We start from the raw sequence: 115,343 nt of genomic DNA, 5'->3' as shown, positions 1-115,343 counted from the left end.
TTTTGTTGACGAACTGATCTCGGTATAACTTTTGTATCTTTGTATTTTACATGGGAAAACAGAAATATTACGACACGGCGCTTAAACAGGAACGCGCAGTACTTGTTGGGGTAGTGAGGCCCGGAGAAAAGCCTGAAGAAACCAGGGAATTCCTGGATGAACTTGCTTTTCTGGTGGATACTGCAGGCGGGGTAGTGGAGCATGAATTTACTCAAAAGATGCTTAAACCTGACCGCGCAACTTTTGTAGGTACAGGAAAACTGGAAGAAATACAGGCTTATGTTAAGTCTGAAGAGATAGATATGGTAGTGTTTGATGACGAACTGTCGCCTTCACAATTGAGAAATATTGAAAGAGAACTGCAGGTTAAAATATTGGACCGGAGCAATCTCATCCTCGATATTTTTGCTGGAAGAGCCCAGACGGCACAGGCAAAGACACAGGTAGAACTGGCGCAGCTGCAATATTTATTGCCCCGGCTAACGCGCTTGTGGACTCACCTTGAGCGTCAAAAGGGTGGTATTGGAATGAGAGGTCCGGGTGAAACCCAAATTGAGAGTGACAGAAGGATGATCCTGGAGAAAATATCTCTTTTAAAGGGCAGGCTAAAGCAGATTGACCGGCAGAATGAAACTCAAAGAAAGAACAGGACAGAACTGATCAGGGTAGCGCTGGTAGGTTATACCAATGTTGGTAAGTCTACCATTATGAATATGCTTTCCAAGTCTGAGGTATTTGCAGAGAACAAGCTATTTGCTACCCTAGATACCACGGTTAGAAAGGTGGTGATTGAAAACCTTCCTTTTCTTTTGTCTGACACAGTAGGATTTATCAGAAAATTGCCGCATCACCTGGTAGAATGTTTTAAATCTACACTGGATGAAGTAAGGGAAGCTGATATTCTGATCCATGTGGTGGATGTATCACATCCCAATTTTGAAGATCAGATTAATGTGGTAAATGAAACGCTGAAAGATCTTGGGGCCAGGGATAAAGAGACCATCGTGGTTTTTAATAAGATAGATGCTTACGTGAGTCCGGAGACTGATAATGAAGACGAAGAACCTGTAGTGCTTACACTGGAAGATTTTAAAAAGAGCTGGATGGCGAGTAACAATGCCCCTGCTATATTCATATCTGCGACACTAAAAGAAAATTTAGAAGAATTTAAGCAGTTATTGTATGATAAAGTTGTCGCTTTGCATACCCAGCGTTATCCTTATGATAAGCTGTTATATTAGTTAATCGGTTATTAGAAAGAAAAATTATGGAAAGTAAACGTCAACAGAAATTTGCAGGTGTGATACAGGAGGAGTTAGCTGCTATTTTTCAGCGTGAGGGCCAGGCCTATCTGCCAAATACGCTGGTTACCATAACAAGGGTTCGCGTATCTCCGGACCTAGCCGTAGCAAAAGTATACCTGAGCTTTTTAAACACAAATAATACTTCCCTTACTGTGGCTGAGGTTAACTCGCATGCAGGAGAGATCAGGTACAAATTGGGTAGCCGCATTCGCCATCAGGCAAGGGTTGTTCCCACATTGACTTTCTTTTTGGACGATACGAATGTATACGTGGAGCATATGGACCGGATCTTTGACAAGATATCAAAGGAGCGGAAAGAATCTGACCAGGAAGAAGCAGATTAGTGATAGGCAGGGTTGTAGATTTTGATCCTGCTGCTGACAGGCTCTATGACTTTGATTTTACGTCAAAGAATAAGGAACTAAATGAAACCATTCTGAGTGATACAGATCGTTTCAGCAACTGGGTGGGCAGTAAACTGGCAGACAACCATTGCAGATACGGAATAGGCGGATATAGCGAACACCGCACTATTTATGCCCGGAGTGTGCATTTTGATAGTGCTGAGGAGCCCAGGAGATTACATCTGGGTGTAGATATATGGGGGCCGTCAGGCACTCCGGTATACAATTTTTACGATGCTGAGGTGCACAGCTTTAAGTTCAATGACAATTTTGGGGATTATGGTGCTACGATCATTTTGAAGTACCAGTTGGAAGGTCTTACGTTCCATGCACTTTACGGGCATTTAAACCTTGCTTCGCTGGACGGACTGGAAGAAGGTCAGTTCGTGCCGGCAGGGTTGCAGATAGCTGTTTTTGGGGCTAAAGAAGAGAATGGCTACTGGCCTCCTCACCTGCATTTTCAACTCATCCGTGATATGCAGGGCCTGAAAGGCGATTATCCCGGGGTATGCCAGTACAGTAAAAGGGCTGAGTACCTGGAGAATTGCCCTGACCCTGAATTCATATTAAAGCATACTTTTAAGCGTTCTTAATTTAAATTCGTAAATTAGGAGATATGGCAAGGATCTTATTAGCATTGTTAGTGTTATCCGGTTCTGTTGTTGGCGCGCAACCGGAGTTGAAGGGTGGACTGGATAAATTTATACTGGCCAATAAGGTGTATCCCTTATATTCCTTGCAAAACTGTATAGAGGGGGCGGTGACTGTCAGCTTTAAACTTAACAATCAGGGAGAAGTATACTTTTCAAAGGTGCAAAAGGGCGTGGGCACAGACCTGGATGAGGAGGCTTTAAGACTGATCAGACTGACCAGCGGGAAGTGGAATGTGCCACAGGGACATGATACTTCGGTATTTGTAGTGGTGCCTGTAAATTTTAAACTGGATGACATTGGTTGCGGCAATAAAAGCAAGGTAGAAATAAAAGCCGCTATTGAAGCGTATCAGGGTAGGACAGCCCTGACCAATGCAGTACTCAATTTTTACAGGAATAAGCCCTCTGGAAAATTCACTAAGGCAGAAGAAGCCAGTATTGTGGCCTTGAAAACAAGTTTGGGATATGACGATGAGTACCTGGACAAGCGGCTGGAAGACGGGCGGAAAAAGCTGAAGCAAAAAGATAAGCAGGGGGCCTGTGAAGACTTTCTTTTTGTAAAATACATGGGCTCAGACAAGGCAGATGAACTCCTGGCAACCCACTGTAATTAAACAATGATGCTGATCGCGGCCGGGATGATCTCTGCCTCTATCTTGTTTACCTTACCCAGATATTCACCATCTACCTGAAAATGGGCCTTATGTTTTGTTTTGATGGTAAGATTGGTAGCCTGAAAAAGCTCAATGTTCCTGGGATTGAGTGCCATACTGGTGAATTTGAGTTTCAGGATTTCCATTACTGAATACTTCTTTACCAGGACCACTTCAAAAACTTCATCGTCTAATGTCCCTTCCGGATTGATCTTTACGCCTGTACCATACATAGTAGCATTTGCAATAACCACCATTGCCGCCTCAGACCGGATTACTGTATCATTTATCTTGAATTCTACTTCCATTTTATGATGGGTCCACAGCGCATGCCATGCCGCTTTGGTATAGCCCCACATACCTCTGTGCTCCAGATCGTCAAATTTTTTGACCAGATAGGCATTAAAGCCAATGTCAGAAAGATGAATGCACAGCTCATCGTTTACCATGACTACATGGATCTTTTTTGGGCTGCCATTCACTGCATTATCCAGTGCCTCGTTTAGCTCAAGCGGGATTCCAAGTTCCTTAGCCATTCCATTGGCTGAACCTGCAGGGATGATACCAATAGGAATGGTTGTTTGGAGCAGGCATTCGGCTACTAATTTTAGTGTACCATCGCCCCCTACGGCGATTACACGATCGGGCTTTGCATGATGGATGACTTCCCTGATTTTTTCTTTTGAGCAATCGGCAGGGAGTTCATACACCGTAGAATGATGAGCGGAGTCTTTGAAATAAGCACTTATTTCTTCACTGAAATTTACTTCATCGCTACCAGATCCCGGGTTAACGATAAATAATAAGTTTAAATGCGAGGAGTTGGCGGACATGGTGTTTTTATTACCAAACAACTTTCAGGTTACTCTGTTTTAAATATTAATGAATAATTCTTCTGCAAGTGTTAAGGTATATCATGGTTATGGACACACTAATAATTTGGTGGTATATGGCCATGTATTCCAGTACAAAGCCCATACAGAACAAGGTTTTAGCAATAACTTCTTTGTAAACATTGCGCACCTGTTTAAGCTATTTATTTTGAAACCCTATCCATTTGTGAATGTGCGGCTAACTTTTAATCAGCAGCAGGTATTTCAAAAAACTGAATATGATGGTTTTTTTAAGTTTGAATGGAGATCTTTTGAAGATGTTGTTGCCGGCTGGCATGGGGTGGTAGTGGAAGCAATAGATGCTCATGGAGCGGTGATTGCTATGGGGAAGGGCGAAATATTTGTTCCCCATATCACGCAATACGCGTTTATATCGGATATTGATGATACCATCATGATCTCCCATTCCGCTACGATAGGAAGAAGACTCAGGGAACTGTTTGTTAAAAACCCCCGTACGAGAAAGACTTTTGATGATGTCTATACACATTATACTGCCCTGGCTTTATCGCATACCACTGCTGACCAGCCTAATCCATTTTTCTATGTATCGAGCAGTGAATGGAACTTGTATGATTACCTGGTAGAAACATTCAGGTTTAATAAACTGCCAGAAGGCGCATTTTTGTTGAACCAGATAAAGCGCTGGAAGAACCTCATTAAAACAGGTAAAACCGGGCATGAAGGTAAGCTATTGCGTGTGATGAGGATAATAGATGCTTTTCCAAACCAGAAATTTGTATTTTTTGGCGACAACTCTCAGAGTGACCCGGCAATTTATACAACTATTGCGGAAAAATATCCAAAAAACATCCAGGCTGTTTATATCAGGAATGTCAGAAGAGACATGGAGCTGACAACTAAAGAATTGCTGGAAAGAATAGCAGCCAAAGGCATAGCAACGTGTTTATTTGTGGATAGCAAGGAAGCCTTAATGCATTCAGAACGTATAGGACTGATTGTTAATTAGGCATATTTAGTTGCATTGTATTATTATTGTAAATGATTTTTAGATTGCCCGAAGAGGAAATTGTTTTTCCCAATCCTGGACTTGCCGAAGATGATGGTTTATTGGCCATAGGCGGTGATCTAAGCTTACCCAGACTTTTGCTTGCTTATGAGAATGGTATTTTTCCATGGTATAGTGAAGATGATCCGATCTGCTGGTATTCGCCGCATGAACGCTGTGTGATTTATCCTCAAAAGCTGAAAGTAAGCAAAAGTATGAAACAGGTGTGGAATAAAGATGTATTCACTGTTACCTATAACAAAGCTTTCACTGAAGTAATAGAAAATTGTGCCCGGATAGGACGTAAGGACCAGCCGGGAACCTGGATCACAGCAGAGATGCAGGAGGCGTACATTGAACTACACCTGAAGGGCCATGCAGCCAGTGTAGAGGTATGGTTGGGGAATAAGCTGGCAGGGGGACTTTACGGAGTACTGATAAATGATGTGTTTTGTGGGGAGAGTATGTTTAGTTTGGTTAGCAATGCTTCTAAAACTGCCCTGATCTGGCTATGCCGTACAGGTAAATTTAAACTGATCGACTGTCAGCTTCCTAACAATCATTTGCTGAGCTTAGGTGCACAAATGATTTCAAGAGAAAAGTATATGGCGTTTCTAAAGCCCTAGTTCAGAATCTCTTTAATGTCTTCTTTACTAAGTGATTTGAAGAAGCTCTCTTCTGTAGTGATCAGGGAATTTGCCAGTCGCTTTTTACGGTTCTGCAGTGCAAGGATCTTTTCTTCAACGGTGTCTTTTGCAATAAACTTATAAATGAAAACCTTCTTCTCCTGGCCAATCCGGTGTGTCCGGTCTATGGCCTGTTGTTCGACCGCAGGATTCCACCAGGGGTCAAGTATAAACACATAATCTGCCTGGGTTAAGTTCAGACCAACCCCTCCTGCTTTTATAGAAATCAGGAAAACTTTCAGTGCTGTGTTTTCCTGGAATTCGGCCACTATCTCACCTCTGTTTCTTGTTGAACCATCAAGATATGCAAAAGGAATATCCTCCTTGTCGAAGTAATTTCTGAATATGTTGAGGTGCTTAACGAACTGTGAAAATATAAGCACTTTATGCCCGCCTTTAAGTACATTGTCGAGTGTATGGATCACGCTTTCAAACTTTCCGGAGTCTGAATGGTATTCCTCATCTATCATGACCGGATGATTGGCCAGTTGCCGAAGCGCTGTCAGTCCCTGTAGCAGCTGAACTTGTTTTTTTGCATATGTACCGTCATCCATGCTGCTCAGCAGATCATTGCGGTAGGCAGATTTTGTCTTTTCATAATAGGCAGCCTGATCTTCACTCATATTACAATAGAAGACCTGCTCCGTTTTGGCAGGAAGTTCTGCAGCCACCTGCTCTTTGGTACGCCTTAATACAAAGGGTTTAATGATAGCCTGAAGCTTGCGTGCTTTATCTTCATCCTTTCTTTTCTCTATGGCCTGCACATATTCCTCATTAAAGAATGACTGGGTTCCCAGTAGCCCCGGATTCAGGAAGGTAAGCTGAGTCCAGAGATCACTAACGGAGTTCTCGACTGGCGTGCCGCTCAGGATAAGCCTGTGACGGGACTTTAGGGCTTTGACAGCTTTAAAGGATTTGGATGAAGGGTTTTTTATATTCTGACTTTCGTCGAGGATAATATAATTGAAATAAAACATGATAAGCAATTCTATGTCAACCCTCGTAACCCCATAGGTGGTGATCACGACGTCGTAACGGGAAAATATGCTTACATCTTTGTCCCTGGCCGTACCTATATGCGAATGGATTTTCAGCTTTGGGGTAAACTTTTTCGCCTCATTTAACCAGTTATAGATCAGGGAGGTCGGCATGATGATGAGTGAGGTGGTATGGGTTCCGTTGGCCTCATCTTCTTCTTTAAGTTTTTGAAGCATGGCCAGGGTTTGAATGGTTTTCCCCAGACCCATGTCGTCAGCCAGGCATCCGCCAAAGTGATATTCCCGCAAAAAGCTAAACCAGTTATACCCTGCCTTTTGATAGCTGCGCAGATCGCCCTTAAAGTTTACAGGCATTTTAACATCAGCAATATTTTCAAAATCGTTTAGTTTCTCAAGCTTACGGCTCAAAGTCACGTTGGCAATACTGTCTTCCGCCAGCTCACTGATCAGGCCTATGTGGTGCTTTTTCAGGCGTAAATTTTTGTTTCCCTCGGTAAGGCTGAAAATGCTGCCATATTGGCTAAACCATTTTTCGGGAATAATGGCGATAGATCCATCGGGCAATGTAAACTCTCTTTTTTTGTGGAGAATGTGTTGCTTTAACGCAATAAAGGGAATAGGGTGAATTCCAAAATACACAATTGCATTGATGTCGAACCAATCATTGTCTTCTTTGATCTCAAAATCAATTTTATTGGTCGCAAAAAGGAATCTCTTGGCGCCGGAATGCTGCTCTATCTCAAAGCGGTTATTTTCCAGCTCCCCTATATGCTCATTCACCCAGTTGATGACCGCATAGGACAGGTCCTCCTCTTTTCCGGCCAATACTTCCAGATTATGAAATAATGAGCTTACCTTTTTAAGACCAAGGCCAAGTAGTACATTAAACTTTAATTTTTCAAATGCAGTGTCTCTTTTAATGCGGTTGAAGACATAGCTGTCATCTTCTTTTAAGAGCTTGACAGTGATTTTTTTTTCATTGCCCATTGCAAAGACATGTGCCCCGTATTTAAAATACAACTGCAGCTGGGAAACCCCCGAATCCACATAAATAACTTTTATAACAGGGATGGGTTCGTGTTTTTCTGTTTTTATCTCAAAACCCTCTGCATATACGTGGTACTTTTCAATTAACGGGCCTACAAATTTTTCAAAATAGGTTTCTTCTGTCGATTTGGGTATGGTAATGTAACGCTTATTTAAAAAAGGCTGTAGTTTTTTCCCTTCAATATCCTGCTCAAAATAATAGACCATATCGTTAAGCAATAACCAGGCGGGTTGATTGCTGACTACCTGCGCTTCTTTAAACATGAAATCAATGCGCAGTCCCTGGTATTTTATGGTAGGGAAGTATCGGGTTTCTGTATCTCCTTTTCTAAAATGGAACAATACTGTTGCAGCCTCTTCGGCAAATTCGATTTTGCGTTCGGCAGGCCATCCGTCATTGTCCATTAGATAAAGTGAGCCATCCGTTTTGAGGATTTGTAAAACTTCTGATAGTCTTTTTTCTATCCGCGGGCGTACGTTTTCATAAAACTTCTCGTTGAAGAATTTGCTGAAAAACTCTCCGGGTCTGATGGCTTTTTTATGATATTTCTTGATGACGTGGTTCTGTTCTGTTTCATCAAGAATTTTGATCAGCTTCATGTCCTTCTCTGTAAGATTTCCGGCAAATTCTTTAGCTGTATGGGAGAATAAACGCTGATAGGTTAACGAGAAATCACCTTGTGGATTTAGCTGAACAATATGAGGTTCAATTAAGTAGCCAAAATACGCATGCTTACACAATGAGTATACAATCTTGTAAGGTTTGGTAGTATCTACGCGTAACATTGGCTCAGGTTAAAACAAATGGAGTTTAAAGATTTAAAAATCTTTAAACATACATCAAAATTGAAGGTCTTTCAAATAAAACCCTCAGTTTCGGTATTTTTTATACAGTATCCTTAGTTTGGAGGCTGTCATAAGTCAAATTTGATCCCCTGTGCTAAGGGGAGGGTGTTCGCATAATTAATGGTATTGGTCTGTCTCCGCATGTAAGCTCTCCAAGCATCAGACCCACTTTCTCTTCCTCCACCTGTTTCTTTCTCTCCGCCAAAGGCACCGCCAATTTCAGCACCTGAGGTTCCGATATTTACATTTGCGATACCACAATCTGATCCGGTAGCTGAGAGGAACTGTTCGGCTTCTCTTATGTTTAAAGTCATGATTGCGGAAGAAAGTCCCTGGGGCACATCGTTTTGGAGTAAAATGGCCTGATCCAGTTTCTGGTATTTTATCAGGTAAAGTATGGGGGCAAAAGTTTCGTGCTGAACGATTTTGTAGTCATTTTCTACGGCTGCTATGCAGGGCTGTACGTAACAGCCACTTGCATATTCCGGCCCTGTCAGAACGCCGCCTTCTACGATAAATTTGCCACCTTCTGCTTTGCACTTTTCAATAGATGCTAAATAGCCCGCTACTGCCTCTTTGTCAATTAGCGGTCCGACATGGTTTTTCTGGTCCAGGGGATTACCGATCTTAAGTTGGCCATAAGCTTTGACCAGCTTCTCAGTAAAGGCATTGTATACGCTTTCGTGTATGATTAGCCTGCGGGTAGAGGTGCAGCGTTGCCCTGCGGTACCTACTGCTCCAAAGACAGCGCCGATCAGGCTCATATCTAAGTCTGCATGCTGAGAAATGATGATCGCGTTGTTCCCCCCAAGCTCCAGTAAGCTCTTTCCTAATCTCGATGCTACAGCTGCTGCAACAGCCTTGCCCATGCGGGTAGATCCTGTCGCAGAAATAAGGGCAATGCGGCTGTCATTTGCCATTAATTCCCCGATCTGCCGGTCGCCAATAATCAGATTGCTTACCCCTTCAGGCACTCCATTTGCTTTAAATATTCCGGCTATAATATGTTGGCAGGCGACAGCGGTGATCGGGGTCTTCTCGGAAGGCTTCCAGATACATACGTTTCCGCATATCCATGCAAGCGCGGTATTCCAGCTCCAAACAGCCACCGGAAAGTTAAATGCAGAGATGACACCTACAATTCCTAAGGGATGCCACTGTTCGTACATTCGGTGGTTTGGTCTTTCCGAATGCATGGTCAAGCCATATAGCTGGCGGGACAGGCCTACTGCAAAATCACAGATGTCAATCATTTCCTGGACTTCACCAAGCCCTTCCTGAAGACTTTTTCCCATTTCATAAGAAACCAGTGTTCCAAGGTCATCTTTGTTTTTTCGCAAAGCATCACCAAACTGCCGTATAATGTCCCCGCGTTTCGGGGCAGGGAGATTCCTCCAGAATGTGAATGCTTCCGCAGCTTTATTGACTACAATTTCATAATCTTCATTTGAGGTGATCCGCACACCGGCAATCCGCTTGCCGTCTACGGGTGAGCAGCTGTCCAGTATTTGTGAATGAGCAGAAAGTCCCCATTCGCTGCCTGTACTGTAGGCCGGATTTAAATCCAGTATATTTAAGTTTTTTAGAACTGTACTGATGTTATTCTGCATGACGATAAGCTAGTTTTATAAGGTTTCTTTACCTGGATATTACCTTAATCAAGATAAAGTTACGTTATTTTGCATTAATCATAACACCCCAGCCAACACACAAAAAACTTCAAATATATAATGGGGACCAGATTTTTGCTTATTAATATTATAATCAGTGATTTACAAGAAGCGTTTTGTGTATGTTGAAAATTATTTGGGACATTGTCATATTATTTGTTGTAAACTTATAGTGTATTTTTAACACAGGGATCTGTTCATTAATTAGTCGATATATGGAAGAGGAATTTTATTTTGATTTTAGTGAAGATGCACAGCGCTCTGTAGAGCGGTATGAAGAGATGATACGCAATCAGGATCAGTACTTTTTTGATGCTCAGGCCTTTGAGAATATTATTGATTATTATATTGAGAAGAATGATCCTGTAAAAGCGTTACAGGTTATAGAATATGCGCTGAACCAGCATCCATATGCTGCGGTTTTTCTGGTTAAACAAGCCCAGTTATATTTTGTGACAGATCAAACTGAACGCGCTTTCCTTGCTTTGCAAAAGGCGGAAATGCTGGAAGCATCTGAGGTGGAGATCTATATTTTGAGAGGGAATATATATAACAGCCTTGAGCGGTATTCTGAGGCGCTGGATAATTTCCAGAAGGCGCTTGAATTTGCCGAAACTACAGATGAGATCTTATTGCAGATAGCTTATGTCTATCAAAATATGCTTGATTACGAAAGCGCAATTGTTTACATCAAGCAGAGCCTGGAGCAGAATATGGAGAATAAGGATGGTTTGTATGAACTTGCTTTTTGCTACGATATACTCGACAAGCAGGAAGAAAGCATTCAGTTCTACCAGGAATATATAGACAATGATCCATATTCTTACGCCGCATGGTATAACCTGGCAAACTCTTACCATAAACTTGATCTGTTTGAAAAAGCGATTGACGCGTACGATTATGCCATCCTTATAAAGGATAATTTTGCTTCTGCTTATTACAATAAAGGTAACGCATTGGTTCAGTTAGATCGCTTTGCAGAAGCAATAGAGGTCTATAAACAGACATTTGAATATGAAAAGCCCAATGCGGATACCTATTGTGCAATCGGCGAATGTTATGAAAAGCTAGAACGAATGGATGAAGCGCGCTCTTACTATAAGAAATCTGTCAAAATGGATTCCAAAATGGCAGACGCATGGTTTGGGATAGGGGTAACACTCAATTTTGAAGAACGATATTTTGAATCCCTGCATTTTTACAGAAAAGCCATTGATCTTGATGATGAGAATCCTGATTTCTGGTTTGCAATGGCCGACGCCCATTATAAACTCGGACAAATAGACCAGTCGGTAGAAGCTTATTATAAAGTGCTGGAGTATAATCCCCTGGATATAGAAGCGTGGCTCGATTTTTCGACGGTGTTGTATGAGCAGGGTAAGCTCCTGGAGGCCTCAGAAACAATAGCTGATGCCATAAAGAACAATCCTGACGCTGCAGAGCTCTACTATAGAATGGTGGCTTATCTGTTTGCGTTGGGGCAAAAAAATGACGCGCTGCTCTACCTGGAAACGGCGTTGGCTACAGATCCCGAAAAACATTACATCCTTTTTGAGTACTTACCTCAATTACAAGAGAATGGATCGATCATTGAAGTGATCAACCGCTATATAAAATAAAAGTAGGCAGTTTTTTATTGGCCATTGCTGATGAAAACTGTCTGATTTTTTTCACCTTTGTGACCAATATGAATTACCAACTGAATAATATACCTGAAAGATCTGTAAAACCCCGCGATAAGGGTATTACCATGGTCATGGATAAAGGATTAAGCCTGAGACAAACAGAAGATTTTATAGATGTAGCAGGCATACATACCGATATTGTCAAGTTTGGATGGGCTACTTCTTTTGTTACCCCTAATTTAAAAGAGAAGTTAGCCATTTATAAATCTGCCGGAATACCTACTTACTTTGGTGGGACACTTTTCGAAGCCTTCATTATCCGCAATCAATTTGATGATTACCGTCGCGTTTTGGAACAATTCGGGATGGAATATGCGGAGGTTTCTGACGGCTCTATTACTATTGATCACGACATTAAATGTGAATACATCCGGCAGTTGTCACAGCAGGTCACGGTAATATCTGAGGTGGGTTCTAAAGACGCAGCCAAAATATTTGCACCTTATAAGTGGATCAAACTGATGCAGGCCGAAATCGATGCAGGCTCATGGAAAGTTATCGCTGAAGCGAGAGAAGGCGGAAATGTAGGGATTTATAGAGGTTCTGGAGAAGTGAGAGAAGGCCTTGTAGATGAAATCTTAACACAGATACCTGAAGAAACAATTATATGGGAAGCCCCTCAAAAGGAACAGCAGGTTTGGTTTATCAAATTGCTGGGTGCTAATGTGAACCTGGGCAATATTGCTCCAGCCGAAGTCATACCCCTGGAAACTATACGTTTGGGTTTAAGAGGTGATACTTTTGATCATTTCCTGAATTTAGAGAATTTGTAATGAGAAAATTTGGATTAATAGGATTTCCATTATCACATTCTTTTTCAAAAAAATTCTTTTCCGAAAAGTTCGACCGAGAACACATTATAGATTGTGAATATGAGCTTTTTCCTATTGAAAGTACCCAGTCTTTGCCGGCACTCCTAGCCGGCGATAAATCGCTTCGTGGCTTAAATGTAACCATACCCCATAAGCTTGGCGTATTGCCTTTTTTAAATGAAATGGATGAAGCCGCTTATCAGATAGGGGCTGTAAATTGTATTTCAATACAGCAAAATGATGGAGAGCAAGTGCTTAAAGGGTACAATACAGATGCTTATGGGTTTGAAGAGTCATTAAAGCCGCTGTTGGATCCCCAACAAAGCAAGGCGCTGGTGTTTGGTGATGGTGGTGCGGCTAAGGCGGTAAAATATGTCCTGAAAAAGCTGGACATTTCTTTTTTGGTGGTTTCAAGAAAGCAGTCTGACCAGACCATTTCTTATGCAGCCGTAACGCCGCAACTACTGCAGGAGTATACGGTGTTGATAAATACAACCCCATTGGGAATGTCACCCAATACAGAGAGCTATCCGGAAATCCCATATTCCGCATTGTCGGGAAAGCATCTGGCATATGATCTGGTTTACAATCCTGAGGAGACGCTGTTTCTGAAAAAGGCGCAATCCTATGGTGCTAAAGTAAAAAATGGACTGGAGATGTTACATCTTCAGGCTGAGCGTTCGTGGCATATCTGGAACTCATAAAATGAAAGGACTAATTTTTCTTTCCTTTTTCTTATTGATAATGGTGTCAAATTCCTGTACCAGCAGTGATTACGCTCCAAAGCCAAGGGGATATTATCACATTGAACTGCCCAAAAAAGCATATAAGAGTTTTGACAGAAACTGCCCTTTTTCATTTGATTATCCGGTGTATGCAAAGGTAGTTGCAGATAGTAGCGCCGATACGCGTCCATGCTGGTATAATTTATCTTTCGCCCGGTTCAATGCCAGATTGCACATGACTTATTATGACATCAATTCCAAAAAGGAGTACCTGGGATTGATAGAAGATGCAAGAACGCTTGCCTTTAAACATACTGTTAAAGCCAATGCAATAGATCAGAAGGTCATTAATTACCCTGGCAAAAAACTGTATGGGGTATATTACGCTATAGAGGGAAATACGGCGTCTTCGGTGCAGTTTTTCTTAACAGATAGCATCGGGCACTATTTCAGGGCTGCGCTTTATTTTAATGAAAAACCACAATATGATTCCATTCAGCCGGTTGTCTCTTTTATAAAAGAAGACCTTGACAGAATGATCGATACATTTAAATGGAAGAATTAGCATTGAAATATGATTAGTATTCAAAAATTTACCTTTAATCCAGTACGCGAGAACACCTATGTTTTGTTTGACGAAACAGGGGAATGTGTAATTATTGATCCTGGAATGTACGATGGAGCGGAACAAAATATTCTTGTGAAATTCATTAGGGAAAAGCAGCTTAAGCCCGTTCTTTTATTAAACACACATTGTCATTATGACCATGTATTTGGTAATAAATTTGTGTATGATAATTGGGGCCTGAAACCACAGTTTCACAAAGGGGAGTTATTTGTACTGCAGGCAATTTCCGGCTATGTGCCGCAAATGGGGCTGAGCTATGAGCTTTCACCCGAGCCGGAGATCTTCCTTGCGGAAACCGGGACGGTCGGGTTCGGAAACAGTGTTCTTGAACTAATTTTTGCTCCAGGTCACTCTCCTGCACATCTATGTTTCTATTCCAGGGAAGATAACTTTCTGATTGGGGGCGATGTATTGTTTTATACAAGTATTGGCCGCACAGATCTACCCGGAGGAAATTACGGACAATTGATTAGGAGTATAAAAAATAACTTGTTTATATTGCCCGATGATTGCGCGGTTCATCCTGGTCATGGGCAGTCTACCACCATTGGCTTTGAGAAATTGCATAATCCCTTTTTACAATAGCACATTAATAAAGAATAATTTGAATACACCCTTTTACATAGCTCGCAGGTACCTTTTTGCCAAAAAGTCAACCAATGCTATAAACATCATTTCCACAATCTCCGTGGTTGGTGTTTTTGTAGGAAGTGCTGCATTAATTATTATTTTGTCGGTATTTAATGGCTTTGAAGAGGTGGTACTTAAAATGTTCAACACCATTACTCCTCAAATAGTCATTGCTCCGGCTAAGGGAAAGACTTTTGATCCTAACTTGACATATTTTAAGGAGCTGAAGCGTAATAAGGACCTCTATTCCTATACTGAGGTTCTTTCTGAGAACGCCTTATTAAGGTATAACGATAAGCAGTCTGTAGCTTTGATCAAGGGAGTAAGTACAGATTACTTAAAGAATAAAAGTCTTGACAGCATCATTATTGACGGTAAGTTTGTACTATCAAACGCCAGTGGAAGTAGCGCGGTAATCGGCTCCGCTATCCAAACGTACCTGATGGTAAATACTACAGACCCATTTAATCCACTGCAGATTTTTTCTCCAAAAAAGGGGGCTAAGGTCAATTCTGTCAATCCTGCGGATGATTTTACTATCTTATCAATTCCGGTAGCTGGTGTTTTTGAGGTACAGCAGGATTTTGATAACGTAACGATTGTTCCGATTAAATTTGCCAGGGAGCTATTGAGCGAGCCTGAAAAGATTTCTTCTATCGAGATCAATTTAAAACCAGACGCTGATGCCGAAAGTTTTAAAGAGGCCGTCGAAGAAAGTCTGGGTAACAGTTTTGAAGTAAAGGACAGGATACAGCAGAATAAAGTACTTTACAACATACTGGGAAGTGAAAAGTGGGCTGTATACATAATCCTCACCTTTATCTTAATTATTGCTATATTTAATATTATTGGATCATTGACCATGCTGGTGATAGATAAATTAAAAGACATTTCAGTGTTGAGCAGTTTAGGAGCAGGTAAAAAATTGATTAAGCAGATATTTCTGTTTGAAGGAATGATGATCACCATGACAGGGTGTATATTTGGTCTTATAATTGGGTTTATTTTTTGTTTATTGCAACAGAAATTTGGTATGTTCAAAATGTCTGAGGAAAATTTGGTGATCACCAATGCTTATCCTGTAGCTTTTAAATGGAAAGATTTTTTACTGGTATTTTTAACGGTAAGTATATTTTCTTTTGTGGCATCAGCTTTGTCCTCTAATTTGAGCGTAAAAAAGATAAACCATTTAAATCAAGATATCTGACGATATGAATGTATTTAGGAAACCATTGGTACTAATAATAATATTTTCTGTACTTGCAATAGCGTGTAACCGCAAAGCTGAAGAAGAAGAACAAAGCTTAGCGAGGACAGCAAAAGGATTGTATAGCTATGGGCCTGAGATAAAATCTTTTACCGATTGTGAGGAAGGAAGAGAATATTGGGTGGCTGACAGTGCTAAAACTTTAGAGCTGGCCTATAGTAATTTTAATTTTGAGAAGCCTTATGAGCCGGTTTATATTGAGGTTGAATGTCGCATTATTAAATCTGATAGTCTAATAGTTTCTGCAGATTTTGACTCAACGATGGTAGTCACAAAGGTATTGAAGATAACGAAGGAAATACCTGAAGGTCCCTGCAACTGATAGCATAGACTAAGGAATTAAATAGATACTTTTTTCTATGGCAGGGATCAGTCCTTTTTCCTGTGCTATATTGAACAGCACATTTATTGCTTTCCGGCCTTCGTCACCCAGGTTAATGGAATACTCATTCACATAGAGCCCGATATGCTTGTACATTACCTCTTCGTTCATTTCCTGTGCGTGCTGTCTGATAAATTCAATTCCTGATTTGGGATTGGCGAAAGCAAATTCTACCGATTTTCGGAGTATTCTGTTTACTTTTTCCTGTACTCCTTTATCAAGATTTCTATTTATCACAATACCACCCAGCGGAATGGCACATCCTGTCAGCTGCTCCCAGAAATAACCTAAGTCGATTACCTTGTGCAATCCTTTTTCTGTATACGTAAAGCGGTTTTCGTGAATAATAAGTCCCAGATCTATTTCATTATTCAATAATCCAGCCTCTATATCTGAGAAAATCATTTCCTGTTTATACGTTAAATGGGGAAAGGCAATGCCCAGCAGGAAATTTGCGGTAGTATATTTTCCCGGAATCCCAATCTTTAAATTCGCTGCTAAATTTTCAATATCATGGCTAAGGTTTTTATCCTTGCAGATGAGCAGGGGCCCAACTCCAAATCCTAAGGCGCTCCCTGCATCCAATAATGCATAGTGATGACAGGCATATGCAAAAGCATGAAAACTTAATTTGGTGATGTCAAGCTCACCCTTCATCGCCTTTTGGTTTAACGTTTCGACATCGTCAAAAAAAACCTCAAACTCCAATCCCTCAGTATCTATTTTATGGTGTATCAGCGCATCAAAAATAAAAGTATCATTCGGGCAGGGAGAAAAACCTAGGCTAATTTTCATGAAGTAAAGGTAAATACTGGAACAAGGGGAATGGTTATGTATTTGTCAAAAATTCTATTGCCCAGTGGTTCAGGTTTTTTAAAGCAAGGTCTATTTTCCAGGCCTTTCTGTTTCTGGGTTCCACATAATTTGAAATACTTCGGATTTGCAGGCAGGGTATATCCTGCTGCCCGCAACAGTATAGAACAGCAGCTCCCTCCATGCTTTCTGCGACAGGTGAAAGTCGGGTATTAATCGCTGAGATACTTGGTTCGCAGCCGTGTACCCGGTTTACAGTTATGCCCTTTACTTTCGGTAGTTTGGCTACAGATTCACTTAATAGGTTATTAAAAGCAGAATGGGTGCTTTTTCCAAAACCTAGGTCCTCAATGCTCAAAAATTTTTCATGGTCCTCAGCCCCCAGTTCCGCAAATGTATCTTCATACACATTGACGATAGTTCCTAAAGCAATGCTCCGATCAAAGGATCCTGCAATTCCCAGGTTTAACACAAGATTGTATTGCTTAGAAAGATGTTTGCCAAGTGCATATGCAGTTGCAGTCATTCCGACCCCGGTAATTAAAATGTCAAATTCTTTATTGCCGGTAAAGTCACCTCCCGGCAAATTGAAATGCATCATTAATGGCGCTATTTCAGGTTTTGTTGCTGCAACTATGAGCATCTTCATCAGTAGCTAAGTTAACTAATTGTATTGAACAGTTGTAATTGAATGGCCGATAAATTGCTCCATACTTCAATTTTATCTAAGTTTGTCTTATTATACAAAAACATGATATATATAACGAGAAAAGCGTCATTTAACGCTGCGCACAAACTTTCCCGACCGGATTGGACTGAGGAAGAAAATGCAGCAGTTTATGGAAAGTGTGCCAATCCTAACTGGCACGGACACAACTACCAATTGTATGTAACAGTAAAAGGCGAGATCAATCCTGAAACAGGGTTTTTGGTAGACCTTAAATGGTTAAAGGATATTACCAATACACATGTGGTGGATAAAATTGATCATAAAAACCTAAATCTTGATGTAGATTTTATGAAAGGTAAGCTCGCGTCTACTGAAAATCTTGCTATAGCCATATGGGAACAGTTGCATGCTTTGATCAGTGAGTCGGGTGCGGAGCTGCACTGTATAAAAATCTACGAAACTGAGAATAACTTTGTTGAATATTTCGGTCAAAAAGAATAAAATATGAGCAACCATATAGATCATTTGGATGAAGAAGACGGATACATTAAAATTGACCGTTATAATGAAGGTAAAATAGCATCTGTAGCATCCCACTATAAAGATATTCTAGGTAAACTGGGTGAAGATCCTGAAAGGGAAGGGCTGGTTAAAACACCAGAACGCGTAGCCAAAGCACTCCAGTATTTAACCCATGGATATAATTTAAATCCGTCGGAAATATTGCGCAGCGCGATGTTTAAGGAAGATTACAGTCAAATGGTTGTAGTTAAAGACATAGAAGTGTTTTCTATGTGTGAACATCATATGCTTCCCTTTTTTGGCAAAGCCCACATTGCTTATATTCCTAATGGACATATTGTTGGTTTGAGTAAAATACCCCGCATAGTAGATGCTTTTGCCCGCCGCCTCCAGGTTCAGGAGCGCCTGACAAATGAGATCAGGGATTGCATACAGGAGACACTGATGCCTGCAGGGGTAGCGGTAGTAATTGAATGCAAGCATTTGTGTATGGCCATGCGTGGCATACAAAAGCAAAATTCTGTAACGACCACTTCGGCTTTTACAGGGGAATTTGCTAAAGATAAAACTAGAGCAGAATTTTTAAGATTGATCACTGCCAATTTGCATTAGTTAGATAGGGTTTGAGTCCTATTGTTGTGTTTATTTAAAATAGAAAAAAATGAAAGCATATATATTTCCAGGTCAGGGTGCACAATTTCCTGGTATGGGTAAAGAGCTCTATGAGAATGATGCAGCTAAAGCATTGTTTGAGCAGGCAAATGACATTATCGGTTTCCGTATCAGCGATGTGATGTTTGGTGGTACAGATGAAGAGTTAAAGCAAACCAACGTTACACAACCAGCGATATTTCTTCACTCTGTGATCCTGGCAAAAAGCCTTGGTGCAGATTTTAAGCCCGATATGGTGGCAGGCCACTCTCTTGGAGAGTTTTCAGCACTGGTAGCGGCCTCGGCATTGTCTTTTGAAGATGGGTTAAGGCTGGTGATCGCGCGTGCGAATGCAATGCAGAAAGCATGTGAATTGCGGCCTTCAACGATGGCAGCGATACTAGGCTTGTCAGATGAAGTGGTAGAAGCCATTTGCAGCGGAATAGATGAGGTTGTGGTACCGGCAAATTACAACTGCCCCGGACAACTGGTGATCTCAGGCAGCATTGAAGGTATTGATCTTGCTTGTCAGCAGCTCACAGAAACAGGAGCTAAAAGAGCTTTGAAACTGAATGTTGGCGGGGCTTTTCATTCCCCATTGATGGAACCCGCAAGACTGGAACTTCAGCAGGCCATTGAAAACACATCAATCTCTGCACCGATATGCCCCATCTATCAGAATGTAGACCCGGTAGCCAATACCGATCCGGAGACCATTAAAGCAAATTTAATTTCTCAGTTAACCGGTGCTGTGAGGTGGACACAGACTATAGAAAATATGATTGCTGATAACGCAACTGAATTTATTGAAGTAGGTCCGGGGAATGTTTTGCAGGGTTTGGTTAAAAAAGTAAATAGAGCGATGCCTACAAGTTCTGCAGCGAATGCATAAACGGGTTATATTAGTAACCTTTAATAAAATAGATTAAATGTGAGTATAGGAGGCAAAATTAGATTTCTTTTATTAATAATGGGGGCTTGCTGTATTGTTACGGCAATTTCCCTGAAGCAATCTGTCAGTAAAAAGGAGCTCCTCCGCTACGAAGCTGGTAAGCTTCAAGAGAACCTTGCCGTCAACGAACGTATTGTCTATAACTTTTTAAAGGATTCCGTACAGATAGAAAGAGCGAAGCAATATCATCTTAATGACAATTATGGGCTTGATTTCATTGAAAAGTATAGGGAAAAAGGCATTGACATCCTCACTTACCAAAATCAGCAATTAAAATTCTGGAGTTCAATTAAAACCGTCCCTGACAATCCCGGATTGATAAGAGAGGGCTCATACTTTTCACAATTCAGCAATGGCTGGTACGAGGTTATCAAAAGAACGACAGAGGATTTTACTTTAGTGTTTCTTATCAAGGTCAAAAATCAGTACAGTATACAGAATGAGTACCTCACAAATGACTTTTCCAGTTACCTTTCTAATAGCAGCTCTCTTACACTAGCCACATTTTCAGATGCTGAGGTACAGGGGATCACTAATCTTGATAAGAAGTTACTGTTTGAAGTAAAACTCAGGCCTGAATATTCAAAGGGTATTTATAGCACAGTTGAAATCTGGCTATGGGTCATCGGTCTTTTCAGTTTTTGCTTGTTCTTCAATTCATTTTGTGCCTGGCTTGCAAAAAGAGGTGATTTGATAGCCGCAATATTGGTGCTTGCGCTCTTCTTTATTACAATCAGGGTTACTGATCTCGAATATGGTTGGTTTAACAAACAGTTTAACCTTTTGATCTTTAGCCCAAGAATATATGCGGAGAGCTTTTTTATGCCCTCACTAGGCGATTTTCTACTGAATGTAATTGCTGTAACATGGATCATATTGTTTATTTATACATATAATGACAGGTACAGACTTCCAAAATGGCTAACAAAAAGTAGACTCTCAGGGATTTCTTTTCACCTGGGGTTTTTAATGGTTTTTGGAGCAATAGCTTTTCTGTTTGACAAGGTCTTTTTTGGGCTGATCATCAATTCAAAAATCAATTTCGACATTACCAATATCATTAATCTTGGCTTGATCAGTTGGGTAAGCATCATCATTTTATGTCTGGTCTGGTTTAATATTTACCTCATTGCAATTATTTTTATGCAGCTGACCCTGCAGCTGAATGTTACAAGCAAAGACCGGTTAACTGTATTCATTGCCCTGTTTTTAGCCTATCTCATTTACCGGGTGAATACAGACTTCAGCATGTTTTTTATTGCATACGGATTGTTTATTTTTATCGTTGCATGGAATTTTTACATGCTGGCCAACAAATTTTCTATAAGAATCTTTGCATTGCTTTTTTTCTGTCTGGCATTTATATCAGCTATCAAGTATCTGAAATTTATTGATCAAAAGGAGGAGGCTAACCGCAGTATCATCGCACAGAGATTAATATCAAAGGATGACTTTATTTTAATAAGTACTATCGAGAATATAGAAAAGAATATTCTTAAAAATACTTTTGTATTAAATTATTTCAAAAGGCCTGCTTTGAACGGTACGATAGATTTAAGGAAGAATATTGAGAAGAATTACCTTGAAAGGTATCTGCCAAGGTTTGAGTTTGCTATCCATGAATATAATTACCTTGATTCGGCTATTACTGGCCTGGGGGTACTGCCTTTAAGCTACTTTAAAGGATTGGTGCAGGCAGGCTCTGTTAAAGCTCCTGAGTCTAATTATTTTTATCGGTTGAATGATACTTTTGGTTATCAAAATTATTTTGGCATTATTCCGGTAAAGGAAGATAACCGCATACTTGGTACACTTGTCATCGAACTAAAATCACAACCATATAATTATAGAGGTCAGCTGCCGGAAATGTTGGTAGACCGTACCATTAAGAATGACAATGATTACAGCAAATATTCAATAGCATTTTATAAGGATGGCAGATTAGAGAGCCAGTCAGGTAAATATACCTACAAACTTTCAGGTAAAGAATTTACCACCGGTCCTGCCAAAAAAATGTATTTTTTTAAAGACAGCCTTAATTATACGCATCTTATTTATTCATCAGATTCTTCAAAATTTATTGTCATCAGTAAAGAGAAAGTCTCTGATATTGTTCGGTTGGCTACATTGTCGTTTTTCTTTTTGGTTTTTATCGTTTTTTCGATTACGCTTTATACCCTGATCTGGCTTTTGAAAAACATAGATGAAAGCTGGGGAGGCTGGTTTAACATCAACCGGTCACTCATGATCAATGCAAATAAGATACTGTACAAAACCAGGATACAGTTTTCAATTGTACTTTCAGTAGTTGCTACCCTGCTGATCGTAGGTTGGGTAACCTATTTCTATATACGTAAAGAATATAGCGACCAGCAGCAGGATTTCATTAAGGAAAAGGTAAGGAAGGTACAGCAATCTTACGAAAAGCGTATCTTAAGCACTGGCATCCCCGCCAAATCAGATAAGTCTATTGATGATTTTAATCAATTTGCAGATATCAATGCTGCTTATTTAAATCTTTTTGATGTTGATGGTAAGTTGCTATTTAGTTCCTTGCCCAAAATATATGATTTAGGCATAGTAAGCCCGAGGCTGGGTTCAAAGGCTTTCTTTCATCTAAGTCTGCTCCAGGGATCAGAATTTGTTAATCCCACAGAAAGGATAGGTACTTTTGTTTATTCTTCTGCCTATGCGCCTATTAGAAATGCTAAGAATCAGACAATAGCCTATATTGCTGTACCTTATTATGCTAATGAGGCAGACTATGAGAATAAGATCGGTGTCTTTATCAATACGCTGATCAATATATATGCACTGGTATTTGTCGCAATAGGAATCTTAGCCGTATTCCTTGCCAATCAGATCACAAGTCCGTTGACTTTTATCCAGGACAGCATCAAAAAGACTAAGCTTGGCCAAAGAAATCAGCCTATATTCTGGTCTCGTCACGATGAAATTGGGTCGCTGATTAAAGAGTATAACAAAATGATTGCTGCACTTGAAGAAAGCGCGATTAAGCTCGCAAGGTCAGAACGGGAAAGCGCATGGAGAGAAATGGCCAAACAAGTGGCCCATGAAATTAAGAATCCACTGACTCCTTTAAAGCTTGGTGTACAATTACTGGAAAAATCATGGAAAGAGAAAGACCCCAACTTTGAAAAGAAGTTTGAACGTTTTAATAAATCTTTCATTGAGCAAATAGACAGTTTATCTACCATCGCATCAGAATTTTCAAACTTTGCTAAAATGCCGGATACCAAATTGGAGAAACTTCAGTTGCTCCCTATTATAGAGCAGACGAGGGATGTGTTTACCAATACACTAGATGCAGAGATCCTAATCATTAATAACGCAGCGATAGAGCTGATCATCCTTGGAGATAAAGATCAGTTACTGAGGACTTTTAATAATTTATTTAAGAATGCTATCGAGGCTTCAACACCCAATACTAAATCCACGATCAGGGTAAAGATCTTCAATAACCGGGAAAGTGTATTTATTGAGGTAGAAGATAATGGAAAGGGAATTGATGAATCACTGAAAAGCAAAATCTTTGTTCCAAATTTTACAACCAAATCATCAGGGACAGGATTGGGACTGGCATTTGTAAAACAGGCTGTTGAAAACGCTGGCGGTACAATAGAATTTAAATCTTTGAATAACGTTGGGACAACATTCTATCTTAGTTTCCCTTTATCTTAATTCAATATTAGCGCGTCCCATGGTATACCCATCGGCATAAAGAATAATGGAGTAAGTGCCTTTAATAAACTCATTAGGGTTAATCCAGTTCATTGTATAGGAAGTATTGTCATCATTAAAAGATATGGAAGTAGAAGAGCTGTACTGCATTTCCTGCCCATCAGCCTCAAACATATTGTTCTCATTGGCAATAAGGTTACCTGTAGGATCAAAAACACGTAAATAGATCTTATGGTAATCTTTTTGAGCAAGTGAATTTGGAACAATCTCAAAACTAACCGTTAATTTTTTTGCTGTACCTGCCTTGGTCACTTCTATGTTTTTCCCACTGCTTTTTACCCTGTAGGCAACGATAAAGATATTAGATGCCTTTAATGCAGAACTGGTTTTTACTTTTTCTCTTAGTTCATAATTTCTTCTTTCCAGTTCTTCAGCTCTTTCACTGGCTGAACTTGCTGAGTCCCTGATGCTATCCAGTTGTGCTTTCAGATAGGAATTTTCTTTTCTCAGTTGTATGATCGATTCATTGTAGTTTGTTACAAATTCGCGCAGTTCTTTGACCTTTGCCTGTGCTGCTTCAAGATCGACCTGGGTGATGAATCCTTCCTTAAGTGCAGCTTTCAATTCCGCAATCTTATCACGGGCAAGCTGTTGTTCATTGATTAATTTTTCGCTTAGCTTAATGTTGAGTGTATTTACCTTATCCAGCTCAACCTCTATTTTTTCAACTTCCAGCTTAAGCCTGTCTTTTTCAGTATTGATGTTCACGAACCGCTCATTTTGCTGCTTATCCTTAAAAAAAAGATAAGCATTTGTGCCCAATAGTGCCACAATGACGATGACCAGAAAATAGATTTTATTACGGTCTCCTTTGTTTACTAAATCATTCTGATCGGACATTATTAAAATTCTTGTCTAAATAGTTAAAAGGCGAACATAAATAAAATAAGACAAAAGATAAAAAAAACATTCAATTTGTAGGAGACCTAAAAAAAATTCGTTTACTTGCTAGGATAAGTACAGAAATGTGTTCTGTGCCACACACATGAAAACGAATTTTAAACTACCAACAATTTTAAATGATGCCTAAACTTACTTTTTATGCACTATTCTTGTTTTTAATATCACCTGCATTTCTTAATGCTCAAAATATATCAAAAATTGCTCCAAAAAGAGAATTCAGAGGGGTATGGGTAGCCACCGTCTCCAACATTGACTGGCCTTCAAGACCAGGACTGACCATTGATAAGCAGAAGCAGGAATTAATTGGCATTTTAGAACAGCACAAAGCAAATGGTATGAATGCCATTATACTACAGGTTAGACCGGCTGCTGATGCCTTTTATGCCAAATCCAGGGAACCATGGAGCCAGTGGCTCATGGGCAGACAGGGGCTGCCCCCGGCACCAGGTTATGATCCATTAGAATTTGCTATTAAAGAAGCCCATTTCAGAGGGATGGAGCTGCATGCATGGTTCAACCCGTACAGAGCCACAATGGGTGTTAATTCGGTGGTACATGAAAGCCATATGACCCGCAAACGTCCTGAGCTTTTTTTTACCTATGCAGGGAAAAAGCAGTTTGATCCGGGATTACCTGAAGTTAGAGAATATATTGTACAGGTTATACTGGATGTAGTGAAAGGCTATGATGTCGACGGCATACATTTCGACGATTATTTTTATCCTTATCCGGTGGCAGGGCAAAAGATCAGGGACGAAGCCACATTCGGCAAATACCCTAATGGGTTTACAAATGTAAACGACTGGCGCAGAAACAATGTCGATCTGCTGATCAAGCAACTGGACGATAGTATTCATCAATATAAAAAGTATGTTAAATTTGGGATAAGCCCATTTGGGATCTGGAAAAACAGCGCTGAAGATACATTAGGGTCTGCTACTAACGGCCTCTCCAATTATACCGAACTATTTGCCGATTCAAGGAAATGGGTTAAAGAGGGCTGGGTAGATTATATCAATCCCCAGGTTTATTTCAGCTTTACCAGAAAAGCTGCTCCGTTTGGTACATTGGTAGATTGGTGGAGCAATAATACTTTTGGCAGGCACCTGTATATCGGACAGGCGGCCTATCTCGTAAATCAAAAGATGGAAGCGGCATGGCGCCTGCCCGGTCAGATTCCTGATCAGGTAAGGTATATCAGGAATAACAACCGGGTACAGGGCAGCGTATATTTCAGTTCAAAATCTTTTTCTACCATAGCACGTGCCGCAGGTGATTCACTTAGGAATGATCTGTACAAACATCCTGCACTGCCCCCGCAGATGCCTTGGCTGGACGAGATCGTGCCTAATCAGCCTCAGCAACTTGCAGCAGATGCGATGGACGACGGAATCCATTTGAAATGGACTGCCCCGCATAAAGCGAGTGATGGGGAGACTGCTTCAGGATATGTAATTTATCGCTTCGAAGAAGGAGATAAGATCGATATTCTTAATGCCAGAAATATCCTGAAAATTAGTTTTGAGGACTATACATCTTTTATAGATACCACAGTGGAAAAGGGAAAAAGATATAATTACCTCGTAACAGCACTTGACCGACTAAGGAACGAAAGTGAACCCAGCGGTCCGGTAGGAGTGCAGACAAGGGAAGAACCGGCACCATTTTAAATGAAAGGCTGCAGCAAAGCTAAATAATCACGCTTTGCTACAGCCTTTTTTAAGCTTTATTTTTTCTCAGGTAATAAAACCAGACGAATGTAGTTATCCTCGCCAAGGTATTTCTGAGCCGCGGCCTTTGTCGATTCCGCAGAAATACCATCCAGTCTTTGCTGGTCTTTCAATAGCTGACCAAGATCTTCCCCATTTTTCAGGCGATTGGTGATGTAGTTCAGCCAGTAATTGTTATTGCGTAAGTTGAGCTCTATTTGTCTTTGCTCTTCAGACTTAAATTTACTGATATCGTCGGCTGACACACCGCTGACTTTAATCTTATTTACCTCGTCCAGAGACGCAGCAATCAATTTCTCAACATTTGCCGGAGAACAGCTAAATGAAATATTGAAATAATAATGTGCTGAGGGGTATTTTTCTACACTAAGGCTAATAGAAGGACTATACACGCCACTTTCCTTTTCACGCAAACGCTCCAGCAATTTTATTTCCAGTGCGGCCTTTAAAGCGTCCAGATGTACATTGTTTTCCGCATTAAACTCATAATCACCATGAATAAACAGTTCTACTGAAGCCTTATCTTCCAGGCCTTTATACACAGTTTTGCTGACCTTCCCTTTTGGTGCCCTGATCCCCGCATCTATATAATCCTGCTTTTTATTTAACGATGGCAGACTGGCTATATAAGTTTCAATAAGCGGTTTGATGGTCGCCATGTCAAATGCACCTACAATTACGAATGTCTGTTCACTTGCATCTGCAAAACGGTCTTTATAAAAAGCAAAAGCTTTATCTAAAGAAACCTCATCCAGATCTTCCAGGTTAAACGGCATAGCACGCTTATGGTACGAAGACAGCACTGCTTGGGTAGTGTCAGAAAAAACACTTTCCGGATCTGCATTCTTATTGGCCATGCCTACCTTAATGTCACTTATTTTCTTGTTGAAGATCTCTGCATCACTGCGCGGATTTGTAGCATACACGTATAACATTTGGAAGGATGTTTCCAGGTCTTTTGGAGAAGCACTCCCGCTAAAGCCCTGATAAAGGTCGCCAATATAAGTACCTCCGCGACCTGTATTACCTGCCAAAAGCTTATTTAACTGGGTTGGGTTGAATTCACCAACACCATTTTGTGCAATCAGGCCAACCATCTGGGCCGATTTAAATTCTGAATCATTTGCCAAGGACGTCCCGCCCTTTGAAAAAGAGCTAAAGATGATCTGATCATTTTTAAAGTCAGTTTTTTTCAGCAGCACTTTAATTCCATTGCTCAGCGTTAGTTGAGTAGCATCTATGTCCGCGATTTTTGTTTCGCTTAGAATCTTGCCTGCTGTAGGTTTTTTGTCAAGCAATGGCTTGTTCAAGGAATTGTCAACATATGCGGTAACAGCTGAACCTGCACTTTTAAGTGAAGCGACCAGTTGTGCTTCTGTAGGGAGTCCGGCTTTATCTTTTTCCGGAGCCTGTATGATCAGGATCTGGTTCTCTTTCGTTGTTAGTGTTTTTGCAAGCGCATTTACTTCAGCAAGGCTTATCGCTGCAATGGCTTTTTGCGTCTCCTCATACCTGAAATCTATAGAGGGAATGATTGTTCCGTTCAGGAAATTATTGAGATATTGTTGTACAAAATTAGAAGATGGTGTCTTGTCTTTTTCTTTAAACTGCTTTTCATTGCCTGCCAGGATGTTCTTTTTAGCCACTTCAAGTTCAGCAGCGACGAATCCGAATTTACTTATGCGCTCATTTTCTGCCAGCCCGGCTTCAAAAGCTTTTTGAAGTGTAGCGCCTGATGTTGAGGCAACTACAGTTTGAAATGCATTGATGCCAGTTACCAGGCCTCCCTGGTAAGGACCGTAATTACTTTGGGCAAAGATAAAGGGAGCATCTCCTTTTTGCAGCATTTCCTGCAACCTGGCGCCCAGCATACTGTTGATCATCGAATACATCAGCGATCTTTTGTAATCAGCAGTTGTTTTAGTGGTAACGCCACGCTGTTTATACATGATCATCGCCACATTGTGTGTTTGCTCCGGGTCGGTAATGATCTTCACCAGTGGTTCTTTATTGTCAGGAAGATCGTATTTTAGACGAGGTCTTGGATTTGCAGGATTGGTCAGTTCAGAAAAACTGGCTTTTATCAGCTGTTCCACTTCGTTTACATCAAAATCGCCTACTGCTATCACCGCCTGCAGATTTGGCCGGTACCAGTCTTTGTAGAAATTTCTGATCTTGTCGTGGGTAAAAGATTGTAAAATATCAATTTTTCCTATCGGAATACGGTTTTCGTAACGTGAGCCATTCAGTAATAAAGGCAACAACTGCTTGCTCGTCCGCTCCTGCAGGTTCTTGCCTCGCTGACGGTCTTCTTCAATAATCACACCACGCTCTTTATCAATCTCTTCGCCTTCCATGATCACTTTTCCTGCCCAGTTAGCGAGGATCTTAAATCCGTTTTTAAATACAAGTACACTATCTGTGGGAATGGGCAGCTGGTAAACAGTCTGGTTAAAACCTGTATAGGCATTTAAATCAGCTCCAAAGCGTACACCTGCCTTTTGCAGATAATTAATCATTTCATTTTTCGGAAAATCTTTAGTGCCGTTAAATGCCATATGCTCAGTAAAATGGGCAAGACCCTGTTGGTCATCATCTTCCATTAACGAGCCAATACTTGTAGCGAGGTATAGCTCAGCCCTGTTTTTAGGCTCAGCATTTTTCCGGATGTAATACGTCAGGCCATTTGACAATTTGCCGATCTTAACATCAGGATCATTGGGAATAATGGTACCTTCCATCTTTTTAACTACTGTTGCTGTTGGTTTCTTAGCAACGATAGTTTTCTTTTGGGCATAAGCGGGGGCGTTTAAAGCCATAACGGCGACCAATCCGAATCCCAGGATATTAATTTTTTTGTTCATGAATTATAAAAGTTAGGTTCGCTAAATTAAACTTTTATAATGATTTTTTTATTATACATGAACCAAAGAATTACTAACCAGAACAATACTGTAGAGACAGCCCACAACAAAGAAGCATTTACAGGAGAGAAATTACTGGCATAACCACTGTACAGCAACGAATATACATTTGTTTCTCCATTCACTGTGTTTATCCGGATGATACTCAGTATCTGGGGTAAGATTCCGGACAGAAAGTAAACAGTGATGGCATTTACTCCATAAACCACGAAGGGTTTCGTAAATCTGTTGTATTTATTTACATCGATTATCCAGTAACTCATAGCCAGTACCATGGTAGCCAAACCACCTGTATATAATACAAATGAGCTGGTCCATAGTGCTTTATTAATAGGGAATTGCAAATCCCATAACAAGCCCAGTACAACGGCGGCACATCCCGTCGAGAATAACCAGGATACTTTAACAGCATCCGGCACATCCTTTCTTTTTAAATATGCGCCAACCAATATGCCAAACAGACCGGTGGCAATAGCAGGAATTGTACCAAGTAAGCCTTCAGGGTCCCATGTCTTTGATGAGCTCCATAAGTGTGCTTCTGTAAATATGCTGCGATCCAACCATGCGCCAAGATTGGTTTCCTTTCCAAGATTTGCGGGGCCTGTACCAGGTACGGGTACAAACGTCATTAATGCCCAATAGACAGCTAGTAAAAGGACAAAAAGCATCCTCAGGTTCTTTAGGGAGACCTTTAAAAAAAGGACCGCAGAAATGAAAAATACCAGGGCTATTCTCTGCAATACACCGGGTATCCGCATTCCTTGCAGAGATTCAACCGGTTTGGTAAAGACCTCAGGAAATAAGGTCAGGAATAAGCCAAGTCCAAATAATATCAATGCCCTTTTTAAAGCTTTGAAAATGGTTTTACCATGTGTGGCCGGATTTTCTTTCTTGCTACCCATCGCAAAAGCGATAGAAACACCGACAATGAAAAGGAAAAATGGGAATACCAGGTCTGTTGGTGTGCAACCATGCCATTCGGAATGCTCCAGTGGCGCATAAATATGACCCCAATCGCCGGGATTGTTTACCAATATCATGGCTGCTACGGTAGCCCCTCTGAAGAAATCCAGAGAAAGCAGCCTTATCGGGGCCATCCCGGCGGTTTGGGATTGTTTCATATCATGAGTATTTAAAATTTATAGCGTACAAATGCTTCCATCGCCTCGTATTCTGCCAGCCCAAGATCATCATAGGCCTGTGCGGTTTCCCGGTTTCTGTCTTCTGCCCTTTTCCAGAATTCCCTTGCATCATCTCCTGGAAATACAGCCCTGTCTTTTTGCGACTGATGTTTGAAGATAGCGAATTTTTTTCGTTCTACTTCCTGCGGACTGAGCGGCACAGCCATTTCAATTTCATGTGTCTCAAATTCCTGCCAAGCTCCACGGTACATCCATAGCCAGCAATCCTGCACCCAGCTTTCTGTTTTTTCCAGTCTTTTCAACGCATTTAGAATGATGTTGAAGCATACAATGTGTGTGCCGTGAGGATCTTCAAAATCACCTGCGGCAAAGATCTGATGAGGTTTTATTTTCTGAAGCAGTTCCATGGTTAGTACCACATCTTCGTCAGTAATCGGGTTTTTAGTGTTTTTACCACTTTCATAAAATGGCAGGGCCATAAAATGGATATGGTCATCATCCAGGCCGCAATACCTTGCGCCAGCTATAGCCTCACCCTTTCTGATCAGCCCTTTTACCGTTTGTATCTCAGGGGTATCAACCTGGTTAGGTTGCTTACTTTCCATGAAAGAGCGCATGTTCTGATACATGTCTTTCAGTTGCTGTTTGTCGGCGCCAATTTTTTCTGAAAAGTCTATGTTAAACTCAACAAAGCGAAGTACGTCATCATCCCATACCGCAGTATTGCCTGATGTCTGATAGGCCACATGTACATCATGCTGCTGATCTACCAGGCGGATAAAAGTTCCTCCCATTGAGATCACATCATCATCTGGATGAGGAGAAAAGATCACCGCCCGTTTCTTCGCAGGTTCAGCCCGCTCAGGTCTTTGTGAGTCGTCTGCATTGGGTTTACCGCCCGGCCAACCTGTAATGGTGTGTTGTAGTTTATTAAAAATATTTATGTTGATGTTATAAACCGGACCCCTGTCTACTGCAAGCTGGGCCATTCCATTGTTGTTATAATCGTCTTCAGTAAGTTTTAAGACAGGTTTTTTTAGGTAGTTGGCCAGCCAGATCACTGCTTTTCTGGTCAGTTTTTCATCCCAAACGCAATCCTTAACCAACCACGGTGTATCAAAACGGGTAAGTAGTGAGGCAGCATCCTGGTCTAAAATAAACTCTACATTGTCTGAAAGCTGTAAGTAAGTAGCAGGAACTTCACTGGAAATTTCTCCTTCTACTGCTTTTTTAATGATTGACCCCTTTTTCCTGTTCCAGGCCATCAGGATGATCTCCCTTGCTTTGAAAATCGTACCGATACCCATGGTGATGGCTTTGGTGGGCACGAATGACTTGCCGCCAAAATCGCGGGCCGCATCACGTCTGGTCAGGTCGTCCAGTGTTACCAGTCGTGTACCTGAGTTTGGTGCCGAACCCGGCTCATTAAAGCCAATGTGGCCGGTACGTCCGATACCTAAAATCTGAATGTCCAATCCTCCCAGGTCGCCTATCTTTTTCTCGTACTCAAGGCAAAATGCGGGGATCTCTTCCAGGCTCAGTGTCCCATCAGGAATGTTTACATTGCTTTTATCAATGTCAATGTGGTCAAATAGATTTTCATTCATGAACGAGACATAGCTTTGTGCCGCCGATGGATGCATTGGGTAGTATTCATCCAGGTTAAAGGTGATTACATTTTTAAAGCTCAGCCCTTCTTCTTTATGCATCCTTACCAGTTCTGCATAAACTGCTATTGGCGTAGCCCCGGTTGCTAATCCCAGCACTGTCTGGGTGTTGTTTTTTTGTTTTTCCCTGATAAGGTCTCCTATTCTTTTTGCTACACTTAGTGATGCCTGCTTAGGATTTTCAAAGACAGAAACCGGTAATTTTTCAAAACGCGTTTCTTCCAGAAGATTTAATCTTGCCATTTATTTGTTATTAGAGGTTGTACGGAGCAGTAAATATACCTGTCAGTATTGACTTAATCAAATTTTTAAAAAGTTTTTATTTCTTTTTAATTACTCAGCGTAATCCACTAATAAAAAAGCTTTTTTATGGCCATGTTCAATCGTTTGCGTGGTATGATATTTGATCAGGAAGAATAGTCAACTCCTCGGCAAATTTTCTATATAATTCTTGATTTGGGGTTAGTTCAGGAACTACGAAAAGGAATTTAAACGCCAGAAACACACGGATATGTTTATAAATTATAACGGTTGTATAGGTGCTTTCGCACTGTTGTAGGTGAATCCGGTTTGAGTGCCGAGTGAGTCCGGTGTGAGTCCGGTTTTTTACACAAAAAACCGGACTCACACCGGACTTATAATTTAGTTATTAAGGACTCATTGAGAACGATTATACAACCCAATAAGTTTGCTGCCTATTACAGGTTCGTACATGTTCGAAACAGTATTACTATATTTGCGATGGTATGAACTCAAATATAAAGAAGATTTTTGACATAGTTAACCAACCTGAAAGGCTGATCATCGGCCTGATGTCCGGAACCTCATTAGATGGCCTGGACATAGCACTGTGCAAAATCAGTGGAAGTGGTGCGGACACAAAAGTTAGCGTTTTAGCGTTTAAGACTATTTCCTATTCTAATGAGTTTAAGGCCGATATTAAAGCAGTTTTCTCCCGCCGGGATGCTGATCTTCAATTGGTGTGCATAATGAACGAACGGATCGCACTGGTCCATGCAAATATGATCTTAGAAGCTATTGAGGAATGGGGAAAGACCGCATCTGATATAGCCGCCATCGCAAGCCACGGACAAACTATCTTTCATGCTCCGGCATCTTTGCATCGCATGCCTGGTTATCCTAATGCCACACTGCAGATTGGCGATGGCGATCATATTGCCGTAACCACAGGTATCATTACCATCTCTGATTTTAGACAGAAGCATGTTGCTGCGGGTGGAGAGGGTGCGCCCCTGGCAGTATATGGTGATTATCTCATCTTCTCTAAGAAAGGCCAGAACCGTGTAATGCTCAATATCGGCGGGATTGCAAATTTCACCTACCTGCCGGGGGACAATGATGCGGCCAAAGTGTTTTCTACTGATGTTGGTCCGGGTAATACAATGATGGACCAATATGTACAAAAGCATTATCCAGGCTTATATTGTGATAAAGATGCTGCTATAGCAAGTCTTGGAGTGGTCAATGCCCAATTGCTCAATGCTTTAATGCAAACTCCTTTTTTAAAAATGGATTTTCCTAAAACCACGGGTCCTGAATTGTTTAATCTGCAATATCTTGAGAATGCACAAATGGCTTCAGGTACGCTGCTGATAAAAAAAGAGGATGTCATGGCTACACTCTGTAGCTTTTCTGCAAGAGTGATTGTAAATGCAGTAGAGAAATGTTTTGGAAGAGAGGCGGACCCTGTTATTTACATGAGCGGGGGCGGAATGCACAATCCTTTACTCCTGAAAAAAATTAAAGCTGGACTTGCGAATGCAAGGTTTTCAACAACAGCCGAGCTGGACATTAATCCAGATGCTAAGGAAGCGGTACTATTTGCGGTGCTAGCCAATGAGACTTTAGTTGGCGAGCCAATTGATTTTGGCGGCAGGCCGGGTGTGCCTTCGGTATGTATGGGGAAGATTTGTCTGCCTTACTAATGAGCAAGTTATAACTAGGCTAATTGAAAATTTTTTAGGATATTTACTAATGAGCCTGTTTTTGCATGGGTAACTGCGTGCATCAGCAAGCTCGATTATAAACTAACCTAAGTTTTATTCAATCCCTATTTCTATGAAAAGAAAACTATCGTTGCTTTTTATGGGCCTTTTTTTCTTAACCTCCCAGGTTATGGCCCAGCAAACCACAATTACCGGAAAAGTTACCTCCTCTGATGATGGGGGCGGAATACCAGGTGTTTCGGTCAAAATTAAAGGAACCAATACTGCTACGCAGACCAGCAGTACGGGAACCTATTCCATCCAGGCATCTCCTGCGGATATTTTAGTGTTTAGTTACATCGGTTTTTCCGTCCAGGAAAAGCCGGTCGGAACAGCAAAATTAATTGATGTGGTGTTGTCATCAGATACTAAAGACCTGAATGAGGTCGTCGTCACGGCGTTTAACATCGCCCAGGACAGGAAATCCATCAATTATGCCGTCCAGACTGTTGGCGCAAAAGACATTGCGGAATCCCGGCAGCAGAACATTGTCAATGCCCTGCAAGGGAAGATAGCTGGTGCTGTCATTACCAGTTCAGGAGGTGGTCCGGGAGAAGGGGCGTCCATCATTTTAAGAGGCGGGACATCCCTGGACGGAGATAATCAACCGCTTTTTGTAGTGGATGGCGTTGCGCTGGACAACAGTTCTTTTGTGGAGTCGCTTGCACCGGGTGCGGGAAGTGGTTTTAACGGCATTCTGGGACGAAGCTTAGGGACACCAAACAGGGCCTCAGACATCAATCCTGATGACATTGAAACGGTGACCGTGCTGAAAGGGCCTGCAGCCGCTGCATTGTATGGGCTCAAAGCAGGTAACGGGGCAATTATCATTACCACCAAAAAAGGTAAAACAGGATCTACCAGTATCGTCTATAACAACCTGTTTTCCTGGGATAACGTAATGCGGCTGCCTGAAACGCAGTCTGTTTATAAACAGGGGACAGGTGGGATATTTGCGGCAACCAGCAGAGATTCTTATGGATCAGAATTTTTGCCTGGAGAGCAGATTTATGATAATCTGGGAACGTTCTTCAGGACGGGAACCTCGCAGACGCATAATCTAAGTGTATCAGGAGGATCTGAAAAGTATACCTTCCGGTTCTCCGCTTCTCATTCAGAACAGAATGGTGTGGTTCCCAAAACTGAGTACGGGAAAACTTCTGTGAGACTTTCTGGGAGTGCGATAGCCAGTGAAAAGTTTTCGGTAACGGGATCAGCAAATTACATGAGGTCGACAGGCAGACGGCCCTTGCAAGGACCGGGATTGTTTGGAGGCTCCGGAGGGTTTTTGGTCAGCATTTTTAACTGGCCGAAGAATGATGATATGAAAGACTATTTAAGTCCGGATGGCACCAGGAGGAGATTGATAGCCCTCACAACCGCCGACATAGACAATCCATATTTTACCATAGACAGAAATCCCCAGACGGATGTCAATGACCGGTTTTTAGGAACGGCCGGGCTGGAGTACAAGCCGTTTGACTGGTTAAAGGTTAATTATACCCTGGGAACAGATTTTTACACAGAGCGAACACAGAGTGTCCGTGCTGTTGGTACTTCGTTGCCCAATAACCAGAACGGAGGTATAGGACATACGGTAAATTCCTTTCAAAGTTTGACGTCAAACTTGATTCTTACAGCAGAGAAGACATTTGGAGATTTTTCTACATCATTAATTGTAGGTAATGCAGTAGATCAGACCAGGTTTAATACCGTTGATTATTTAGGGTTGATCTTCCAAAACCCTGATTTCATCAGTATCAATAATACAGTTAACAGAAGCCTGATACAGCGTAATTCCATCAGGAGGATTATTGGGGCATTTGCTAGTTTAAATGCAGACTGGAAAAAAACGGTCTTCTTAAATATTACCGGCCGTAATGACTGGTCTTCCACGCTACCGGTCAAAAACCGCTCATTCTTTTATCCTTCTGTAAGTTTGGGATATGAATTTACTAAATCCCTGGCGCTTGATGATGACAGCTGGCTTAGCTATGGTAAGATCAGGCTTTCTTATGCAGACGTAGGTAAGGATACTGCGCCTTATCGTCTCAGATCTCCTTTGGCTTCTAATACATTTATCGGAGGCGGATTTAGGTCTGGTTTTTTTGGCAACAATCCCGAGCTGAAGCCTGAGACCAGAAGGTCTTACGAGGTTGGTCTGGATATGCAGTTTCTAAAGAATAGATTAAGGCTGGATGCTACTCTGTACAGGGACCGTACCGTAGAACAGATCATCGCCCCAAGGGTTAGCCAGGCTACAGGATATATCCTTCAATACATCAATGGAGGTGTAGTAGAGAATAAAGGTATAGAACTGATGCTTTCTGGAACCCCAATACAAGGACGGGATTTTAACTGGGACATTAGTTTCAACTTTGCAAGGAACTTCAATGAAGTGCTGTCATTACCGTTTCCCCTTACTATTTTAAGGAATTCTGATGCTTCTATCATTAACGTAGCTGAAGGGGCTTCTTATCCGGGAAAATCGGTGACATCCATCAGCGCTACTGACTATATAAGAGATCCGCAGGGTAGGATTATTATCGATGCAAATGGCTATCCGACATTCAATACACTGTTTTCTTACGGTGGCGACAGGGCACCGAAGTTTACGCTTGGTCTTAACAACACCTTTAGATATAAAAATGCAGAGATGAGCTTTTTGGTTGATATCAGGAAAGGCGGAGACGTGATCAATGGAAATGAATGGGAGTTGGTAAGAAGTGGCCTGAGTATGCAGACTGCAGAGAGAGGTAAGCTGGCAGTGTTTGAGGGCGTTGTGAAAAATGCAGATGGTAGTTTTAGCGAAAACACCAAACAGGTGGAGCTGACACAAGGTTATTTTGAGAATAACCTGGCAGGCGTGGGAACGGCCTTTATAGAGGATGGATCGTGGATCAGATTGAGAACTGTAACCGTAAACTATACGCTTGATAATAAATATACCCCAAGGGTATTTTCAAACCTCAACATATTCCTTACCGGAAGAAACCTGTTGCTGTTTACCAACTATTCCGGTATAGATCCTGAGGTTGGTGTGTCTGGCGCAGGGGTAAGAGGCGGCGGATCGGCAGGGTTGGACTACGGTGGCGTACCTAGTCGCCGGGGTTTTGATTTGGGCTTAAAGGTTGGATTTTAATTAAATGTCGATTATGAAAAAGATTATATTAATGATAACAATGGTATCGGTATTTACGATCTCATCTTGTAAGAAAGGGTTTTTGGATGTCAATACGGACCCTAATAACCCGACAGAAACAACACCGAATTTCCTGTTGCCTAGTATTATTTCAAATAGCCTCGTAATGCAGGCATTTGAGTCCTATCAGATGACAGGTCTATTCACACAAAATATAGGCAGAAGAGGTGCGCCAAATAGCGGTGTGGAGCAGTTTTTTCTTGCACCTAATGTGCGGCCATTTCAGGATACTTACCAGATCGTCGGGACTAATATTCCGCCGATGATACAGATTGCGCAGAATGAAGGATCTGCTTATTATGTGGGTGCGGGCAAAGTGATGTTTGGAATGATCTTGGCACACGCAACGGACCTGCTGGGCGACATCCCTTATACAGAAGCATTTCAACCCGCATTGACTATATCTCCAAAATATGATAAGCAGGAAGAAATTTATGCCGTGGTAGATAAGTTGCTGGACGAAGGAATTGCAGAGTTTCAAAAGCCCGCCACCCAAAACACCAGGCCATTCTATATCACTGCTCCCAGCATTAGCGGAGACATACTGTACAAAGGTGTAACGGCCACCTGGATCAAGTTTGCCTATGCGCTAAAGGCAAGGCAGGCCAATCACCTCACTAAAAAAGCGAATTATGATCCGAATCTTGTGTTAAGTTATATAGATAAGGCAATTTCGTCAAATGCTGAAGATGCGCAGTTACAATACCAGTTGGTAACGAGTACTGTGCTGAATTCTACCAATGTGTTTGGCGCTACGCGTACCAACATGGCGGCCATTACTTATGGCCGGTTTTTTATTGAAATGCTGAACGGGAAGAATCTGCTGGGTAATGAAGCCTTACCAGATGACCCCAGGCTGCCCATTATGGCTACTGTAGCTAGCACAGGGACTCAGCCGGGAGCTAATAATGCACAGGCTATCCCTGTAACTGCTCCTTCGGATTTTTATAGTAGCTGGTATGCAAATGATATTGGCGTGTATCCAGTGGTAACGAATGCAGAAGTCCGTTTTATTGAAGCTGAAGCTGCGTTTAGGGCTGGGGCTGCTACAAAAGAGCGGGCATTTACTGCTTACAAAGCCGGAATAACTGCACATATGGATAAAATTGGGGTAGCTGTACCTGCCAGAAATGCCTATCTGGCTTCAGCAGCGGTAGCACAGAGTGCAGCAGCTTTGACACTTAAAAACATTATGGAGCAGAAATACATCGCCTTATTCATGAATCCGGAGAGCTGGGCTGATATGAGAAGGCTGGATTATAGCCAGGACATCTATACCGGGCTGTATTATCCGACCGGTGCGAATCCAAATGCTAAAGGAGGATACCCAAGAAGGACGCTGTATCCGCTAACGGAAATACAGCTGAACCCGGCAGAGGTAGAAAAACAAGGCGGCAATGCTCAAGATTATTTTCTTTTGCCACTATGGTGGAACGTTCAATAAAACAGATCAAATGAAAAATATACATATATACCTGGCATTTGCCATACTAGGACTCCTGGCTGCCTGTGACCGGACAGAAGATCCCATCTATAACAAGGTTTCAGACGACCGCTTTCCTGTGATTGTGTCTAATACAAATTTTGTAACACCTTCCGTTCCGGTAGCGGGTTACGACAAAGGCGCAGCATTAAAGATTGAGTTTCAGTATAAGGCCACAGACCCTATAAAGGAAATTCAGTTTTATGAGAAGATTGCTACGGCCGACTCTGTCCTCATTTCAACGATACCATATGCGCCATCATTTTCGACGGTTAAAAATGCAGATACACTGATTTACAATTATGTTGTGCCCGCTGCAATTGCATCTGGGACATCGGTCGTGTTCAGGGGTAGGGTAGTGAATGTAAATGGGCTGACAAAAGACAGGACCTTTAGTTACAAAATCAAATAACTGTCAGAGGCTGATAAGGAAAAGGCCTTTCTTCATTAAATTGGAGAAGGTCTTTTTCTTTGCTGTTATTTTCCTATTTTTGTACACAAATAACAGATATGGCAAGTTTTACACTTACTCCTGAGACCTGGACAAAGGTTAAGATCAAATTTCTTAGAAAATACCGTGATTTGGCACAGTTAGATCTTTCTTTCACACCCGGACAGGAAGACCAGCTGGTACAGCAACTGATGGGCTTGGTAAAGAGAGACCAGGAATACGTTGAATTTACCATTAAAAAAGCATTGGCTGATCCTGACGGTAACAGGTTGTAGTTTTTTCGCTTCCTTTATCCTGCGCTAAGGGTCTTTAAATTGCATTTAAAAACTATTTTAGCTAAGTTTACTTAATATCAGATAAGTGAATGATGAAAAAATACAAATTTGCCGCCGGATTTATTCTACTAGCTTTCGCCTCTTTAACATGGTCTTTTAGAGAAGACCTTTTTCAAGTTTCAAAAAACCTCGACATTTTTGCTTCTCTATATAAAGAAGTCAATATCAACTATGTGGATGAAACAAACCCGGCCGATATGATGCGGACAAGCATTGATGCAATGCTTGAAAGGCTTGATCCTTATACTGAGTACATTCCCGAATCTGAAATCGAAGATTATAAACTTAAATATGTCAGCACACAATATGGTGGTATCGGTGCGGCTACGGTATTTATAGAAGGCAAATTATTTGTAAATGAGGTAAGTGAAGGTTATCCTGCAGATAAGCAAGGGGTAATGCCCGGAGATCAGGTTGTAAAGATCAACAATAATGAAGTAAAAGGGAAAGACCGGACACAGATCAGCCAGTTGTTGCGCGGACCTCGGGGTTCGGAGGTGGAGTTGCTCATCATAAGAGAGGGGGCTGTAATTACGAAAAAGCTCGTGCGGGATGAAATTAAACAGCCCAATGTAAGTTATTCGGGTATGACAGAAGAAGGTATTGGATACATACGCCTGGATAAGTTTTTAGAAAATTCAGCGCAGGAAGTGAAAGATGCGGTGACGGTCTTAAATAAGCAGCAGCCCAAAGGGATGATACTGGATTTGCGGTATAATGGGGGTGGTATTTTGCAGGAAGCAGTTAAAATAGTCAACCTGTTTGTTGGCAAGGATGTGCTGGTTGTAACGCAAAAGGGCAGAAATCCGCAGAAAACCGTTACTTACAAAACATTTAGTGAGCCAGTGCTGCCGCAGATCCCCTTGGTCGTACTTATTGGTGGTTCGTCAGCCTCAGCTTCTGAGATTGTAGCTGGCTCTTTGCAGGACCTGGACAGGGCGATCATTGTTGGCCAGAGAAGTTATGGTAAGGGACTGGTGCAGCAAACCTTCAATTTACCCTACAACAGTCTGGTAAAAGTTACGGTTGCTAAATATTTTACACCCTCGGGAAGGTGTATACAGGCACTTGACTATGCCCATAAGGATGCGAATGGCAAGACATTGAAGTTTGCAGATTCCCTGGCAAATAAGTTTAGCACTAAAGTGGGAAGAAGTGTTTATGATGGCAATGGCGTGTACCCTGATGTGTTTGTGGAGAATAACAAGCTTAGTCCGGTTACTGTATCAATCCTGACAAAAAACCTGTTCTTTGACTATGCCAATGAATATAAGAAAAAGAATAAATCGATTGCCCCTGCCGCAAGCTTTAAGATAAGTGATGCAGATTATGATCAGTTCACAGCTTCTTTGGCCAATAAGGATTATTCTTATATTTCCCGTACGGAACGGTTGCTGTCCGATCTTCGTGAAGAGGCCGAGAAAGAAAATAAGTTGAATGTGGTGAAGGCCGATCTTGAAGACCTGAAGGATAAAATGCTTGGGGCTAAAAAAACAGAGCTGATCACCCATAAACCTGAAATAAAAAGGCTATTGGAAACCCAGATCGTAAGCAGGTATTATTATGAGCGGGGCAAGGTGATGCAGGCATTTCAATATGATAAAGAGCTTACTGCAGCAAAATCATTGCTGAGCAATAATACGAAAATGCTGGCCATACTAAAAGGGGAAGGGGAATACAAAACCATAGGAAGCCCTGCCAAAGCAATAGCTGCAGCTGCAGTCTCAAATGATTAACTTACTTTATACGCGGCTTGATTACTCTGAACTGCCGTGCAGTTTGACAACCAGACCGTCCATAGCCGGATTTAGCTGAAGCTGACAAGCAAGCCTTGAATTTGGAAGCAGGTCTGGCAGGGTGTCGAGCATGGCATATTCATCGTCTGTCATCTCGTTTAGCTTTTCTTCACCTTCAAGTACATCTACACAGCAGGTAGCGCAGAGCGCCATACCACCGCAGGTAGCAAGAATATCGTACTCACATGCCTTAAGGTATTCCATCAGGCTTAGGCCCATGTCAACGGGAGCTTCAAGGGTAGTTAAGCTCCCGTCTGGATTTTGGACGTGTATGTTAATGTTGTTGTCTTCCATGTTTAAAATTCTGATACGCCGTTTACAGTGGTGTATTTCATGGTGTATTTTATTCCCGGGTTCATGTACTGATACGCGCTATGGCTCATCAGGGCAGCCTCGTGGAAACCACAAAGGATCAGTTTTAATTTGTTTGTGTAAGTATTGATGTCGCCGATGGCATAAATACCCGGGATGTTGGTCGAATAATCGTCGGTATTTACTTCAATGGCACTTTTGTTGATGTTAAGGTTCCATTGTTCTATAGGGCCCAATTTAGGGCTTAAGCCGAAAAGTGGGATCAGGTGATCGGCGGCTACGTTGGTTACTTCCAGTGATTTATTGTGTATGATCTCTACGTTTTCCAGTCTGCCTGCTCCGGTTACAGAATTCAGGTTGCTGTTCAGGATAAGGTTGATCTTTCCACTTCCAGCAAGTGCCATCACCTTATTTACAGAATCCGGCGCACCGCGGAAGCTTTCACTTCTGTGTACCAGCGTAAGTTCAGAAACGATATCAGCCAGGAAGATGGTCCAGTCAAGCGCAGAATCTCCGCCACCTGCAATTACCATTTTCTGGTCGCGGTATTGTTCCGGATCGAGGATCATATAATTGACACCTTTTCCGTTTTCAAAGTGTTCAAGACCTGATACAGCTGGCTTACGAGGCTCAAAACAACCTAATCCACCGGCAATAACAACCACTTTGGATTCAATAACTGTGCCCATATTGGTAGTAAGCACAAAATCACCTTCGGCGCGTTTTTCTAAACCTTCTATGCGCTCCCCTAAGGTAAAGCCCGGATGGAAGGGTTTTGCCTGCTCCATTAAATTATCTATCAGTTCCTGTGCCAGCACAGTAGGATAGCCCGGGATGTCATATATAGGTTTTTTAGGGTATATTTCAGATAATTGCCCGCCTACCTGAGGTAAATAATCAATTAAATGACAGCGCATTTTAAGTAATCCTGCTTCAAATATTGCAAATAAACCTACGGGTCCGGCGCCTATAATGGCTATATCAGTAGAAATCATGTGTTTAAAATTTGTGCGAATTTACGAACTTTTGTTATTAATAAAGATTCTATTTATTAATATTCTACATAATCTGTAGAACTTCTGAAAGAGAAGCGCGCTGATATTTTGTTTATCTTTGTTTTACTGATGACTAAGAACATATATTTTGCTTCTGATTTCCATTTTGGTTCACCTGATTTTGCGGAGAGCCGTAAGCGTGAAAACCGTGTGGTGCGGTGGCTTGATGAAATATCACCTAGATGTGCTGAGCTCTTTTTGATGGGCGATATATTTGATTTTTGGTTTGAGTATCAAACGGTTGTCCCCAAAGGTTTTGTCAGACTGCAGGGAAAGCTTGCCTCCATGTCTGATGCCGGCATCAAGATTTATTTTTTCAAAGGCAATCATGATATGTGGGTCAATGATTATTTTACTAAAGAGATGGGCATTGAAATTGTCAGCGATGAGCTGATCATTGAGCGGGAAGGTAAAACATTCTTTTTACACCATGGTGACGGATTGGGGCCGGGCGACCCTAAGTATAAAATACTTAGAAAAATATTCAGAAATCCAGTATGTCAGTGGTTGTTTGCGTTGATTCCGCCAAGGATAGGTCTTGGTATAGCAAATGCATGGTCAAGCAGCAGTAGGGCGGCGAGTAGCCAGGAAGAGGTATTTATGGGTGAAGATAATGAATGGCTGGTCACCTATGCCAAGGAGCAGTTAGCCAAAACGCATTATGACTATTTTATATTCGGACACAGGCATTTGCCACTGGATCTGGATCTGGGAGGTGGAAGCAGATACATCAATACTGGGGAATGGCTAAAGTTTAATTCTTATGCGGTTTTCGACGGTAAGCACTTAAGTCTTAAATATTTTGAAAAAGAATAACGGGTTTGTCATCATTAACTGAAAAAGCCGTATTTTTGCTGCCCGAATAAATCAGTCGTTGCTCTGAGCAGGTGATAGCCTTATAGCTGTCAATGTTGCAAAGCGATAAATAAAATCTGAAAATAGATATGTTAGAAAAATTAGAAGCAATTAAGCTGCGGTGGGAAGATGTTGAGGAGCAGTTAAGTAATCCTGACACGATGCAGGATATGAAACGTTTTGCAGCTTTAAATAAGGAATATAAAGATCTGGGGAAGATTGTGGACGAGTATAGAGTCTACAAGAATGTGATGAGCAATATTGATGCAAACAAAGAAATCCTTAGTACAGAAAAGGATCAGGAGATGCGTGAAATGGCCAAGGAGGAATTAGATCTGTTGCTTACGCAACAGGAAGAGATGGAAGAACGGGTAAGGCTGATGTTGATTCCTAAAGATCCTGAGGATGCCAAAAATGCAGTGTTTGAGATCAGAGGTGGTACCGGAGGTGATGAAGCTGCGTTATTTGCAGGCGATTTATATAGAATGTACAGCCGTTTCTTTGAGCAAAAAGGCTGGAAGGTAGAAACTGTGGATGTGACCGAAGGAACTGCAGGTGGCTATAAGGAGGTGATCCTGAAAGTTAATGGTGAGGATGTTTACGGACAGCTAAAATATGAATCAGGTGTGCACCGTGTACAGCGGGTTCCAGATACAGAAACGCAGGGCCGTGTGCATACTTCTGCAGCATCAGTTGCTGTGCTGCCTGAAGCAGAGGAGATTGATCTTTACATCAATCCTGGAGATATTGAGTTGCATACCTCACGCTCTGGTGGTGCTGGTGGACAAAATGTAAACAAGGTAGAGACTAAAGTGCAGTTAACACATAAACCATCGGGGATAGTAGTGGTTTGTCAGCAAGATCGTTCTCAGTTGGGTAACAGAGTTATTGCCATGGAAATGCTGCGCAGTAAATTATACGACATTGAGCTTCAGAAAAAGAACGGCGATATAGCTGCAAGACGTAAGACGATGGTGTCTACGGGTGACAGGTCTGCTAAGATCAGAACATACAATTATCCACAGGGAAGGGTTACAGATCACCGCATCGGACTGACGCTTTATAACCTAAATGGAGTGATGGACGGGGGTGTTCAGGAGCTGATTGATGCTTTACAGTTTGCAGAGAATGCAGAAAAGATGAAGGAAGGTTCTGTAAATTAAGGTTTTGTGATTATTTTAAAATAAATATTGCGAATTAAATTAATCGCGCTATATTTGCAATCCCGAAACGAAAGAGAAGGGAAAACGGACCGGTAGTTCAGCTGGTTAGAATGCCGCCCTGTCACGGCGGAGGTCGCGGGTTCGAGTCCCGTCCGGTCCGCTCAAAAGGTGTAAAAACCAAACAAAAGCCTGCAATCGTATGATAGCAGGCTTTTTTGTTTTCCTTAGGCACCAAATTCAGGATTTCTCATCTCATAGGTAAGTAACCCGGTGAGTCACCAAAGTCAGCTAACTTGACGCACCGAATCAAGTCTGGATTAAATAACCACGGTACGTTTTGATCGGCCACTTTGAAACATACTGTCCACAATGATACAGTTTGATTTTCCTGATATTATTTAACTATCTGATAATTAATAATTTAATTATGGCATTTCTATTGGAATACAAGGTTCAAATTAATAATAATATGGACCGTGAAATTTCAGCCAAACAGCGAAGGCAGCGTAGCGTGAAAATATATCTGATTGTCGTCATAGCATCGGCTGTTTCTGCTTTGGCATTTGTATACATTAATGGTATGGTTGAACCCGTTATAAACCGCAGTGATTTCAAGACATCAGTTGCGGAATCTGGCGTAGTGGAAGCAACAGTACCGGCATCGGGTATCATTATGCCGGAGTATGAGCTGACCATCAGTTCGCCAGTAAATGCAAAGATAGAACAGGTGATGTTTAATGCAGGCGAAAAGGTTCTTGCTGGTCAGTCGATTTTGAGGCTGAACAAAGAGTCTTCTGTACTGGCATTTGAAAAGCTGAATGAGGAACAGCACGTAAACCGCAATAAAATATATCAGATGTCATTGGAACTGGAGAAAAGCCTTGATGAACTGAAAACACAATTTGCGATCAAAGAAATGAAGATCAACAGCCTGGAGACGGCTTTGGAACATGAGCAATCACTCCTGGATATTGGGGGGAGTACGCAAGAGAATGTAAAGCAGGCTCGGTTGACATTGAATGTAGCGAAACTGGAACTGACACAGATCAAAAACCAGATTGAAAACCAGAAGGCGACGATGAAAGCCAACCTGAAAAGTCTGGGCTATGAAATCAATATCCGTGAAAAAGATATTAAAGGGATTAATGACAAATTGAAAGGCGCCGCAATTTCTTCGCCAAGAAACGGGGTAATCACCTGGGTAAACAGCAAAATTGGTGCAGATATTAACGAAGGCGAAGAGTTGGTACGCATTGCTGATTTGAGCAGTTTTAAAGTGGAGGCCAGTATTTCCGATACCTATGCCAACGAGGTAAAAACCGGCAGAACAGCCATGATCAGGATAAATAAAACAGACCTCCGGGGCAATATCAGTAATGTGCAGCCTGCAGTTGAAAATGGCACGGTAAAGTTTTCTGTCAGTATAAGTGACAAGAGCTCTAAACTGCTGCGTTCTAATCTAAAGGTTGATGTTTTCGTCATCACTTCCTATAAGGAACGCGCGACGAGAATAAAGAACGGCCCGGCCTTTAACGGGTCCGAGGAACAACAGATTTTTGTTCTGAAAGGAAATGAGGCTATACGGCGAAAAATAAAAACCGGGGAAAGCAATTCCGATTTCATCGAAATATCGTCTGGTATACAGCCTGGGGAAAGCGTGATCATCTCAGATATGCAGGATTTTATCCATCTGGAAAAGGTTAAGGTTAAATAGCCATAGATAAAAGAGAGCCATGATCAAATCAATGATAATTATCGCCGGTTTATTTTTGCCGGCAACGGTGATGAGCCAAAGTCTTCAGGATACTGTTAAATTAAAGCTGACTGAAGTAATTAAGATTGCCAGGGCACGCTCTACTGCTTCAGTACAGGCAGCTACTATACGTGAAAACCAATATTGGCAGTATAAGACGTTTAAGTCTAATTATAGCCCTCAATTGAGCCTTGATGGTACCTTGCCCCAGTTCAGTAAAACCAATATCCCGGTGATCCAGCCAGACGGAACGGTAGAATTTAGGCCGGTGACCAATGACAATTCACAGCTGAATTTAGGATTGACACAAAATATCGGTCTAACAGGCGGTCAGGTGTTTCTTGGGTCGAATGTGCTGCGGTTTTCAGATTTTGACCGCAGGCAGACCCGATACAATGGAAACCCATTGGTTATCGGTCTGAACCAGCCCTTGTTTGCATTCAACGCCCTGGCCTGGGATAGAAAGATCGAACCTTTGCGCTACGAAGAATCACAGAAGAAATATAAAGAGGATATGGAGCTGGTGGGACGCGATGCTTCTGAGCTTTTTTTCAGCCTGCTGATCGCGCAGATTAACCGCGATATCGCTGCCAGAAACTTGTCCAACAACGAAACCATATATAGGATCGGTGAAGGTAAAGCCGCACTGGGACGGCTTTCTAAAGACGAGCTGCTGCGCTTAAAACTTGGCGTCTTAAATGCACATAAGGCATTGGCCCATGCTAATGTAGATGCTGAAACCGCAGATCTCCAGTTAAAATCCTTTATCGGTTTTTCAGAAGCTAACCAGATTAAGCTTATCCTTCCGGAAGACCTGCTGACTTTCAGGATTGATAAGGAAGTTGCAGTTGAGCAGGCAAGGAATAACCGTCAGCAGGCCATAGAGTTTAAAAGGGCCTTACTTGAAGCGGATAAGGAGGTAGCAAAAGCAAAAGGTGAGAATGGGCTTAAAGTCAATTTGTTCGGGACTTTTGGGCTCACTAACGTGGCTGACCGGCTGCCCGGGATCTATGCCGATGCCAGAGACCAGCAGGAAATCCGGCTGGGGTTTCAAGTCCCCATCCTTGACTGGGGTCGTTCGGCCTCACGGATCAAAACAGCACAGTCAAACCGCAAGCTGGTAGAAGCCAGGGTAAAACAGGCCCAGATCAACTTTGAGCAGGAGATTTATACCACACTAAGACAATTGTCGATGATACAGGATCAGATGAAGACCAATGCAGAGGCCGATGTAACGGCCAGTCAGCGTTTTGAAATTGCAAAAAAGCGGTACTTTCTGAATGACCTGAGCATCACTGATCTGAACATCGCATTGCAGGAAAAGGATCAGGCGCGCCGTGATTATGTCTTCTCCTTAAAGAGCTTTTGGAATGCCTTCTTTAATCTCCGGGTGCTGACACTTTATGATTTTGCAACCAATACAAAAATCTGATTTAAACCAATCTATATAAATATCCGGAAAGCACAAATATGAAAATCTTAATTTAGAAACATAACCCAGACAGAAATGATAAAGTTAACAGAGATAGAAAAAATTTACCGTACCACTACGATCGAAACAACTGCCCTCAATAAGATCAACATCAATATTGACAAAGGAGAGTTTGTGGCCATTATGGGCCCCTCAGGTTGTGGCAAAAGTACGCTGCTCAATATCATCGGTTTACTGGACACTCCGACGGGGGGCACTATCAATATCGATAATCAGGCTGTAACTTCCCTTAGCCGTAAAAAGCTAGCCGTATTCAGAAACCTGAAGCTTGGATTTATCTTTCAAAGCTATCACCTGATCAACGATCTTTCGGTAATAGACAATGTGGAGCTGCCGCTTCTGTACCGGAGTGGTATCTCCGGTGCCGAAAGGCGCAAAAGAGCCCTGGAAGCACTTGGGAAAGTGGGATTGAGTGCGCGGACGAAGCATTACCCGAACCAGCTTTCGGGCGGACAGCGTCAGCGTGTGGCCATTGCACGTGCCATTATCGGGAATCCGGAAATCCTGCTTGCTGATGAGCCTACCGGGAACCTGGACAGTGCTATGGGAGAGGAAGTCATGAATTTAATGCTGAACCTGAATAAAACAGACGGGACGACCATCGTCATGGTGACCCATGATGCTCAAATGGCGAAAAAGACACAGCGGATCATTCACTTCTTTGACGGGCAGCAGGTCAGTTAAACCAGATTTAAAATCGTTATCATGCTAAAAAATTATATCAAACTCACATTTAAAATAATGCTTCGTAAGAAGTATTATACTGCACTCACGCTGATAGGCATTAGTCTTACCATCATGATCATCGTGATATTCGCCTCGTTTATCGATCAGATCGTCAGTGCAAACAAACCGGAAGTTAACCGGGACCGGACCCTGATACTGGACAAACTCTCCATTTATAAGGATGGTAAAAAGAACAATGCAGTACCCAGCATCAACTTCCTTCGAAAGAACATAGGCAATCTCGAGAGTACAAATGCTATTTCCTATTTTTCCGGCATCGGGTTCATTTCGTCTCTTAACGGAAAAACTGCGGGACACATGCTGACTTTTACCGACGATAGCTTTTGGAAGATCACCGACTTTGAATTCACTGAAGGGAAGCCTTTTTATTCCGCAGAGGTAAAAAAAGGTACGAGAGTGGCTGTGATCAATGAAAAAACAAAATCCTATTTCTTTAATGAAAAAGAAGCTCTGGGTAAGGACATTGCTATAATGGGTTTATCTTATAAAGTAATCGGCATCGTCAAATCTGCAACGCCGTTTAGCAGGGTTTACGCGGATGTTTATGTACCCTATACTACGGACGTCAATATTCAACGCAAAAATGCCGCAATTGAGGGATCTTACAGTGCGCTGCTTTTGTCCAAAACAACCGATCTGCGAAAAGTACGTGCAGAGTTGCGAAACCGCCTGAGAAAACATACGTTTTCGGATGCAGATTCTGTAAAAGCACATGCCTTTACAGCTTTAGAGCAATTTTCAAAAAGCACTTCGGCCGATGATGCTGAACCGCAGTATGGAAAAACAGCAATGATTGTCTTTATCATTCTGACGCTTTTCATGCTTATTCCGGCAATCAGTCTGATCAACCTTAACGTGACACGTATCGGGGAAAGGGCAGAGGAGATCGGCGTGCGGAAGTCTTTCGGGGCAACGTCGGGCGATCTTGTAGGGCAGCTGGTGATTGAAAATGTGATCATCACCCTGATCGGCGGAATGATAGGCCTGGGTCTGTCAATTTATGCTTCACAATTGCTCGTACACTTCATCAATACTTTTGATCCGCTTTTCAAAATGGAGACCGGCAGTTTTATGATCAGCTGGCGGGTGTTTGGCTTCTGCCTTTTCAGCTGTCTGCTGCTTGGTCTCATCTCCGGAGTTTATCCAGCCTGGAAAATGTCTCGTATGAATGTGATTTATGCACTAAAAGGAGGAAATAACTTATGATCCTGCACTTATTTAAAATGATCCTGAACCGGAAGAAGACCTATTTTTTTCTATTCCTTCAGTTATTTGTGGCCTTTATGGCTATGTTTCTGGTCATGGGCCTCAACATGAAAAAATTCAGTAATTATTTCCAGCCGCTTGGATATACTTACGAGGATGTCTGGCTTGTAGAGCCTGATTTTCAAAATGTACCGGAAGACAAGAAAGCTGAATACAGCAGCCTGATCCTTGACAAGCTCCGGGCGATCAAGGAAGTGGAAGTGGTCAGCGCGGCGCAAGTCATTCCTTTCCAGCAATGGGGCAGTGAGGAAAAGATCACCTACAAAAAACAAGTCATTACGGCCCTGAAGTTTGAAGTGGATGAGCATTATCAGGATGTTATGGGTATTGGCCTGGTTGAAGGGCGCTGGTTTACTGCAAAGGACTATGTGTTAAATTCCATACCCGTGGTGATCAGCCGGGATCTTGCGGAACGGGATTTTAAAAATGAAAGTGCACTTGGTAAAACCATTTTGATTGGCGATAAAACTGCGCAGATTATTGGTGTTTCGGAAGCGGTCAGAGAAAATAGCTCTGCCAATTTAAACCCGGGATTTTTCATGCCGCTTCAAACTGCAGCGGGCAAATACCTCCTGAAATCAGAAAACACAGAAAACTTTCAGTTGCTCGAAGATAAAGTCAGAAAATCGGTAACTTCGGTTGGTGCCGCAGATATCCGGATCAAACAAAATATATCACTTGGCCTGATCAAGAAATACGCGCACAAAACTGACTACATCCAATTGAGTATAACATTTGTCGTATTTGTTTTCTTGCTGATCAATGTGTTTCTTGGTATTTCAGGAATGTTCAGCTATAACCTGTCTAAACGTAAGGCTGAGGTTGGATTGCGGGTCATCCTGGGCGCGAGTCCAGGTCAGATATTGATGCAGTTTCTTGGAGAATCCATGGTTCTCACTACCCTGGGTATTTTACCGGGAGTGCTGATTGCTGTTCAAATGCTAATTATGCAATATTTTGAACCTTACACCAACGAATACTATGGGATTTTAAGTATCATGTGCTCAGCCATGTTTTTATACCTGCTCATGTTGAGCTGTGCTTTTTATCCAAGTTTAAAGGCAACCCGGCTTAACCCATCCGATGCGTTACATGAAGAATAAACTGTTTAATAAACTGATATGATCCTGATTATTGATGACGATATCGCTGTATGTGCTTCGCTGAACCTCCTTTTGAAACAGGAAGGGTTCAAGTCGATAAAAGCAAATGGTCCCGAAGAAGCATTGGGACACCTGAAGGAGAAAGCAATAGATGCTGTGCTGCTGGATATGAACTTTTCCATGGAAACTTCGGGTGAAGATGGTTTGGTGATGCTAGATAAGATCAAAGAACTAAGACCCTCTTTGCCCGTGATTTTAATGACTGGCTGGGGTTCTATCAGGCTGGCTGTTGAAGGTATGAAAGCGGGGGCTGCCGACTTTATCAATAAGCCCTGGGACAATGACCATTTGATGAATGCGCTAAGAACCGCGCTGGATCTGTCTGCAGAGCAGCAAACGCCTCTTGCACTGACGCGGAAAAAGCTGAATGAAAAGTATGGATTTGAGAATATTGTAGGAGAAGATCCTCAGCTTTTAGAGGTGCTGCAAACTATTGTTAGAGTTTGCAGCACAGATGTTTCTGTATTGATTATCGGCGAGAGTGGTACGGGAAAAGAGCTGATTGCGGAGGCCATTCATGAAAACAGCCTGCGCAGACACAAGTCTTTCGTGAAGGTGAACCTCGGGGGGATTTCTTCCAGTTTATTTGAAAGTGAGATGTTTGGCCATAAGCGCGGAGCCTTTACCGATGCGCGCAGCGACAGGGTTGGGCGTTTTGAACTGGCCGATAAGGGCACGATTTTCCTGGATGAGATAGGTGACCTGGACTTAAACAGTCAGGTTAAGCTGCTGCGCGTTTTGCAGGACAGAAAGTATGAGGTGCTCGGCGATAGCCGGACACGGTCAGTGGACCTGCGTGTCGTCTGCGCGACCAACCGTGATCTGCGGGAAATGATCGCTGACAATAAATTTCGCGAAGATCTCTACTATCGCATCAACCTGATCATCATCCGTCTGCCCCCGCTTCGTGAGCGTGCTGCCGATATCCCTGTTCTTACCAACTACTTTCTTAAGAATATGAAAGAGATTTATAACCGGCCAGGGCTGCGGATTGACAAAAAAACCTTAAACTGGCTGGAATCGCTGCCACTTCCCGGAAATATCCGGGAGCTGAAAAACCTGATCGAACGTACTGTGTTACTGAGTGAAAGGGATTTGCTGGGAATAAAGGATTTTGAACAGCATCTGGAACAACAGCGGCTGTCGAATGTTGCAATGACACTTCCGGCAGTGGGGACGGTTTCCGTTGATGATATGGAACTTTCGATGATCAGAAACGCGATGGTCTTCCATCAGAATAACATCAGCAGAGTAGCCAAAGCACTGGGGATGAGCAGGGGTACGTTGTACCGCAAACTTGAAAAATACAATATTCCGTATGAAACTCAAAACTAAGGTTCTGCTGTCTGCTAGTTTGATCCACGGGATTTTTATCTGCCTCCTTACGGTACTTTATGCCTCAAATAGAAATCTTTTCCTGGTCGCTGAGGCCCTGACCTTTGTGTCTATGGTTTTCTCTTTTTGGCTGTACAGATCGATAGGCAAAACTTTTGACACGATCTCTTCGGGCATCGATACTTTGAAGGACAAGGACTTTAGCGCCAAACTGAACGATATAGGCCATCCTGAAACAGATGAACTGATTTATATATATAACATGATGATCGACCAATTAAGACATGAACGGCTCCTTCAGGCTGAGAAAAGTTCCTTTCTTGGGAAACTGATCGAAGCATCTCCCTCGGGAATTGTTATTTTTGATTTTAATGGAAATGTCACTTTAATAAATCCGGCTGCACTCGAAATGATCGAGTTGACAGCACATGAGATCCTTGGAAAATCATTGGACCAGATTACCGGAAGGCTCACAGGCGAGCTTTCGCTCCTGGAAATCAACACTCCAAAGGTTGTTGATCTGGACGGTCTGAGATCCTATAAGTGCCAAATGTCTACATTTACTGATCTGGGCTATGCACGGACATTTATTACCATTGAGGAGCTCAGCCGCGAAATCTATCTCAGGGAAAAAAATGCCTATGAAAAGGTGATCAAGATGATGTCGCATGAAGTGAACAATTCGATTGGAGCTGTCAACTCAATACTGAACAGCTGTCTGAATTATAAAGATCAGCTCAATGCAGAAGACAAGGAAGACTACCAGGCGGCTATAAATGTCTCCATCACCCGGAATAATGGCTTAAGTGACCTGATGTCAAATTTTGCAAGGGTTATCCGTGTTCCTGAACCCATCCGGCACGATATTGAACTGATTAGCCTGCTTCGTTCAGTAGTATTACTAATGGAACCTGAAGCCGGTAGAAAGCAGGTGAACTGGTTATGGGAGCTGGACTGCCGAGCATTTGAAATCTTTGCGGATTACCAGCAATTGGAACAGGTCTTTATAAATATTCTCAAAAATGCCATAGAGGCGGTTGACTATCTGGGAACCATACGCATTCAAACTTTTTCTTCAGCTCAAATGGTTTCCATAGGCAATACAGGGCCGGGAATTTCTAAAGAGGTGAGCAGCAAGCTCTTTTCCCCCTTTTTCAGCACTACGAAAAATGGCCAGGGCATAGGGCTGATGTTAACGAGGGAAATACTTTACAACCATAATTTCGAATTTTCCCTGCTAACACGCGGAGAATGGACGGAATTCAAAATTTCTTTACAAACGAAAATTCAACATTATACTTAACAATAGATTTTATGAAGCACTCAATTACGCTCGTGGCCTGCTGTCTAATATTGGCATCATCCTGCAAAAAAGTTAAATATTCAGAAAAGGAGGCAAAGCAAACCCCGTATGGATATTCAAAAATTGAGGCTTACTTTATGCCTGTAGAAGATGGCCGGCTGCAAACCGCGAAACGAAGGCTTTACTTAGAAAAGCATTTTGACGAAAACGGAAATCTCATTCAGATGATATCAGAGCCTTATCCTTACAAGCCTGCTGATGCTATAAAGATTACCTATTCCTATAAATACGAAAATAATAAGCGGGTAGAAGAAACAGATGGCAGTACCCGATTCGTCTGTACCTATACTGCAACGGGGGATACTCTTGAGCTGAAACAATATACACCTGTCAACACATTGGTCCGGCGCTCAGTATACACTTATGGAAGCAATGGTAAAAAGTCAACCAGAACATATTACGACCTTGCTTCGGGAGTCCCTGAAGATAGATCGACCTATACTTACAATGACAAAAATCTCTTAATTGGCGAACAAAGCGCCTTTCTTTTACCACAGCCTGAGGTCACAAACACCATAGTTTACACCTACAATTCGCATGGCAATGTTATTAAAAGGGAAAGCAAACGAATATATGGTACTTCCACGGCAGAATTCAGTTATGTTTACAACGACAAGGGTTGGATGATGGAATCTATAAGCACATACCCTGATGTACCGGAGCCATTTAAACGCGTATATACTTACAACAACGAAGGCCTGTTAATCAAGCAAGATTACAGTTTTTTGGGTCACGATGCAATCATTGATTATGTTTATACAAAACGGCAGTAGGAAGCCAGAGCACGTTACAATTTCTTAATGAAAGGACTTTAGGAATATTCTTGGTTTGAATGAATATCTACGTGTTTTAATAAAACAAACTCGCACGGATCTCACCACCTTAAACTTTTTGGCGCTTCTTAGTGTTATGGTCTTAGAAGAAGCATGATCGCCCGCTATAAAACAAAAAGGCGATGTCTCTTTTTTATATTATCTTTAATCATGCAAGAAACTATTAATCCGCTGGACGACGATGCAGCACTGAATGACCAAACCAGTGCGAATGGTTTTCCTGAAGGCGAAAAGCATGCGGAGGCCAGCAGCAAGGATACTTTGGCTGAAAAGCTTCGGATTGCTGAAGAGCGCAGCGCGATGCTATCATCTATAGTAGATTCCTCGGATGATGCGATCATTAGTAAAGACCTCAACGGTTTTGTCACCAGCTGGAACCTTGCGGCGGAACGCATCTTCGGATTCTCGGCCTCAGAAATGATCGGGTTATCCATTAATAAGCTGATTCCTGCTGAACGCGCAGAGGAAGAGGCACATATTTTACTTAAAATAAGACGCGGTGAACGGGTAGCGTATTTTGAGACCAAGCGATTGAATAAACAGGGAGGACTGGTTGATGTTTCGCTGACAGTTTCACCTATAAAAGATGCGTCCGGTAATATTATCGGTATATCTAAAATCGCCCGTGACATTACAGGCCTGAGAATGAATTCCGAGAAAAGTCTGATCCTTTCGGCCATCGTTGACTCCACCGATGATGCGATCATCAGCAAGAATTTGAGTGGCATCATTACTAGCTGGAACCCATCGGCCCAGCGAATCTTTGGCTACCTGCCTGAAGAAATTATTGGCCATTCTGTGCTGAAGTTGATTCCCGTTGACCGCCAGGATGAAGAGACGCGGATCCTCAGCAGGCTGCGCAAGGGTGAACGTGTGCGATATTTTCATACCAAACGCCTCACTAAAACGGGGGAATTAATCGACGTTTCTCTGACAATTTCTCCGGTAAAGGATGAACAAGGTAAAATCATTGGCGTGTCGAAAATAGCCAGGGATATTACCGATGTCATTGAGGCGGAAAAACAGAGTGCGATGCTGTCTGCTATCGTTTCCCACTCTGATGATGCCATCATCAGTAAGGATCTGAACAGTATGGTAACCAGCTGGAACAGTTCTGCGGAACGCCTTTTTGGTTATACTGCTGAAGAAATGATCGGCCAGTCTATAGTGAAATTGATCCCTACAGACCGGTTGCAGGAAGAGCCGGAAATCATTTCCAGGCTGAAGAGCGGACAACGGGTCGATCACTTTGAGACCAAACGCAAAACGAAATTTGGGAAGCTGCTGGACGTTTCTTTAACGATTTCCCCGGTGATGATGCATCGGGCAGGATTATCGGCATTTCTAAAATAGCCAGGGATATTACCGATAAGAAGCATGAGGAGCAACGTAAAAATGATTTCATTGCCATTGTAAGCCATGAACTGAAAACTCCTTTGACCTCGATGCGCTCTTACATACAGCTTGCCCTTGTCAAGGCTATACAACGCGTAGATCCTTTCACAGAAAAAGTGTTGGTCCGGGCGGAAATCCAGACACGGAAAATGACGACCCTGATTCAGGACTTTTTGAACCTTTCCCGGCTGGAAGAGGGTAAAATGTCGCTGAATGTTTCCAGCTTTTCATTAACAGATCTTATGGAGGAAACGATGAGTGAGACCTTAACCTTATCCAGTACACACGTAATTAAATATGAGGCATGTGAGGAGGTGACCATCGCTGGTGACCGGGAGAAGATTGGTCAGGTGCTGACCAATCTGGTGGGAAACGCCATTAAGTATTCACCTGAAGGTACTACTGTTTCCCTGAAGTGTGCGCTAAACAATGGGCATGTTGCCTTTAGCGTGACTGACCAGGGGCGTGGAATCTCCAAGGCAGATCAGGCCAGGCTGTTTGAACGCTTTTACCGGGTTCAAGACGATCGCCAGGGTCATGTGTCAGGCTTTGGAATCGGGTTGTATTTAGTAGCTGAGCTACTTAAACTGCACGGCGGCGAAATCAAGGTACAAAGTGACTTGGATGCAGGATCAACATTTTCGTTTGTACTACCGGTTCACGCGCAAATCAGTAAGTCTTAAAATTGAGAGCCGGTCCGGAGATCATTACCCGACATCAGGGTAAAATATGGACAGAAAGCGAATTTAACGGTGGATCCACTTTTTACTTTGAGTTGCCCTGATTGGAACAAAGTTGTACAGAGTGCCTGAACACAGCGGCTTATTTTGGGCAGATTGAGCAGAACATTCTGTACCCAAGCTTTAAGAACGATGAGGGATAAATGCAGGCGTTGTTCCTATTCAAAAACACCAACTTATGAAAACGACACTGGAAACAGCGTAGCAGGTACGTTGCACCGTGCCTGGATCGATGTGAAATCTTTGTTTGGCGGCGATGACCGCGAGAGTATACTATCATTAACAGACAATAAAGGACAAAACAAAATGCAAAAATTTTCAAGGGTAAAGATCTCATAAGGTCGAAAAGATATAATTTTGTGGGATCAGATAAAATCCGATCCCACAAAATGGCTAATCAAGCGCACCAATCAATTCGACAAAGTTGCCGTCAGGATCTTGCACCAGCAAAAAGTGAAGGTCTTTATTCAGCGGGGTAGGAGTGTTACCCAGTAAAGAAACTTTGAGCTTTTTCAGTCTTTCCATTACCGGCCGAAGTGATTTCACATTAATGGTAATGTATTGCATACCCGTATCATCCTGAACGAATTTTTGTTTGGGATGACTGGGTGATTTACCAAAGCTCATTATTTTCCATTCATTGGCCTCAGGGCTGTTTTCCAGTTTCAATACGTTCACTGTCACGGGAACGCCACCTGTCAGGCCCGAACGTTTGGTAAAATCCTTATCCAGGTTAAAAGAACTGGTCTTAACCATGCCGATACCGTTGAGGTAAAAATCCATGGAGCGGTCAAGATCTGAAACTACCACACCGATACTGATTAGCTTGCTGCTAAAGGTGTTTTGGGACAGAGATATTTTACTGCTGAACATGGCAAAAAAGAAAAGAAAACAGAAGATCGAATATTTATTCATTTATTTTTTTGTTTAAACTAATTGCTATTTAACTACTTTCATCACTCCGTTCATGATCCGCCAGTGTCCAGGGAAGGAACAGATGTAGGGGTAATCACCGGTCACTGAAGGAACTTTAAACCGCAGTTTGAATGTGTCTTCAGGATTTACCAGTGGCGTAAAGAACAGTACCTCGGGAATCTTAGGAACATACTGCTTTTCAGCGCCCTTTGGATCCTGTGCCATCTGGTCGGCCGCTGCACCCACTTTATCCATGCTTCCTTTTTGCAGGATCAGGAGGTTATGCTGCATGAAATCAATGTTTGAGAATTCTATTTCTACGGTAGTACCTGCCTTAACCGTAAATGTGGTCTGCTTAAATTTCATTGCATTGACTACAGGCGTGATTTTAACAACCTGATCAGCTTTTCCTGGAGCAGTAGCATCTTTTACTTCTTTATTATTGCCGTCTGTTTTCTCGCCAGAGTTCATGTTGTGAGCTCCATGGGCATCAGCTGCGCTGGCTTCTCCATGTTTTGCCTGTGCAACTTTTAATGCTTCTTTGATCCAGCGGTCTTCACTGTTCTGGCTTAGTCCTGCTGCCGATTGCAACTCTTTTGTCAGATCTGAAGAAACTGGCAGATCAGATGTCTTGAGTATAGCTGCCAGCCTTGTGTTCAGGTCCGGATCGTTTAGCAGGCCCGCTTTTTGAATAGCGGACAGTGTTGCTGAGTTGTTAGGTAACACTTGTAAAGCTGCCTTCCGAACGCCGGCAGCAGGGTGCGCGAGCGCTTGAACGGCGATATTAAATGCTTCTGTATTCGATCCATCCATTAAACCCAAACCATGCAAGGCCCACAAGGCATGGATGGCAGGAGCGTTGATGCCAATCTCATCTATTTTTTTATCGCTGATCAGCGCATAAAGCTGGGGAGCAACTGATTTATCCTTATTTTCTACGATCAGTCTTTGTGCAGTCATGCGCCAGAACATATTGTCGCTTTTCAGCCCGCTGATCAGCGAAGCAATGTTTTTTCGGTCCAGCGATTTGATCTGCTGTGCTTTGGCATTTTTGTATACGATCCTGTAGATCCGCCCGTGTGTTCGGTCCCTAAGCGGGTTGATATAGGCATTACCCTTTCCATTCTCAAATCCTTGCGGAGTCGGATTGTGCTGGATGATGAAATTGTACCAGTCCAGCATCCAGACCGCGCCGTCGGGCCCTACCTCACTGTGAACCGGCCCGAACCATTCATCGGCACTGGCCGCCAGGTTCCAGCCATCTTTTTCGGCAAAGCCGGAACCTTTACGTTCTAGTACCGCCTCATGTACTACGCGGCCGGTAGGCTCGTTCACAAAAGCTATGCTGTTCCAGTATCTTTTTGGAAAGTTTCTGGCGGTATACAGGTTATGACCTGCCGCGGCTGTAAATCCGTTAAAGACATCTACCTGGCGCAGGTTCTTGGTCACTACGTGCATGGCATAGTGTCCGTCAATCTTATCAATGGCTTTGTTTGCCGGTTGCTTGATCCTGTCCAGGTAAGAAAAGGGGATTCCAAGGAAGGCACTATGGGTATTGTTTGCAGTGGAGATAAAAACGTCATTGTTTTCTGAAAAGCCTAGTCCCCAGGTGTTGTTACTGGCTGCCCCCATAAATTCGATATTTTTCCCATCTACATCAAAGCGGTAAGCACCCTGGTTAAATTTGGTGCTGCCATGGTAGCCTGAATAACCAACTGTACCCCAAATCTTATTGTCAAATCCGTAATGCAGACTTGAAGGGCCAGCATGGGTATCATAGGTACCCCAGTTGCCCATAACCTTTTCCCGGATGTCTGCCTTATCATCACCATCGGTATCCTTCAGGAATATAAAATCAGGAGCCTGTGCGATGATCACCCCGCCATTAGCAAAGACAATACTGGTTGGGATATTGAACTTGTCGGCAAAGATGGTAAACTTATCTGCTTTTCCATCTCCATTGGTATCTTCACAGATCTTGATGCGGTCTTGTCCTTCACCCTTGACTTCACGAACTGTATTTGGATAATCTATGGTTTCCAGGATCCATAAGCGGCCCCTTTCATCCCAGGCCATGGCAATGGGTTTAGTAATGTCAGGTTCAGCAGCAAAGAGCTCAAGCTTAAAGTCAACAGGAACTTGGGTCATTTGCTGGGATTCAAGAGGATTTAATGCAGCCTGCAACTGGAAGCCACCCGGCCTTTTTTCATAGTTTGGTAGTTTGGCATCAGTATAGGCTGGGGCCGGTTTCGGCAGTTTTTCCCAGTCCTTGCGTGCCGCATCGTTTATTGCCCAAAGCACACCGTTTTGCAAAAGTTTTAAAAAGCCAGGGTTTTTCCAGCTGCGGTCATCGTGACCATAAGCGGTATAAAATACCTTACCTTTTCCGTATTTTTTCACCCAGGTGTAGGGCTCATGACGGTCTCCCTCCATGCGTTCAGTCAGCACATGGATGTCTTTTGCCAACTTATCATGGACATAGGTTTCGTCCCAGGTGGTAAAAGACGAAATTCCTTTCATGGCAGGATGCTTTCCATCTTTAACTACCATTTCAAAGTCTCCGGTGCCATGCGTTTTAAACTGCCCGCCCAGCATATCGATGTAAGCAGGGGAGTTCTGGAAACACCAGGAGGCGCAGTGTACCGGAATAAAGCCTTTACCGCTTTTTACAAAATCCAGCAACGCTTTTTCCTGGCCAGGGGTAATTTGATCATAATTGGCATAGATCATCAGCCCATCGTACTTAGCCAGGTTCTCGGCGTTTAAGTCATCCGGATTAGTAGTGTAGCTGATGTTAATGCCATTTTTGAAGAAATCCTGTGAGATGATCTCTGTAAATTTTTCTGAATTGTGATTTTTAGCGTTGTGTCCCAGTAAAAGGATTTCCAGGCGCCGGCCCTGATCCTTTTTGATGAGGCTGCCCTTGAAGCTAATCAGGGCCACAAGGCATAGTCCGGCTATTATGAGGTATTTTTTCATTTTTTATTTTTAAGGTGTAGTGGTATTATTTGGTTTTAAATAGTAACTGAGAAAAGTTATATAGGTCTTTCTTCCAGACCTGGAAATCATGCTTGCCCGGAGCTTTGTAATACACATGCCGGATGTCGTTTTTGACCAGGTAGGCCGTCGTCCTTTCGCTTATTTGCAGCAGATTATCTTCTGTTCCGCAGGAAACCCAAAGCAGACGGATATTTTTTCGCGCCGCATTCACGTCTGGAATCAGTGCTTCGGGCTGCTTGGTATTAGGGGCGGAAGAGAAGCCACCGATCCAGGCAAATTTATCCAGGTTGCCCAGGCCGAAATTTAGCGACTGCCCTCCACCCATGGAAAGCCCGGCGATACCACGGGAATTCCTGTCTTTCAACACCTGGTACTTTTGCTCAACGTAGGGGATAAGGTCATTGAGAAGATCGCCTTCAAAATTGCTGAATGCCGCCACCTTGTCTGCCGCCATGATGTTGCCAGTCGCCCGGTCATCTGCCATCGCCCTTCCATTAGGGAGGACAACGATCATTGGTACAATAGATTTGCTGGCATACAGGTTATCCAGAATGTGCTGGGGATTTCCATTGCGCAGCCATTCCAGTTCGTCTCCGCCTATGCCATGTAATAGGTAAAGGACAGGATATTTGTTTTTATCGCTGTAACCCGGAGGCAGATAGACCACAGCTTTTCTTTTTGTTCCGACAGTTTTAGAATCATACGAGATGGTGTCAAGGTGCCCATGGGGGATACCGGTACGCATAATGTCAAATCCTTGAGGAGGCATACCTGGCTCTTGAGCAGAAGCTGAAAGAAAGATGGAAAGCAAAGAGACTACGAGAAAAATTGATTTTTTCATAAAATTTTTAGATTATGGTGTAAGTTTGATTGGCTTTGGTATTCAGGTCATACAGCCAGGTTTGTGGCAATCGTATGCTTAAATCCTTTTCGCTATTTTTTATTAGGGGCGTTTTGATGTCAGTGGACTGATTAAAAGATCCGATTTTTGGGATTGTTCCTTTTTTAAGCAAACGACTGCCCACCTGCTGGTTCAATCTGATGCTGCAGATACCGCCAAGGGAAGAATGAATAACAAGTTTGGTGATTTTGCGATCGGACCATTCCATATCCACCTTAAAGCCGCCCCTGGCCATAAGGCCTGTTACGCTGCCCTTAGGCCAGGCATCCGGGAGTGCCGGAAGCAGGTAAAGTGCATCATCATGACTTTGTAGGAGCATTTCAGCAATACCTGAAGTGCAGCCGAAATTCCCATCGATCTGGAAAGGGGGATGTGCATCGAACAGGTTGGGATATGTGCCGCCCGAACCGCCTGTCACAGGCTTGATCTGGTCGGTGATCAATTTGTAAGCATGGTTGCCGTCCAGCAGTCGCGCCCAAAGGTTGATCTTCCAGGCCATTGACCAGCCGGTAGATACGTCGCCGCGGTAGATCAGGGAGTTTTTTGCGGCTGTAAATAATTCCGGATGCTTAAAGGGGGAGATCTGGTTGCCTGGAAACAGCCCGTACAAATGCGATATATGACGGTGTTTGTCGTCCGGATTGTCAAAATCTTCGAGCCATTCCTGGAGCTGACCATGCTTGCCAACTTGCATTGGTGGCAACTGATTCCGGTAATTCAACAGGCTGTCAGAAAACGCCTTATCGGTTTTAAGTTCTCTTGCAGTCCTGATCAGATTGGTAAACAAGCCATAGACCAGTTGATTGTCCATCGTGACCCCGGCCGCCACGGAAACAGCCGTTTTTCCGCCCATATACTGGTTTTCAGGCGAGATGGAGGGCGAAATTACCAGCCAGCCATGATCGGGTTCCTTTTGAAGTACATCCATATAATACTGGGCTGACGATTTCATCACCGGATAATACTGCTTTAAAAATGCTTTGTCCCCGGTATACAGGTAATGTTCCCAGAGGTGTTGGCTTAGCCAGGCCCCACCCATGGGCCAGAGTCCCCAAAAAGCCCCGTCTACAATACCTGTTGTGCGCCAGATGTCAGTATTGTGGTGGAGCATCCAGCCCCTTGCGCCGTACATTGTTTTTGCCGCTGAGCGGCCTGATACCGAGAGGTCGCGAATCATATTGAACAGCGGCGTGCTCAATTCTGATAGTTGTGTCACTTCACTCGGCCAGTAATTCATTTCCGTGTTTATGTTCACGGTATACTTGCTGTCCCAGGGGCCTTTCAGCTCGCCATTCCAAAGTCCCTGAAGGTTGGCCGGCTGAGATCCTGGCTGGGAAGAGCAGATCAAAAGGTACCGTCCAAATTGGAAATACAGTTCGGCCAGCTGTGGATCATTACCCTCAGCAAATTCAGCTATGCGGACATTAGTAGGCTTGCTTACAGCAGCAGAATTGCCCAGGTCTAGTTTAACCCGGTCATAATACTGCTTGTAAAACATGCTATGCGCGGCACTGAGTTGAGGAAAGGTGCTTTTGAATGCGCCCTCAAGGAATGTCTGTGCTTTATTCAGGCTGTTTCCTGAAATATCCTGATAATTGATAAAATTGGTAGCCATTGAGACATAAATCAGCGCTGTATCTGCTTTGGAAATCACCAACCCTAAGCTGTCGGCCATGCTGGTCCCGCCTGATAGTGCTGTCCTCGCCATCACTGTAAACCTGATCTGGCCTTTTTGATTTTCATGGTCACTCCCCTTACCGCTTAAAACAAGGTTATTGCCCTGAACAGCTATGGATTGCTTCAACGGGCTATTAAGGCTGACTTTGCAGTTGATCATCCCTGGCCGGCTAGCGCTGAGCCTTACGAGCATCACGTTGTGAGTAAAGGAGGTCAGGTATTCCCTTTTATAGTTTACTCCTCCGGAGGTATAATTTACCGTTGCTATGGCATTACCGATATCCAGATCTCGCCTGTAATTGCTGACTTCGGATTGCCCGGGAAAATCGATATACAGATCACCGGCAAGCTGATAAGGCATACCACTGTTGCCTTTGGGCCCCAGTTTCCTGTTGGCAAGGGTCTGGGCTTCCACATATTTCTTTTGGGCAAGCAGCTTGCGAACCTCGTCGATATTTGCCCTGGCCGCAGTGTCAATATTGCTGTTTGGACCTCCTGCCCATATGGTCGATTCATTCAACTGTATCCGTTCTTTCGCCGGGCTGCCAAATATCATACCTCCAATGAACCCATTTCCAATTGGGAGTGCCTCGTTCCAATTGGCGGCTGGCTTGTTATACCAAAGGATATTGCGGTCTGCCTTTCCCTGAGCGTAAGCAGCCTGGCTAAAACTCATCGCAGCTGGTGCAAGGAGCATTATTACTTTAACTATGAGGTTCATATTTATGTTCATTTGGTTCATCTAAATGTTGTTTATACTAGAACTCAATCACGTTCCAATAAGCCTTCTTGGGTTGTAGGTCTGCATCAAAAAGCAATGGATAGTTCTTACGACCCCTTACCGGAAAATTATCCAGCCAGCTGTTGCGGTCAGATAGGTTCCAAAAAGTCACCCCGGTAAGCTTGTCTTTTTGCTGACGAAATACATTGAAGAACTTGCCATACTGTTCGGCCTGTAACTTCTGCAATTCAGGAGTAAAACCTGTAAGCCCTGCTGTGCCGGCATTTTCAGGGATGTTTCCATCCGTATAGATGGAAACATCAAGTTCAGTCACCTGGACTTTCAGGCCAATCGAAGCATACTGCTGAATAGCCGTTGTGAGCATTTCTTCCGAGGGGTCTTTAACAGACCAGTGTCCCTGCAATCCTACGGCATGAACCGGCACCCCGTTATCTTTTAGCTTTTTCAGCAGCCGATAGATGCGTGCTCTTTTCTCAGGATATTCAGTATTATAGTCATTGTAAAATAAAATGGCATTTGGATCAGCTTGATGTGCATATTCAAATGCCTTTGTGATGAAATCTTCGCCGCAGATCTTGTACCAGAGTGAATTACGCAAAAATTCGCGGGGATTATCTGCGATGGCTTCATTGACGACATCCCAGGCATAGATCTTTCCCTTATAACGACCAACTACTGCATAGATGTGTTCTTTAAGCCGATTTAGGAGCTGTTCTTTGGTTGCCTGTCCACCATCCTGATTGAGAAACATCCATCTTGGTGCCTGTGTATGCCAGCATAAAGTATGTCCCCTTACTTTGAGGCCGTTTTCCTGTGCAAAAGCTACGATTGCATCTGCCCCTTCCCAGTTGTAGCGGTTTTCCTCCGGATGGATCGGTGCCATTTTCATTGCATTCTCTGCTGTAAGGCTGTTGAAATGCTTCAAGATAAAAGCGCGCTGTGCCGGGTCATTTAACTGACGCGGTGTAACCGCAACTCCTATAGGGAAAAAGTTTTTGTAATAGTCTTTCAGCCCTTTCTTATCTTCGCTTTTTTGCTGCGCAGTTAAGTTGCCGGGAAGATATGCTGCTAATAGGCAGATTACTACGATCCGAATTTTTATATTTATTAGTTGTGTCATATGATCTTTAGTTAAAATGAAACCATGGCCTTAATCACTCCATTTTCTGCTGCATACCCGTGTTTTATACTCCTTCATTACAATTGAAATATTTGATCCATCAGCAACCATTTTTCACCCTCTTTGGCCCAGGGCAGAGGTTGCTGGTACTCCGACATCAATACCTCCCAATCCTGCACTTTAGGATTAATTGCCGCCAGTTCTGCCTGATGCTGAAAGGAAAAATCGTCGGTAGTTTCCATGATCATGGTCAAGCGGTTACCTGTGCGGTAGATCTGCATATCGGTAATGCCCGAGCTGGTTATATTTTCACGTATCTCAGGCCAGCCATTTCCGGGTTGGTGCCACTTTTCATATTCTGCAATGAGCTTTGGATCATTTTTCAGGTCTAGTGCCAAGCAATATCTTTTCATATTTCGTAGTCTTGATCTATTAATCTTTTCATTTTCATTTCCTGCCAAAAGCCTGCTGGGATATGGATATCTTTTAATCCCATATTCGAACCTATCCGCTCAGGATTCGTTGTATTCAAAGCGATGCTCTGTACGCCCGGTGCCCGGAATACAAATGCAGTACAAGCCGCAGCCGGGGGTAGCTCATAAGCAGCGCAAAGCTGGTAAAACTCATCCCGCCAGCGGTACAACTCCGGCTGAATTTCCCGGCTTACCCGGCGGTAATTGTAGTAGTCAGAGCCAGTCAAAAATCCTGCATTAAAGATTGCGGAGTTGATAATCAGCACGCCTTGCCGCTCCAGTTTTTCCATAAACAGGACCAGATCCCTGGGATGGTGATGGATGGTCATGCTATTTGCAATCATCACCCAGTCCAGCTGCACATCTTTGCTGATCTTTTGAATGATCCGCCAGTCCTTGGCGCCAACCCCAACTGAGTTCACCTTGCCTGTCAATTTCAGTTCATGAAGCGCTGCGTAGGCATCAAGTATGTCCTGATATCTCCGCTGCCAGTCCGTTGCATCTATAGAAGCAGCAAGATATTCATCAGGGTCATGTACCGAAACCAGCTTCGCGGCATACCCGGCCAGTAACTCGTTTCCCTGCTCATAACATTCCAAGATACCATCGTAACTTATTTTCTGTATGGCGTCATATGCTAAATTTTTCCAGACACCTGGTTCAAAAGTTGGTTCATCGGTTTTCAACTCGGTGCGCAACCAGCCTAGTTTGTTGCTGATCAATACCTCATCGGGGTCTACTTTCAGCGTCCGGAGACATTGTCCTAGCGATTCCAGTGCCAGCCCGGCCCCATATTTTCCTGCGCTGTCAAAGACAGCAGGGGAGGAAGAATATTTCAGGCATTCGCTGATGATCGCCTGTTTGACATCCTGACCGAGTGCAACATAAAGGTTGCCGAGGCCACTGGTGCCGAAAATAATTTGAGGTAGTTTCATTTAGGTAGCTGCCGGGTTAAACAAAAAATTCGGGAGGCATATAAGGTAGCAAGACCTGCAAGGCTGCCTTTGATCAATGTTCTTCGCTTCATCAGTTTATAAATTTCGAAAGTGAAATGCATACAATTAGGCAATCGATTGCAATTCTTTGGTTAACTCAAATGTAACTGGTTGAATTATGTTTATATTAGACCAAAACAGACATGTTTTTACTTAAAACAGACTATGTGCTATTTGTTACAATGAAATTATGATAAAGCGTATACTCACCCATAGCTTTTCTCTCATGAATATTGATCTGGTAAAACTGGATTCAAGATGGAATTATAACAATGTAATCAGTCCCTACCACCGAATTTATTACATCATGTCTGGTGAGGGAGAGATATCCCACTTTGAAAAGAAATTGAAACTGGAAGCCGGATACCTATACATCATACCCAGTTTTACTTTATGCAATTTGTCCTGTGATCACTTTCTAGAACAGTATTTCGTGCAATTTTTTGAGGAGACTTCAGATGGAAAATCGCTGTTTGCTTCCAGCAGGTCTATCTTCCGAGTTAAAGCCGATCCAGTCGATGTTTTGAATTTTGAGCGTCTTAGGTTAATCAATCCACGGCGGGGCATAAACCGTTCAGATGATCCAAAAATTTACGAAAAGGACATCTATTATAAGGAATATCAGGAGCTTAACATGCAGCAGAATACTACCCAGTTCCTGGAAACCCAGGGGATTCTTCTTCAATTGGTTGCCCGTTTTACCTCGCCGGAAATAATGGTGCAAAGGGAACGGGAGCACATTCCTGTCAAGATTCTGGATACGATCAGTTATATTGTAATGAACCTCCATTCACCCCTGCCTGTTAGATCCCTGGCTGAACGGATCCACCTCAACTCAGAATATTTCTCCCGGCTTTTTGATCAATATACAGGTTCCCGGCCACTGGCCTACATTACTGAAAAAAGGATTGAACGTGCGCAGTATCTAATTATGACCTCAAGGGCAAAACAGACCGAAATTGCAAAAATGACCGGTTTTGAAAGTCTTTCCCATTTTTCAAGAACTTTCAAAAAAATAACGGGCATGAGCCCAAAAGCTTACGGTAAATACTTTTCGTAAACTTGAGCTCGATGGTGTCGGAAACTAGTAATTATTCAACTTTGAATAGTTAGAAGTCTGTTTTGTGCAAAAAAAAGTCTTTTTATGGAAAAAGTAGGGCAACAATTAATCCTAATTTTACGATATACCAAATAAACCGATATGAAGACTAAGCATATACTTTTTGCTGTGTTATTTTTCCTTTGTACAGCGAATATTACAAGAGCGCAAATCAATGCGCCTAAACCTTATGGGCCCGTTCCTACACAGCAGCAAATGAATTGGCAGGAAATGGAGTACTACGCATTTGTTCATTTATCCACTAACACATTCACGGATCAGGAATGGGGCTACGGTGAAGATGATCCAAAGATATTCAATCCTACTAATCTGGATTGCCGGCAATGGGCACGGGTGTGTAAGGAAGCGGGCATGAAAGGCATCATTATTACAGCAAAGCACCACTCTGGGTTCTGTTTATGGCCATCTAAATACACGGAATACTCTATCAAAAATTCACCATGGAAGAATGGTAAAGGGGATATTGTCGGTGATCTTGCAAAGGCCTGTAAGGAATACGGCCTAAAACTAGGGATCTATTTATCTCCGTGGGATAGAAATAGTGCTGAATATGGTCGCCCGGAATACATTACTTATTTTAGAAATCAATTAAAAGAGCTCCTAACCAATTATGGAGAAATTTTCGAAGTATGGTTTGACGGGGCAAACGGAGGCTCAGGATATTATGGCGGGGCAAAGGAGACACGTACGATCGACAGGACTACCTATTACGACTGGCAGAATACTTACAAATTGATCCGGGAGCTTCAGCCCAATGCAGTAATCTGGAATGACAACGGTGACCGCGCAGACTTGCGCTGGGTTGGCACGGAAGGAGGATCTGTAGGTGAAAAGAATTGGAGCCTGCTAAATAAGACCGGTGATGTGCCCTATGAAATGCTGCATCATGGTTTAGAGAATGGGGATTCCTGGGTGCCTGGAGAGGTGAATACCTCGATACGTCCGGGCTGGTTTTACCATAGCTATGAGGATAGCAGGGTAAAAACCCTGCCGCATCTTTTAGAAACTTACTATAACTCCTTTGGACGAAACGGAACTTTATTGCTGAATTTTCCCATTGATGGGCGTGGCCGGATTCATGAGAAAGATGAAAAAGCAGCTTTAGAGCTAGCCAAAGCTGTTAAGAAGGCGTTTTCCGTGGATTTAGCAAAGAACAGAAGCGCTGTAGCGTCTAACGAGCGTGGAAAAAATTATAGTGCTGATAAGGTTTTGGATGGAAACAAAAATACTTATTGGGCTACGGGCGAAGGGGTTTTAAATGCAAGCTTAACCATTGATTTTGGCCATGTTACCGCATTTAATCGCTTCCTGGTACAGGAATACATTCTTTTGGGGCAGCGTGTTAAAGCTTTCAAAATTGAAGCTCTTTTAGAAAATGGTACCTGGAAAGAATTGGACAAACAGACAACTATAGGATACAAGCGGATTCTGGTTTTTCCAACGGTTTGGGCAACAAAGCTTCGGTTCACCATATTGGATGCGAAAAGTAATCCGGTTATATCTACATTAGGGGTGTATCTAGCTCCTCAGGTACTGACTGCCCCTACTATTGAACGGAACCAATCAGGGGTAGTTGTCATCGAACCAAATGATAAAGAATCAGCCGTTTTTTATACGCTCGACGGAACAACTCCTACTAACAAATCTAAAAAATATTCCAGCCCCTTTTCAGCAGACGGAAAGTTAGCCATCCAGGCGATAGCCTACAGTAGTGAAGCTAAAAAAAGTAGCCCGGTTGCGCGGCAAGTCTTTGATGTATCCAAAAAAGACTGGGTAATTCTAAACATTTCAGATGCCCAGGCAAAGCAGATATTAGACGGTGATCCCAACACTGCATGGTATCAAAAAAACCAGAGGAAGGCACCAGTAGATCTTACTATAGACCTGGGTAGGGAAATCGACATAAATGGCTTCCGTTATTTGCCAGGGCAAGGAAGAACTTCTGGAATAGTAAGCAAGTATCAATTTTTTGTTTCAACAGATAATAAAAAATGGGAACTGACTGACGAGGGCGAGTTCTCAAATATCAAGAACAATCCGCTTTGGCAAAATAAGCAGTTTAATACCAGAAAGGCTCGATACATACTTCTTAGGTCATTACAAACAACAGACGCAGATGATGTGGTCGGTTATGCAGAAATAGATATTACAACGCTTTAGATGTATAGGTTTTTACAACAATAACGCTTACGATAAATGGTTCAAATTCCTCATCGTTATTGTATGATGACAGAATTTTCTGCTTTTAGCTCAGGCCAATACTGTTTCGACAACAATAGAATGGGTCAGTATTTTATGAATTGGGCATGCATTGGCAACCGCCAGTAACCTGGTTCGTTGTTCGTCGTCAAGTTTGCCACTAAGCAGTAATTTACGTATAAACTTTGTTTGCCCGTTTTCTTCACTGAGTTCAATTTCTGCTTCTGCTTTTTCAAGCTCCCAGCCTTTACGGTCGGCATACATGCGTAGGGTGGCACAGGTACAGGCTCCCAATGCTGATACCAGCAATTCTTTAGGTGAAAATCCTTTGTCCTGCCCGCCTTTATCTACAGGCTCATCCGCGATGATTATATTGCCTGTTGTTGATTTGATTTCGATCTTGTAAAGTTCTGTGCCGATACTTGCTTTAATTGCTGACATAATCTATTTTTTATTGAGTGATGGATAAGGTACAAATTCTGTTTCATCTCCTTTGATCTTATCAAATTCCTGAGCTATCCATTTTTGTTTAGCAGTATTGATCAGGTCCTTTTCAGTGGCAACAAAATTCCAGTCAATAAATCGTTCTTCAGCAAAAGGCTCTCCGCCAAAAAGGTAGATTGTACTGTTGGCTTCTATTATAAATTCGCACAGGGCACTTTCTTTAGCTACCAGTAATTGTTTAGGATGATAGCTATTGCCATCACTTTCGATGTTTCCCTCAAGTATATATAAGCCGGCTTCTCCGAAAAGCTCATGGCCGATGGTAACGCTTTGTTTGCTGATGCTTTTTATCTCTATCATAAACAGTTTGCTGTAAACCGGAACGGGAGACCTTTGTCCGAATGCTTCGCCTGCTATCAGCTTAAATTGGAGGCCGCCGGATGTCCATGAAGGCAACTCTGTCCCATCAATGTGAAAAAACTCAGGCTCCATTTGTTCCAGTTCTTTTGGCAGGGCTACCCAGATCTGCAGACCATGCATTATCTGATCGGCATGATGTATATGTTCCGGTATCCGTTCTGAATGTACAATTCCCTTTCCTGCTGTCATCCAGTTTACTGCGCCGGGTTTTATTTCTACAGCATTGCCGAGCGTATCCCGGTGCATAATGCTTCCTTCAAATAAAAAAGTAAGTGTAGATAAACCTATGTGCGGATGCGGTAGCACATCAAAATTCTCCCGCTCATTTAGTTTTACCGGCCCCATATGGTCTATAAAGATAAATGGGCCAACCATTCTTTTTTCCCTGAAAGGTAACAAGCGGCCGACCATGAAGTTGCCAATACTGGTGGCTCTTTCTTCAATGACTAGATTGATATTTGACATAATTCCTCAACAATATTAGATGCTATAAAAATGCAATCTATAAAAATTTAGTATATAATTAATATTAACTAAATTGCTTGCTGATATTAAAATGCAGGCCTACGATAAACTTTCTGATCAGGAACTGATAGCCCTACTGAGGCAGCGCAAACATGCTGCATTCACCGAGATTTACAACCGCCACTGGACAACGCTGTTTATACATGCGGTAAAAATGCTTAAGGACGAAGACGAAGCAGTAGATGTCATACAGGATGTTTTTACTGCGCTCTGGCATAAATCAGCAGATCTGGATATCAATACTTCTTTAACAGCCTATCTTTATACATCTGTAAGAAACAGGATCATTAGTGTTATCAGGCACGGTAAGGTTCATGAGGATTATATGGATTCTTTATCGCAGTTGTTGAAAGAGGGGGACTTTGTGACCGATAATCAGGTTCGTTTTAACGAACTAACTGTTCAGATTGAAAAAGAGATCAGCTCATTGCCGGGAAAAATGCGACAGATCTTTATCATGAGCAGGGTAAACGGGTTGACACACAAACAAATTTCTTCAGAACTGAATATCTCAGAGGAAACAGTGAAAAAGCAGATCTACAATGCTTTAAAGATCCTTAAAGTCAAGCTTAGCCCTTGTGTTTTCCTGATGATCTTATAAAGAATTGAATTTATTTATTTTTCTTCTACCACTTCGCTGCCAGCACTGCGTCTTAGTATAAAAGGCAAAATCTGCACTGCGATATGGACAATAAAATAGCCGGGGAACTCATAGATAAATATTTTCAGGGCAGGTGCTCAGCAGAAGAGACTGCGATTATTGAAACCTGGTACAACAGGATTGCAGAAGAGCAGAAACTGTCTGGCTTGCCTGACCTGCAGCAGCGCCATGCTCAGATTAAATACCTGCTGCCAAAAGATCCTGCTGCCGGAAAAACCAGGGCAGTATTTAAGATCGGATATAGAATTGCTGTGGCAGCAAGTCTTATCATCGCTTTTTTCGCGGTGTTTTTCTTTTATAGATCCGGAGGTGGGCTTCAGGATTTTTCCAAAGTAAATATTCCTCCGGGTACCAATAAATCGATCCTTACCCTGGCTGATGGCAGGAAAATTTCGCTTACAGATGTGTCAAAAGGAAATGTTGCCAGTCAGACCGGAGTGAATATTACCAAGACTGCCGAGGGGACGCTCATTTATCAGCTTACCGGTGATGCAAATGATTTACCTTCCGCAATAAACCGTGTAGAAACACCAGTAGGAGGTCAGCAAATCATCCTTTTACCCGACGGGTCGAAGGTTTATTTAAACGCTGCATCTTCTCTTACCTTTTCATCTGGTCTTGGCAAAGAAGCAGAGCGGCGGCTGGAATTATCTGGGGAAGCCTATTTTGAAGTAGCGAAAGACAAAGCACATCCTTTTATTGTTAGTTCCGGTAAACATGAGGTAAGGGTGTTAGGTACACACTTCAATATCAGCTGCTACGCCGGCGAGATCATAAAGACTACCCTGCTGGAGGGTGCTGTAAAGATCCATGCGGCGGCAGATATCGCAGTGCTTAAACCGGGCCAGCAGTCTGTGTTTACAGAAAGCCAGGATTTAAAGATCCATGAGGCAGATTTGGATGAGGCTGTAGCCTGGAAGAACGGATATTTTCGCTTTAATGAAGAGAAGATCCGTGATGTGATGAAAAAGATTGCCCGCTGGTATAATATTGATGTGCAGTATTCCGGAGATTTAACTAACGAAGGCTTTACGGGCACTATTTCAAGATATACCAATATCAGCGATGTACTAAAGATGCTGCAAGGCACCAAAGCCGTTCATTTTGAAGTTGAGGGAAGGAGGGTTACTGTTATGCCGTGAAAATTTTACAGAAACATATAGTGATCCTGAAAGAAGTTACCCCGGAGCCTAAGCCGGGATAACTTGACATGGATTTCTTTAATAATTAGAATCAATTATCAACAAAAGCGGTAAGCCTGACACATCTGGAAAATGAAAAGGCAAACCAGCATTAACCACGCTAAACAAATGTACAACTTTTACTTTAAGAAGGTGATGTGGCCTAAACGTGCTATCACCAAAACTCTGCTGATTATGAAGTTCACCACACTGTTATTGATCACAGTTAGCCTGCAGGTTACTGCAAGTTCATACGCCCAGAAAATTACCCTGTTGGAAAAGAACGCTCCGATCAAAAGAATATTTGAACAGATCAGAACACAAAGCGGTTATGATTTTCTGTTTACCACGTCCATGATCAGAAGTTCTGTCCCTGTTACCATCAATGTACAGGAAGCTGAACTGGATAAGGTACTGGAAATGATCTTTGAAGGCCAGCCTTTGGAATACGCAATTGAAAAGAAATCAGTGGTTGTCTCCAGGAAGGAAGCTTCCGTTTTAGACCGGATCTCCAGTTTTTTTGCTGCCATAGAGATCAATGGGCGTGTACTGGATGAGAATGGCAGTCCTGTAAACTCGGCCAATATAAAGATCAAAGGTACAGACCAGGGTGTCAAATCTGGTGCCGATGGCAGGTTTACCATTACTGTTCCAAACGACCGGACGGTTCTGGTGATCTCTTATATTGGCTACTTGTCTAAAGAGGTAATAGCAAAGGAAAATATAATCGTCAACATGGAGGCAGAGATTAACCAGCTCAACGACATGGTGGTAGTCGGCTACGGAACGGTAAAAAGAAAAGACCTTACCGGATCCGTTGCTTCTGTAAATGTAGAAGAAATTAAGGATGTTCCTTTCGCTACGATAGATCAGGCTTTAAATGGAAAGGCTGCCGGTGTGCAGGTAGTACAGGCCGATGGCTCACCGGGAGGTGTTGCAAAAATAAGGATCAGGGGAGGGACCTCGCTGTTGGGAGGAAACGACCCATTATATATCATTGATGGTGTACAGGTGCAGGTTCAGAACAGGTACCTCAAAAGTGCGGCAGAGATCATAAGCCCCGTGGAGAGCTATGGAGGTGACAATGCCAGTCAGACGATTTCAGGCTCTTTTGCACGTGGCTTAAACAGTTTGGGAGGTTTTAATATCAACGATATTGAAACAATAGATATTTTAAAAGATGCTTCTGCAACAGCTATTTACGGTTCAAGGGCTGCAAATGGAGTGGTGATCATCACCACAAAAAAGGGCATACACAATCAAAAGCCTGTGTTTGAGGCCAACTATTATACAGGTGTAAGCAACCCCATCAAAGAAAAGCTTTTAGACAGGGATCAATACGCCATGATCATGAAAGAAGCTGCTAAAAACCTGAATGATGCAAGAGCCACAGCTACACCTGCGCTTGCGCCTGATGCCACGGCTACCAGTATTCTGACAAATCCTGACTTTTTAGGAACAGGCAATACAGACTGGCTGGATTTAGTACTGCGCAACGGAATCACACAAAATGCCGATATCGCTGTAAGAGGTGGCGGTACAGGTTCGCGCTATTATACATCACTGGCTTTTAATAAAAATAACGGTACCGTAGCGGGTACGGATTACTCCCGGATTGCCGGTAAGGTAAGTCTTGATAACGAGATCAATAGTCGGCTCCGTATAAACACAAACCTGGACTATGGCTTTAGTACCAACAACATTACCAACGGAATGTATTCGCAGGCCTTATTTGCCCCGCCCACTTTAGATGCCTATAATCCTGACGGAAGTGTAAAGATCATTTCGCCTGCGGCCAATGGAACCTATGGTTTTGAAGGCTTTCAAAACCCGCTACTCTTGCTTAAAGGAATAAATAAATCAAACAATGTTAACTTGTTAGGGTCTCTGGCAGGAGAATACGATGTCCTGAAAAGCTTAAAGTTCAGATCTACCGTGTCTGTAAACTTCAACAATTACCGTCAGACCAATTATGTGCCAAGTACTGCCCAGATAGCGGTAAGCGGTTATCCCGGTGGTTCAAAAAATGGAGTAGGTACCCAGGCCCAATCCCAAAATGTTGATGTATTTTATGAAAATACACTTACCTGGGATAAGCAGTTTAACGATAACAATAGGATAAATGTACTGACAGGAACTTCCTGGCAGATCACCAAGAGCAACTCTTTCTCGGCAAGCGGACAAGGCTTTCCGGACGATAATTACCTGAATAACCTTTCTTCTGCGGCATTAACGCTGCCGTCAACAGGGATTTCAGGACAAAATTCATTACTAAGTTTTTACATGAGGGCAAATTATGCCCTGTACGAAAAGTACCTCTTTACTTTCACTGGCCGTTCTGATGCGTCATCTAAGTTTCCGGAAAGTAACCGGGTAGGTTATTTCCCTTCGGGAGGTGTCGCATGGCGTATCTCTGAGGAGAACTTTTTAAAAGGTGTGAAATGGATAGATGAAATTAAACTGCGGGCAAGTGCAGGTTATACAGGTACACAGAACATTGCCGACAACCTGTTCTATACTTTATATTCACCGGTGTCTTACGCCGGTTTAAACGGACTTTCGCCTAGCCAGCTGGGCAATGATAAGATCAAATGGGAATCTACATTACAAAAAGATGCAGGTATTGATTTCGCCTTTTTCAAATCAAGATTGAGCGGAGGTATCGGCTACTACGAGAAAGCAACAAAAGGTGTGTTGTTTCAGGCAACAGTAGCAAGAAGCTCTGGTTTTAACGGTGTTACAGCCAATATTGCTGACATAAGGAACCGCGGACTTGAGCTGTCACTAAGGGGTGATTTCCTGCGTGTAAAGAATTTACACTGGTCGGGCAGTCTGAACATCTCCGGCAACAGGTCTAAAGTGCTTGCGCTTTCCAATGATTTTTCAGACCCTTCAAATCCCAAGATCTATAGATATGGCAACAATGTGCTAAAGGTGGGCGAACCACTTGGATTGATGTTTGGCTACCAGTATGACGGATTGCTTAGAACTCAGGAAGAAGTGGATGACTACGCCAGCAAGAATTTATACGCACAGTTTGGATTTTTTCCATATTTAGGCATCGGCGACTCCAGGTATGTGCTTGATGAAGCTACCAAGTTCAATAAAAGCGACATTATCGGCAGGGCAGAGCCGAAATACTATGGTGGCTATACAAATACGCTGATCTATAAAAACCTTAGTCTGATTACTTTAGCGACATTTTCTTATGGAGGCGATATTTTTTACCTGGCAGATATACAAAATGCAGATGCCGGCGCAAGGACTAATAAAGGGGTGAGGATACTGGACAGATGGACACCTGAAAATCCGAACACTGACAGGCCAAGGCTGATTCTGGGACAGGGCAACAGTCCCCAAAACGGTGCCAGTAACAATGTATATGATGCTTCATTTCTCAAACTGAAATCTGTCACCTTAAATTATCAGTTTTCACCAACATTGATGAATAAGCTAAAAATGCAGACAGCATCAGTATATGTTTCGGCGACCAACCTGTTTACCATTACCAATTATCCGGGTGCAGATCCGGAAGTAAGTAATGATCCTTACAGTGTCATCGGGGGATATAGTGATTCGGGGGGCTACCCGACAGTAAGGCAATTAAGTTTTGGGCTTCGTTTTGGATTTTAACAACCAGGAATTTGAAAGCCGTTATGATCTTGTCAATCAGCGGGACCACGATAGCTTCATTACCATTAAATATTATAAACAGATGAAAACAATATATACATACCTGGCATTAGTAGCACTCATAGCTACACTCTATGCCTGTAAGAAAGAGCTTAGTGCATTGCCAAAAAATGCCAAGGTAGATGCCAATACCATACTTGATCAGGGTACGGCCCAGATTGCGCTAAACGGCGCTTACTATCGCTTTGCCAATGCTACGGCAATAAAGACAGGATGGCAAAACCATCAGATCAAACCGCCCATGTTTGCCGGCTATATTGGCATGTATTCCAGTGTACTTCCGGAAGAGGAAAACCGGAATGACAGGGCAACCAATTCATACTGGGACGAATCATATATGCTGCTTAACGCGGTAAACGGTGTGCTGAAAGGAGTAAATTCACTATCGGACACACAGTTTACGGGCAATAGGAAAAAGGAGATTATGGCCGAAGCACGATTTTTAAGGGCATATGCACATTTTAAACTGCTTACCTTCTATGGCGAATGGTACAAGCCGGAAAGTCAGTTAGGGGCCCTGCTGAGGGACGAGATCTCTACCCTGAGCTATATTCCTAAAAAAAGAAGCACAGTAAAGGAAAGCTATGATTTTATCCTTGCAGATCTTGACAATGTCATCGCAAATGGACCAGCTGCTAGTCCTACTCATTACGCAACCAAATGGGCTGGTATGGCTTTAAAAATGCGTGTGCTCATGAGCCGGGGATCGGGGACTGATTATGGTACAATCGTTACGCTGGCCAATACGCTTATCCAGGAAAGTCCTTATAAACTTGAACCCATCGCAGAAGACGTTTTTCATAAAAAAGGCCTAAGCAGTCAAGAAGTCATACTTGGAATTAAACCTCAGGCCAATCAGGAAAAAGAAACTTATAGCACAAGTGCGCAATATTGGCCGGGAGCATCTTCACTATATGTAGCCAGGGCACCTTTAAAATCGTTGTATGCCAATGATCCGCGCCAGGCATGGATTATCGGCAGTGCAAGGCCAAAGGCAGGTTATTTTTTCTTCACCAAGTACATGAAAGAGAATGGAGTATCCTCAGCACTGTCCGAAACCTATTATGTCCTGCGCCTAACGGAAGTGTATTTGCTGAAAGCTGAAGCAATCGTACGCTCAGGAGGCAGCCTGGCAGATGCCAAAGCAGTGGTACATGAAATACAGGCCAAAGCCGGTATTACTACAGCTTCAAATAACACCAGTTATCTTGCGGTAGAAAATGCAGGCACATCAGCAGCCCTGGTGATGGAGATATTTAAGGAAACAGTTAAGAGCCTGATAGCCGAGGATGGTATGGAATGGATGGCCATGCTGAGATTGCCCTTTGATACGGTAAAGCAGTTAAAGCCAACAATTGCCAATCAGTCACAATATATCCTGCCTGTACCAAAAGATGAATTTTTGTACAACCCTATTTTCGGGGACCAAAATCCAGGATACGCGAAGAATTAACTATTAAAGGATCAGAACATGATAAAGAACTTAATAATAATGATTGCCCTGATGGTTTTTATGACCCGGGGATCATACAGTCAGAATGTACAGAGCGAGAAGGAAGAATCAGCAGCCTTTAATGCTTCTGTAAAAGACCTTACGGCCAGGGAAAAAGAGATCTATGCGGCGCTTTCAGCTGCAGATGGGGTACAGCAGGAAAAACTGGAGATGGAACTGGAGCAGATTGTCGATAAAAAGCTGCTCAGAAAGGCAGACTACATAGCAGCACATCCCAACAGTGCTTACAGTTTAAGTCTTGTGAGCGACCATCTGCTGTTTATGGGTACCTATGAGGAAGGGAGCAATCTGTATGATAAGCTTGGTTCTGAAGCACTGCAGACACCGGCAGCTAAAAAGATAGCAGACCGGTTGGCCATTTTGAAAAGAAGTGCAATCGGCACACAAGTACTGGATTTTACTCAAAACAATACAGAAGGAGAGCCGGTAAAGTTTTCGGAGTATAAAGGAAAGTACGTGCTGATAGATTTCTGGGCCAGCTGGTGTAAACCATGCCGGGCTGAAAACCCGAATGTGCTGAAGGCTTATGAGCAATACAAATCGCAGGGATTTACGGTATTTGGGGTATCGCTTGATGATAAAGCTGAAAGCTGGAAAAAAGCGATCGAAGACGACCATATGCCCTGGGTACAGGTATCTGACCTGAAAGGGTTTAAAAACGAGGTGTCAACCTATTACGGTGTCAATGCCATTCCGAGTACGCTGCTCATAGACCCCAATGGAAAGATCATTGCCAAGGACCTGAGGGGGGAAGGACTGAACAGAAAACTTGCACGACTCTTCAAAACACTGGATAAGGACAAGGTACTGAACGATTCTATCAGTAAAATGAAAAGACCTGACCGGCTGAAATGGATTGAGGCGTATGCCTTCAAAAATCCCGGTTCTGCCTCAGGCCCTTATTTTCTAAGTGAATTTTTAAAGTTCGACTACCAGACTACGCTGCAACAGCAGGAGGCCATTTTGAATAAATTTGCCGGAGCTGCAAAGCAATCCGCTTATTATATCGAGCTATCTAAAGATCTGGAAAGTAAAAAGAAGCTGCAGCCGGGAAATATGGCCCCGGACTTTACCTTATTGAAACCCGATGGAAAGCCGCTCACGCTCTCGGCTATGAGGGGGAAATATGTGCTGATAGATTTTTGGGCCAGCTGGTGTGTGCCCTGCAGAAAGGCAATACCTCATTTGAAGGAAGTTTACGAAAAGTATCGATCCAAAGGATTCGAGATCCTCAGTTTATCTGGCGATCAGAACCAGGATGCCTGGCGGAAAGCGATGGATCAGGAGAAAATGCCCTGGCCGCAGGTGTGCGATGATTTTCCAGCCCAGTTTGCACCCTCAAGAGTAGGCAGTATTTACCAGACACGTTTTATTCCTTTTTATGTGCTGTTGGATAAGGAGGGAAAAATATTGGTATACAGTGGCAATGAGCAAGAGGTAGAAAATAAACTGCAGCAGATTTTTTCAATACAGCGACAATAAGATCTATAATAACTCCGTTATACAAGCAATCATTTCCCTATTCCGAGTTTAAAAATTTTGACGCTTTAAATGGTAGGCATATGCAAGTTTATGAATGGGTTATCGTAGTTTTAGTGGTGGTTGACGTGCTTTTGCTTGTCTGTTCTTATATAATAGATAAGAAGCTAAACAGAATAGTTTTGTCAAAAATAAAATAGAGAAGCCCCGGTTTTTTGCCGGGGCTTCTTTATTGCGTATGCTGTTTGGCGTCTTTAGCTCAGCAACTCCTGCATATCTCTGTCTGCCGTAGGTATTTTCTTTAGAAAATCATCAAAACCTGCATTCTCCTGCGAAGAATACATGCCATAGGCATCAAGAATGTACCCGATATTGTGGCTTATGTCTTCCAAGATATACAATACGGAATTGTCTCCAGGGTCAGAATCGCCTTCAAACCGGTAAGTTTTTATAATTCTCAGGTCTTCAGGATTATATATCTTATTGATCCCGACACCCTGCATTTTACCATGATCGGTCATTTTTATTTCGTTGTCTAAACCTTTAAGCCTTAGTTTTTCTAAAATCTGGCTGAGTGTGTTCATTTCTACTGGACGTTCCATAACAGTTATTATTTACATCAATAACAAAAATCGGTGTAAATGGTTTGTTCTTTCTATTTGTCTTTTATCTGTGTACGTCCTGCCTGCGGACGGGCGACCGACAACCAACGGGCCAGCTGCGGCTCACAGTCGGGTTTTTCCGACCCTGGCCCGAACCTGAGCCGAAGCTGGCCCGAAGCTGGTCCGAAGCTGAAAGGGTGTCAGTCAAAACACAAGTCGAATGTAAAAAGGAAAAAAACAGCCGATGTCGGGAAATGCTTACTACCCCATAGATAGTCCGGAAATTAGTCCTAAAAAATGACATTATTTTTCAGATAATTGCTAAGTTTACATACTAAGACCAAACTAGCCAAGCAATTAATATGTTAAAAGTCAAATATCCTAAGATATATACAGTTCTTTTTACTGCAATTTGTGCCTCAACTATTTTCTACGCCTGCAAAACCGTAGTACCTAAAGCCAATACAAGCACTGCGGCCGTCGCCGCCACGCCAAAGCCATTGAGAATCCTGGTTTTCTCAAAAACCAAGGGATTTTACCATTCCTCGATTCCTGCAGGCATAACAGCCATTCAAAAGCTAGGAAAAGAACATAACATCATTGTAGACACTACTAAAAATTCTGAATACTTTGTAGAAGACAGTCTGAAGCATTACAGCGCTGTCATCTTCCTAAGTACGACGATGAACGTATTGAATGCCAATCAGCAGGTACAATTTGAACGATACATACAGGCAGGCGGAGGATATGCCGGAATTCACGCTGCGGCAGATACCGAATATGACTGGCCATGGTATAACAAGCTGGTTGGCGCTTACTTTCTGAGCCATCCTGGCAATCCAAATGTGCGCAAGGCCACAATCGATGTCAATGATACGACCCACATTTCCACTAAGGGATTGCCAAAACGCTGGGAGCGGACCGATGAGTGGTATAACTATAAAAATATTTATGACGGCATCAAAGTGCTTGCACGACTGGACGAGAGCACCTACGAAGGTGGAGAGAACGGTAATGACCACCCTATTGCATGGCATCATGAATATGATGGTGGCAGGGCTTTTTATACGGGTGGCGGTCATACAGACGAGAGCTTCAGCGAACCATTGTTCTTGAATCACCTCTTAGGCGGGATCAAGTATGCAATCGGCAATGCCGACCTTGACTACACAAAAGCTTATTCAGTTAGGAAACCGGAAGATAACAGATTTACCAAGACTATATTGTCAAATGACCTAAATGAACCTATGGAGCTCTCAGTAGCGCCGGATGGCAGGGTTTTCTTCATTGAACGTGCGGGTAATTTTTATGTTTATAATCCTGCCGACAGAAAAACATCTCTTGTGTACAAATTTCCTGTAAAGGCTGTGGATAAGTATCTCAACGGTTTGCTGGGAATCAGTATCGATCCCGATTTTGTTACTAATAACTATCTATATTTCTTCAATACTGCCGCTGATGGTAACAACTATAAACAGCACATTTCGAGGATTCCTATTAGCAAGGATAACATCCTGGACCTGAAATCGGAGAAAGTGATTATTGAAATTCCGATTGACCTTGAAGTGAGCGCGCATACAGGAGGTTCCATATCCTGGGACAAGCAGAAGAACATGTACATCTCAACCGGGGACAATACGGTTCCTTTTGAGTCCGATGGTTTTGCGCCAATTGACCGCCAAGACAACAGGCTGGTATATAGCGCAGAACGTTCTGCAGGTAATACCAATGACCTTCGAGGAAAGATTCTGAGGATTCATCCGGAGGCGGATGGTTCATATACCATTCCTGAGGGAAACCTCTTTCCAAAAGGCACTCCGCTTACCCGCCCTGAAATCTATGTAATGGGTTGCCGTAACCCTTACCGTATGTCGGTAGATGTGGAAACCGGCATCGTATACTGGGGAGAAGTAGGCCCGGATTCAGGCCAGGACGGTCTGCAGGGGCCTCGAGGATATGATGAATTTAACCAGGCAAAAAAAGCAGGCAATTATGGCTGGCCATATTTTGTGGGAGACAGCAAACCTTATAAAGAACTTGACTTTGCAACCAGGGCAAAAGGGGCAACCCTGAAGGTTGGCCCTTATTTCGATCTTAATGGGGCGACCAATAATTCGCCTTATAATACCGGAATGAAGACCCTTCCCCCGCCAATCAAAGCCATGGTCTGGTACCCTTACGGGCGATCAGCCGAATTCCCTGAACTGGGAGACGGTGGACGCTGCGCGATGGGCGGACCGGTATACCACTACGATCCAAACCTGAAATCAGAGACCAAATTACCTGAATATTTCGATAAGGCTTTGTTTATGTACGATTGGATGCGCAACTGGGTATACGCTGTCAGAATGGATGAAAACAACAACTACAAACGTATGGAGCCCTTCATGGAGACGAATGGAGATTTCCGCCGCCCGATTGATATTGAGGTGGGTCCGGAAGGATCTTTCTATATGATGGAATATGGTTCTGTTTACGGAATTGACAATGTAGACGCACGTTTGGTACGCATTGATTATAATGGTGGCAACCGTGCACCCATCGCAAAGATCGAAACCCGGGATACCATCGGGCTGATCCCCTATAAAGTAGCATTTAATTCTAAAAGCTATGATAACGACGACGATGACCAGATGTCTTATGAGTGGAGTTTTGATGGAAAATCAATCGGTTCTACAGTGCAAAACCCAAGGCATACCTTTACCCAAAATGGTGTCTATCATACCACTTTAAAAGTAACAGATCTTGCCGGAAAAAGTACGATAGACACAGTGGTGATTAAAGTAGGAAATACACTTCCACAGATCGCGATCAATAGCAGCAGCAACAGCTCATTCTTCTTTCCTAAACCAAGCAAATTTACTTACAAGGTAGATGTGAAGGATAATGAAGATAAAATGATCGACCCTAAGAAAGTAAAAGTAGACCTCAGCTTTATCGCCAAGGTGCAGAATAACCAGTCGCTGGTAGGCCACCAGGAAATTACACCGACCTATAATTATGGGAAAACCCTGATAGCTGGCAGCGACTGTAAAGCTTGCCACCAGGTAGACGGACTTTCTGTAGGGCCTTCTTTTGTTAGAATATCTAAGAAATATGCTGTTGACAATGCTGCTCTGGATAAACTGTCCAATAAGATCATCAAAGGAGGGGGAGGTGTTTGGGGAGAACATGCCATGAGTGCCCATCCTCAGATTTCCAAAGAGGATGCATCTGAGATGGTGAAATACATTTTATCCCTTACTGCAAAGAAAGCCAATACTTCACTTCCTCAGCAAGGATCTGCGAGTCTGGATAAACATCTAGCTGTAAAAGATCAGGGCAGGTATCTATTCTCTGCGGCTTATACAGATAAGGGTGGTGCAATTACCCCGCTCACGAAGAAAGAAAGCCTGATCCTTCGACCAGCAAAAGTGCAAGCTGAGGAGGCTGACCTGTTGTACAAAGTCGATAGAAGTGATAAGCAATTGGGTGGTATCCACAACAAATCTTACTTCGTATTTAAGAATATCGATTTGAAGAACATCAGTCAACTGACTTATTTCTATTCGTCTCTTAATAGCGATGCGGCTATCGAAGTTCACCAGGATTCCCCAACGGGTCCGATTGTGAGCCGGCTTGAGTTTACGAAAACTGGAGACTGGAAAAGGTACCAGGAGCTGAGCGCCCCTGTTACTTCAGCTACTGCCGGCCGTCATGATCTTTATTTTGTAATTGTCAAAGACACGCCACCAAACCAGCATCTGATCAGTATAGACTGGATCAATTTTATTGCCCGGTAACACATATGGTTGGAAGATGAATATTTCCTTTACGCAAAAGAGGCTCCTTTTGGGGAGCCTCTCAATATCGATTTTTATACTTTACAATGCGAAAGCAGATTTAACTTTGTCAACAAAATCCAGCTTTTCCCAGGTAAATAGTTCTACGGTTACTACTTTTTCATCGCCGTTAGGACTTTTAAAGGTTTTGGTTACAGTCTCAGATTTGCGTCCCATGTGTCCGTATGCTGCGGTTTCGCTATAAATAGGGTTTCTAAGTTTCAGGCGCTGCTCTATAAAATAAGGACGCATGTCAAACAATTCCTCCACTATTTTGGCAATTTCTCCATCTGTTTTGCCAACTTTACTGGTGCCATAGGTATTAATATAGACACCCATTGGTTTTGCTACACCGATTGCATAACTTACCTGAACCAGGATTTCTTCAGCTACACCTGCTGCTACAAGGTTTTTGGCGATATGGCGCGTTGCATAGGCTGCACTTCTATCTACTTTACTTGGGTCTTTTCCTGAAAAGGCACCACCGCCATGTGCGCCCTTACCTCCATATGTGTCAACAATGATCTTACGTCCGGTAAGACCTGTATCACCATGCGGGCCGCCGATTACAAATTTTCCGGTTGGGTTGATATGGTATTGGATCTGGTCGTTAAAGAGGTGAGCATAGTTAGGGTTATCTGCGATAATTCTTGGAATCAGGATCTCTACCAAATCTTTTTTGATTTTTGCAAGCATGACAGACTCTTCATCAAAATCATCGTGCTGGGTAGATATTACGATTGCATCTATCCTCACAGGTTTGTTATTGTCATCATATTCCAGCGTTACCTGAGATTTTGCATCAGGGCGCAAGTAAGTGATTTCGCTGTTTTCGCGTCTTAAGACAGCCAGTTCCTGCAGCAATTTATGAGAAAGATTTAACGCAAGCGGCATGTAATCTTCTGTTTCATTGGTAGCATAACCAAACATCATTCCCTGGTCACCTGCACCCTGTTCTTCTTTGCTGCTTCGGTCTACACCCTGGTTAATGTCCTGAGACTGTTCATGGATGGCTGATAAAATACCGCATGAATTGGCTTCAAACATGTACTCACTTTTTGTGTAGCCTATTTTTCTGATTACATCGCGTGCTATTTGCTGTACATCCAGATAAGTCTGAGATTTTACCTCACCGGCCAGGATCACCTGCCCTGTGGTAACAAGGGTTTCGCAGGCTACTTTAGATTCCGGGTCGAAAGCAAGGAAATTGTCAATAAGGGCATCAGATATCTGATCTGCTATTTTATCTGGATGACCTTCGGAAACTGATTCTGATGTAAATAAATACGACATTCTAATTTATTAAAATATTAAAATAATACAATACAAAATGGATCAGATCCTGCGAGACAGGGTGTAAAAGGAAGTGTATGATAGTATTAGCACTTTTTTTTACGTGGTTGCAATCCCGCTATTTTTAGATAGCATCGCAAATCAGTCCACTTTAATGCTGCAAAATTAGTATATATATTTAAATAGTCAAAAAATATCAATTATTTTGTGCTGTCATTAATTAAGCGGGTTTTGTCAAAATCTAATATTTTATTTATTATCAACCCTATTTCAGGAGGGAAGGATAAATTGCGGATACCAGAACTGGTAAATACTTGTCTGGACCGGTCTAAATTTAATCCGATTTTTAGTGTGACGGAATATGTGGGCCACGCTTCTGAAATTGCAGAGGAAGCTGCCGGCAGAGATTTTGACATTATTGTAGCAGTAGGGGGAGACGGTACAATCAATGAAATCGCGGCCAAAGTAGTCCAGCAGAAGAAAGTCCTTGGCATTATTCCATTTGGGTCGGGCAACGGGCTTGCCAGGTTTTTAAAGATCCCCATGAATGCAATTGAGGCGATAAAAGTGATTAACCAAGGCCATGTAAATGTGGTCGATACGGCACGGTTCAATGGCAAACATTTTTTTAACATGGCTGGAATGGGATTTGATGCCCATATCAGTGCTGTTTTTGCCGGGAATAAGTCGAGGGGTTTTACTGGTTACTTAAAGCTGGGTATGAAAGAAATCCTGAGTTATAAACCCAGACAATACCAACTGGATATTGATGGTAAAACTTACGAGCGTGAAGCTATGGTGGTGAGCATAGCCAATTCCTCTCAATATGGCAACAATGCCCATATAGCTCCCAGAGCCTCGATCACAGATGGACTGTTGGATGTTTGTATCATCAAAAAACTGCCTTTATACAGGCTGCCCCTACTCGCGTATGAAATGTTTAATGCCGGCCAGTCTGACCTGGTAGAGATCATCAGGGGCAGACATATTAAGATTGTTCGTGAGGAAGAAGGGAGTATCCATATCGATGGAGAGCCCTATCTTATGGGCAGAAAAATAGAAATCATGATAGATCCGTTATCATTAAATATCATTAGTCCTTAATTATGAAACCAAAAAAGAAAACGCTTAGTGACCTGGGTGGGATCATGTATTCTACAGACCCTGCTTTTGTTTATGAAAGTGAAAGTGAATCTGCTGAAGAGGCTTTACCTAATAATAAACAGGACCTGAGGGTGATGCTGGATAGAAAGAACAGGGGCGGGAAGGCTGTTACGCTGGTGGCGGGGTTTATCGGAAAGGATGATGATCTCGAAAAATTAACGAAAATGCTGAAGACAAAATGCGGAGTAGGTGGATCATGTAAGGATGGAGAGGTGCTGATACAAGGGGATTTTAGAGACAAGGTAGTCTTGCTGCTGCAAAAAGAAGGATATAAAGTGAAAAGATCTGGCGGCTAAAATTTGGTGTTATTTTGTGTTTAAATTATTGGTTTTCAGTCAGATAGTTAATAGTGTAAAAGCAACAATAAGTAAATTTTTTCCTGAAAAAGGGTGCTTTTTACCTTATTATGTATTTAACTTTGCCTGACTAACTTATTATTTATGAGCAAAGCATTTATGCCTAAGCTTGATTTATGCTATTTGAATCTCAATTCCGATAACGCATTATATCAGCTGGATGTAGCACAATTGGTTCAGGAAGCCTTGCAGAATGGAGAAGGAACATTAGCCGATTCCGGAGCCCTGGCAATTGATACGGGGAAATTTACCGGTCGTTCACCAAAAGACAGATTTATAGTTTGTGATAGCCTGACCCGTAATTCGGTGTGGTGGGGGGATGTCAATTTCAAGTTTGATCCTCACAAATTTGACTTGCTACAGCATAAACTTACTTCTCATATCAATGAAAGGAAGTATTATGTAAGGGATGCATATGCCTGTGCGGCTGAGGATTACAAGACAACGATACGGGTAGTTACTGAAACAGCTTATCAAAACCTGTTTGCTCATAACCTGTTTCTTAATCCAGAAGGACAGCTTGGTGCCATTCCGGAATGGACTATAATTGCTTCGCCGTCATTTTTAGCTGATCCGGCTGTCGACGGAACAAGACAGCCAAACTTTTCAATTTTGAATTTCTCAAAGAAAATGATATTGATAGGCGGTTCAGGCTATACCGGAGAGATAAAGAAAGGAATATTTTCTGTGCTGAATTTTATCCTCCCTATGCAAAGAAATACACTATCTATGCACTGTTCTGCTAATGTGGGCAAGGCAGGCGATACAGCTATCTTCTTCGGCTTGTCCGGAACTGGTAAAACTACACTTTCTGCTGACCCTGAGCGGGGATTGATTGGGGATGATGAGCATGGCTGGGGAAATGGCAGTGTGTTTAATTTTGAAGGAGGATGTTATGCCAAATGTGTTGATCTGACTGCAGAAAAGGAACCTCAGATCTTCAATGCTATCAAATTTGGTGCTTTATTGGAAAATATCAACTATTTTCCAGGAACGCGGACAGTTGATTTTAATAACATAACAAAGACAGAAAATACTAGGGTAGCCTATCCGATAAGCCATATCTATAATGCAATTGTCCCTTCTATAGCTGCCGATCCAAAAAATATTTTCTTTCTCACAGCTGACGCTTTTGGTGTGATGCCTCCTATATCCAAATTGAATAACGGGCAGGCAATGTTTCATTTTGTGTCAGGTTATACCGCTAAGGTTGCTGGAACGGAGGCTGGAATAACTGAACCCCAGCTCACTTTTTCGGCCTGTTTCGGAAAGGCATTCCTGCCTTTGCACCCCGCGAGCTATGCTGCACTTTTGGGAGAAAAGATGAAAAGGCATGCTGTAAATGTATGGCTGGTAAATACCGGCTGGAGCGGTGGTGGGTATGGAGTTGGGAAGCGGATAAAACTTTCCTATACAAGGGCAATGATCTCGGCTGCTCTAAATGGTGAACTTGAAAAGGTAGAATTTATGGCAGATCCTGTTTTTGGATTGCAAATGCCTGTGAGCTGCCCGAACGTTCCTTCAGAAATCCTAAATCCTAGAAATACATGGGAAGACAAACAGAAATATGATAGCAAAGCCAACGAACTTGCTCTTGCATTTACTGATAACTTCAGACAGTTTGAAGACTTTGCGAATGTCGAAATGCGTGCTGCACTACCTAAAGTTGTAGAAAACGTAACTTAAAGCATTTTTTTTACTGAAAAATTTGCATTTCAGTTTTTTTTTAGTTTTAATTGTGAAAGATTGTCTCCGCAACGAGGCAATCTTTTTTAATTATACAGTAACACGAACAAGGGGTAGATAACAGTAAAAAGCACTCAGCAGGTAATGATTATTTAATTTGGAATTTAAATCAAAATTTTAAATTTGCTGTTGCAACAATTGTTTCTAATAGTCGTTGTGTGTATTACGGAATATTTAAACTAATTTTAAAAACTAAAAAAGTACTAAAAACTAAAAAACTAAAAAAAAATGGCAAACGCACCAAAACCAACAACAGTTCAAAAAGAGAGCTCTTCTTCGGCTTCAAATTTATTCGCAACGTTAACAATTCCTATTTGTATCATTATTGGTATTCTTATCTTCAAATTTATCTTTGGTGATAGAAGTAACTTCATCGACGGAGGAGATCCGGATTTGCACGAAACAATGCCAAAACCAGGCGCATACATGGGTATGGCTTACAAAGGAGGTTTCATTGTACCTGTACTATTGGGGATGTTCCTTATGGTAATTGTATTCTCTATTGAGCGTTTTATTGTAATCGGTAAAGCTACCGGTAAAGCAGGTTTAGATACATTCGTTAAAAAAATTCAAGGATTTTTAAATTCAAATAACATTGAAGCAGCTTTAGCTGAATGTGATAAACAACAAGGTTCTGTTGCAAATGTTATCAAATCAGGTCTTAGAAAATATCGTGAGATGGAAACTGAGACGAATATGGATACAGATCAAAAATGTCTTGCTATCCAAAAAGACATTGAAGAAGCTACAACTTTGGAAATGCCTATGTTGGAGCAAAACCTTACTGTAATTGCTACTTTGGTATCTGTAGGTACATTGACAGGTCTATTGGGTACGGTAACAGGTATGATCAAGGCATTTGGTGGTTTGGCCAACTCAGGAGCTCCGGATCAGGCTGCGCTTGCAACTGGTATCTCTGAAGCACTTATTAATACAGCTACCGGTATCGGTACTTCTACTTTCGCTATTATTATGTACAACATCCTTACTTCTAAAATTGATAAATTGACTTATGCAATTGATGAAGCAGGTTTCAGCATTATCCAGACTTACGCTAGTACCCATAAATAAAAAATAATGAATTTTTTTTTACCGGCTTTATGGAAAACCGGAAGAATTAACATCATTAATAAAAATATCAATAATTTTTAAAAAATTATGGCAAGAGCAAAGGTTCAAAGAAAGAGTACTTCGATAGATATGACCGCCATGTGCGACGTGTCTTTCCTGTTACTTACTTTCTTTATTTTAACAGCGACAGCGCGTCAGCCTGACCCCTTGGAAGTAAAGATACCATCTTCAACTTACAAGATTAAGGTTCCAGATCTGGACATGGGCATCCTTTCTATTGGTAAGGGTAAAGTGTTTTACGAAATTGTAGGAAGCGACATTAAAAAGGCTACGCTTATAAAGATGGGTGAGAAGTATAACATTACTTTTACACCTGAGGAGATAAAAAGATTTTCTGTATTGGGTTCATTTGGTGTACCAATAGGAAACTTGAAAGAGTTTATAATGTTGACTGGTGAAGCCAGAGATAAGTATTCAAAAGCAAGTCCTGGTATTCCTGCAGATTCGACTAATAACCAGTTAGCTGAATGGCTGATGCAATCCCGTCATTCTGTTGCTGAACTTCACCAAACTCAAATGAGAGTTAGTGTGAAAGGAGATTCAGAAGAAGAATATCCTGCAGTTAAGAAGATCATTGATATTCTTCAGAAACAAAAAATTAACAAATTTAGTTTAATTACGTCTGCCGAAGGCGGTCAATAAAACATATTATGGCAGAATTAGATACCTCCAGCGGGGGGGGCAAAGACAAGAAAGTCCGCAGTAAGAAAGCCAATACCAAAGTAGATTTAACTGCGATGGTTGACCTTGCCTTCCTGTTAATTACTTTCTTTATGTTGACCACCTCCCTATCGAAGCCGATAGCAATGGATATTGCAAAACCGGATCAAGAGGACAATGATGTAAAGATGGAATTGCGTGCATCTGAGACAATGACTATATTATTGGGCAAAAATAACAAGGTTGCCTGGTATATGGGAGTAGCTGGTGAAAGTGCGCCGAATATTGAGGGATTTTCTGACATTAGAAAATCGATATTAAAGAATAAGAATGACCTATATAAGGCCAAAGGCAGGTTGCTGATCATTGTAGTTAAACCTACTGATGGAGCAACGTATAAGAATTTTGTGGATATCATGGACGAGATTAATATAACTGGTATCAAAACGGCTCCGGCTATTGATGACGTTTTTATTACGGATGATGAGAAAGCAGCCATGAAAGCTGGTGGTATACTATAAGATTATTAACGTTTAAATTTTAAGCTATGTTTGGTTCTAAAATAGATTTATTAAAAAGGGATTGGCTTGATGTAGTGTTTGCGAACAAGAACAAGAACTACGGAGCTTATGTGCTTCGCCAGCGAAGTGACGCAAATACGGCTAAAGCCCTCCTGATAGCATCGACAATATTCATATTGGCGTTTCTATCACCGAAAATAAAAGGGTTTTTTGAAGGCCCGCCTCCTGTGGAAGAGGTAGTTAAACAAGTGGAGGTAATCGTACAGCCACCACCACCAGTAAACCCGGAAACACCTCCGCCACCTCCGGTAGAGCCACCTCCACCAAAACAGGATCAGATCAAATTCCCTCCTCCGATTGTGAAGCCGGATGAGCTGGTTAAGGAAGAAGAGCCTGTTCAGATTGAGGATTTAAAAAAGGCTGACCCAGGTCAGAAGACTATTGCAGGTGATCCTGATGCAGATATCGTAATTGCGACAGCTGCTGGTGACGGACCTAAACAAGCTGCTGTAGTAGAGGATACTAAAGTTTATGACTTTGTGAGTTTAGAAAAACAACCGGAATTCCCGGGAGGTATGTCTAAATTTTATGAGTATCTTAGAAAAGCGGTAAGATATCCGCCTATGGCACAGGAAAACAATATCCAGGGTAAAGTGTTTTTATCGTTCGTGGTAGAGAAAAATGGCGCGCTAACCGACATTAAAGTTGATAGGAAACTTGGTGGTGGTACTGATGAAGAGGCTGTAAGGGTATTGAAAGCGAGTCCAAAATGGATACCTGGTATTCAAAATGGTAAAAGTGTTCGTGTTAAATTCAACATTCCTATTAGTTTCACCTTAAATGGGCAGTAATTAATGTTTGATTTTAATTCATTTAAACAGAAATCGCCTCAACAGCGATTTCTGTTTATTTTGGGGCTTGTCATGTTTACTTTCTACATTATATTTGGAGGTATGCTGATTATATGGAGTGATATGCCGGTACCACTGGAACGTCAATACAGGGTTATGCTAGGCTGTTTATTAATTGTATATGCTGCCATCAGGTTTATCCGTTTGATTAAACAAGAAGATAATTGAGATGAGAAATTTAATTTTTGTATTCTTTTTACTGATGCTCGCAGCATGCAATAACAAGCAAAAAGAGGCCGGAACAGTTACGCAAACACGTACATCTGGGTCGGTTAAGCTACTGGTAGACGAATCTTTTTCTTCTGTGGTAGCAGATCAGGTAGCGGTATTTAAAGACGATTATAAGGACGCCGAATTTACAGTTATCCAGGGTAATGAAAATAAGATCGTTCCCTCTTTTCTGAATGATAGCATAAGGGTTATTGTATTGTCAAGAATGCTTACTGAGGAAGAAGGAAAAGTATACAGGAACAGAAACATCATACCAAAGACATCAAGATTTGCAATTGATGGAATTGCATTAATTACCGGTAATGATGATATAGATTCTAATATTACAGTTGAAGAGGTCATCAAAATTATGAAGGGTACATCTTCAGACAAGAGAAGTTTGGTTTTTGATAACGCCTATTCAAGCACATTGAGGTATTTTAAAGAGCTTGCCCAGATTAAAGAATTGCCGGAAAAAGGTATTTATACTTTACAGAATAATAATGACGTTATAAGGTACGTTGCTGATAATAAGAATTTTATTGGTGTTATTGGTGTAAATTGGTTAATAGCTAATAATATCAAAATGTCTGATTATATTGCGAAAGTAAAAATGATGGGAGTGAAGGATGTATCGGGTAAAAAAGGGGCTAATGCTTACTTTAAACCAGTTCAGCCTAACCTGATCAGTGGAGTTTATCCATTTTTGAGAAATGTTTATATCATTAATTGCGAGGGCAGGGATGGTTTAGGCACAGGATTTGCAAATTGGGTAATGAGTCCCCGTGGGCAGCTAATCGTTCTCAAATCAGGACTAGGACCTCATAAAATGATGCCAAGAGAGTTTAACTTGAAGAATACAAAATAAATTTATATAATTACGAAAACAACGAACTATGAAACCTGAGAAGCAAGGTTCATTACAATTTAAAAAAAATAGAAGAACCATGAAAATGACAAAGAAAACAATAGCCTTAAGTTTAGGTTTAGTAGTGATGGGTTCTGCCTCTTTTGCTCAAAGTTTAGCTGATGCAAAAAAGGCTGTAGATGCCGAACAGTACCAGAAAGCAACAGCGATGCTTAAAACATTGGTAAAATCAGGTGGTAAAGGAGCCGCAGAGAATTACTATAATCTTGGAGATGTTTATTTAAGAAGGGATTATGTAGATTCTGCAAGAGCAGCTTTTACACAGGGTATAGCAGCTGATGCCAAGTCTCCGTTAAATTACGTTGGCCTGGGACATGCAGATCTGGTTGAAAATAATCCAACTTCTGCAAAAACTAATTTTGATAAAGCTATTGAGGTAGCTTCAAAAAAGGATCACACGCCTTATTTGTATATAGGAAAAGCCTATCTTGAATTAGATAAGCCTGATTTTACCGCTGCTTTGACAAATTTGCAAAAAGCAGACGAGATTGATGAGAAGGACAAGGATGCTGAAACATTTCTTGTGCTAGGAGATAATTTTGGTTTGCAGAGAAAAAATTCAGAAGCATTAACTAACTACATGCGCGCATTGAGTATTGATGCGGCTTTATATCGTTCCACAGTTCAGATTGGCAGGATGTATAAAGAATCAAGAGCTTTTGCCGAAGGTGAAACAGAATTGAAAGGTGTTATTGCTGCGGATCCTAATTATGGGCCTGCGTACCGTGAGCTTGCAGAATTGTATATGCAATGGGCTAATCAGGAACCGGCGAATTTTGATGCAAAGGCTGCAGAAGCACTAACTAATTATAAAAAATATCTGGAGTTGACAGATAAATCCTACGAATCAAGATTGCGTTATGCTCAGTTCTTGTTTTATGCAAAAGACTTTAAAACTCTTGAGGAGGAGACAACTGCACTTGCAGCAATGAATCCTAATGATGCTAAAAACCTAATTGTTTTAAGATTACGTGGTTATTCTGCTTTTGAGAATAAAAACTATCCTCAGGCGCTTCAATTTATGGATGATTTCTTTGCTAAAGTTAAAGACACGGCACGTATAATTTCAGAAGATTATTTGTATTTAGGTCAGGCGCAATTGAAAAATCAACAAGATAGCCTTGGTATTATTAATGTAACCAAAGCACTTCAAAAAGATTCTTCAAAAGCTGTGATTTTAGCTGATCTTTCCAAGACTTATTACGATGCAAAGGAGTATAAAAAAGCAATGGAAACATATGCTTTAACAAACAGATTTAATCCAAATGCTAAAGGGGCGGGCTCATTGCTAAACTTCTATTATCATGGACTTGCATCTTATTTCTACTATGGTGAGGGGTATACTGCGAAAACAAATCCTTCAAAGGACATTTTGGTAAAAGCGGATTCTTCATTTGCTACATTGGCAAAATATTCTCCTTCCACCTATGATGCCTATCTCTGGAGAGGACGTGTAAATAATTTATTAGATAGCGATACAGATCCTACTGGTTTGAAACTACCATTTTATCAGCAATACCTTGATTCAACCGAAGTTCATGTTGATAAGCAGACTCCGGGCATTAAGGCAAAGATGATTGAAGCGTATAATCAAATTGCCGGATTTGCAGCATATAAAGAAGATAAAGCAAAGGCAAAATTATATTGGGATAAAGCTTTAGCTTTCGATCCTCAAAATGCAACTGCATTGGAAGGAGTTAAATCCTTAACTGCGCCAGCACCAAAAGCGACACCTAAGAAAAAATAGTAAAAAGCTAATAAAAGAAGAAGGCAGGGTTGTTATCCTGCCTTTTTCTTTTAATTTTGTCGAATAATATATTTTCAATGGAAACACAAAGTACAGCGGCAGATTTTTTGCCGATTATATTTCAGGTTATTGTTGCTTTAGGCTTTGTTGTAGTAACATTAATTGCAACACACTATTTAGGCCCCAAAAGAAAAACGGCAGATAAGCTGTCAACATTTGAAGCTGGTGTAAAGGTAGTTGGTAATGCCAGACAACCTTTTTCTATTAAGTACTTTTTGATAGCGATTCTTTTTGTGTTATTTGATGTGGAGGTAATCTTCATGTATCCCTGGGCGGTTAATTTCAGGGAGCTTGGAATGGCCGGAATGGTGGAGATGTTCATATTTATGGGTACACTTTTACTGGGCTTTATTTATGTCCTGAAGAAAAAAGCATTAGACTGGAATTAAACTATTTAGATCGGTTCTAAATGATGTAGTCATAATTCATTTGCTTCTAAAAAATTGTAAATTTGTGGCTCATTCTTTAGTGGAATGAGCCTTTTTTCTTTTTATATCATGAGTGACATCAATATAGTAGACGCCCCCCCGGGCATAGAGGGATCTGGTTTTTTTGCTACCTCCTTAGATAAGGTTGTTGGATTGGCGCGTTCTCATTCTTTATGGCCGTTGCCCTTTGCTACATCTTGCTGTGGAATTGAATTTATGGCTACTATGGGCTCGCATTATGATCTGGCAAGATTTGGATCGGAGCGTTTAAGCTTTTCTCCGCGTCAGGCTGATTTATTGATGGTTATGGGTACTATAGCAAAAAAGATGGGGCCGGTGTTAAAACAGGTTTATCTTCAGATGGCAGAGCCGCGCTGGGTTATGGCGGTTGGCGCATGTGCTTCAAGCGGAGGTATTTTTGATACCTATTCTGTTTTGCAGGGCATTGATGAGATTATTCCAGTGGATGTATATGTCCCCGGTTGTCCCCCACGTCCTGAAGCTATTTTGGATGGTTTTGGTAAGATACAGGAACTGGTAAGAAATGAATCGTCGAGAAGGAGGAATTCTGATCAATACAGAGATATGCTGGCTTCATACGGAATACAATAATGGCAGACATGACTAATCATGATTTGATACAGTCGCTGACTGAGAAGTTTGGTGAAAAGATCACAGGTGTTAATGAGCCTTATGGCTTGCTGACTTTCGAAACTACAAAGGATATCATAATTAATGTTTTGGCATTTTTGAAAGAGGATAGCTTAATCAGGTTCAATTTCCTAACTGATATTACAGCGGTTCATTATCCAGAGAAAAAACATGGTATTGCTGTGGTTTATCACCTCCACAGTATGGTGAATAAGATGAGGATAAGGATAAAGGTGTTCATAGATGGACATCATCCTGAAATTCCTTCAGCAACGACATTGTGGAATGCTGCTAACTGGATGGAACGTGAGACTTACGATTTTTTTGGGGTTAAGTTTGAGGGGCATCCTGATTTGAGAAGAATTCTTAATATGGATGATCTGGGTGTTTTCCCTATGTTGAAGCAATATCCTTTGGAAGATCCAAACAGGGTAGATAAAAAAGATGAATACTTTGGTAGATAAGATACATGAATCAGCCGATATATACAGATAATGATCCGCAGAATGAACTGGTGACCCTGAATCTTGGGCCTACCCATCCTGCAACGCATGGTGTGTTCCAGAACGTAATCCAATTAGACGGAGAACGCATAGTAAGCGGTGTTTCTACCATTGGTTATATTCATAGGGCATTTGAGAAAATTGCAGAACACAGGCCTTTTTACCAGATCACTCCTTTAACAGACAGGCTGAACTATTGCTCTTCGCCCATCAACAATATGGGCTGGCACATGACAGTAGAAAAACTGCTGAATATTAAAATGCCTAAGCGTGTTGATTATTTAAGGGTAATCATCATGGAGCTGGCGCGTATTTCTGATCATATCATCTGCAATACGATCATTGCTCAGGATACCGGGGCAACGACAACCTTCCTTTATCTTTTCCAGTTTAGAGAGCATATTTACGAAATCTACGAAGAGATCTGCGGAGCTAGATTAACCACCAATATTGGCAGGATTGGTGGTTTTGAAAGAGATTTTAATGAGATCGCTTTTGCGAAGATCAATAAATTTTTAAAAGAGTTTCCAGTTGCATTAAGAGAATTTGAAAGCTTGCTCAACCGTAACAGGATCTTCATCGACAGAACTGCTAAAGTTGCAGCGGTAAGTGCTGAACAGGCGCTTGATTACGGATGGACAGGCCCATTATTACGTTCGGCAGGTGTAGATTATGATGTTCGTGTAAGCGATCCATATGCTTCTTATGAAGATTTCGATTTTGAGGTTCCTGTGGGGACTAGCGGAGATATTTACGACAGGTATCTGGTACGTAATGAAGAAATGTGGCAAAGCCTAAGATTAATAGAGCAGGGGATGGAGAAATTAAAGCATGAGCCCAAAGGGATATTTCATGCAGATGTCCCTGAGTTTTATCTGCCGGCAAAAGAAGAAGTTTATAATAATATGGAGGCGTTGATCTATCACTTTAAAATTGTGATGGGAGAGATCGATACTCCTAAGTCTGAGATTTACCATTCTGTAGAGGGTGGAAACGGTGAGCTTGGTTTTTACCTGATAAATGATGGGGGAAGAACTCCTTATCGTTTACATTTTAGAAGGCCCAGCTTTATCAATTATCAAATGTTTGCTCCTATGAGTAAAGGCATGCTATTGTCCGATGCCATTATCAATATGAGTAGTATGAATATTATAGCAGGAGAATTAGATGCTTAAAGTAGAAGAACAACAACCTGTTACATTTTCATCAGCATTGATAGAAAAATGCGGTGAAATTGTTAAACGATATCCTGGAGGCAAACATAAATCTGCCTTGTTGCCTATCCTGCATGAAGTTCAGGCTGAACTTGGATGGCTAAGTCCTGATGCAATGGACAAGGTCGCCTCTTTTCTAACTATTCAGCCTATTGAGGTTTATGAAGTTGCTTCTTTCTATAGCATGTACTTTTTAAAACCACAGGGGAAGTTTGTTTTGGAAGTATGCAGAACAGGACCTTGTTGTCTGGTAGGTGCAGAAAAGTTAATGGACCATTTAGAACAGCGGCTGGGTGTTAAAGAAGGTGTGGTTACTCCAGATGGCTTGTTTAGCTGGAGAGGTGTAGAATGCTTAGCAGCATGCGGCTATGGACCTGTACTTCAGATTGGCCCTGAATATACTTTTTATGAGAACCTCAATGAACAAAAGGTAGATCAATTGATACAAGACTTACGCGATAAATAATGGCTCGGAAACTATTATTAGAACATATAAACGTACCAGGCATCAATACACTTGATGTTTATCGCCAAAAAGGCGGATACAGGGCCGTTGAAAAAGCATTGAAGACTTTGTCACCTGAAGAAGTGGTTGAAGAAGTTAAGAAGTCAGGATTACGTGGTCGTGGAGGTGCTGGATTCCCGACAGGTATGAAATGGAGCTTTTTAGCAAAGCCAGAGGGCGTAGCACGTTACCTGGTTTGTAATGCTGACGAATCTGAGCCCGGTACTTTTAAAGACCGTTATTTGATGACTTATATTCCTCATGCCTTAATAGAGGGAATGATCGTTTCAAGTTTCGCCTTAGGTGCAAATACCTCTTATATTTATGTAAGAGGCGAAATGATGCCTCAGATCCGTATTTTAGAAAAGGCAATTGCCGAAGCTAAAGCTGCGGGTTTCCTGGGACAGAATATTTTGGGAACAGGGTACAACCTGGAACTATATGTTCAGCCTGGTGGAGGCGCTTATATTTGCGGTGAAGAAACAGCTTTGCTGGAATCGCTGGAAGGTAAAAGAGGCAATCCTAGAATAAAACCACCGTTTCCTGCTATTGCCGGATTATATGGCTGTCCGACTGTAGTAAATAATGTTGAATCTATCGCTGCCGTTGTTCCGATCATTAATGATGGGGGCGATGAGTACGCAAAGATTGGTATTGGCAGAAGTACCGGAACAAAATTGATTTCAGCTTCTGGAAATTTAGTTAGGCCTGGTGTATATGAAATAGAGTTGGGCCTGCCGGTTGAAGAATTTATCTATTCTGATGAGTGGTGTGGTGGTATTGCAAATGGTAAACGCTTAAAAGCTACTGTAGCAGGAGGATCTTCTGTGCCAGTTTTGCCTGCTAACCTGACATTGAAACTTGCGAATGGTGAACCAAGATTGATGAGCTATGAGTCGCTTTCAGAAGGTGGTTTTGCTACCGGAACGATGATGGGTTCAGGCGGTTTCATTGCTTTTGACGAGGATCAGTGTATAGTTAGAAATACCTGGAATTTTTCGCGGTTTTATCACCATGAGAGTTGCGGTCAATGTTCGCCTTGCAGAGAAGGAACGGGCTGGATGGAAAAAGTGCTGCACAGATTAGAATATGGACATGGAAAGATGAGTGATATTGATCTTTTGGTTGACGTTTCTAAAAAAATAGAAGGAAATACAATTTGTCCCTTAGGAGATGCAGCAGCATGGCCAGTAGCAAGTGCGATACGACATTTTAGAGATGAATTTGAATGGCATGTTAAGGAGCCAGTTAAAAGTTTAGATACAAATTACGGTCTGGCAAACTATGCTGAGCCAATTGCTAAGGCAGAAGTTACGACAGGAAATTAACAATCATGAGTGATAAAGTTAAGGTAACCATAGACGGGATAACAGTAGAAGTAGCGCCCGGCACAACCATTCTAAATGCTGCAAGGCAGATAGGTGGCGATATTGTGCCTCCAGCTATGTGCTATTATTCTAAATTAGAAGGCAGCGGCGGAAAATGCCGTACGTGTATTGTAAAGGTTAGTAAGGGTTCTGAAAAAGATCCACGTCCTATGCCCAAACTGGTAGCATCTTGCCGTACAACAGTGATGGATGGCATGGAGGTGCAAAATATTACCTCGCCCGAAGTCATCGAAGCACGCAGCGGTGTAGTAGAGATGCTGCTGATTAATCACCCTTTAGATTGTCCTGTATGTGACCAGGCGGGCGAATGTGATCTTCAAAACCTTGGTTATGAACATGGCCTGCAAAAGACCAGGTACGAGTTTGAACGCAGAACATTTGAGCGGATCGACATTGGTGATAAGATACAATTACACATGAACAGGTGCATTTTATGCTATCGTTGTGTGTTTACCGCTGATCAGATTACGAATAAGCGTGTTCACGGTATTTTAAACCGCGGAGACCATTCCGAGATCTCTACATACATACAAACTGCTGTTGACAATGATTTCTCGGGAAATGTGATCGATGTATGTCCTGTAGGGGCTTTAACTGATAGAACATTCAGGTTTAGAAACAGGGTTTGGTTTACAAAACCTATTGATGCACATCGTGATTGCCCTACATGCAGTGGTAAAGTTACACTGTGGTACAAAGGAGAGGAAGTTTTGAGGGTAACCGCACGTAAGGATATCTATGGTGAGGTTGAGGAGTTTATATGCAATACCTGCAGGTTTGATAAAAAGCAAACGTCAGACTGGGTTATAGAACACCCAACACACATCAGTGATGCATCGGTTATTGCGTCTAATCATTATGAGACTTTAAAACCATTGCCTGTGATTCAGAATAATCCACAATTGCAACAAGCCAATAAGGTAGAACTGGAAAAAACGACTAAATTCTAATGGATATAGCTTTTGTAATAGAGAAATTCATACTGGTAACGATCATATTCGCTATTAGTTTACTGATAGCAATGTACTCAACCTATGCTGAGCGTAAAGTAGCTGCTTTTTTACAGGATAGGTTAGGTCCGGACAGAGCAGGCCCTTTCGGAATGTTTCAGCCGTTGGCAGATGGCCTGAAGATGTTTATGAAGGAAGAAATTATCCCAACTAATGCCAATAAATGGCTATTTATGGTGGGGCCTGGTCTGGCAATGCTTACAGCTTGTATAGGTACAGCGGTGATTCCCTGGGGTAGTGATGTACAGATCGGTGATAGAATTGTCCCCCTTCAGGTCACAGATATTAATGTTGGTATCCTGTATATTTTTGGCGTGGTATCGCTTGGGGTATATGGCGTTATGATAGGAGGATGGGCATCTAATAATAAGTATTCCTTATTAAGTGCCATACGTGCTGCCTCTCAAAATATAAGTTATGAGATCGCAATGGGCTTGTCGATTATTGCTTTATTACTCGTGACTAATACCATGAGCCTGAAAGAAATAGTGGAGCAACAGCATGGATGGCAGTGGAATATCATCTATCAGCCGCTGGGTTTCCTCATTTTTATCATCTGTGCTTTTGCGGAGACTAACAGAGCCCCTTTTGATTTACCTGAGTGCGAGACCGAGTTAATCGGTGGATACCATACAGAATATTCTTCAATGAAACTGGGCTTTTACCTGTTTGCGGAATACATCAATATGTTTGTTTCAGCAGCAGTGATGGCGACGTTATATTTTGGTGGATATAACTATCCTGGCATGGACTGGGTATTGCTGAATGCTGGCCCTTTATTTGGGCCATTGATAGGAACTGTAGTATTTTTTGTGAAAATATTTGCATTTATTTTCTTTTTCATGTGGGTACGCTGGACAATTCCACGTTTCCGCTATGATCAGTTAATGCATCTGGGCTGGAAGGTATTGATCCCGCTAGCTATAGCAAATGTTATCATTACAGGTGTTGTGATCGCTATAATTGAGAAATTTTAACACCGCATTGCGGATAATATAAAGGAGGTTTAATGGAGCCATTAACCAGTAAAAAGAAAGTATTAGAACAAAAGCCGCTTACCTTAGCAGAGCGCATGTACCTGCCTGCTATAGTGAAGGGGTTGTCCGTTACGATAAGTCATATCTTTAAAAAAGAGGCAACAATTCGTTATCCCGAACAGGAGCGCGAATTCTCTACCAATTTCCGGGGGATGCATTCTTTGAAAAGAGATGAGCAAGGCAGGGAACGTTGTACTGCATGCGGGTTGTGTGCATTGTCGTGCCCTGCAGAAGCAATTACGATGATAGCGGCAGAACGTAAACAAGAGGAGAAGGAGCTTTACAGAGAAGAAAAGTATGCAGCAGTTTATGAGATCAATATGCTCAGGTGTATTTTCTGCGGACTATGCGAAGAAGCTTGTCCAAAAGAGGCCATTTATCTGGATGGCCCAATAGTTCCTGCTGATTACCTGCGCAAGGATTTCATTTATGGTAAAGACAAACTGGTTGAACAGCCACTAAACAATAATAAATAATGGGTACATCGGTATTCTATTTTGTAGCAACATTTAGCGTGATCTTTTCACTGATGGTTATTTTTTCTAAAAACCCGGTGCATAGCGTGCTTTATCTGATTCTTACGTTTTTTACTTTCACGGTCCACTATATTCTTTTAAACGCACAGTTCCTGGCAGTGGTAAACTTTATTGTGTATATGGGAGCGATTATGGTACTGTTTCTTTTTGTACTGATGCTACTGAATCTAAATAAGGATAATGAACCGCTGAAATCAAATATGGTAAAGATAGTAGGTGTCATTGCCGGATGCTGTCTTGTTGTAACCTTGGTAGGTTCATTGAAGGCGACTGCCATCTCTGACCCTGTGGTGTTAAAAAATCCAAATCTGGGACTGTTGAAGAACCTCGGTAAGGAATTATTCGGGCCGTTTATGTTGCCTTTTGAACTGTCTTCAATTTTATTGCTTACGGCAATGGTTGGTGCGGTATTGTTAACTAAAAAAGAAAAAGCATAGTGGAGAACATGACTCATCAATTGCAGGGAGTGCCACTTAACCATTACATCTGGCTAAGTGCTATTATTTTCACAATTGGCGTTGTCGGTGTGTTAACACGCCGAAATGCCATCGTTATTTTTATGTCGGTAGAGCTGATGCTTAATGCTGTAAACTTATTGTTGACGGCTTTTTCTGTACACAGCAATGATCCTTCAGGTCAGGTGTTTGTGTTTTTTATTATGGCACTTGCAGCTGCAGAAGTAGCTGTAGGCTTAAGTATTATTGTAATGGTTTACAGAAATACACAGTCAATAGATATTAATGTGTTGAACCGCCTTAAGTGGTAATTTTTAAGAATAAAGTATAAGATGATAATAGATTTAGTTTGGCTGGTTCCCCTGATTCCCCTGATTGGTTTTGTAATCAATGGATTGGGAAGAAATACATTCTCCAAAAGCCTGATCGGTTTTATAGGAAGCAGCGTTATATTCATATCGTTTGCAATCAGTGTAGGAATATTTCTGGCATTGGGTTCTGATGTAAATAAATCTCACGAGGTTTTTCTGTTTGACTGGATAAGTGCGGGGGCGTTACATATTCCGCTATCGTTCCTGGTCGATCCGCTGAGTGCTATTATGTTGCTGATCGTAACCGGAGTTGGCTTCCTGATCCATATTTATTCGATTGGGTACATGCACAGTGATGAAGGTTTTGGCAAGTTCTTCAGCTACCTGAACTTGTTTATATTTTTCATGTTGCTGCTGGTATTGGGATCGAACTACATTGTTATGTTCATTGGATGGGAAGGAGTGGGGCTGTGTTCCTATCTGCTTATTGGTTTTTGGTATACAAACAGCAATTATGCATCTGCAGCTAAGAAAGCCTTTGTGATGAACCGGATTGGTGACCTTGGCTTTCTACTTGGTGTGTTTTTCATATTCACCACGTTTGGAAGTGTAGAGTTTTCTAAAATATTCCCTCAGGCCGCAGCAATGCTTCCCGGAGACGGTACCATTGCTTTAATTGCGCTGTTGCTATTCATTGGCGCTTGCGGTAAATCAGCACAGTTGCCTTTATTTACCTGGTTGCCCGATGCAATGGCCGGCCCGACTCCTGTGTCGGCATTGATCCATGCTGCAACAATGGTAACGGCGGGTATTTATATGATTGCAAGATCAAATCTGATATTTGATTTGGCCCCCGTAATTCAGCATGTGATTGCTATTGTTGGTCTCGCCACCGCAATAGTAGCGGCCATTATAGCTTTAACCCAAACAGATATCAAAAAGGTACTTGCCTATTCTACCGTATCCCAATTGGGCTATATGTTTTTAGGCTTAGGGGTTGGAGCGTATAACGGAGCTTTTTTCCATGTGATTACACATGCATTCTTTAAAGCATTACTTTTCTTATGTGCAGGCTCAGTAATTCATGCCTTGCATCATGAACAGGATATGCGGCATATGGGTGGCTTAAGGAAAAAGCTGCCGGTTACATTCATCACCATGCTGATCGGAACTATTGCCATCGCTGGACTACCTCCTTTCTCAGGATTCTTTTCAAAAGATGAAATTTTGGCACATGTATATGTTCATGACAAAGTGCTATGGGGAATTGCTGTATTCGGGGCATTCCTTACCGCGTTTTATATGTTCAGGATGTTATTCCTTACTTTTTACGGGAAATACCGTGGTACGCATCATTCAGAAGAGAAAATCCATGAGTCTCCTGCCTCTATGACCTTTCCTTTAATCGTGTTGGCTATACTTTCTGCTATTGGAGGAATTATCGGCATCCCGGAAGTACTTGGAGGCAGTCACTGGTTATCCGATTGGCTTGAGCCAGTCATAAAACACACTGGAGAATCGCCTGATCATGCTACAGAATATATCCTGATGGCAGTTTCGGTGGCAGGTGTGATTGTCTCTATCGGATTTGCTTATTTCAAATACATCAAACAGAGCCATGTGCCTGTACCGGATGAGACCAAACGACCTCTGTTGGCAAATTTGTCTTATAACAAATTCTATTTTGATGAAATATATGATGCGCTGATCAGGAAACCTCTGGATGTCCTTTCTGGATTCTTTTATAAGATCTTTGATAATAAAGTTATCGACGGTATTGTAAATGGATTTGGGCTGGGTACGACTGAAGCAAGTAAGGGATTGAGGCTTTTACAATCCGGAAATGTCGGGTTTTATATTTTTATGATGGTGGTAGGAATCATCTCATTGTTATTGTATACTTATTTATCTCTATAAAAGATCGTTCAGGAAAACACAATGGAACAACTTTTACTACTTCTTATATTTTTACCATTGGTGGGAGCCCTGGTTACAACATTTTCGGGTACTGCGGCTAAACATGTCGCCTTATTCTCATCAATCGTTTCTTTGGCACTGACAATTGCCGTGGTTTGTAATTTTACCCCGGACGCCAGTACTCAATTTGTTGTAAATTATCCCTGGATACAGGATTTAGGCATCAGCTTTCACGCTGGAATAGATGGAATAAGCATCATTACCGTAATATTGACAAACGTGCTGATCCCTCTCATCATCCTCACAGGGTATAAACATGAGTACAAAAACGGAAATGCATTATTTGCGCTCATCCTGTTTATGCAGAGTGGCTTATTAATTGTATTTACAGCACTGGATGCATTCTTATTTTATATTGGGTGGGAAGCAGCCTTAATCCCTATATATTTTATATGTGCCGTATGGGGAGGCAAAGACCGCATAAAGGTCAACATGAAGTTTTTTGTATATACCATAGCAGGGTCGTTATTTATGCTTGTGGGAATAATTTATTTATACCTTCAAAATCCGGCACACAACTTTGATATACAGGCATTTTATAACCTCAATCTGGATGGTGCACAGCAAGGCTGGGTATTTTGGGCGTTCTTTATTGCTTTTGCGATAAAAATGCCGGTATTCCCATTCCATACCTGGCAGCCAAGTACGTATACTGAAGCACCTGCTGTCGGTACGATGTTATTGTCCGGGATCATGTTAAAGATGGGGATATATGGAGTGATCAGGTGGTTATTACCAATTGCCCCTGCAGGTTTGCAGCAATGGGGTTATATCGTAATTATTTTGTCGGTGATAGGGATTATTTATGCTTCTTTGATCGCTTTTACTCAAAAGGATGCCAAGCGTTTGGTGGCTTATTCTTCCATTGCACACGTTGGACTCATCAGTGCCGGTATCTTTGCCTTAAATACCCAGGGAATGCAGGGTGCGATGATACAGATGTTAAGTCACGGGATCAATGTAGTAGGCCTTTTCTTTGTGCTGGATATTATCAGCAGCCGGTTAAAGACCAATAGGATAAGTGAGCTTGGAGGTATTGCAAAGCAGGCACCCATATTGGCCATTACAGCATTAATCATTGTTTTGGGTACAGTAGCCTTACCGGGCACAAATGGTTTTATTGGTGAATTCCTGTTGTTGATGGGTGTTTATCAATACAATATATGGATTGCTGCATTTGCAGGGTTGACCATTATTTTTGGGGCAGTTTATATGCTAAGGATGTACCAGAATGTAATGCTGGGCAAAACAAATGACCTTACCATTGGATTTGCTGATATAGCAGGTACGGAGAAAGTGGTATTGTATACGATCTGCGCTTTAATCATCGCATTAGGTGTTTATCCAAAACCTATTCTGCAATTATCTGAAGCATCAGTACAACATTTAATAGAACAAGTAACACAAAAATTAACTTCGGTAAACTAAGCAAATGAATATCATTATAACAATTGCAGTTACAGCTTTAGTAGTGCTTTACGCAGGTTTGTTTAAGGCTAAAAAAGCATTATTGCCAATTACGCTAATTGGCCTGCTTACCGCATTGGGGTTTGTGGCTGTTTCATGGAATACTGATCAGGTTTATTATGGCATGATGCAAATGGATAATTTTGCATTGGCATTTTCAGGGATTACTATTCTTGGAACGCTGTTTATATTTCTCCTTACCCAAAATTATTTTGCAAAGGATAGTGAAAACATTGCTGAATACTTTACACTAATCTTATTTGCCCTGGTGGGAATAGTGATTATGGTCTCCTATAAAAACATGTCAATGTTGTTTATCGGCCTAGAAATCATGTCTGTAAGCTTATATATACTTGCGGGTATTCGCAAGAGTAATTTTGCATCAAATGAGGCATCATTAAAATACTTTTTAATGGGGGCCTTTTCTACAGGCTTTTTATTGTTTGGGATAACCCTCATCTACGGTGCTACAGGGTCATTTGATCTTGATGCGATTAATAATTATCTTGTGGGCAATTATACATCGATATCTCCAATGTTCTATTCCGGATTGATACTGATGATGATTGGCCTGAGTTTTAAAATTGGGGCCGCACCATTCCATTTTTGGGTTCCTGATGTTTACGAAGGTTCACCTACACTGATCATGTCATTCATGTCTACCGTGGTGAAAACAGCTGGATTTGCTGCATTTCTGAGGCTATTTGCTGACACATTTGCCCCGTTGCACGATTTCTGGATGCCACCGCTGATGGTAATTGTATGTTTAACGTTGCTAATTGGAAACGTAACCGCTTTATTTCAAAAGAACTTTAAGCGGATGCTTGCCTATTCCAGTGTATCACATGCCGGATATTTGTTGTTTTCCTTGATTGCGCTTACGGCAAATTCTGCCAATAACGTATTGGTGTATGCAGCAGCATATACGTTTGCTAGTATTATTGCTTTTGGAGTACTTATTATAGTGAAGCAAAAGACCGGTTCAGATCATTTTGATAGCTTTAACGGACTGGCAAAACGGAATCCTTTGATCGCATTTGTACTTACTGTTGCCATGCTCTCTCTGGCTGGAATTCCTTTAACAGCCGGTTTTATTGGTAAATACCTGATGTTTCTAAATGTAATGCAGGAATACCAGATATTGCTTGTAGCCTTTGCTATTCTAAATGCGCTTGTCGGATTTTACTATTACTTTAAAGTCATTGTGGCAATGTATTTTAAAGAAGGCAAGGAAATTGAATTGGAAACTCCTGCACAGTATAGGGTTGTCCTGGTTTTGTCAGTGATAATTACGTTGTTTTTAGGAATATACCCTGCAGTAATTTTAAATTTGATATAACGATTTTCTCTTGATTATTATTTGTAGTTTTACGAATAATTGAACTATGCAAGATTTCTGGACTACAATACAGCAGTTTATTGATTCCGAAAAATTACTTAAAGAAGGTGGTTTTTATGTTGTGATGTTTGTTATTTTTGCCGAAACCGGATTGTTTTTTGGATTCTTCTTACCAGGTGATTATCTATTATTTCTTGCGGGGATGTTTGTTGCTACGGGTAAACTTGATGTCAATATATATTTGCTGATTTTGGGACTATGCGTTTCTGCAATTTGCGGTAATTTTACGGGCTATTGGTTTGGAAGGAAGACAGGCCCTGTATTATATCAAAGAAAGGACTCTTTCTTTTTTAAGAAGCGTTATTTGAAGGCCGCAGAAGAGTATTACAATAAGCAAGGTGCCTTTGCTTTAATAATGGGCAGATTTGTACCGATAGTCAGAACGTTTGCGCCGATATTTGCCGGAGTAGTTAAATTAGATTTTAAAAGGTTTGCATTATACAATATTGTCGGAGCGATCATATGGATAGCATCCTTAACTTTGATGGGGTATTTTTTAGGCAGGAGATTTGAGAAAGAAATTAATGACTATTTATTATATATAATTATAGGTTTTATTATTGTAACTACCATTCCTTTGATCATTACATTTGTAAAAAAGAGGGTGGTAAAAAACAATAGTGAAGAAATAACAAAGGATTAATAACAAAATGAGTAAATACGATCATCACCCATGGCATAGCGTTTCTCCCGGAGAACAGTTACCTGAATATGTAAATGCCATTATAGAAATACCTAAGGGTTCTAAGGCTAAATATGAAATAGATAAAGATTCTAACTTAATCAAACTGGATAGGGTGCTCTTTTCTTCTGTGATGTACCCTGCAAATTATGGCTTTATTCCCCAGACATATTGTGATGACAATGATCCTCTGGATATTCTGGTATTATGTTCGGTGGATGTTTATCCTTTGTCTATAATCGAAGCCAAAGTAATTGGTGTGATGCATATGGTAGACAACGGTGAGCAGGATGATAAAATCATTGCTGTAGCTAAAAATGATATGTCGGTTAATTATATCAATGATTTGGCAGAATTACCTCCTCATACGATGAAAGAGATCGTCAAATTTTTTCAGGATTATAAGGCGCTGGAAGAAAAAAAGGTAACAATTGAACATTTGCTAGGCGTGCGATATGCTCATAAGGTCATCCAGGAAAGCATGGTGCTTTATGATGAAAAGTTTAGAAATAATAAATCTTAATGGAAGGTCTCAAGATATTTTTAACATTCTTCTTAGTAGCGCTTAACGGATTTTTCGTGGCAGCAGAATTTGCAATCGTGAAGGTTAGGGCCTCACAGATTGAAATTAAAGCTAAATCTGGAAGTAGAGTTGCGAATATTGCAAAATACATTACCCAGCATCTTGATGGATATCTGGCCGCAACGCAATTAGGTATTACACTTGCGTCTCTGGGGCTTGGTTGGGTCGGTGAATCTGTAATGCACGGCATTGTGCACGATTTGCTGATTAATTTTAATTTGCCGGATGTTTATATTACCTCTATCTCCACTTTTATTGCGTTTCTTTTTATCACGGTAATGCACATTGTATTCGGTGAGCTGGCGCCTAAGTCTATAGCGATACAAAGACCGGTAGCTACTACATTGTTTATTGCTTTTCCTTTGCAGGGATTCTATTGGCTGTTTCGCCCTTTTATCTGGGTGTTGAACGGCTTTGCCAATATGATCCTTAAACTGTTTGGGATATCGAGTATAGGGGGGCATGAATCAGTGCACAGTACAGAGGAGCTCTATTACCTGCTTGATCAGGGTAAAGAAAGTGGTGCTTTGGATACCAATGAACACGAACTTATTAAAAACGTTTTTGATTTTAATGAGCGGGTAGTTAAAAACATCATGGTTCCCAGGACCAAGATCTCAGGAATTGAACTTTCCACCCCTAAGCAGGAAGTGATAGAAACGATCATTGCAGAGGGTTATTCAAGACTACCTGTTTATGATGACATCATTGATAAAATAATTGGAATAGTCCATGCTAAAGATATCCTGCCTTTACTGGCTGGCGATAAGCAGTGGGCACTTAGTGATATTATAAGAAAGCCCTATTTCGTACCTGAAACAAAAAAGATCAATGACTTGCTAAGCGAGCTTCAGCAAAAGCGCATTCAGATAGCCATTGTAATAGATGAGTTTGGCGGAACTGCGGGTATGGTCACACTTGAAGATATTGTAGAAGAGATCGTTGGGGAGATACAGGACGAATACGATGAAGAAAAACCTACTGTTGAGAAAATCTCTGAAACAGAATTTATCATCAATGCATATGCTACCGTTTACGATGTAAATGAGCATTTGCCTCATGACTTACCAGAAGATGAAGACTTTGATACTGTAGGTGGCTTGGTTTCGCATGCATTTGGAAGAATCCCTGAAGTGGGTGACAGCGAAGAATGCTACGGTTACCTGTTTACTATTCTGAAAAAAACAGAGCAGAATATAGAAACCATAAAACTAGAATTAGTGATCGATAAAAGCGACATGGTGGACAATCATTAATTTTTATAGTATGCATGTTTTTTATACACCAGACATTGATTCTGATCAGTATGTCTTAAATGATGAGGAGAGCAGGCATTGTGTAAAAGTATTAAGATTGATCATTGGTGCTCAGGTTTTTCTAATTGATGGTAAAGGGGGACTTTATAAAGCCGAGATCATAAGCGAGACAAAAAGAAATGTTGGCCTTAGAGTTCTTGAATCTACCAAAGAATACCAGAAACGTAACCACCATCTCCACATTGCTGTAGCACCCACAAAAAATATTGATAGAATAGAATGGTTTCTTGAAAAGGCCACAGAGATAGGTATTGATGAAATCACTCCCATCATCTGCGACAGATCTGAACGCAGAGTAGTAAAGGAAGACAGGCTTAACAAAGTAATCACCGCTGCTGTAAAGCAATCTTTACAGGCCTATCACCCTGTATTGAATCCTCAAATTAATCTGAGCGATTTTCTGAATACGCCCAATGACTCAAATAAAATGATTGCGCATTGTATTAGCGAAGCATCCAGGCAGTATATAGACCAGGTTGCGTTGCCAAAACAGCGTTACACTATCCTTATAGGGCCTGAAGGTGATTTTACACCAGATGAGATAGCCCTGGCTTTGCAGTTTGGTTATAAACCGCTAACTTTAGGTAATACTAGGCTGCGGACAGAGACGGCAGCGCTGGAAGCATGTTTTGAAGTGAATTATATAAACAGATGAGATTTAAGTGGTCCATACTCGCTTTAATATTGCTAACCCAGTTGGCATTTAACGTGCCTACTTATAAAATAGCAAAGCTGAAATACAATGGGGGCGGCGACTGGTATGCAAACAGAACCGCACTTCCAAACCTTATCGATTTTTGTAATAAAAACCTGAAGACAAACCTGGCTGCCCAGGAGGCAATAGTGGAGGTTGGCAGCCCTGAACTTTTCAACTATCCTTACATTTACTTAACCGGGCATGGAAATGTACTTTTTAACAATGCAGAAGCAGCTAACCTTCGCAAGTATTTAACAGGCGGGGGCTTCCTTCACATAGATGACAACTACGGTCTGGATAAATTTATCAGGAGGGAAATGAAAAAGGTCTTTCCTGAATTGACCTTTACAGAACTTCCTTCAGATCATGCGGTGTACAATCAGAAATATAAATTTCCTGGCGGCCTGCCTAAAATACATGAGCATGACGGCAATAGGCCTCAGGGATTTGTGCTTACCTGGCAGGGGAGGATAGTATGTTACTATACATTTGAATGCGATTTAGGGAACGGGTGGGAAGATTATGGGACTTATCCTGACGATACGCAGGATAGACGGCTGATGGCGCTTAGAATGGGCGCTAATTTAATTCAATATGCACTTACACAATAGTTATATGAAGATAAAGGTCAATGAAAGTTATACATATGAAGTTGAAGTAGGGGCAGAAGCACTCAAAATTAATGATGCTGCTGTACAAATAGATGCTAGGCAGCTATCCAGTGTGCATACTCATGTACTTTATCAAAACAAGTCTTACAATGTAGAGCTTGTTTCGGAAAATAAGGAGGATAAAACCAGTGTATTAAAAGTAAACGGAAACCTTTACAATGTTTCCATTGAAGATCAGTATGACCAGCTTCTTAAACAGCTGGGAATGGACACTGCCCTGGCCAGTAAGGTTAAAGAGATTAAAGCGCCTATGCCCGGTTTGGTGTTAAGTATTATAGCTGACGAAGGAACTGAAGTCAGCAAAGGAGACAGCATATTGGTTCTCGAAGCGATGAAAATGGAAAACATAATTAAGTCGCCCACTGATGGTAAAATCAAAAAGGTTTTCGTAAGTAAAGGTGATAAAGTAGAAAAGAACCAGGTACTGATACAATTTGAATAAACAATAAAGGAGCTTTTTTAAAGCTCCTTTATTGTTTATCTCCCACCCCTGAAGGCCTTTTGTGTCCTGGGTTTGAATTGAGGTTTCCCAAATGACCTGATCTCAGAAGCTCCAAGCATTGTCATTGCACACCTAAAACCAATGTCTGCAGTCGATTCATCCTGCTGCATAAATCTGCGCATAGCAGGATTCAGCCATAGTGCCTGATCATCCCATGAACCTCCTTTGTAGACCCTTGACTTATCAGTAATTAAAGTTATTTCACCATACAATTCATTGGCCGGATCGCGGTAGCCCCTTTGATCTGCATAAGTTTTATTGGCAGCAGAATCTACACTTGCAGTCACTGCGGCCTGTTTTTCTGCCCATGTTTGCTTTCTTCCAGATGACGCAGCTGTCATCACCGGCATATTGTGTTTGTCTTTCTCTATCCTGCCGGTAGTTAGATCAGCTATCTTTTTATCCTGATAAAAATTACCTCTGTATGGATTGAATGCATCTGCTGCTTCAAAGGTTTTGGTTCTGTATACATCTGCTACCCACTCGTTGACGTTTCCGGCCATGTTATATAAGCCAAAGTCATTCGGCAAATATGATCTTACTGCAACAGTTAAACCACCTTTATCATTCAGTGAGCCACCAACTCCCATGTAGTCACCTTTAGTTCTCTTAAAGTTGGCCAGCATCAGTCCCCTGGTTTTTCTTTTTGCAGAACTTACACCAAGCCCGCTCCATGGATATATTTTATTCTCACCAATATTTTCATATTCCGTATTTCCTATAAGGCCGAGGGCAGCATACTCCCATTCTGCTTCTGTAGGCAAACGATACGGCTGTTTTAAGATTCCGTCTTCAAGCCTTACGTTACGTGTAGCACCTTTACTAGCTGTGGCTCCCGCTGCAGCAGTATTGGCATTGGTAGGGTTTAGGTCTTTCATAGCCCTTTTACCCTTGTCGTCATATTGGCCATTCAGATAAATATCTGTATTAAATGGTTCCGTAGGCCTTGCAGCAGCAGTAGTTGCCCCCTTTGCTGCGCCTTTACCGTTCACATCCTGAAAACTGGTCATATAGCCCTGACCGCGAAGTAATAATTCGTTAACCCTATCCGTTCTCCAGTCGCAATAACGAGAAGCCTGTTCCCATGATACGCCTACTACAGGATAATCCTGATAAGCAGGGTGTCTCAGATAGTTGTCCACATACGGTTCATTGTATGAAAGAGGTCTGCGCCATACAAGTGTGTCAGGAAGCTCATTATAGTAGTATTCATAATCAGCCGGATAATTTGTCCGTATCCAGTTAAGGTATTCCAGCCAGTTTGTATTGGAAACCTCAGTTTCATCCATATAAAAAGAAGAAACGGTAGTCTCTCTTTTATGGTTATAAGTACTTAATTCCTGCCCCGGAATATTAATTGCACTGCCGCTCATTACGAATACACCGCCTTCTATTTCTACAAGCCCCGGACCTGGTCCGCGTTTAAATTTATTGTTTACCTGGAAACCACCAAATTCCTTTTTGTTGTAGGCCAGACCGGTCTTATCCGACTTTCCTGACTTGGTTTTACAGGAAAACAGAAGTGCAACAACCATAAGGGATGCAAGTGAATATAGGTATGTCGTTTTCATAGGAGCCATGCAAATAATTACTTTAACTGTTAAAAATACGTAAAAAACGCCTATCCTCAAAAACTTTTTTTAATACATCACATTTGGCGTTATTCTTTGAAAATATTAAACACTATGTTAACTTGCGGACTATACTTATAAAATTTACAGAAAATGAATTTAAGGTGCCTGGCAAAAACACTACTGTGCATTTCCTTTGTAGTGATTTGTTCAAAGCTTCATGCCCAGTCTGGTACCCAAACAAACAGGAGTGAACCCAATAATATCATTACCGCTGTTCCTTTTTTATTGATCACACCAGATGCCAGGGCCGGAGGGATGGGAGATGCAGGGGTAGCCGTTCATCCCGATGCCAATGCCATGAGCATAAATCCTTCAAAACTAGCCTTTCTCGAAAAACCTTACGGATTTTCTGCATCCTACAGTCCCTGGCTAAAAAGCCTGGTACCGGATATCAACCTGGCATACTTAAGTGGGTATTATAAGTTGGATGACCGCAGCATGCTGGGAAGTTCAATGCGCTTTTTTTCTCTTGGAGAAATACAATATATAGATAATAACCAGCAGGATATGGGGATTTATAACCCATACGAACTAGCCTTTGATCTAACCTACGCCCGGAAATTCGGGGAGTCATTTTCTTTGGGGACTGCATTAAGGTATATTTATTCCAACCTTTCTTCAGGTCAGGTCTCGGGTGGGCAACTGACCAGTCCTGGCACAGCTGTAGCAGTGGATGTCTCTGCCTATTTCAAAAAGCCAACGTTTTTCTTAGGTAGCGATGCCATTGTTTCCGGAGGGATTAATATCTCCAACGTCGGTACCAAAATGAACTATTCTGAAGGTGCAACCAAAATCTTCCTGCCTACAAATCTTAAGATCGGAGCGGCCTCTACTTTTTTGATAGATGATTACAGCCAATTTACTTTTGCCCTGGACCTAAACAAATTGCTGGTGCCTACACAGCCAATATACGAGAACGACAAGATCATAGCCGGGCGTGATCCTGACCGTTCTGTACCCTCTGGGATATTCGGTTCATTTAGCGATGCACCCGGTGGATTTAAGGAAGAAATCAAAGAGATCAATATTGCTGCCGGAATCGAATACTGGTACAATCAGCAATTTGCATTCAGAACCGGGTACTTTTTTGAGAATCCCCAAAAAGGAAACAGGCGGTACCTGACACTGGGAGCGGGCCTAAAGTACAATGTCTTTAATATGGACTTCGCTTATGTTGTGGCCAATGTGCAGAAAAGTCCGCTGGCCAATACTTTAAGGTTTACACTATTATTCAATTTTGGAGAAGGCAAGTGATTTAGTTGCCAAATCGAATAGTAATAAATAAGCATTGAATACACACTAATCCAATAAATATCAATTCAAATAAATACATCCTCAATGAAAATTAAAGTAGGCTTCGGTTTTGATGTACACCAGTTAAAGGAAAATCACCCTT

100 protein-coding genes and 1 tRNA gene (2 of these 101 cut by a window edge) are annotated in these 115,343 nt (G+C 41.9%); 78 read left to right on the top strand and 23 right to left on the bottom strand.

All coding sequences use genetic code 11. The features are described from left to right. The 5 genes in view from trpC to EZ437_RS02650 are tightly spaced (at most 26 nt apart) and all read left to right on the top strand, a layout consistent with a single transcriptional unit that may run on beyond the window. Positions 1 to 28, top strand: partial view of an indole-3-glycerol phosphate synthase TrpC gene (gene trpC / locus EZ437_RS02670; protein ID WP_131592988.1) — the end only. The gene continues 764 nt to the left of window position 1, outside the view; 28 of the gene's 792 nt are visible here — the last part of the coding sequence; the start codon falls outside the window, past its left edge; the stop codon is at positions 26 to 28. A gap of 22 nt (positions 29 to 50) precedes the next feature. Continuing rightward, the gene (hflX, locus tag EZ437_RS02665; RefSeq protein WP_131592986.1) at positions 51 to 1,241 is read left to right on the top strand and encodes a GTPase HflX; all 1,191 of its coding nucleotides are present in this window, start codon (positions 51 to 53) and stop codon (positions 1,239 to 1,241) included. 26 nt (positions 1,242 to 1,267) lie between these two features. Further along, positions 1,268 to 1,648, top strand: a complete 381-nt coding sequence (gene rbfA, locus EZ437_RS02660) for a 30S ribosome-binding factor RbfA (protein ID WP_131592984.1) — start codon at positions 1,268 to 1,270, stop codon at positions 1,646 to 1,648. Beyond that, positions 1,648 to 2,301: a peptidoglycan DD-metalloendopeptidase family protein gene (locus EZ437_RS02655; RefSeq protein ID WP_131592982.1), complete on the top strand. Its 654-nt coding sequence runs from the start codon at positions 1,648 to 1,650 to the stop codon at positions 2,299 to 2,301. The genes rbfA and EZ437_RS02655 overlap by 1 nt, the downstream gene beginning before the upstream one ends. A 23-nt stretch (positions 2,302 to 2,324) precedes the next feature. Next, complete coding sequence (locus tag EZ437_RS02650; RefSeq protein WP_131592980.1) at positions 2,325 to 2,975, top strand: energy transducer TonB; 651 nt, start codon at positions 2,325 to 2,327, stop codon at positions 2,973 to 2,975. On the opposite strand, the gene EZ437_RS02645 is transcribed toward EZ437_RS02650, so the two are convergent. Then, positions 2,972 to 3,847 carry a diacylglycerol/lipid kinase family protein gene (locus EZ437_RS02645; RefSeq protein WP_131592978.1) on the bottom strand — a complete coding sequence of 292 codons (876 nt, stop codon included), beginning with the start codon at positions 3,845 to 3,847 and terminating at the stop codon, positions 2,972 to 2,974. The two genes, EZ437_RS02650 and EZ437_RS02645, sit on opposite strands and share 4 nt — an antisense overlap. 49 nt (positions 3,848 to 3,896) lie before the next feature. On the opposite strand from EZ437_RS02645, the gene EZ437_RS02640 reads away from it, so the two are divergent. Further along, positions 3,897 to 4,877, top strand: a complete 981-nt coding sequence (locus EZ437_RS02640; RefSeq protein ID WP_131592976.1) for an App1 family protein — start codon at positions 3,897 to 3,899, stop codon at positions 4,875 to 4,877. A 32-nt stretch (positions 4,878 to 4,909) separates the two neighbouring features. Further along, positions 4,910 to 5,542 carry a leucyl/phenylalanyl-tRNA--protein transferase gene (gene aat / locus EZ437_RS02635; RefSeq protein WP_131592974.1) on the top strand — a complete coding sequence of 211 codons (633 nt, stop codon included), beginning with the start codon at positions 4,910 to 4,912 and terminating at the stop codon, positions 5,540 to 5,542. On the opposite strand, the gene EZ437_RS02630 is transcribed toward aat, so the two are convergent. Then, the gene (locus tag EZ437_RS02630; RefSeq protein WP_131592972.1) at positions 5,539 to 8,433 is read right to left on the bottom strand and encodes a DEAD/DEAH box helicase; all 2,895 of its coding nucleotides are present in this window, start codon (positions 8,431 to 8,433) and stop codon (positions 5,539 to 5,541) included. The genes aat and EZ437_RS02630 overlap by 4 nt on opposite strands. 128 nt (positions 8,434 to 8,561) lie before the next feature. After that, entirely contained in the window at positions 8,562 to 10,103 is a 1,542-nt protein-coding gene (gene amaB / locus EZ437_RS02625) for an L-piperidine-6-carboxylate dehydrogenase (RefSeq protein WP_131592970.1), read from the bottom strand. Positions 10,104 to 10,378: 275 nt separating this feature from the next. Between amaB and EZ437_RS02620 the strand changes: the two genes are divergently transcribed. The 7 genes from EZ437_RS02620 (at position 10,379) to EZ437_RS02590 (ending at position 16,232) form a co-directional block, all read left to right on the top strand. Next, complete coding sequence (locus EZ437_RS02620; protein ID WP_131592968.1) at positions 10,379 to 11,782, top strand: tetratricopeptide repeat protein; 1,404 nt, start codon at positions 10,379 to 10,381, stop codon at positions 11,780 to 11,782. Between the two features lie 68 nt (positions 11,783 to 11,850). Then, positions 11,851 to 12,621, top strand: coding sequence for a phosphosulfolactate synthase (locus EZ437_RS02615; RefSeq protein WP_131592966.1), 771 nt, complete (start codon positions 11,851 to 11,853; stop codon positions 12,619 to 12,621). Continuing rightward, positions 12,621 to 13,364 (top strand): shikimate dehydrogenase family protein, encoded by a 744-nt coding sequence (locus EZ437_RS02610; RefSeq protein WP_131592964.1) that lies wholly within the window; start codon positions 12,621 to 12,623, stop codon positions 13,362 to 13,364. The genes EZ437_RS02615 and EZ437_RS02610 overlap by 1 nt, the downstream gene beginning before the upstream one ends. 1 nt (position 13,365) lies before the next feature. Further along, on the top strand, positions 13,366 to 13,950 hold the full coding sequence (gene gldD, locus EZ437_RS02605; protein ID WP_131592962.1) for a gliding motility lipoprotein GldD: 585 nt from the start codon (positions 13,366 to 13,368) through the stop codon (positions 13,948 to 13,950). Positions 13,951 to 13,959: 9 nt separating this feature from the next. Continuing rightward, positions 13,960 to 14,598 (top strand): MBL fold metallo-hydrolase, encoded by a 639-nt coding sequence (locus EZ437_RS02600; protein ID WP_131592960.1) that lies wholly within the window; start codon positions 13,960 to 13,962, stop codon positions 14,596 to 14,598. 19 nt (positions 14,599 to 14,617) lie between these two features. Further along, positions 14,618 to 15,850, top strand: coding sequence for an ABC transporter permease (locus EZ437_RS02595; RefSeq protein WP_131592958.1), 1,233 nt, complete (start codon positions 14,618 to 14,620; stop codon positions 15,848 to 15,850). A gap of 4 nt (positions 15,851 to 15,854) precedes the next feature. After that, positions 15,855 to 16,232, top strand: coding sequence for a hypothetical protein (locus EZ437_RS02590; protein WP_131592956.1), 378 nt, complete (start codon positions 15,855 to 15,857; stop codon positions 16,230 to 16,232). Between the two features lie 9 nt (positions 16,233 to 16,241). Here the strand turns inward: EZ437_RS02590 and EZ437_RS02585 are convergent, their stop codons facing one another. Further along, on the bottom strand, positions 16,242 to 17,087 hold the full coding sequence (locus EZ437_RS02585) for a menaquinone biosynthesis family protein (protein WP_131592954.1): 846 nt from the start codon (positions 17,085 to 17,087) through the stop codon (positions 16,242 to 16,244). Positions 17,088 to 17,121: 34 nt separating this feature from the next. Further along, complete coding sequence (mqnB, locus tag EZ437_RS02580) at positions 17,122 to 17,754, bottom strand: futalosine hydrolase (RefSeq protein ID WP_131592952.1); 633 nt, start codon at positions 17,752 to 17,754, stop codon at positions 17,122 to 17,124. 102 nt (positions 17,755 to 17,856) lie between these two features. Between mqnB and EZ437_RS02575 the strand changes: the two genes are divergently transcribed. Genes EZ437_RS02575 through EZ437_RS02560 form a run of 4 tightly spaced genes read left to right on the top strand, consistent with a single transcriptional unit; the run spans position 17,857 to position 23,602 of the window. Then, positions 17,857 to 18,276 carry a 6-pyruvoyl trahydropterin synthase family protein gene (locus tag EZ437_RS02575; protein WP_131592950.1) on the top strand — a complete coding sequence of 140 codons (420 nt, stop codon included), beginning with the start codon at positions 17,857 to 17,859 and terminating at the stop codon, positions 18,274 to 18,276. A gap of 3 nt (positions 18,277 to 18,279) precedes the next feature. Next, entirely contained in the window at positions 18,280 to 18,909 is a 630-nt protein-coding gene (gene folE, locus EZ437_RS02570) for a GTP cyclohydrolase I FolE (RefSeq protein ID WP_131592948.1), read from the top strand. Between the two features lie 49 nt (positions 18,910 to 18,958). Then, positions 18,959 to 19,840, top strand: a complete 882-nt coding sequence (gene fabD, locus EZ437_RS02565; protein WP_131592946.1) for an ACP S-malonyltransferase — start codon at positions 18,959 to 18,961, stop codon at positions 19,838 to 19,840. A 39-nt stretch (positions 19,841 to 19,879) separates the two neighbouring features. Next, a complete protein-coding gene (locus EZ437_RS02560; RefSeq protein ID WP_225869477.1) occupies positions 19,880 to 23,602 on the top strand; it encodes a sensor histidine kinase in 3,723 nt (1,240 codons plus the stop codon). Here the strand turns inward: EZ437_RS02560 and EZ437_RS02555 are convergent. Further along, positions 23,594 to 24,502, bottom strand: coding sequence for a hypothetical protein (locus tag EZ437_RS02555; protein WP_131592942.1), 909 nt, complete (start codon positions 24,500 to 24,502; stop codon positions 23,594 to 23,596). The genes EZ437_RS02560 and EZ437_RS02555 overlap by 9 nt on opposite strands. Before the next feature lie 182 nt (positions 24,503 to 24,684). Between EZ437_RS02555 and EZ437_RS02550 the strand changes: the two genes are divergently transcribed. Further along, positions 24,685 to 26,235: a glycoside hydrolase family 10 protein gene (locus tag EZ437_RS02550; protein ID WP_131595110.1), complete on the top strand. Its 1,551-nt coding sequence runs from the start codon at positions 24,685 to 24,687 to the stop codon at positions 26,233 to 26,235. 56 nt (positions 26,236 to 26,291) lie between these two features. On the opposite strand, the gene EZ437_RS02545 is transcribed toward EZ437_RS02550, so the two are convergent. From EZ437_RS02545 to nagB, 3 genes are read right to left on the bottom strand one after another with little or no spacing between them, the layout of a single operon-like run. Continuing rightward, positions 26,292 to 29,159 (bottom strand): M16 family metallopeptidase, encoded by a 2,868-nt coding sequence (locus tag EZ437_RS02545; protein ID WP_131592940.1) that lies wholly within the window; start codon positions 29,157 to 29,159, stop codon positions 26,292 to 26,294. A gap of 26 nt (positions 29,160 to 29,185) precedes the next feature. Beyond that, the gene (locus EZ437_RS02540; protein ID WP_225869475.1) at positions 29,186 to 30,340 is read right to left on the bottom strand and encodes an acyltransferase family protein; all 1,155 of its coding nucleotides are present in this window, start codon (positions 30,338 to 30,340) and stop codon (positions 29,186 to 29,188) included. Positions 30,341 to 30,351: 11 nt separating this feature from the next. Next, the gene (nagB, locus tag EZ437_RS02535) at positions 30,352 to 32,271 is read right to left on the bottom strand and encodes a glucosamine-6-phosphate deaminase (protein WP_131592937.1); all 1,920 of its coding nucleotides are present in this window, start codon (positions 32,269 to 32,271) and stop codon (positions 30,352 to 30,354) included. Positions 32,272 to 32,774: 503 nt separating this feature from the next. Between nagB and EZ437_RS02530 the strand changes: the two genes are divergently transcribed. The 6 genes from EZ437_RS02530 to EZ437_RS02505 all read left to right on the top strand — a co-directional run bounded on the left by EZ437_RS02530 (position 32,775) and on the right by EZ437_RS02505 (position 41,241). Next, a complete protein-coding gene (locus EZ437_RS02530) occupies positions 32,775 to 33,974 on the top strand; it encodes an anhydro-N-acetylmuramic acid kinase (protein WP_131592935.1) in 1,200 nt (399 codons plus the stop codon). A 133-nt stretch (positions 33,975 to 34,107) separates the two neighbouring features. Continuing rightward, positions 34,108 to 37,176 (top strand): SusC/RagA family TonB-linked outer membrane protein, encoded by a 3,069-nt coding sequence (locus tag EZ437_RS02525; RefSeq protein ID WP_131592933.1) that lies wholly within the window; start codon positions 34,108 to 34,110, stop codon positions 37,174 to 37,176. Between the two features lie 13 nt (positions 37,177 to 37,189). Beyond that, positions 37,190 to 38,680: a SusD/RagB family nutrient-binding outer membrane lipoprotein gene (locus EZ437_RS02520; RefSeq protein ID WP_165500325.1), complete on the top strand. Its 1,491-nt coding sequence runs from the start codon at positions 37,190 to 37,192 to the stop codon at positions 38,678 to 38,680. Positions 38,681 to 38,690: 10 nt separating this feature from the next. Beyond that, positions 38,691 to 39,131, top strand: a complete 441-nt coding sequence (locus EZ437_RS02515) for a hypothetical protein (RefSeq protein WP_131592929.1) — start codon at positions 38,691 to 38,693, stop codon at positions 39,129 to 39,131. Between the two features lie 98 nt (positions 39,132 to 39,229). Next, positions 39,230 to 39,445: a hypothetical protein gene (locus EZ437_RS02510; protein WP_131592927.1), complete on the top strand. Its 216-nt coding sequence runs from the start codon at positions 39,230 to 39,232 to the stop codon at positions 39,443 to 39,445. A gap of 89 nt (positions 39,446 to 39,534) precedes the next feature. Continuing rightward, a complete protein-coding gene (locus EZ437_RS02505) occupies positions 39,535 to 41,241 on the top strand; it encodes a S41 family peptidase (protein WP_225869474.1) in 1,707 nt (568 codons plus the stop codon). A 21-nt stretch (positions 41,242 to 41,262) separates the two neighbouring features. On the opposite strand, the gene EZ437_RS02500 is transcribed toward EZ437_RS02505, so the two are convergent. Both EZ437_RS02500 and EZ437_RS02495 read right to left on the bottom strand, forming a co-directional pair. Then, entirely contained in the window at positions 41,263 to 41,595 is a 333-nt protein-coding gene (locus EZ437_RS02500; RefSeq protein WP_131592925.1) for a 2Fe-2S iron-sulfur cluster-binding protein, read from the bottom strand. 2 nt (positions 41,596 to 41,597) lie between these two features. Further along, positions 41,598 to 42,608, bottom strand: coding sequence for an NAD(P)/FAD-dependent oxidoreductase (locus tag EZ437_RS02495; RefSeq protein WP_131592923.1), 1,011 nt, complete (start codon positions 42,606 to 42,608; stop codon positions 41,598 to 41,600). A 129-nt stretch (positions 42,609 to 42,737) separates the two neighbouring features. Here EZ437_RS02495 and EZ437_RS02490 point away from each other — a divergent pair, with 129 nt between their 5' ends. The 14 genes from EZ437_RS02490 to EZ437_RS02425 all read left to right on the top strand — a co-directional run bounded on the left by EZ437_RS02490 (position 42,738) and on the right by EZ437_RS02425 (position 57,112). Then, positions 42,738 to 43,484 carry a UDP-2,3-diacylglucosamine diphosphatase gene (locus EZ437_RS02490; protein ID WP_131592921.1) on the top strand — a complete coding sequence of 249 codons (747 nt, stop codon included), beginning with the start codon at positions 42,738 to 42,740 and terminating at the stop codon, positions 43,482 to 43,484. Between the two features lie 128 nt (positions 43,485 to 43,612). Continuing rightward, the gene (gene prfA / locus EZ437_RS02485; RefSeq protein ID WP_131592919.1) at positions 43,613 to 44,686 is read left to right on the top strand and encodes a peptide chain release factor 1; all 1,074 of its coding nucleotides are present in this window, start codon (positions 43,613 to 43,615) and stop codon (positions 44,684 to 44,686) included. Between the two features lie 86 nt (positions 44,687 to 44,772). Further along, a tRNA-Asp gene (locus tag EZ437_RS02480) sits at positions 44,773 to 44,846 on the top strand. A gap of 309 nt (positions 44,847 to 45,155) precedes the next feature. Continuing rightward, the gene (locus tag EZ437_RS02475) at positions 45,156 to 46,400 is read left to right on the top strand and encodes an efflux RND transporter periplasmic adaptor subunit (protein WP_165500324.1); all 1,245 of its coding nucleotides are present in this window, start codon (positions 45,156 to 45,158) and stop codon (positions 46,398 to 46,400) included. A gap of 19 nt (positions 46,401 to 46,419) precedes the next feature. Further along, positions 46,420 to 47,871 carry a TolC family protein gene (locus EZ437_RS02470; RefSeq protein WP_205942630.1) on the top strand — a complete coding sequence of 484 codons (1,452 nt, stop codon included), beginning with the start codon at positions 46,420 to 46,422 and terminating at the stop codon, positions 47,869 to 47,871. Between the two features lie 75 nt (positions 47,872 to 47,946). Beyond that, a complete protein-coding gene (locus tag EZ437_RS02465; protein WP_131592915.1) occupies positions 47,947 to 48,615 on the top strand; it encodes an ABC transporter ATP-binding protein in 669 nt (222 codons plus the stop codon). 21 nt (positions 48,616 to 48,636) lie between these two features. After that, a complete protein-coding gene (locus tag EZ437_RS02460; RefSeq protein ID WP_131592913.1) occupies positions 48,637 to 49,884 on the top strand; it encodes an ABC transporter permease in 1,248 nt (415 codons plus the stop codon). After that, the gene (locus EZ437_RS02455; protein ID WP_131592912.1) at positions 49,881 to 51,047 is read left to right on the top strand and encodes an ABC transporter permease; all 1,167 of its coding nucleotides are present in this window, start codon (positions 49,881 to 49,883) and stop codon (positions 51,045 to 51,047) included. The genes EZ437_RS02460 and EZ437_RS02455 overlap by 4 nt, the downstream gene beginning before the upstream one ends. 18 nt (positions 51,048 to 51,065) lie before the next feature. Beyond that, positions 51,066 to 52,442 (top strand): sigma-54-dependent transcriptional regulator, encoded by a 1,377-nt coding sequence (locus tag EZ437_RS02450; protein ID WP_131592910.1) that lies wholly within the window; start codon positions 51,066 to 51,068, stop codon positions 52,440 to 52,442. Then, a complete protein-coding gene (locus EZ437_RS02445; RefSeq protein ID WP_131592908.1) occupies positions 52,426 to 53,745 on the top strand; it encodes a sensor histidine kinase in 1,320 nt (439 codons plus the stop codon). Before EZ437_RS02450 ends, EZ437_RS02445 begins: the two co-directional genes overlap by 17 nt. 11 nt (positions 53,746 to 53,756) lie before the next feature. Next, entirely contained in the window at positions 53,757 to 54,578 is an 822-nt protein-coding gene (locus tag EZ437_RS02440; RefSeq protein ID WP_131592906.1) for a hypothetical protein, read from the top strand. Between the two features lie 210 nt (positions 54,579 to 54,788). Next, positions 54,789 to 55,991, top strand: a complete 1,203-nt coding sequence (locus EZ437_RS02435; RefSeq protein WP_205942629.1) for a PAS domain-containing protein — start codon at positions 54,789 to 54,791, stop codon at positions 55,989 to 55,991. After that, positions 55,910 to 56,716 carry a sensor histidine kinase gene (locus tag EZ437_RS02430; protein WP_317126418.1) on the top strand — a complete coding sequence of 269 codons (807 nt, stop codon included), beginning with the start codon at positions 55,910 to 55,912 and terminating at the stop codon, positions 56,714 to 56,716. Before EZ437_RS02435 ends, EZ437_RS02430 begins: the two co-directional genes overlap by 82 nt. A 189-nt stretch (positions 56,717 to 56,905) precedes the next feature. Then, a complete protein-coding gene (locus EZ437_RS02425) occupies positions 56,906 to 57,112 on the top strand; it encodes a DUF2383 domain-containing protein (protein WP_131592899.1) in 207 nt (68 codons plus the stop codon). A gap of 54 nt (positions 57,113 to 57,166) precedes the next feature. Here EZ437_RS02425 and EZ437_RS02420 read toward each other — a convergent pair whose 3' ends face one another. From EZ437_RS02420 to EZ437_RS02390, 7 genes are all read right to left on the bottom strand, one after another. Continuing rightward, positions 57,167 to 57,688, bottom strand: a complete 522-nt coding sequence (locus EZ437_RS02420; RefSeq protein WP_131592897.1) for a VOC family protein — start codon at positions 57,686 to 57,688, stop codon at positions 57,167 to 57,169. A 24-nt stretch (positions 57,689 to 57,712) separates the two neighbouring features. After that, on the bottom strand, positions 57,713 to 60,667 hold the full coding sequence (locus tag EZ437_RS02415; RefSeq protein WP_131592895.1) for a PVC-type heme-binding CxxCH protein: 2,955 nt from the start codon (positions 60,665 to 60,667) through the stop codon (positions 57,713 to 57,715). 25 nt (positions 60,668 to 60,692) lie between these two features. Further along, positions 60,693 to 61,529, bottom strand: coding sequence for an alpha/beta hydrolase (locus EZ437_RS02410; protein WP_131592893.1), 837 nt, complete (start codon positions 61,527 to 61,529; stop codon positions 60,693 to 60,695). 7 nt (positions 61,530 to 61,536) lie between these two features. Next, complete coding sequence (locus tag EZ437_RS02405) at positions 61,537 to 64,008, bottom strand: glycoside hydrolase family 95 protein (protein ID WP_205942628.1); 2,472 nt, start codon at positions 64,006 to 64,008, stop codon at positions 61,537 to 61,539. 16 nt (positions 64,009 to 64,024) lie between these two features. Next, positions 64,025 to 65,128 carry an endo-1,4-beta-xylanase gene (locus tag EZ437_RS02400; protein ID WP_131592890.1) on the bottom strand — a complete coding sequence of 368 codons (1,104 nt, stop codon included), beginning with the start codon at positions 65,126 to 65,128 and terminating at the stop codon, positions 64,025 to 64,027. 77 nt (positions 65,129 to 65,205) lie between these two features. Then, positions 65,206 to 65,541, bottom strand: a complete 336-nt coding sequence (locus EZ437_RS02395; protein WP_131592888.1) for an L-rhamnose mutarotase — start codon at positions 65,539 to 65,541, stop codon at positions 65,206 to 65,208. Next, the gene (locus EZ437_RS02390) at positions 65,538 to 66,536 is read right to left on the bottom strand and encodes an aldo/keto reductase (protein WP_131592886.1); all 999 of its coding nucleotides are present in this window, start codon (positions 66,534 to 66,536) and stop codon (positions 65,538 to 65,540) included. The genes EZ437_RS02395 and EZ437_RS02390 overlap by 4 nt, the downstream gene beginning before the upstream one ends. Before the next feature lie 250 nt (positions 66,537 to 66,786). Here EZ437_RS02390 and EZ437_RS02385 point away from each other — a divergent pair, with 250 nt between their 5' ends. Then, positions 66,787 to 67,656, top strand: coding sequence for a helix-turn-helix domain-containing protein (locus tag EZ437_RS02385; RefSeq protein ID WP_131592884.1), 870 nt, complete (start codon positions 66,787 to 66,789; stop codon positions 67,654 to 67,656). A gap of 141 nt (positions 67,657 to 67,797) precedes the next feature. Then, a complete protein-coding gene (locus EZ437_RS02380) occupies positions 67,798 to 69,876 on the top strand; it encodes an alpha-L-fucosidase (RefSeq protein ID WP_131592882.1) in 2,079 nt (692 codons plus the stop codon). Positions 69,877 to 69,966: 90 nt separating this feature from the next. Here EZ437_RS02380 and EZ437_RS02375 read toward each other — a convergent pair whose 3' ends face one another. Both EZ437_RS02375 and EZ437_RS02370 read right to left on the bottom strand, forming a co-directional pair. Next, entirely contained in the window at positions 69,967 to 70,356 is a 390-nt protein-coding gene (locus tag EZ437_RS02375) for an OsmC family protein (protein WP_131592880.1), read from the bottom strand. Positions 70,357 to 70,359: 3 nt separating this feature from the next. Then, positions 70,360 to 71,244 carry a pirin family protein gene (locus EZ437_RS02370; protein WP_131592878.1) on the bottom strand — a complete coding sequence of 295 codons (885 nt, stop codon included), beginning with the start codon at positions 71,242 to 71,244 and terminating at the stop codon, positions 70,360 to 70,362. A gap of 73 nt (positions 71,245 to 71,317) precedes the next feature. Here EZ437_RS02370 and EZ437_RS02365 point away from each other — a divergent pair, with 73 nt between their 5' ends. The 5 genes from EZ437_RS02365 (at position 71,318) to EZ437_RS02345 (ending at position 79,834) form a co-directional block, all read left to right on the top strand. Then, positions 71,318 to 71,905 (top strand): RNA polymerase sigma factor, encoded by a 588-nt coding sequence (locus EZ437_RS02365; protein ID WP_131592876.1) that lies wholly within the window; start codon positions 71,318 to 71,320, stop codon positions 71,903 to 71,905. Positions 71,906 to 71,988: 83 nt separating this feature from the next. Continuing rightward, positions 71,989 to 73,107: a FecR family protein gene (locus tag EZ437_RS02360; protein ID WP_131592874.1), complete on the top strand. Its 1,119-nt coding sequence runs from the start codon at positions 71,989 to 71,991 to the stop codon at positions 73,105 to 73,107. 234 nt (positions 73,108 to 73,341) lie between these two features. Next, complete coding sequence (locus tag EZ437_RS02355) at positions 73,342 to 76,779, top strand: TonB-dependent receptor (protein ID WP_131592872.1); 3,438 nt, start codon at positions 73,342 to 73,344, stop codon at positions 76,777 to 76,779. An 82-nt stretch (positions 76,780 to 76,861) separates the two neighbouring features. Beyond that, on the top strand, positions 76,862 to 78,292 hold the full coding sequence (locus EZ437_RS02350) for a RagB/SusD family nutrient uptake outer membrane protein (protein ID WP_131592870.1): 1,431 nt from the start codon (positions 76,862 to 76,864) through the stop codon (positions 78,290 to 78,292). Between the two features lie 18 nt (positions 78,293 to 78,310). Further along, positions 78,311 to 79,834 (top strand): TlpA disulfide reductase family protein, encoded by a 1,524-nt coding sequence (locus EZ437_RS02345; RefSeq protein ID WP_131592868.1) that lies wholly within the window; start codon positions 78,311 to 78,313, stop codon positions 79,832 to 79,834. A gap of 251 nt (positions 79,835 to 80,085) precedes the next feature. Here the strand turns inward: EZ437_RS02345 and EZ437_RS02340 are convergent, their stop codons facing one another. Then, positions 80,086 to 80,433, bottom strand: a complete 348-nt coding sequence (locus EZ437_RS02340) for a hypothetical protein (RefSeq protein ID WP_131592866.1) — start codon at positions 80,431 to 80,433, stop codon at positions 80,086 to 80,088. A 362-nt stretch (positions 80,434 to 80,795) separates the two neighbouring features. On the opposite strand from EZ437_RS02340, the gene EZ437_RS02335 reads away from it, so the two are divergent. Further along, the gene (locus EZ437_RS02335; RefSeq protein WP_131592864.1) at positions 80,796 to 84,215 is read left to right on the top strand and encodes a ThuA domain-containing protein; all 3,420 of its coding nucleotides are present in this window, start codon (positions 80,796 to 80,798) and stop codon (positions 84,213 to 84,215) included. Between the two features lie 81 nt (positions 84,216 to 84,296). Here EZ437_RS02335 and metK read toward each other — a convergent pair whose 3' ends face one another. Continuing rightward, positions 84,297 to 85,547: a methionine adenosyltransferase gene (gene metK / locus EZ437_RS02330; RefSeq protein WP_131592862.1), complete on the bottom strand. Its 1,251-nt coding sequence runs from the start codon at positions 85,545 to 85,547 to the stop codon at positions 84,297 to 84,299. 231 nt (positions 85,548 to 85,778) lie between these two features. Here metK and EZ437_RS02325 point away from each other — a divergent pair, with 231 nt between their 5' ends. The 29 genes from EZ437_RS02325 to EZ437_RS02180 all read left to right on the top strand — a co-directional run bounded on the left by EZ437_RS02325 (position 85,779) and on the right by EZ437_RS02180 (position 112,253). Then, the gene (locus EZ437_RS02325) at positions 85,779 to 86,651 is read left to right on the top strand and encodes a diacylglycerol/lipid kinase family protein (protein WP_131592860.1); all 873 of its coding nucleotides are present in this window, start codon (positions 85,779 to 85,781) and stop codon (positions 86,649 to 86,651) included. Positions 86,652 to 86,653: 2 nt separating this feature from the next. Beyond that, positions 86,654 to 87,007, top strand: coding sequence for a translation initiation factor (locus EZ437_RS02320; protein WP_131592858.1), 354 nt, complete (start codon positions 86,654 to 86,656; stop codon positions 87,005 to 87,007). A 144-nt stretch (positions 87,008 to 87,151) separates the two neighbouring features. Then, the gene (gene pckA, locus EZ437_RS02315; protein WP_131592856.1) at positions 87,152 to 88,753 is read left to right on the top strand and encodes a phosphoenolpyruvate carboxykinase (ATP); all 1,602 of its coding nucleotides are present in this window, start codon (positions 87,152 to 87,154) and stop codon (positions 88,751 to 88,753) included. 288 nt (positions 88,754 to 89,041) lie between these two features. Then, a complete protein-coding gene (locus tag EZ437_RS02310) occupies positions 89,042 to 89,884 on the top strand; it encodes a MotA/TolQ/ExbB proton channel family protein (RefSeq protein WP_131592854.1) in 843 nt (280 codons plus the stop codon). 87 nt (positions 89,885 to 89,971) lie between these two features. Continuing rightward, positions 89,972 to 90,586: an ExbD/TolR family protein gene (locus tag EZ437_RS02305; RefSeq protein ID WP_131592852.1), complete on the top strand. Its 615-nt coding sequence runs from the start codon at positions 89,972 to 89,974 to the stop codon at positions 90,584 to 90,586. A gap of 8 nt (positions 90,587 to 90,594) precedes the next feature. Beyond that, complete coding sequence (locus EZ437_RS02300) at positions 90,595 to 91,125, top strand: ExbD/TolR family protein (RefSeq protein WP_131592849.1); 531 nt, start codon at positions 90,595 to 90,597, stop codon at positions 91,123 to 91,125. A gap of 26 nt (positions 91,126 to 91,151) precedes the next feature. Then, positions 91,152 to 91,976, top strand: a complete 825-nt coding sequence (locus EZ437_RS02295) for an energy transducer TonB (protein WP_131592847.1) — start codon at positions 91,152 to 91,154, stop codon at positions 91,974 to 91,976. 229 nt (positions 91,977 to 92,205) lie between these two features. Continuing rightward, positions 92,206 to 93,114, top strand: coding sequence for a substrate-binding domain-containing protein (locus EZ437_RS02285; RefSeq protein ID WP_131592843.1), 909 nt, complete (start codon positions 92,206 to 92,208; stop codon positions 93,112 to 93,114). A gap of 28 nt (positions 93,115 to 93,142) precedes the next feature. Beyond that, on the top strand, positions 93,143 to 94,921 hold the full coding sequence (locus EZ437_RS02280) for a tetratricopeptide repeat protein (RefSeq protein WP_225869473.1): 1,779 nt from the start codon (positions 93,143 to 93,145) through the stop codon (positions 94,919 to 94,921). A 77-nt stretch (positions 94,922 to 94,998) separates the two neighbouring features. Then, positions 94,999 to 95,370 carry an NADH-quinone oxidoreductase subunit A gene (locus EZ437_RS02275; RefSeq protein WP_131592840.1) on the top strand — a complete coding sequence of 124 codons (372 nt, stop codon included), beginning with the start codon at positions 94,999 to 95,001 and terminating at the stop codon, positions 95,368 to 95,370. A gap of 108 nt (positions 95,371 to 95,478) precedes the next feature. Next, entirely contained in the window at positions 95,479 to 96,021 is a 543-nt protein-coding gene (locus tag EZ437_RS02270; RefSeq protein ID WP_131595098.1) for an NADH-quinone oxidoreductase subunit B, read from the top strand. Then, positions 96,021 to 96,524 (top strand): NADH-quinone oxidoreductase subunit C, encoded by a 504-nt coding sequence (locus EZ437_RS02265; RefSeq protein WP_131592838.1) that lies wholly within the window; start codon positions 96,021 to 96,023, stop codon positions 96,522 to 96,524. The genes EZ437_RS02270 and EZ437_RS02265 overlap by 1 nt, the downstream gene beginning before the upstream one ends. Before the next feature lie 5 nt (positions 96,525 to 96,529). Further along, entirely contained in the window at positions 96,530 to 97,738 is a 1,209-nt protein-coding gene (locus EZ437_RS02260) for an NADH-quinone oxidoreductase subunit D (RefSeq protein ID WP_131592836.1), read from the top strand. After that, the gene (locus EZ437_RS02255; RefSeq protein ID WP_131592834.1) at positions 97,731 to 98,243 is read left to right on the top strand and encodes an NADH-quinone oxidoreductase subunit NuoE family protein; all 513 of its coding nucleotides are present in this window, start codon (positions 97,731 to 97,733) and stop codon (positions 98,241 to 98,243) included. The genes EZ437_RS02260 and EZ437_RS02255 overlap by 8 nt, the downstream gene beginning before the upstream one ends. Then, positions 98,243 to 99,610, top strand: a complete 1,368-nt coding sequence (nuoF, locus tag EZ437_RS02250) for an NADH-quinone oxidoreductase subunit NuoF (protein ID WP_131592832.1) — start codon at positions 98,243 to 98,245, stop codon at positions 99,608 to 99,610. The genes EZ437_RS02255 and nuoF overlap by 1 nt, the downstream gene beginning before the upstream one ends. Before the next feature lie 5 nt (positions 99,611 to 99,615). Beyond that, on the top strand, positions 99,616 to 100,620 hold the full coding sequence (locus EZ437_RS02245) for a 2Fe-2S iron-sulfur cluster-binding protein (RefSeq protein WP_131592830.1): 1,005 nt from the start codon (positions 99,616 to 99,618) through the stop codon (positions 100,618 to 100,620). Next, positions 100,620 to 101,657, top strand: a complete 1,038-nt coding sequence (gene nuoH / locus EZ437_RS02240) for an NADH-quinone oxidoreductase subunit NuoH (protein WP_131592828.1) — start codon at positions 100,620 to 100,622, stop codon at positions 101,655 to 101,657. The genes EZ437_RS02245 and nuoH overlap by 1 nt, the downstream gene beginning before the upstream one ends. A gap of 32 nt (positions 101,658 to 101,689) precedes the next feature. Beyond that, entirely contained in the window at positions 101,690 to 102,193 is a 504-nt protein-coding gene (locus EZ437_RS02235) for a NuoI/complex I 23 kDa subunit family protein (RefSeq protein ID WP_131592826.1), read from the top strand. Continuing rightward, entirely contained in the window at positions 102,193 to 102,690 is a 498-nt protein-coding gene (locus tag EZ437_RS02230) for an NADH-quinone oxidoreductase subunit J family protein (RefSeq protein ID WP_131592824.1), read from the top strand. Before EZ437_RS02235 ends, EZ437_RS02230 begins: the two co-directional genes overlap by 1 nt. 8 nt (positions 102,691 to 102,698) lie before the next feature. Beyond that, positions 102,699 to 103,019: an NADH-quinone oxidoreductase subunit NuoK gene (nuoK, locus tag EZ437_RS02225; protein ID WP_394343162.1), complete on the top strand. Its 321-nt coding sequence runs from the start codon at positions 102,699 to 102,701 to the stop codon at positions 103,017 to 103,019. 24 nt (positions 103,020 to 103,043) lie between these two features. After that, positions 103,044 to 104,936 carry an NADH-quinone oxidoreductase subunit L gene (gene nuoL / locus EZ437_RS02220; protein WP_131595096.1) on the top strand — a complete coding sequence of 631 codons (1,893 nt, stop codon included), beginning with the start codon at positions 103,044 to 103,046 and terminating at the stop codon, positions 104,934 to 104,936. A 21-nt stretch (positions 104,937 to 104,957) separates the two neighbouring features. After that, positions 104,958 to 106,424 (top strand): complex I subunit 4 family protein, encoded by a 1,467-nt coding sequence (locus EZ437_RS02215; RefSeq protein WP_131592819.1) that lies wholly within the window; start codon positions 104,958 to 104,960, stop codon positions 106,422 to 106,424. Between the two features lie 4 nt (positions 106,425 to 106,428). Continuing rightward, positions 106,429 to 107,802, top strand: a complete 1,374-nt coding sequence (locus EZ437_RS02210) for an NADH-quinone oxidoreductase subunit N (RefSeq protein ID WP_131592817.1) — start codon at positions 106,429 to 106,431, stop codon at positions 107,800 to 107,802. Positions 107,803 to 107,848: 46 nt separating this feature from the next. Continuing rightward, a complete protein-coding gene (locus tag EZ437_RS02205; RefSeq protein WP_131592815.1) occupies positions 107,849 to 108,505 on the top strand; it encodes a DedA family protein in 657 nt (218 codons plus the stop codon). Positions 108,506 to 108,512: 7 nt separating this feature from the next. After that, positions 108,513 to 109,067 (top strand): inorganic diphosphatase, encoded by a 555-nt coding sequence (locus tag EZ437_RS02200; protein ID WP_131592813.1) that lies wholly within the window; start codon positions 108,513 to 108,515, stop codon positions 109,065 to 109,067. Next, a complete protein-coding gene (locus tag EZ437_RS02195; protein WP_131592811.1) occupies positions 109,067 to 110,383 on the top strand; it encodes a hemolysin family protein in 1,317 nt (438 codons plus the stop codon). Before EZ437_RS02200 ends, EZ437_RS02195 begins: the two co-directional genes overlap by 1 nt. A 10-nt stretch (positions 110,384 to 110,393) precedes the next feature. Then, entirely contained in the window at positions 110,394 to 111,098 is a 705-nt protein-coding gene (locus EZ437_RS02190; protein WP_131592809.1) for a 16S rRNA (uracil(1498)-N(3))-methyltransferase, read from the top strand. Continuing rightward, positions 111,095 to 111,751, top strand: coding sequence for a DUF4159 domain-containing protein (locus tag EZ437_RS02185; RefSeq protein WP_131592807.1), 657 nt, complete (start codon positions 111,095 to 111,097; stop codon positions 111,749 to 111,751). The genes EZ437_RS02190 and EZ437_RS02185 overlap by 4 nt, the downstream gene beginning before the upstream one ends. 4 nt (positions 111,752 to 111,755) lie before the next feature. After that, positions 111,756 to 112,253 (top strand): biotin/lipoyl-containing protein, encoded by a 498-nt coding sequence (locus EZ437_RS02180; RefSeq protein WP_131592805.1) that lies wholly within the window; start codon positions 111,756 to 111,758, stop codon positions 112,251 to 112,253. 35 nt (positions 112,254 to 112,288) lie between these two features. Here the strand turns inward: EZ437_RS02180 and EZ437_RS02175 are convergent, their stop codons facing one another. Then, positions 112,289 to 113,884, bottom strand: a complete 1,596-nt coding sequence (locus tag EZ437_RS02175) for an SUMF1/EgtB/PvdO family nonheme iron enzyme (protein WP_131592803.1) — start codon at positions 113,882 to 113,884, stop codon at positions 112,289 to 112,291. Between the two features lie 153 nt (positions 113,885 to 114,037). Here EZ437_RS02175 and porV point away from each other — a divergent pair, with 153 nt between their 5' ends. Beyond that, entirely contained in the window at positions 114,038 to 115,201 is a 1,164-nt protein-coding gene (gene porV / locus EZ437_RS02170) for a type IX secretion system outer membrane channel protein PorV (RefSeq protein WP_131592801.1), read from the top strand. Between the two features lie 84 nt (positions 115,202 to 115,285). After that, positions 115,286 to 115,343 carry the start of a 2-C-methyl-D-erythritol 2,4-cyclodiphosphate synthase gene (ispF, locus tag EZ437_RS02165; protein WP_131592799.1) on the top strand. It continues 425 nt past the right edge of the window, so only the first 58 of its 483 coding nucleotides appear in the window; it begins with the start codon at positions 115,286 to 115,288; its stop codon lies off the right edge, out of view.

It is taken from the genome of Pedobacter psychroterrae (assembly GCF_004331695.1).
Lineage (GTDB): Bacteria > Bacteroidota > Bacteroidia > Sphingobacteriales > Sphingobacteriaceae > Pedobacter > Pedobacter psychroterrae.
Note: the sequence above shows the minus strand (reverse complement) of the source record. Positions and strands in the feature narration are given on the sequence as shown.

Excerpts from the sequence above, each read along its gene's own strand:
- EZ437_RS02215 (WP_131592819.1), top strand. The coding sequence starts at position 104,958 with ATGGAACAACTTTTACTACTTCTTATATTTTTACCATTGGTGGGAGCC.
- EZ437_RS02255 (WP_131592834.1), top strand. The coding sequence starts at position 97,731 with ATGCTTAAAGTAGAAGAACAACAACCTGTTACATTTTCATCAGCATTG.
- EZ437_RS02230 (WP_131592824.1), top strand. The coding sequence starts at position 102,193 with ATGGGTACATCGGTATTCTATTTTGTAGCAACATTTAGCGTGATCTTT.
- EZ437_RS02610 (WP_131592964.1), top strand. The coding sequence starts at position 12,621 with ATGAGAAAATTTGGATTAATAGGATTTCCATTATCACATTCTTTTTCA.
- EZ437_RS02305 (WP_131592852.1), top strand. The coding sequence starts at position 89,972 with ATGGCAAGAGCAAAGGTTCAAAGAAAGAGTACTTCGATAGATATGACC.
- EZ437_RS02335 (WP_131592864.1), top strand. The coding sequence starts at position 80,796 with ATGTTAAAAGTCAAATATCCTAAGATATATACAGTTCTTTTTACTGCA.
- EZ437_RS02420 (WP_131592897.1), bottom strand. The coding sequence starts at position 57,688 with ATGAATAAATATTCGATCTTCTGTTTTCTTTTCTTTTTTGCCATGTTC.
- EZ437_RS02390 (WP_131592886.1), bottom strand. The coding sequence starts at position 66,536 with ATGAAACTACCTCAAATTATTTTCGGCACCAGTGGCCTCGGCAACCTT.
- EZ437_RS02460 (WP_131592913.1), top strand. The coding sequence starts at position 48,637 with ATGCTAAAAAATTATATCAAACTCACATTTAAAATAATGCTTCGTAAG.
- EZ437_RS02235 (WP_131592826.1), top strand. The coding sequence starts at position 101,690 with ATGGAGCCATTAACCAGTAAAAAGAAAGTATTAGAACAAAAGCCGCTT.
- EZ437_RS02650 (WP_131592980.1), top strand. The coding sequence starts at position 2,325 with ATGGCAAGGATCTTATTAGCATTGTTAGTGTTATCCGGTTCTGTTGTT.
- gldD (WP_131592962.1), top strand. The coding sequence starts at position 13,366 with ATGAAAGGACTAATTTTTCTTTCCTTTTTCTTATTGATAATGGTGTCA.
- nuoK (WP_394343162.1), top strand. The coding sequence starts at position 102,699 with ATGACTCATCAATTGCAGGGAGTGCCACTTAACCATTACATCTGGCTA.
- EZ437_RS02415 (WP_131592895.1), bottom strand. The coding sequence starts at position 60,667 with ATGAAAAAATACCTCATAATAGCCGGACTATGCCTTGTGGCCCTGATT.
- EZ437_RS02260 (WP_131592836.1), top strand. The coding sequence starts at position 96,530 with ATGAATCAGCCGATATATACAGATAATGATCCGCAGAATGAACTGGTG.
- EZ437_RS02280 (WP_225869473.1), top strand. The coding sequence starts at position 93,143 with ATGAAACCTGAGAAGCAAGGTTCATTACAATTTAAAAAAAATAGAAGA.
- folE (WP_131592948.1), top strand. The coding sequence starts at position 18,280 with ATGAGCAACCATATAGATCATTTGGATGAAGAAGACGGATACATTAAA.
- EZ437_RS02575 (WP_131592950.1), top strand. The coding sequence starts at position 17,857 with ATGATATATATAACGAGAAAAGCGTCATTTAACGCTGCGCACAAACTT.
- EZ437_RS02455 (WP_131592912.1), top strand. The coding sequence starts at position 49,881 with ATGATCCTGCACTTATTTAAAATGATCCTGAACCGGAAGAAGACCTAT.
- EZ437_RS02175 (WP_131592803.1), bottom strand. The coding sequence starts at position 113,884 with ATGAAAACGACATACCTATATTCACTTGCATCCCTTATGGTTGTTGCA.
- EZ437_RS02515 (WP_131592929.1), top strand. The coding sequence starts at position 38,691 with ATGAAAAATATACATATATACCTGGCATTTGCCATACTAGGACTCCTG.
- EZ437_RS02355 (WP_131592872.1), top strand. The coding sequence starts at position 73,342 with ATGAAGTTCACCACACTGTTATTGATCACAGTTAGCCTGCAGGTTACT.
- EZ437_RS02525 (WP_131592933.1), top strand. The coding sequence starts at position 34,108 with ATGAAAAGAAAACTATCGTTGCTTTTTATGGGCCTTTTTTTCTTAACC.
- EZ437_RS02180 (WP_131592805.1), top strand. The coding sequence starts at position 111,756 with ATGAAGATAAAGGTCAATGAAAGTTATACATATGAAGTTGAAGTAGGG.
- pckA (WP_131592856.1), top strand. The coding sequence starts at position 87,152 with ATGAGCAAAGCATTTATGCCTAAGCTTGATTTATGCTATTTGAATCTC.
- EZ437_RS02400 (WP_131592890.1), bottom strand. The coding sequence starts at position 65,128 with ATGACACAACTAATAAATATAAAAATTCGGATCGTAGTAATCTGCCTA.
- EZ437_RS02470 (WP_205942630.1), top strand. The coding sequence starts at position 46,420 with ATGATCAAATCAATGATAATTATCGCCGGTTTATTTTTGCCGGCAACG.
- EZ437_RS02310 (WP_131592854.1), top strand. The coding sequence starts at position 89,042 with ATGGCAAACGCACCAAAACCAACAACAGTTCAAAAAGAGAGCTCTTCT.
- EZ437_RS02615 (WP_131592966.1), top strand. The coding sequence starts at position 11,851 with ATGAATTACCAACTGAATAATATACCTGAAAGATCTGTAAAACCCCGC.
- nagB (WP_131592937.1), bottom strand. The coding sequence starts at position 32,271 with ATGGCAAGATTAAATCTTCTGGAAGAAACGCGTTTTGAAAAATTACCG.
- EZ437_RS02550 (WP_131595110.1), top strand. The coding sequence starts at position 24,685 with ATGCCTAAACTTACTTTTTATGCACTATTCTTGTTTTTAATATCACCT.
- EZ437_RS02510 (WP_131592927.1), top strand. The coding sequence starts at position 39,230 with ATGGCAAGTTTTACACTTACTCCTGAGACCTGGACAAAGGTTAAGATC.
- fabD (WP_131592946.1), top strand. The coding sequence starts at position 18,959 with ATGAAAGCATATATATTTCCAGGTCAGGGTGCACAATTTCCTGGTATG.
- EZ437_RS02465 (WP_131592915.1), top strand. The coding sequence starts at position 47,947 with ATGATAAAGTTAACAGAGATAGAAAAAATTTACCGTACCACTACGATC.
- EZ437_RS02640 (WP_131592976.1), top strand. The coding sequence starts at position 3,897 with ATGAATAATTCTTCTGCAAGTGTTAAGGTATATCATGGTTATGGACAC.
- nuoF (WP_131592832.1), top strand. The coding sequence starts at position 98,243 with ATGGCTCGGAAACTATTATTAGAACATATAAACGTACCAGGCATCAAT.
- EZ437_RS02395 (WP_131592888.1), bottom strand. The coding sequence starts at position 65,541 with ATGAAAAGATATTGCTTGGCACTAGACCTGAAAAATGATCCAAAGCTC.
- amaB (WP_131592970.1), bottom strand. The coding sequence starts at position 10,103 with ATGCAGAATAACATCAGTACAGTTCTAAAAAACTTAAATATACTGGAT.
- EZ437_RS02600 (WP_131592960.1), top strand. The coding sequence starts at position 13,960 with ATGATTAGTATTCAAAAATTTACCTTTAATCCAGTACGCGAGAACACC.
- EZ437_RS02545 (WP_131592940.1), bottom strand. The coding sequence starts at position 29,159 with ATGAACAAAAAAATTAATATCCTGGGATTCGGATTGGTCGCCGTTATG.
- EZ437_RS02490 (WP_131592921.1), top strand. The coding sequence starts at position 42,738 with ATGACTAAGAACATATATTTTGCTTCTGATTTCCATTTTGGTTCACCT.
- mqnB (WP_131592952.1), bottom strand. The coding sequence starts at position 17,754 with ATGAAGATGCTCATAGTTGCAGCAACAAAACCTGAAATAGCGCCATTA.
- EZ437_RS02425 (WP_131592899.1), top strand. The coding sequence starts at position 56,906 with ATGAGGGATAAATGCAGGCGTTGTTCCTATTCAAAAACACCAACTTAT.
- EZ437_RS02185 (WP_131592807.1), top strand. The coding sequence starts at position 111,095 with ATGAGATTTAAGTGGTCCATACTCGCTTTAATATTGCTAACCCAGTTG.
- EZ437_RS02440 (WP_131592906.1), top strand. The coding sequence starts at position 53,757 with ATGAAGCACTCAATTACGCTCGTGGCCTGCTGTCTAATATTGGCATCA.
- nuoH (WP_131592828.1), top strand. The coding sequence starts at position 100,620 with ATGGATATAGCTTTTGTAATAGAGAAATTCATACTGGTAACGATCATA.
- EZ437_RS02285 (WP_131592843.1), top strand. The coding sequence starts at position 92,206 with ATGAGAAATTTAATTTTTGTATTCTTTTTACTGATGCTCGCAGCATGC.
- EZ437_RS02375 (WP_131592880.1), bottom strand. The coding sequence starts at position 70,356 with ATGTCAGCAATTAAAGCAAGTATCGGCACAGAACTTTACAAGATCGAA.
- EZ437_RS02360 (WP_131592874.1), top strand. The coding sequence starts at position 71,989 with ATGGACAATAAAATAGCCGGGGAACTCATAGATAAATATTTTCAGGGC.
- EZ437_RS02540 (WP_225869475.1), bottom strand. The coding sequence starts at position 30,340 with ATGAAACAATCCCAAACCGCCGGGATGGCCCCGATAAGGCTGCTTTCT.
- EZ437_RS02210 (WP_131592817.1), top strand. The coding sequence starts at position 106,429 with ATGAATATCATTATAACAATTGCAGTTACAGCTTTAGTAGTGCTTTAC.
- aat (WP_131592974.1), top strand. The coding sequence starts at position 4,910 with ATGATTTTTAGATTGCCCGAAGAGGAAATTGTTTTTCCCAATCCTGGA.
- EZ437_RS02505 (WP_225869474.1), top strand. The coding sequence starts at position 39,535 with ATGATGAAAAAATACAAATTTGCCGCCGGATTTATTCTACTAGCTTTC.
- EZ437_RS02295 (WP_131592847.1), top strand. The coding sequence starts at position 91,152 with ATGTTTGGTTCTAAAATAGATTTATTAAAAAGGGATTGGCTTGATGTA.
- EZ437_RS02200 (WP_131592813.1), top strand. The coding sequence starts at position 108,513 with ATGAGTAAATACGATCATCACCCATGGCATAGCGTTTCTCCCGGAGAA.
- EZ437_RS02350 (WP_131592870.1), top strand. The coding sequence starts at position 76,862 with ATGAAAACAATATATACATACCTGGCATTAGTAGCACTCATAGCTACA.
- EZ437_RS02300 (WP_131592849.1), top strand. The coding sequence starts at position 90,595 with ATGGCAGAATTAGATACCTCCAGCGGGGGGGGCAAAGACAAGAAAGTC.
- EZ437_RS02265 (WP_131592838.1), top strand. The coding sequence starts at position 96,021 with ATGGCAGACATGACTAATCATGATTTGATACAGTCGCTGACTGAGAAG.
- EZ437_RS02590 (WP_131592956.1), top strand. The coding sequence starts at position 15,855 with ATGAATGTATTTAGGAAACCATTGGTACTAATAATAATATTTTCTGTA.
- EZ437_RS02620 (WP_131592968.1), top strand. The coding sequence starts at position 10,379 with ATGGAAGAGGAATTTTATTTTGATTTTAGTGAAGATGCACAGCGCTCT.
- EZ437_RS02275 (WP_131592840.1), top strand. The coding sequence starts at position 94,999 with ATGGAAACACAAAGTACAGCGGCAGATTTTTTGCCGATTATATTTCAG.
- EZ437_RS02445 (WP_131592908.1), top strand. The coding sequence starts at position 52,426 with ATGAAACTCAAAACTAAGGTTCTGCTGTCTGCTAGTTTGATCCACGGG.
- EZ437_RS02245 (WP_131592830.1), top strand. The coding sequence starts at position 99,616 with ATGAGTGATAAAGTTAAGGTAACCATAGACGGGATAACAGTAGAAGTA.
- metK (WP_131592862.1), bottom strand. The coding sequence starts at position 85,547 with ATGTCGTATTTATTTACATCAGAATCAGTTTCCGAAGGTCATCCAGAT.
- EZ437_RS02345 (WP_131592868.1), top strand. The coding sequence starts at position 78,311 with ATGATAAAGAACTTAATAATAATGATTGCCCTGATGGTTTTTATGACC.
- EZ437_RS02555 (WP_131592942.1), bottom strand. The coding sequence starts at position 24,502 with ATGTCCGATCAGAATGATTTAGTAAACAAAGGAGACCGTAATAAAATC.
- hflX (WP_131592986.1), top strand. The coding sequence starts at position 51 with ATGGGAAAACAGAAATATTACGACACGGCGCTTAAACAGGAACGCGCA.
- EZ437_RS02320 (WP_131592858.1), top strand. The coding sequence starts at position 86,654 with ATGAAACCAAAAAAGAAAACGCTTAGTGACCTGGGTGGGATCATGTAT.
- EZ437_RS02380 (WP_131592882.1), top strand. The coding sequence starts at position 67,798 with ATGAAGACTAAGCATATACTTTTTGCTGTGTTATTTTTCCTTTGTACA.
- prfA (WP_131592919.1), top strand. The coding sequence starts at position 43,613 with ATGTTAGAAAAATTAGAAGCAATTAAGCTGCGGTGGGAAGATGTTGAG.
- EZ437_RS02370 (WP_131592878.1), bottom strand. The coding sequence starts at position 71,244 with ATGTCAAATATCAATCTAGTCATTGAAGAAAGAGCCACCAGTATTGGC.
- EZ437_RS02630 (WP_131592972.1), bottom strand. The coding sequence starts at position 8,433 with ATGTTACGCGTAGATACTACCAAACCTTACAAGATTGTATACTCATTG.
- porV (WP_131592801.1), top strand. The coding sequence starts at position 114,038 with ATGAATTTAAGGTGCCTGGCAAAAACACTACTGTGCATTTCCTTTGTA.
- EZ437_RS02530 (WP_131592935.1), top strand. The coding sequence starts at position 32,775 with ATGAACTCAAATATAAAGAAGATTTTTGACATAGTTAACCAACCTGAA.
- EZ437_RS02340 (WP_131592866.1), bottom strand. The coding sequence starts at position 80,433 with ATGGAACGTCCAGTAGAAATGAACACACTCAGCCAGATTTTAGAAAAA.
- EZ437_RS02195 (WP_131592811.1), top strand. The coding sequence starts at position 109,067 with ATGGAAGGTCTCAAGATATTTTTAACATTCTTCTTAGTAGCGCTTAAC.
- EZ437_RS02435 (WP_205942629.1), top strand. The coding sequence starts at position 54,789 with ATGCAAGAAACTATTAATCCGCTGGACGACGATGCAGCACTGAATGAC.
- EZ437_RS02205 (WP_131592815.1), top strand. The coding sequence starts at position 107,849 with ATGCAAGATTTCTGGACTACAATACAGCAGTTTATTGATTCCGAAAAA.
- EZ437_RS02270 (WP_131595098.1), top strand. The coding sequence starts at position 95,479 with ATGAGTGACATCAATATAGTAGACGCCCCCCCGGGCATAGAGGGATCT.
- EZ437_RS02405 (WP_205942628.1), bottom strand. The coding sequence starts at position 64,008 with ATGAACCAAATGAACATAAATATGAACCTCATAGTTAAAGTAATAATG.
- EZ437_RS02475 (WP_165500324.1), top strand. The coding sequence starts at position 45,156 with ATGGACCGTGAAATTTCAGCCAAACAGCGAAGGCAGCGTAGCGTGAAA.
- EZ437_RS02190 (WP_131592809.1), top strand. The coding sequence starts at position 110,394 with ATGCATGTTTTTTATACACCAGACATTGATTCTGATCAGTATGTCTTA.
- EZ437_RS02645 (WP_131592978.1), bottom strand. The coding sequence starts at position 3,847 with ATGTCCGCCAACTCCTCGCATTTAAACTTATTATTTATCGTTAACCCG.
- EZ437_RS02450 (WP_131592910.1), top strand. The coding sequence starts at position 51,066 with ATGATCCTGATTATTGATGACGATATCGCTGTATGTGCTTCGCTGAAC.
- EZ437_RS02585 (WP_131592954.1), bottom strand. The coding sequence starts at position 17,087 with ATGAAAATTAGCCTAGGTTTTTCTCCCTGCCCGAATGATACTTTTATT.
- EZ437_RS02495 (WP_131592923.1), bottom strand. The coding sequence starts at position 42,608 with ATGATTTCTACTGATATAGCCATTATAGGCGCCGGACCCGTAGGTTTA.
- EZ437_RS02520 (WP_165500325.1), top strand. The coding sequence starts at position 37,190 with ATGAAAAAGATTATATTAATGATAACAATGGTATCGGTATTTACGATC.
- EZ437_RS02500 (WP_131592925.1), bottom strand. The coding sequence starts at position 41,595 with ATGGAAGACAACAACATTAACATACACGTCCAAAATCCAGACGGGAGC.
- EZ437_RS02385 (WP_131592884.1), top strand. The coding sequence starts at position 66,787 with ATGATAAAGCGTATACTCACCCATAGCTTTTCTCTCATGAATATTGAT.
- EZ437_RS02410 (WP_131592893.1), bottom strand. The coding sequence starts at position 61,529 with ATGAAAAAATCAATTTTTCTCGTAGTCTCTTTGCTTTCCATCTTTCTT.
- rbfA (WP_131592984.1), top strand. The coding sequence starts at position 1,268 with ATGGAAAGTAAACGTCAACAGAAATTTGCAGGTGTGATACAGGAGGAG.